Here is a 114,023-nt window from a genome sequence, read left to right on the forward strand (position 1 = left end):
CCGACCTGTGGGCCGCGGCCGGCGCGGCGATCGCGGTGGCGATCGCGGTCGCGGCGCTGCGCGCGAGCGCATCGCGACGGGTCGCGGTCACCGTGGGCGCGGGCCTGGCCGCTGCCGCCGTGCTGTTCGCGGCGGCTGAGCTCCTCCTGCTCGCCTCGGCGAGCGGGTTCGAGGAGCTGCGCACCGTGCTCACCATGAGCCTCTTGTCGGCGGCTGCGTACGTCGGCGCCGTCGCGCGGACGCGCCTGGGTGCGGCCCCGGCCGTCGTGGTCGCGATCGCGGCGGGGGTCTTCGGCGTGCTGGCCTTCTTCGTGATGGGCGTCACGCCGGTCGAGCTCGTGACCGTGCCGGCCGCGCTCGCGGGGCTCGCGTACGGCGCCCGGGCGCTCGCGCTCCGGCCCGAGTCCCGCACCTGGCCCGCCCTCGGTCCCTGGCTCGGCCTCCTCCTGCTGCCGTCGCTCGCCTACGACTTCTTCGGCGAGGCGGAGCTGTGGCGGATCGTCGCACTCGGCGTCGTCGCCGTCGGGCTCGTCATCGTCGGAGCGGCGCGCAAGCTGCAGGCGCCCCTCGTGCTCGGCTCGGCCGTCGTGCTCGTCCACGGCATCGCGCAGCTGTGGCCGTGGATCTCGACGTCGTACGTCGCGGTGCCGTGGTGGCTGTGGCTCGGGATCGGCGGTGCCGTGCTGATCTTCATCGCCGCGCGCTACGAGCGGCGCGTGAAGCAGCTCCGCGCCGCGATCACCGCCGTCACGTCGCTTCGCTGAGCTCGCGCGCGCCGCGCCCCCAGCGGAAGGGCGACACCGTCGGGTCGCCGGGGATCCAATATCGCCACGGGAACGCGGCGGTGCCGGCCACCCCGGCCACCCCGACGCGCGGGCCCGACGCGATCTCCGCGAGCGGGTCGATGAGCAGCTCGAGGCGCGCCTTGGCGCCGTGACGGGGGAGTCCCGCGATCGCGTCGATGCCGTCGTGGAACGGATGCCGCAGCCCCACCGCGTCGCCCAGCCGGCCGGGTCCGCGAGCGAGGTCGCGCGGCGTGCGCGCCGCCGGTCGGCGCCGGGTCGCGGCATCCGTCCCCTCGATCACCTGGCCCGCACGCAGCAGGATTCCGCCGGCGACGCCGTCGGGACCGCACACGACGTTCACGCACGAATGGATGCCGTGACTCAGGTAGACGTACAGGTGCCCGGGTTCGCCCCACATGGTGGCGTTGCGCGCCGTCGGTCCCATGCGCGCGTGGGATCCCGGATCCGGCAGCGCGCCGGTGCCGCGGCCGTGGTACGCCTCGACCTCGGTGAGCCGCACGACCACCTTCTCGCCCTCGACGACGGTGGTGAGCCTCGCGCCGAGCAGCGACGGCGCGACATCGGCGGGAAGCGCGCGCAGATCGCCGCGGGTCGCCGCCCTCCACCGGTCCCGCACCATGCGGCGAGTCTACGTCCGCGCGTCGGGCGTCACGATCGTGGTCGCCGCCCGCCCGGCCCGCTACTGTTCCCGCATGGGGAAGTGGTTCGTGCTCATCCTGCTGAGCGTGTCGCAGTTCATCATGGTGCTCGACAGCACGGTCATGAACGTCTCGATCTCGACCGTGGCGCATGACCTCGGCACCGACATCTCGGGCATGCAGGCGGCGATCACGTTCTACGCGCTCACGATGGCGGCGTTCATGCTCACCGGCGGCAAGCTCGGCGACCGGTGGGGCCGGAGCCTCGCCTTCCGCATCGGCTCGGTGGTCTACGGCATCGGGTCGCTCACGACCGCGCTGAGTCCCAATCTCACCGTCCTCATGTTCGGGTGGTCGCTCGTGGAGGGTCTCGGCGCCGTCCTGGTGATCCCCGCGATCGCTGCCCTCGCCGCCATCAACTACGAGGGGCGCGCCCGCGTGGTCGCCTTCGCCGTGCTCGGCGCCGTCACCGGCGGGGCCGCGGCGGCCGGACCCCTCATCGGCGGCCTCGTCACCACCTACTCGTCGTGGCGGTACGTCTTCGTCGCCGAGGCGGTCGTGATGACCCTCGTGCTCATCGTGTCGGGGCGCATCAAGGACGTGCCCGGCGACCGCAAGCTGCGCATCGACCTCGTGAGCGTGGTGCTCTCGGCGCTGGGCCTGGCACTCCTCGTGTACGGCATCCTGCAGTCCAAGACCTGGGGCTGGTTCGTGCCGCTGGATCCGCCCGTCATCGGCGGGCAGCCCTTCGCACCGCTCGGCGTCTCACCGGTGGCGTACCTCATCCTCCTGTCGATCGTCGTGCTGTGGCTGTTCGTGAGGCGCCAGCAGCACCTCGAGCGCACGGGCGGCGTGCCGCTGCTCAAGGTCAGCCTGCTGCGCATCCCCGCACTGCGCAGCGGCCTCACGATGTTCATGGCGCAGTACTTCGCGATCGCAGCGCTGTTCTTCGTCATCCCGGTGTACCTGCAGACGATCCTGGGCTTCGACGCGCTGCAGACCGGCCTGAAGATCCTGCCGCTGTCGATCGGCCTCATCCTCTTCTCGATGCTCGGGTCGCGCCTGTCGACGGTGCGCTCCGCCCAGAACATCGGCCGCATCGGGCAGCTGACGCTGGGCCTCGGCGTGCTCGTCGTCTTCGTGGCCGTGCAGCCGGAGCTCGCCGACTGGGCCTTCGCCGCCGGCATGTTCGTGGTGGGCGCCGGCTTCGGCCTCCTCGCCTCGCAGCTCGGGAACGTCAACATGTCGGCGGTGGACCAGTCCGACACGTCGGAGGTCGGGGGCCTTCAGGGCACCTTCCAGAACCTCGGCTCGTCGTTCGGCACGGCGATCGTGGGATCGGTGTTCATCCTGCTGCTCACCTCGAGCTTCACCGCTGCGGTGCAGCAGAGCGAGAGCCTGCCCACCGACATCCGCGACCAGGTCGTCGCCGTCGCCTCGAAGGGTGCGCCGATCATCTCGCAGGATCAGGCGGAGCAGATCCTGCAGGATGCCGGCGCCGACGACGAGTCCGCCGCCGAGATCGCCCAGCTCTACGCCGACACGCAGGTCGAGTCGCTGCGCCAGTCACTGTTCCTCGTGTTCGCCCTCACTGTGCTCGGGCTGCTGCTGTCGGCCGGCCTGCCGTCGAGGATCCCCGAGCCCGCCGAGCAGCCGCAGGCTCCGGCATCCGCCCCGCCCCCTCCTCGCGACTGACCCGGCCCGCTCGCGCGTCGCGCCGCGCCACGGCCCGCCGCTCTCGTGTCCCGTCGCGGGCCGGCGCACCCGTGCCCCGTCGCCTGCCGGCCGTCCCGTTGCCTCCCCCCTCACCGTTGCCGAGAAACCGCGACCTCGACGAGCGACCATGACGTCGACGCCGAGAACATGGTCGTTCGACGACACCGCGGTTTCTCGACGGAAAGGAGGGACGGGCGGGACGGGAGGAGGGAGGGACGGATGCCGCGAAGCGGCGCGGGCGCTAGCGCGGGGGCACCTGGCACCACGAGATCGAGGCGCCGTTGAGCGCGATCACCTGGTCGCCGCTCTCCGACTCGAGGACGCGCGTCTCAGGGCGCTCGGGAAGGGGGAGCTGGTAGGTGTCGTATGCATTGGTCACGGCATCCGGCGCCACCGTCAGCGCGACGTAGCGGGCGCTGGGTGACACGCAGACCTGGATGACGGCATCCGTGTCGGCGATCTCGGTGAGGATGGTGGTCGCCCCGTCGGCCGCGACGCGCGACACCGACGTGCGTCCGGTCGGCAGGCCGTCGCCAGCCAGCACCGCCGCGGTGCGGATCGTCGATCCGTCCGGAAGCGGGGTGACCGATGTCGTGCCGCCCAGGTCGACCTCGGGTGCCACGAGCGGGGCCTCGCTCGCGTCGGTGAGATCGATGACGGAGGCCTGCTCGAGGCGGTCGACGACGGCCTCGCTCGACCCGCGGGCGATGCCGTCGATGCCGATGGCGTCGCCCAGCGCCGTCGCGCCGGTGCCGGCATCGGGTCCGGTCAGCAGCAGCGAGCCGTCGAACGACAGCAGCAGCATGCTGTCGGTGTCGGGCACGAAGCGCCACTCGGCGACGCGCGGGTCGGCGCCCTCCACCTCGATCGCGACGGGCTCGGCGCCGGGGTCGCCGAGCGATGCCGTGTACAGGCGGCTCTCGCGGCCGGAGTCGGCGTCGAGCTCGGCGTCCGAGAACGTGTAGCCGATCCGCTCGCCGCGGTCGGCGCTCTGCAGGTTCGACACGTAGCCGTCGCCGGGGAGCGGCAGCTCGCGCGGATCCTCGCCGTCGAGGTCGGTGACGATGAGCCCCGCCTCGTCGTCGTCGGTCCGCACCGACACGACGAGGTGCCGGCCCGTCGCGCGGAAGTCCTCGATGTGCGCGTGACGGAAGACCGGCACGGCGTGCTGGCCGGTGAGGTCGCTGCGGTAGATCAGGTCGCCGTCATCGGTGTCGCGCTGGAGCAGGTACACCTCGGCCGGCGGCGTGCGGAAGGTCTCGGTGATGGTCGCCGGCGGGCCGCCGCCGAGCGACGCGACGTCGTCGATCGTCACGGTGTAGTCGGTGTCGTCCCACAGCGGCAGCGTGAACCGCACGCCGACGCTGCGGCCCGACGTGTCGACCGCGAAGGGCGTGGCGGGCGTCACGGTGACCTGGGAGGGGTCGACGTCGGCGAGCGACTGGGTGGTGGTCACGATGAGACGGGAGCCGGATGCCGCGGCCGCCGCCTGCGGATCCACGTACACCTGCGTTACCCGTGGCCCCTGCGCCACCGTCGCGGCCGCACCCGCGAGCCCGAAGACCGCCAGCACCGCCGCCACGATCGCGAAGGTGCCGACGAAGGCGCGTCCCCGGCGTCGGCGCGCCCGCGCGCCCCGCGTGCCGGCGCCCGTCCCCGCGCCCGCGCGGTCAGTACTCATACGGATCCTCGGGCTCGGAGATCTCCGCGACCGCGGCCGCGTCCACGACGAGCCGCCCGTCCGAGGACGAGCGCACCGTGCCCGTGATCGTGACCCACTGCCCCGTGCTGGGCGCGCCGTCCGCCGCCATGACGGGCAGGCTCGCCGGCTGTGCGTCGATCACGCAGTGCGTGATCACGAGTCTCGTGAGGTCGAAGGATCCGTCCTCGCCCGGCGTGACGAAGCCGGTCAGTTCGACGGCATCGCCGTCGAACGCGTCGGGGTTGGTCGCGGTCGCGAACACGGTCGCCCACTCGCCGACTCCGAACGACGCGGTGTCGCCGGTCGAGGCGAGCTGTATGGTGTCGGCGCCCCCGAAGAGCGGCGTCGCCCCGACGTCGCGCGACATCGCCAGCTCCGCGCTGAGCGACGCGGGGGGCAGCACGAGGGTCAGCACCACGACGCCCGAAGCTGCGACCCCGCCGACCAGCGTGGCCGCGACGGCGACGGGGTGCGGGGCGTGGTGGTCGTGGTCTTGCGTTCCGTCCTGAGCATCCGGGGCGGGCCCGGAGCCGTGGTCGTGGCCGTGGTCGGCCTCGGCGCCGAGCGGCAGTGCGAAGGATGCGATCGTGCCGACGAGCACGAGCACCGCCATCGAGACGGCGAACCACGTCGAGTCCGGGTTGATGTAGAGCCCCAGCTGCCCCGTGATCGCCAGCGAGATCGTGACGACGGCCAGCACCGCGGCCAGGCCCACCCCGAGCCACCGCGTTCCGACGAATCCCGCATTACGCAAGGAGGTTCACCGCCGTCCCGATCGCGAAGGCCGACAGCACCACGACGACGACGATGCCGCCGAGCGTGCGCCACGTGAACGTGGTGCGCATGAGCGCGAGCATCTTGACGTCGACGAGAGGTCCGACGAGGAGGAACGCCACGATCGACCCGGGCGTGAAGGTCGAGGCGAACGACAGCGCGAAGAAGGCGTCGACGTTCGAGCAGATCGCCACCACCATCGCGAGCGCCATCATGGCGACGATCGACAGCGCCGGGTTCGACCCGATCGCCAGCAGCGCGTCGCGGGGGATCAGCACCTGCACCGCTCCAGCGAGGGCCGACCCGATGACGAGGGCCGGCATCACCGCGCGCAGCTCGATCACGAACTGGGCGAGCGTGCGGCGCCACTTGCCGCCCGGTTCGTGCAGCACGAGCTCGCACGTGTCGCGGAAGCGGTCGGTCAGCAGTGCGTCGGGGGACGGATGCCGCGAATACAGCCATCCGATGAGGTTGGCGATCAGGTACCCGCCGAGGATGCGCGCGACGAGGATGCCGTCACTGAACCCGAACGCCTGGTGCGTCGTGATGATCACGATGGGGTTCACGATCGGCGCCGCGATGAGGAAGGTCAGCGTCTCGGGCACCGAGAATCCGCGCATCAGCAGTCCGCGGGCGAACGGCACATTGCCGCACTCGCACACCGGCACGAGCATCCCGAGGAGCGACAGCACCGCGCGGCGTGCCCACGCGGCGCGCGGCATCCATCGCTCGATGACGCCCGGCGGCACCCAGACCTGCACGACGATCGACAGCACCACGCCGAGCGCCACGAACGGCAGCGACTCGATGAGCACGCTGATCGCGAGGGTCAGGCCGTCCTGCGCGCGCGTGGAGAGGGGAGCGGGGAACAGTGCCGGCGCGAGCCAGTCAATGAGGAAGAGCCCGGCCACGACGATGACCCCGACGCCGATCCACAGCAGGGCTCGCGCCTGCGGCGTCGGCTCGAGCCGTGCGGTGGCCGGCTCGTAGGGCTGCCGCGACGAACCCGAGGATGTTCGCTGCGACGCGCGCGTTGCGGGATCAGTCCGCGTCACGCTCGGCGTCCCGGGCGGCGGCGCACGACCCGCAGAGCCCGAAGATGTCGACGACGTGCTCGGCGTCACGGAATCCGTGGCGCTCGGCGGTGCGCTTCGCCCACTGCTCGACGTCCGTCGCCTCGATCTCGACGGTCAGTCCGCAGGAGCGGCAGATCAGGTGGTGATGATGGCCGGTGCTGGCGCAGGCGCGGTAGAGCGCCTCGCCCTCGGGACTCTGCAGCGAATCGGCCTCGCCCTGCGCGGCGAGCCCCGCCAGCGCGCGGTACACCGTCGCAAGCCCGATGCCGGTGTTCTCGTCGCGCAGGGTGGCGTGCAGCGACTGCGCGCTGACGAATCCGCGGGCGTCCGACAGCGCTTCGCGCACGCGTTCGCGCTGCCACGTATTGCGCTGGGCCATGGTGGCGAGTCTACCGACGGGTCCTGAGCGTCGGCCGGGCGCCGGTCACGCCGCGACCCTCGTCACGCGGTCGCGACGGGCGCCGACGACGCGGCACACGAGGTAGATGACGAACGAGATCGTGGTGATGTACGGGCTCACCGGCAGTGTGCCCATGATCGCGAGCAGGATGCCGCCCACCGCCGAGACGAACCCGAACAGGGCCGACAGCAGCGGCACCGACAGGGGACCCGACGCGATGCGCACCGCGGCCGCGGCCGGCGTGACCAGCAGCGCCATGACCAGCAGCGCCCCGATGATGTGCACGGCGACGGCGACGATGAGCCCCAGCAGCAGCATGAACCCGAGCGACACCGCGGTCGTCGGAACGCCGCGCGCCGCGGCGGACTGCGGGTCGAGCGAGTCGAACCGCAGCGGACGCCAGATGAGCAGCAGGCCGACGAGCACGACGGCGCCGATGGCGATGAGCCAGCCGAGCTGGCCGGTCTGCACCGACACGATCTGCCCGGTGAGCAGGCTGAACCGGTTGGCGCTGCGGCCGTCGTAGAGCGAGAGGAACAGGATGCCGAGGCCGAGCCCGAAGGGCATCAGCACCCCGATGATGGAGTTGCGGTCGCGCGCCTTGGCGCCCAGCACGCCGATGAGCGCGGCCGCGATGAGCGATCCCACGATGGAGCCCGTGACGACGTCCCACCCGATGAGGAGCGCTGCCGCCGCGCCGGCGAACGACAGCTCGCTGATGCCGTGCACCGCGAAGGCCATGTCGCGCTGCATGACGAACACCCCGACCAGGCCGCCGACCAGCCCGAGCACGGCGCCCGCCCACACCGAGTTCGACACGAGTGCGAGGATCTCGCCGTAGAACGGCAGGCCGCCGAACATCGCGTCGGCGATGTCGTTCCAGTTCATTCGTGCGCCCCGTGGTCGTGATGGTGGTGGGATGCCTCGGCATCCGGCGCGCCGACGACCACGAGGCGGTCGCCGGCCCTCAGCACGAAGACGTGCGCGCCGTAGAGCGCCGTCAGCACGTCGGAGCGCAGCACCTCCTGCGGCGTTCCGAGCGTGAAGCGGCCGTTCGCGATGTAGAGGATCCGGTCGACCTTGCCCAGCAGCGGGTTGATGTCGTGGGTGACGAGGAGGACCGCGGCATCCTTCTCCCGGCGATGCCGGTCGATGAGCCCGATGACGGCCTGCTGGTTCGCGAGGTCGAGGCTCGTGAGCGGCTCGTCGCACAGCAGCAGCCGCGGATCGTCGGCCAGCGCCTGGCCGGCGCGCAGTCGCTGCTGCTCGCCCCCCGAGAGCATGCCCACGGGGCGGTCGGCGAAGTCGGCCGCGCCGACCGCGTCGATCAGCGCGTCCACGCGCGCACGGTCGCCGCGCCGCGGGATCGGGAGGCCGAAGCGGTGGCCGTCCACGCCGAGCGTGACGAGATCGCGTCCGCGCAGCGACGTGTCGCGCGGCAGCGGGCGTGCCTGCGGGATGTAGCCGATGCTCCGGCTCCCCCGGCGCTCCACCGCGGTCCCCTCGACGGTGATCCGGCCCCGCGAGAGCGGTTCGAGCCCCAGGATCGCGCGCAACAGGGTCGTCTTGCCCGAGCCGCTGGGGCCGAGCACCGCGACCAGCTCGCCGGCGTGCACGTCCAGGTCGAGGCCCGCCCACAGCTCGCGGTCGCCGCGCAGCAGGGCGGCGTCGCGGATGCTGAGGATGACGGGGCGAGAGCCCGGGGCGCCTGGCGTCACGCCTGCAGCGCCGTGCTGAGCGCCTCGATGTTCGCCTGCATCCACGAGATGTAAGTCTCCCCCTCCGGGAGCGTTTCCGAAAACGCGATCACCGGGATGCCGAGACCCTCCGCCTCGCCGACGATCTCCTGCGTCTCGGCGCCGCCGGTCTGAGTGTTCGTGATCACGACGCTCACGCCGCCGTCGCGGACGAGGCCCAGCGACTCCAGCAGCGTCGCGGGAGCGACATCCTGTCCCTCCTCGACGGCCTCGCTGAACGCCTCCGGCGTCGCGTTCTCGAGGCCGGCCGCCGTCACGAGGTACACCGGCACGGGCTCGGTGACGAACACCTGCTCGCCGGCGTGCTCGGCCTCGATGTCGGCCAGCGACGCCTCGAGGCCCTCGACCTCGGCGGCGAACGCCGCGGCGTTGGCGGCGAAGGTCTCGGCGTCGTCGGGGCTCAGCCCGCCGAGCTCCTCCGCGATGGCCTCGGCCACGTGCGCGACCGTGTGCGGGTCGTACCAGACGTGCTCGTTGAAGCCGTCGACGTGCTCGTGGTCGCCATGGTCGTGGTCGTCCTCGGCGCGCTCGTCCGCCGAATCGGTCGCGGCGGCCTCGTCGTCGGCGTGCGCGTCGTCGGCGTGCGCGTCGTCGGCGTGCGCGTCGTCGGCGTGCGCGTCGTCGGCGTGCCCCTCGTTCTCGGGCCAGTCGTGGGAGTACTCGACGGCCGTGACCACGGCGGCATCGGTGCCGCTGGATTCGATGAGGCCGTCGATGAAGGCGTCGTAGCCGCCGCCGTTCTCGATGATGAGGTCGGCCTTCGACACCGACAGCTGATCGCGCGCGCTCGGCTCGAACGAGTGCGGGTCCTGAGACTCGTTCGCGACGATCGACGTCACCTCGACGAGGTCGCCGCCGACCTCCGAGGCGATCTGGCCGTACACGTTGGTCGAGGCGACGACCGAGATCCGTCCGTCACCCGCGTCGCCGCCGGCGGCCGGCGTGGCGGCACAACCGGCGAGGACGACGACGGATGCCGCCGCCAGGCCGAGCAGGGTCACGGAACGTCGCGGGGAGGTCATGCCTCGACTCTAACGCTATTGATAATCGTTCTCAAACTGAGCGTCAATCGCGTCCGGACCACCCGCTACCCGCCGGCCTCCACCGCGTCAACCCCGAAGGTGCGGAGCGGGTCGCGCGCCTACGGTGGCCGGCATGACCGACCCGGTGTCCTCGGCGAACGCGCTGCCGTCGCGGCAGCTCGCCGTGACCTGGGGGATCCCCGACCGCTACGGCGGTATGACGTCGGCCCTGCTGCACCGGTCGCGGCTGTTCGCCGCCGCCGGCGCCCGCGCCGACGTCGTCACGTTCGAGCCACGGCCCGACTACGCCGCGGTCCGCGCTCGGCTCGAGGAGCGCGGAGAGCTCGCGGGCGGGGTCGGACTCCGCAACATCTATGAGGACTTCCGGCACCGCGCCCACGAACCGCGGCCGGTCGACGTACTCCCGCAGCAGGCGGAGCGCCCGCCCGACGAGGTCGACGACACCGGCGCCGGTTCGGTCCACCGCTGGCTCGACGGCGCCGCGGTCGCGCGGGTCGAGCACCGCCGCGCCGACGGCAGCCTCGCCGTGCTGGAGCAGCGCCCGCACCCCGAGGCGCCCCATCGCGTCGTGACCTCGTTCGACGCCACGGGGCGTACGACGGGCCAGTGGAGCAGTGTGCGGCACTTCCGGTTCGCGTGGCTCGACGAGCTCGTCGACGGGCATGAGGCGGTCGCGATCGTCGACAGCAAGACCGCCGCGGGCTGGATGCAGCACTACCGGCGGGCGCAGGTCACCCGGATCCACATGGTGCACGGCGCGCACCACGACTCCCAGGGCCGTCTCACCGCGTCGCGGCGCGACCTCTTCGAACATCTGGACCGGTGGGACGCCGTGGTCTTCCTCACCGAGCGGCAGCGGGCGGCGGCGGTCGCCGCCGTCGGCGACAGCGGCAATCTCGAGGTCGTTCCCAATGCGGTGAACACGCCGGAGTGGATGCCGCGCCTCCCGCCCGACCGCCTCCACGGCGTCATCGCGAGCCGGCTCAGCACCCTCAAGCGCATCGACCACTCTCTCCAGGTGATCGCGCGCGTGCGCGACCTGGGCGTGCCGGTCACCGCGGAGATCGTCGGCGACGGGTCGCAGCGCAGCCGCCTCGAGGCCGAGGCGGCGCGGCTCGGCCTATCGGACGCCGTGACGTTCGCCGGCTACGTCCCGGACTGCGCTGAGCGCTTCACGCGCGGGTCATGGACCCTGCTCACCAGTCGCTCGGAGGGCACGTCGCTGGCGCTCCTGGAGGCGATGGGCACCGGCTGCGTGCCCGTCGCCTACGACATCGCGTACGGACCCGCCGAGGTGATCCGTGACGCGCGCTCGGGCTACCTCGTGGCCGACGGCGACATCGCGGCCGCCGCGGCGGCGCTCACCTCGCTGTGCGTGCTCCCCGACGACCGTCTCGCCGCGATGCGGCGCAGCGCCCGCCACACCGCGCAGGCCTACAGCGAGGAGGCGGTGCGGGACCGCTGGAGCGAGGTGCAGGAGGCCGCCGTGCGGCGGCACGCCGAGCGGCGCCGGCGCGAAGCCGGATCGCTGCTGCGCCGGGCGGTCGGACGCGCGCTGCGGGTCAGTCGAGCAGCAGCGCAGGCTCTTCGAGGATCGACGCCACATCCGCGATGAACCGCGACATGCCGTCGCCGTCGACGACCCGGTGGTCGAAGGACCCCGCGACGGTCGTCACCCAGCGGGGGCGCACCTCGCCGTCGACGACCCAGGGCTTCTGACGGATCGTGCCGAGCGCGACGATGCCCGCCTCGCCCGGGTTGATGATGGGCGTGCCCGCGTCCATCCCGAACACCCCGATGTTGGTGATGGTGATCGTGCCGCCGTGCTGGTCGGCCGGGGTCGTCTTGCCCTCGCGGGCCGTGAGCGTCAGCTTCTCCAGCGCACGCGCGAGGTCGCGCATCGAGAGGTCCTGCGCGTCCTTGATGTTGGGCACCAGCAGTCCGCGCGGGGTCGCCGCGGCGATGCCCAGGTTGACGTAGCGCCGCACGCGGATCTGTGCGCCGCCCTCGGCATCCACCCACGCGGCGTTCACCATGGGCGTGCGCCGGGCGGCCCAGATGACGGCGCGGGCCATGATCAAAAGCGGCGAGACCTTGATGTCGGCGAAGTCGGGCGATGCCTTGAGCCGCTTGACGAGCTCCATCGTGCGGCTCGCGTCCACGTCGGTCCAGACCGAGACGTGGGGCGCCGAGTACGCGGACTGCACCATCGCGGACGAGGTCGCCTTGCGCACGCCCTTGACCGCGATCGTCTCCTCGCGGCCGGCCGCGTCGGGAGCCGGGGTGGAGGGTGCGACGGTCACCCGCCCCGGCGCGGGCGCGGGTGCGGAGACCGGGATGGTCTCCTCGCGCACATCGCCCCACTCGGGCGTCTCGATGTTGCGGAACACGCTCGCCTGCGACGCGTGACGCACCACGTCGTCGCGGGTCACCTCGCCGGCCGGCCCGCTGGGGGTGACGGCGGCGAGCTCGACCCCGAGGTCGCGCGCGAGCTTGCGGATCGGGGGCTTCGCGATCACGCCGACGGATGCCGCGACCCGCTCCTCGGCCGGCACCGCGGGCTTGCGGCGCCGCGACTGGACGTGGCCGCCCGTGCCGTAGCCCACGAGCACCGCGCCCTCTCCCGCGGCTTCGGCGGGTTCGCCGTGCTCGGACTGTCCGACGGTCGCCGGGGATGCGGCATCCGTCTCCGACGCGATCGTGATGATCGCCGCACCGACGTCCACCGTGTCGCCCTCGGCGGCCAGCAGTTCGCCGACGGTGCCCGCGAAGGGCGAAGGCAGCTCGACGAGCGACTTGGCGGTCTCGATCTCTACGAGCACGTCGTTCACGGCGACGGGGTCGCCAGGGCCGACCCGCCACTGGACGATCTCGGCCTCGGTGAGTCCTTCTCCGACATCGGGGAGGACGAAGGTCTGCGTGCTCATGGGTGTCCTAACGGATAGCGCCCTTTTCGCGAGAGTACAGCTGGTCGCCGAGAGGGAGGGAAGCAACCCGCATCTCGTCCACCAGGTGTTCTCTCGCGGGTGAAGGGAGGGGGTCAGTAGGCCAGGGAACGGTCGACGGCCTCGAGGATGCGGTCGGCATCCGGGAGGTACGCGCCCTCGAGCTTGGCGGCGGGGAACGGGGTGTCGAAGCCCGACACGCGCAGCACGGGCGCCTCGAGCGCGTAGAAGGCGCGCTCCATGACGGTCGCGGCGACCTCGGAGCCGAGCGACGTGAAGCCCGGCGCCTCCTGCGCGTAGACCATGCGGCCGGTACGGCGCACCGAGTCGAGGATCGGGCCGTAGTCCACGGGCGAGAGCGAGCGCAGGTCGATGACCTCGATGCTCGTGCCCTCGGACTCGGCGAGCGCCGCGGCCTGCAGCATCGTCGTCACCATCGCGCCGTGACCGACGAGGGTGACGTCGGTGCCCCGGCGCACGACGCGCGACGCGTGCAGCGGCAGGGCTCGCGCCGACGTGTCGACCTCGCCCTTCTGCCAGTACTTGCTCTTGGGCTCCAGGAAGACGACGGGGTCGGCCGAGGCGATCGCGTCCTGGATCATCCAGTAGCCGTCGTTCGGCGTCGACGGGCTCACGACCCGCAGGCCCGCCGTGTGCGTGAAGTACGCCTCGGGGCTCTCCTGGTGGTGCTCGACCGCCCCGATGTGCCCGCCATAGGGGATGCGGATGACGACGGGCATCGAGAGCGCACCCTCGTGGCGGTTGGTGAGCTTCGCGAGCTGCGTCGTGATCTGGTCGAAGGCGGGGAAGACGAACCCGTCGAACTGGATCTCGACGACGGGCCGGAAGCCGGCCATCGCCAGGCCGATCGCGGTGCCGACGAGCCCGGACTCCGCGAGCGGGGTGTCGAGCACGCGCTGCTCGCCGAACTCGGCCTGCAGCCCCTCGGTCACGCGGAAGACGCCGCCGAGCTTGCCGATGTCCTCTCCCATCAGCAGCACGCGGTCGCTGCCGGCGAGCGCGGCGCGCAGTCCCGCGTTGATGGCGCGGCTGAACGGCATGGTGCGGACGGCGGATGCCTCGGCCGCCGCCGCCGACTCCACCACGGTCTCCTGAGCCTGACGAAGGGTCACGACGCGCCTCCTTCGAAGGATGCCTCGTAGTCGGCGAGCCAGCGCCGCTGCTCCTCGATCAGCGGGTGCGGCTCGGAGTAGACGTGCGCGAACATCGAGTCCGCCTCGAGCCCGCCCAGGGCGTTGGTGCGCGTGCGCACATCGTCGGCGAGCGACTGAGCCTCGGCGTCGACATCCGCGAAGAACGCCTCGCTCGCGCCCTTGGCCTCAAGGAACGCCCGCATCCGGGCGATCGGGTCGCGACGCCGCCACGACTCCTCCTCGTCCTGCGTGCGGTACTTCGTGGGGTCGTCGCTCGTGGTGTGCGCGCCGAGGCGGTAGGTCATCGCCTCGATCGCCTGCGGTCCTCCGCCGGCACGCGCCTCGTCGAGTGCGGTGCGCGTCACGGCCCAGCTCGCGAGCACGTCGTTGCCGTCGATCAGCGTGCTCGGCATCCCGTAACCGGCGCCGCGCTTGTGCAGCGGCGAGCGCGACTGCGTCGCGACGGGGACCGAGATCGCCCACTGGTTGTTCTGGAGGAAGAACACCTCGGGCGTGCGGTAGCTGCCCGCGAAGACCATCGCCTCGTGCACGTCGCCCTGACTCGACGCGCCGTCGCCGTAGTAGACCACCACCGCCTCGTCGCGCTCGAGGTCGCCGGTGCCGCAGCGGCCGTCGAAGACGAGGCCCATCCCGAACCCGGTCGCGTGCAGGGTCTGCGACCCGAGCACGAGCGTGTAGATGTGCGTGTTGCCGTTCTTGGGATCGGTCGGGTCCCACCCGCCGTGGGTGAGGCCGCGCATCACGCGGATGATGTCGATCGGGTCGACGCCGCGGATCTTGGTCACCACGTGCTCGCGGTAGGACGGGAAGAGGTGGTCCTGCGGGCGCGCTGCGCGGGCCGAGCCCACCTGGGCCGCCTCCTGTCCGTAGCTCGGCGGCCACAGGGCGAGCTGCCCCTGCCGCTGCAGGTTGGTCGCCTGCACGTCGAACGCCCGGATGACCGCCATGTCGCGGTAGAAGGTCTCCAGCTCGGCGTCACCGAGCGCGTCGACGGCGGCGCGATAGCGCTCGGCGGCCGGCGTCGGCGAGAACGAGCCGTCCGCCTCCAGGAAGCGGACGAGCGCGGGGTCTTCGGGGGACAAAGGCTGCGAGGGTGCCGTGGCGCCGGTCGTCACCGAGTCTTCAGGCGGGGTCACCGTTCTACGCTAGCCCGCGCCCCCGCGTGGCCTTCCGGGAGGTTCTTCACAACGGATGCCGCGATCCCTAGGACCTTGTCCACAGATTCCTCCTCGCCGACCGAGATCCGGATGCCGTCGCCCGCGAACGGACGGACGATGAGCCCCGCCTCTTCGAACGCCGTGGCGAAGGCGGCGGTCTCTTCTCCCGCCGGGAGCCACACGAAGTTGCCCTGTGCGGCGGGGACGTTCCATCCGGCCTCACGGAGCCCGTCGGCGAGGCGGTCGCGCCGGTCCGCGATGACCCGCACCCGCTCGAGCAGCTCCTCCTCGGCGTCCAGGCTCGCCAGCGCGGCCTCCTCGCCGTGCGCCGTGACCGACAGCGGGATCGCGGTGCTGCGGGCCGCGTCGAGGACGCGCGGGTGACCGACGGCGTAGCCCACGCGCAGCGCCGCGAGACCGTACGCCTTCGAGAAGGTGCGGAGGACGACGACATTGGGGTGGCCCTGGCCGCCGAGGACGCGCATGCCGTCGACGGAGTCGGGGTCGGTGACGAACTCGGCATAGGCCTCATCGAGGATGACGAGCACGTCGGCCGGCACCTTCTCGACGAACGCATCGAACTCGGCCTGCGTGACGATCGGACCGGTCGGGTTGTTGGGGCTGCACACGATGATCGCTCGCGTGCGGTCGGTGATGGCGGCGGCCATGGCGTCGAGATCGTGACGGGCGCCCTCGGCGAGCGGCACCTGCACCGCGGTCGCGCCGGCGACGACGGCCAGCCACGGGTAGGCCTCGAACGAGCGCCACGCGTAGATCACCTCGTCGCCCGGGCCGGAGGTCGCGAGCACGAGCTGGGCGAGGATCGAGACGCTGCCGGCACCGATGTGGATCGAGTCGGCGCCGACGCCGAACCGCTCGGCCAGGCGCTTGCGCAGGCGGGCGGCCGTGGCGTCCGGATAACGGTTGAGTGCCGTCGAGTGCTGCACGCGCTCCAGCACGCCCGGCAGCGGGTCGAACGGGTTCTCGTTGCTCGACAGCTTGAACGCCTCGGCGCCGGCCTGCCGCCCCTGCTTGTACGGCGGCAGCGCGGCGACCTCGGGGCGCACGCGGACGGGGATCTCGGGAGCGTCGGTCACGCCCCGAGTCTACGAGCGGGGGCTCCGGTGCGCCTCCCACGTCGGGGCCGCGGTCTCGAGATCCGCGAGCCCCTTCCACGCCGGCGACGAGGGCGAAACCTTCATCCGTGGTCATCTCGTGGCGGAAGCCGTCGATCCAGGAGAACGCGACGGTGAGCTTCCTACCGTTCGTGAGCGGGGCCGTGGAAGACTGAGCCCACTATGGGCTTCCTCATCCGTGTGGTCATCAACGCGTTCGCGATCTGGGTCGTCACCCTGATCCCCGCGCTCCAGGTCTCCGTGATCCCCTTCCCGCCCGGCGACACGCTCCAGCTCCTGCTCACGCTGCTGATCGTCGCGGCGATCTTCGCAATCGTGAACACGGTGATCGGCACCGTCATCAAGGTGCTCGCCTTCCCGCTCTACATCCTCACGCTCGGCCTCATCGGCCTCCTCATCAATGCCTTCCTGCTCTGGCTCACCGCATGGTTCACGAGCTTCTGGAACTGGGGCCTGCGCGTCGAGGACTTCTGGTGGGGCGTGGTCGCGGCCGTCATCATCACGCTGATCAACTGGATCTTCGGCATCATCCTGCGCCCCCGCAAGGACTGATTCAGCCGCGGGCGGCGGCATACTCCGACACGTCGACGGTCTCAGCCTGCGCCAGCTCGGCGAAGACCTCACGAAGACCGTCGACGCGAGGGTCGCGAGAGGCGTCGACCAGCGCGGCCGTCTCGGTGTACGCCGTGAGGCGATGCGCCGGCAGCTCCACGTCGTCGAGGTCGGCATCGGGATCCGACGCGTACTCCGCGATGAAGCTCCCGGGTGCGCCCACGGCCTGGGCGTGACCTCCGCCGGCGAGAGCGGCGACAGGATCGTCGGTGTGCCGCACCGAGACACTGAGCGTGCCGGGGCCGACATCGGCTTCGACGGGCGAGCCGAGCGACACGAGCGTGCGGGTGTCGTAGGTGCCCTCGAGGGCCAGGTGCGAGCCGATCATCGCGCCCTGCGAGAACCCGAACACGTGCAGGGCGTCGCCGGGCCTCACGCCCGCGTCGGCCAGCGCCGCCTGCGTCGCGGCATACGAGTCCGATCTCCTGCCCGCGTAAAGCTCCACGTTCGACGCGTTGTCCCACGGCTCGTCTCCGCCCATGCCGTGCGACTGCATGCCCGCGAGATATACCGCGTACTGCCGCGACCCGTCCGGCATCGTGTACCGCTCGATCCGCACCCGCGACTCACCGGGTCCTGGGATCCGCTCGGCCGCTGCGGCCAGCGTCGACGGCGCGACCGCGGCCGGCGTCCTCGGCGCCGGAGCGCCGGCAGCCGGCACCCCGCCTGAGGCTGCGGCCGCGCCGGGAGCGACGGCCGCGGTCACGCTGCCCGGCCCGGCCGGGGCCACCCGGGTCACGGTGACAGGACCCGCCTCGCCCGTCAGCCGCGCGTCGCGCGAGATGCGGCCGGTGCCGGCGACTCCGGCGGCCACCGCTGCGCCGAGCGTGACGAGCCCGGCACCGGCTCCCGTGATGACGGCGCCGGAGTCGCCCACCGCGCCGCCCGCACCCACGCCCCACTGCGTCGCCTGCCGCACGAGCTCCGACGGCCACATCACGCCCCGCTCGAACTGCGCACCGAGCGCCATCCGCCAGGCGTCGGGGTGCGCGGACACCAGCGCGCTCATGCGTGCGTCCAGCCGCCCGGCCGCGGCCCCGTCGCCTGCCAGCACCGCCGCCCGGTGCGCCGCCTCGAGCTCGACCATCTCGTACGCGCACGCCGCCTCGCGCAGCGCCCTCGCGATCGCGTCGGCCCGGGCGCGGGCCGCCTCGAGCTTTCCCGCGAGGACGGATGCCGCCGCCCGGGCGTCGGCGGTGTGCTCGGGCGCGGCGCGCAGCGCGCTGCGCAGCGTGCTCAGGCGCGCGTCGATCTCAGCGAGCTCGTCGCACGCGGCGTCGAAGCGCATTGCGGCCGCCGAGAGCGTCGCGGTGTCGACCGCCACCGCGCCCCCACCGCGGATCTGCAGGCCGTCGTCGGCCCGCGGCCAGTTGTCGGCGATCAGTTCGATGAGCCCCTCGTTCGGTCCGAGACGCCCGGGCTTCGTGACGTCGGGGTCCAGCAGGCCCGGTTCGAGCGGCCCAGGGGAGCCCGGATCGATGGGGCTCATCGGCCCGATCCCGCCGTGATCCCCGACAGCGACTCGGCGAACGCTGCACGCTCGCGGGCGCGAATGACGTCGTACCTCACCGTCTCGGCGAGGGAGGCGAGCCCCGATACGTCGCCCGCCCACCCGGTCGCTCTCTCGTGGAAAGCCGTCGCGGCCTTCGCCTGCCAGTCGACGACATCTGCGAGGCCCCGGGCGACGAGCGCGGCATCCGTCATCCGCTCGATCAGGCGACCGATCTCGCGGGCGACGGCATCGAGGCGATCCGCGGCGGAGGCGGTGAGCGGGGAGAGCAGGGTCACACGTCGATGGTCGCGGGGCGGCCTCGCCGAGAGGCCGTGCGCGCGGTGATCTGTTGACGGCGCGCGCTCCACCCCGGGATGTGGAGGAGGGGCGCCGTTCCGGTCGGAACGGCGCCCCTCGCAGTGCGTGCCGGCTACCTGCGCACGGCCACCTCGACCGTGTCGGTCGCGGTGTTGCCCGCGGCATCCGTCGCCGTCCAGGTGAAGCGGTAGACGGCGCCGATCACGGCCTTCACCTGTGCGGTGTCGTCGTCGACCTCGGCCCACGAGGCCCGGTCGCCGGTGACGCTCACGTCGGTGAGCTCGACGGTGACGTCGCCGCGGTCGTCGGCGGCCTCGATCGCGAACTCGACCGTGCGCATCTTGTTGTTCGGCGGCCACACGAGGGCCGGGTCGGCCGTCACCTCGATGGTCGGGGCGGTCGTGTCCGGCGTCAGGTCGAGTCCGACGATCACGGGGTCGTGGTCGCTGGACCGGTACGGGTCGGGCGCGTACAGCGCGTCCTGTGCCGGCTGCTTGAACGACATGTCGTAGTCGATCAGGCTCGGCTCGTCGGCGTTGATGTGCCACGACGACACCCCCGACACGTCTGCGGCGAGCGCGGGCTGCGCGAGCGCGTAGTCGAGGTAGCCCAGCTGCCCGTCGAACACGTAGGAGTACGCGTGCTCGCCGTTGAACTGCTTCTCCAGGTCGGTGAAGCCGCCCGCGATGAACTGGTCGATCGAGTCCTCGTGGTCGTACGAGTTCAGGTCGCCGATCACGATCGCGCGGCCGTCGGGCGAGACGGTGGTGTTCAGCCAGGTGGTGAGCGCCTTCGCGGCGTCCTCGCGCACGTCGGCGCAGTTGCCCTGGCCGTCGTTCGCGTCCGGGTCCTCCGGGCAGGCCGAGCCTTTCGACTTCAGGTGGTTGACCGACACCACGAACTCGTCGCCGGACTCGTTCGCTGCGAATCGCTGCGTGAGCGCCGGACGGTTGCGCTCGTCCGACCACGTCGGGTCGACGGCGCTCGTCATGAGCTGGTACGCGCCCACCGGGGTGACCGTCGACGGCTTGTAGATGATCGCCGTGGCGATGGCGTCGGTGCTGATGACCCCCGTGGTGACGGGCACGTAGGTGCCGGCGCCCACCTCGGCGTTGAGCGCGTCGGCCAGTGCCTGCACCGCCGTGCCGTTGTTCTCGATCTCGAGCAGTCCGAAGACGTCGGCGTCGATCGCGGCGAGTGCCGCCACGATCTTGGCCTGCTGCCGCTGGAACTCCTCGGCGGTGTCGGCGCCGCGGGTGCGGTCGTCGTCGTTCGAGTTGTTCGGCGTCGGGTCGATCGTCGTGAAGTAGTTCAGCACGTTGAAGCTCGAGATCTTCAGGTCGCCGCCCACCTCGGGCACCGCCGGCCGCGGGTTCTCGACGGTGAAGTCCGCGCCCTCGGTCGGCTGCACGCCCCACGTGTCGAAGCGGTAGTCGAGCACGCCCGTGGCGTTCTGCACGAGGTCGCCGCTGCGGAACGAGTGGTCGAGGCTGAAGACGCCGCCGTCCGGGTGGATCGCCGGGTCGGGGTTCTGGCTGCCGCGGCCGTCATCGAGCGTGATGCTGTTGTCGAGGTTGGCTGCGGCGAGCGCGTTCGCGGCGGCCCCCGGCTCCACGACCGCGGTCGGCTGGTCGAGACGGCCGTTGGTGAGCGTGATCGTGCCGAAGCGGCCGTATTCGAACGTCTCGCCGATCGAGAGGTTCTGCGGCAGCGTCACATACATGCCCTCCAGGGCTTCGCGCTGCGCGTTCGTCGCGGGGAGGGTGAGCGGCGTCGCGGGCGGCAGTGCCTGCCCGGTCGCGCACACCTCGACGTCGGCTGCCACGATCTCGGTGAGGCCGAACTGCTCCTTCACCTCGCCGGCGACGCTGAGCACGTCGCCGACGTCGACCGCCGCGCCGCCCGGGGCGTAGACGAAGATGCCGTCGGAGGTGGCGCTGTCGCCGTCGCCGCCGTCCTGCACGTAGTACCCGTCGAAGCCGCCGGTCTGGAAGTCGCCGACGACGACACCCTCGACCAGGACGTCCTGCCCGGGGATCGGCGAGGCCGCACCGGAGCCCTGCACCGACCCGATGGTGACCGGGGTCGCCTCGCAGTCCGCGACCGGGTCGGGTTCGGGCTCCGGGTCCGAGCCGTGCGAGCCCAGGCCGTCGAACGTGTTGGAGGCGTAGCCGGTCCACTCGGCGGCGGGGTCGAACGCGTTCGAGCCGTCGGCGTCGCCGAGCACGATGCCCGCGTTGCGGCGCAGCGTGTTGTCGGCGGTCGACGTGAGGCCGGTGCCCCACTCGGTGCCGGGATCGACGCCGATCTGCCCGATGACGTCGACGACCTCGGTGCCCTTGACCAGCGCGATGGCATCGTCGCCGTTCCACAGGCTGGCGGTCGTCAGCTGATCGGCCTGCGCGGTGATCGCCGCGTCGACGGGGGTTCCGGCGGAGTTCTGCTGGGCCAGGACGAACACGTCCCCAGCGGCGACGTTGCCCTGGAGGTTGATCGTGCTCGCCGTGGTGGAACCGTTGAAGTAGATCCGCAGCGCATAGCCCGCGGCGGCGAGATCGACACCCGTGGTCGACGGGTTGTAGATCTCGATCGCCTTGTTGAACGAGGAGCCTTCGATGTACTCGCTGATGAGCAGATCGCCGGGTGCCGCGGCAGCCGGTGTGGCGAAGGCCACGACGCCGGCGGCGGCGAGGGAGAGGGCGGCTACTGCGGCCGTCACTCTCCGGGGTGAATGGGACACGAAACCTCCACGTGAGGACGGCGATCGGTGGACCGCTCATGGGGAAAGGGCAGGCCGGTTCGCCTCCCCGTTCCAGACAAGCTAGGCGAGCGGCATCCGTCACCGGAAGACCCCAGGAGGAGAGATCCTTAACGTTCGGTGTCCGCTCGGTCCAGAATGGGACGCATGACCGCGACCGACGTGGCGCCCTTCCGCGTCGTGTTCGTGTGCACCGGCAACATCTGCCGCTCGCCGATGGCGGAGGTCGTCTTCCGCGAGTTCGCGGATGCTTCGGGCCTCGGCTCGCGCGTCGCCTCCACGAGCGCGGGCACCGGCGACTGGCACGTGGGCGAGCAGGCCGATCTGCGCACGATCGAGGCGCTCGAGCGTGCGGGCTACGACGGGACCCACCACCGCGCCCGGCAGTTCACCCACGCCGACTTCGCGCGCAGCGACCTCGTGGTCGCGCTCGACCGCAGCCACGAGCGGATCCTGCGGGGCTGGGCGCGCACCGAGGGCGACGCCGACAAGATCGCGCTGCTGCTCTCGTTCGACCCGGGCGCCCACACGCTGGACGTTCCCGACCCGTACTATGCCGGCCCCGGAATGTTCGACGAGGTGCTCGGTATGATCGAGAGCGCGAGCCGGGCGCTCTTCCGGCAACTCGAACCCGCCATCCGCCCGGTGTCATGACACCGGATCGACGGTCGTCCTCGAAGATCCTCGCGCAGGATCCCCCGAGACCGACGGGAGCTCCCATGACTTCTCTGCCTCCTCAGCCGCTCAGCCCACTCGACGGGCGCTACCGTCCCGCCGTCGGCGAGCTCGGCGAGTACCTCTCCGAGGCCGGGCTCAACCGCGCCCGCGTCGAGGTCGAGGTCGAGTGGCTCATCGCCCTCACCGACCGCTCGCTGTTCGGCACCTCCCCGCTGCAGGACGACGACAAGGCGCGCCTGCGCGCGCTGTACCTCGAGTTCGGCCAGGCGGAGATCGACTGGCTCGCCGAGAAGGAGGCGGTGACCCGCCACGATGTGAAGGCCGTCGAGTACCTGGTGCGCGACCGTCTGTCGACCCTGGGGCTCGACGCGATCGCCGAGCTCACGCACTTCGCGTGCACGAGCGAGGACATCAACTCCACCTCGTACGCCCTCACGGTGCGGCGCGCGGTCGAGCGTGTGTGGCTGCCGAAGCTGCGGGCCGTCGTCGCCGCGCTCACCGAGCTCGCCGTCGACCACCGCGACGCCGCCATGCTCTCGCGTACGCACGGCCAGCCCGCGACGCCCTCGACGATGGGCAAGGAGCTCGGCGTGTTCGCGTGGCGCCTCGCCCGCGTCGCCGACCAGATCGAGGGCGGCGAGTACCTCGCGAAGTTCTCGGGCGCGACCGGCACGTGGTCGGCGCACCTGTCGGCGGCTCCCGACGTCGGCTGGCCCGAGGTGTCGCGCTCGTTCATCGAGGGCCTGGGCCTGGACTTCAACATCCTCACGACGCAGATCGAGTCGCACGACTGGCAGGTCGAGCTCTACGACCGCGTACGTCACGCGGGCGGCATCCTGCACAACCTCGCCACCGACATCTGGACGTACATCTCGATCGGCTACTTCACGCAGATCCCGGTGGCCGGTGCCACCGGCTCGTCGACGATGCCGCACAAGATCAACCCGATCCGCTTCGAGAACGCCGAGGCCAACCTCGAGATCGCCGGGGGCCTGCTCGCGACCCTCTCGCAGACGCTGGTCACCAGCCGCCTGCAGCGCGACCTCACCGACTCGACGACGCAGCGCAACATCGGGGTCGCGTTCGGCCACTCGCTGCTGGCGCTGGACAACCTGCAGCGCGGGCTCAAGGAGATCTCGCTCGCCGAAGACGTGCTCCTGGCCGACCTCGACGCCAACTGGGAGGTGCTCGCCGAGGCGATCCAGACCGTCGTGCGCGCCGAGATCGCCGCGGGCCGCTCGCAGATCAGCGACCCCTACGCGCTCCTCAAGGACCTCACGCGCGGCCGCCGCGTCGGCGCCCCCGAGCTCGCCGAGTTCGTGCGCGGGCTCGACATCGGCGACGAGGCCAAGGAGCGCCTGCTCGCGCTCACTCCCGCGACCTACGACGGCCTCGCCTCGAAGCTGGTCGACGAGCTCGGCTGATCCCACCGGTCGCTGAGCCCGGGCTCTCCCGGTCGTCGAGCGAGCGAGGAACGAGCGAGACGAAACGCCCCGAACGCAGTCGCGACGCCGGTCGACGCCGGTCGACGCTGATCGCGGCGGGGTCAGGCCTTGCGGTCACCGGATGCCGCGGCATCCGGATTCTCGCCCCGCTCTGCTGCGCCGGCCTCGTCGTCGAACAGCACCGGCTTGTCGATCTGCTTCGCGACCTGGGCGGGGTCGACGGCGAGGAGCAGCAGCGACACGATGAGCAGCACCGCGATGAAGCTGATGCCGGCGATGACGAGCGCGGTGACGACGGCCCGCTGAGCCTCCTCGGCGGTGCGCTGCTGGAAGAAGCCCATCGACACGAGCGTCACGATCCCCGCGAACAGGGCGGCGCCGAAGGCGAGGCCCAGCAGCTGCAGGGGCTTCATCAGGTCGCGGCGGGTGGGGCTTTCGTGGCTCACGCGGAGTCCTTCTGCGGTGTGGGGTCGGCGGTCGCGGGCGCGTCCGCATCGGCGAGCGCGGGTGCGTCCGCGTCGGCGGTCGCGGCGCGCGGCGAGAAGCCGGCGATGCCGAGGTAGACCGCGATGATCGCGGCGTAGCCGCCGAACAGTCCGACGCCGATCGTGACGCCGGTGAGGGTGAACGTCTGGTGCGCCTCTTCGATCGTGTAGTCGAGGGCGTACGCGGGCTGGACGAACAGCAGCGCGATGCCCAGCAGCAGCGTGATGACGCCGACGACGACGGCGTCGCGGCTCTCCGACCGGGGACCCACCGGCACCGGCGGTCGCGCGTCGGCGACGCCGGGTGCGATCTCGCGGCGCCCGCGGCCGGCCGTCAGACCGCGCCAGCCGCCGATGAGCTCGAGCAGCCCGCTCACGAGCGCCCAGGCGGTCACGATGATGAAGAACCCCGCGACGGTGCGCAGCGGGTACAGGCCGCCCGCCATGCCCGCGACGACCGTGACGCCGCCGAGGGCGGCGGCGGGCCAGCGCCTGCCGGCCGGGTAGACGAGCCACACCGACAGCAGCAGGACCAGCCCGGTGGCGATCGCGAAGCCGCTGAAGACCGCGCCGCCCACGGCCGCGGAGTGGTCGGGCGAGAACGTGATCATGAGTGCCGCGAGCGCCGCGAAGGCAGCACGTGCGAGCTGCACGTGGCGCACGGCGAACGTGCGGGATTCGGCTGTGGTCACGGTGATCCTGCGGGGCGGCTGGTTCTCAGGACTGAGAACGGATGCCTCCAGTCTACGTGCGTCCCGGCTGAGAGCTTCCGGCGGCCGTGGTCGCGGCATCCGCCGTCGTCCCGGCGTGCGTCGTGGTCGTGGCATCCGTCCTCCGCGCCCGCGCCCTCTCCGGCGAGCGCCGGCGGAGGATGCGCGGACAGCGGATGCCTCAGACCAGGGTGTCGAGGATCGCGGTGAGGAGCTCGAAGGTCGTCAGCGGCGAGATGATCGCGAAGCGCAGCACGGGCTCATCGGCGTGAGAGCTCGGCACGACGAAGGCGTGCTGCTCCTCGAGGAGGCGGTCCGACCACGCCTCGTAGTCCGCGAGCGTCCAGCCCTCGCGGCGGAACACCACCACCGACAGCTGCGGGTCGCGCACGAGCGACAGCCCGTCGCGCTGCTCGATCTCGTCGGCGATGCGCCGCGCGAGGTCGATGCCGTACTCGATCGTGGCGCGGTACTGCGCGGTGCCGTGGGTCGCCAGCGAGAACCACAGCGGCAGGCCGCGCGCCCGGCGGGTGAGCTGGATCGCGAGGTCGGACGGGTTCCAGTCCGGCTTGCCGGTGATGGTGTCGAGGTACTCGGCCTTCTGCGTGTGCGCCGACAGCGCCAGCGCGGGCTCGCGGTAGATGAGCGCGCACGCGTCGAAGGGCGCGAACAGCCACTTGTGCGGGTCGACGATGAGCGAGTCGGCGAGCTCGACGCCGGCGAACGCCGGTCGCATGCGCTCCACGAGCATCGCGGCCAGTCCGTAGGCGCCGTCGACGTGGAACCACACGCCGCGCTCCCGCGCGACCGCGCCGACCCCCGCGATGTCGTCCACGATGCCGAAGTTCGTCGTGCCGCCCGTCGCCACGACCGCGAACACCGCGTCGCCGTGCTCGTCGAGCACCCGCGCGACGGCCTCGCCGTGGAGGCGCCCGTTCTCGTCGACGTCGGCCGTCGCGACGTCCACGTCCATCACCGCGGCCGCCGACGCGATCGACGAGTGCGCCTCGGCGCTGCAGACCACCACCCACCGCGACGGCGGGGTGCGCCCCTCTTCGGCGGCGCGGCGGCGCGCGGCATCCCGAGCCGTCACCAGGGCCGAGAGGTTGCCGATGGTGCCGCCCTGCACGAAGACCCCGCCGGAGCCCGCGGGCATGCCGAACTCGCGCGCGAGCCAGTGCAGCACCTCGTTCTCGGCGTAGACCGCCCCCGCGCCCTCCATCCACGAGCCGCCGTAGATGGCGGATGCCGAGACCACCACGTCGAAGGCGAGCGAGGCCTTGCTCGGGGCGGAGGGGATGAACGACAGGTAGCCGGGGTGGTCCGTCGACACGCAGGCCGGGGCGAGGACGTTCTCGAAGAGGGCGATCGCGCGGCGCGAGCCGATGCCCTCCGGCGTGATCGAGCCGGACGCGAGTCGCTCGAGGTCGCGCGGCGTCAGCGGCTTGTCGAGGGGCACGTCCTCGTACAGCGCGCGCCGGCGCGCGTACTCGAGCACGTCTTCGACGGTGTGGCGCGTATCGGCCGAGATCGCGTGCATCCGGTCGGCGGCGGACGAGGTCATGGACGCTCCTGTGGGTCGGGTGACACCTCACGCTAGATGCGCGCGCGGCGGCGTTCAAGACGGCGGATGCCGCGGCCCGGCCGCGCAACGTGGTGCAACGTGCCGCGGCGTAGCGTCGAAGACAGAGGCGGCGAACGCCCGCCCCAGGGAAGTGATATCGATGACGATCCTGACCGACTCGCACGCAGCACACGGCGGCGCCGCCCCCACGGGGACGATGCGCGCCGCGGTGGTCACCGCGCCCGACCGGCCTCTCGAAGTACGCGACGTGCCCATCCCGTCGCCCGGCCCCGGCCAGGCCCTGGTCAAGGTCCTCACCTCGGGCGTCTGCCACACCGACCTCCACGCCGCACGGGGCGACTGGCCGGTGGCGCCCAAGCAGGACCTCATCCCGGGACACGAGGGCTACGGCCGCGTCGTGGCGCTCGGCGAGGGGGTCACGACGCTCGCGGTCGGCGACCTCGTCGGCAACGCGTGGCTGTGGAGTGCGTGCGGCCTCTGCGAGTTCTGCCGCACCGGCTGGGAGACGCTGTGTCCCGACCAGCAGAACGGCGGCTACTCGGTGGATGGCAGCTTCGGCGAGTACATGCTCGTCGACGAGCGCTTCGCCGCCCGCATCCCGGAGGGAGCCGACCCGATCGAGGTCGCCCCCATCCTCTGCGCGGGGGTCACGGTCTACAAGGGCCTCAAGATGACCGAAGCCCGCCCGGGAGAGTGGGTCGTCATCTCGGGAATCGGCGGCCTCGGCCACATCGCGGTGCAGTACGCCCGGGCGATGGGCCTGCGGGTGGCGGCAGTCGACATCGACGACGCGAAGCTCGAGCTCGCCCGCACGCACGGCGCAGAGGTCACCGTCAACGCCCGCACCCAGGATCCGGCCTCGGTGGTCCAGGAGCGGACCGGCGGGGCGCACGGCGTTCTCGTCACGGCGGTGCATCCGCAGGCGTTCGGCCAGGCGCTGGGCGTCGCGCGCCGGGGTGCGACGATCGTGTTCAACGGCCTGCCCCCGGGCGACTTCCCCGCCGACATCTTCGACATCGTCCTGCGCGCGATCACGATCCGCGGCTCGATCGTCGGCACCCGCCAGGACATGATCGAGGCCCTCGACTTCTACGCGCGCGGCCTCATCCACCCGACCGTCGCGGTCGAGTCGATCGACGACATCAACGACATCTTCGAGCGGATGGAGCAGGGCCGGATCGACGGTCGCATCGTGATGCAGTTCGACTGACGCGAGCGGCCGACCAGGGGCGGGGCGGATGCCTCGCCCTGCGTCGTCCCCGGCGCCGGGCGCACCTCGGCCGCGCGCGATTGCAGCAGGAATGGAGAAGCGCCCGCGCGGCGACGGTCCTAGCGTGGGGACCAGGAGGGCGCAGAGCCCCGGATCGTGAAGGAGGCCATCATGGCGGGCAGGACCACATCGGACGGACTCACCGAGGAGGAGCGGGAGGCGGTCAAGGCGAGGGCGAAGGAACTGCGCGCCCAGGCGAAGGCGGGAAAGAGCCGCGAGGCGGGCACCAAGCAGGTGCTCGAGGCGATCGCCAAGCTCGACGGCACCGACAAGGAGATCGCGGAGGGTCTGCACAAGGTCGTGTCGGCGACGGCACCGGACCTCGTGCCGAAGACCTTCTACGGCTTCCCCGCCTACGCGAACGCGGACGGCAAGGTCGTCGTGTTCACCCAGCCGGCCTCGAAGTTCAAGACGCGCTACGCCACCGTGAATTTCGACGAGCCCGCCCACCTCGACGACGGCGACTTCTGGCCGACGGGCTTCGCCGTGCTGAAGTGGACGCCCGCCGTCGAGAAGAAGATCACCGAGCTGGTCGCGACCGCCGTCGCTTGATCGCCCGGTGCAGCCGACGCACCACGGGGCGCGGCATCCGTTCGTGATGACGGATGCCGCGCCCCGCTGTCGTGCGGGCGATCAGGGCTGTGCGGGCGGAGCGGCGGCGCGGTCGGCGTGACCGAGCACGCGGCCGGGGGCGATGCGGTCGCGCACCCGACGCTTCAGCGCCACGATGTCGGGGAAGCCGCCGTCGGCCTTGCGCGACCAGACGAGCTCGTCGTCGGCGTACACCTCGAAGATGCCGCCGGTGCCGGGCTCGAGGGTGGCACCTCCGCCCATGAGCTCGTCCTGGAACGTCGTCAGCAGCTCCTGCGCGACCCATGCCGCACGGAGCATCCACGCGCATTGCGTGCAGTAGACGACGCGGATCCGGTGGGTCACGGCTCGACCCCGTTCGCGCCGAGGAACTCCGCGGCAGCCTCGCGGAACGCCCGCGAGCCCGGGGTGTTGAAGTGGTGGCGGCCCGGTATCTCGACGAACGTGCCGTTGGGGGCACTGCCTGCGAGCACGCGGGAACGCTCGAGGATCGCGTCCTCGGAACCGGTGGCGAACAGCACCGGCTGTACCGGCGGTCGCTCCGGATCGGGGTCGGCGTCGCCGAACCGCATGCCCTCGGCCAGCGCGATGAGTGCGCGCAGGTCGTTCGTCGCCACGCGTTCGGCGAGGGTCACGTAGTTGTGGGTGACCTTGTCCTCCACCGGTATACCTTGCTCGGCATACGCCCGGGCCTGCTCGATGCGCAGACGGCCGAGCGGGCGACCGTCGGGGATGCCGCCGAGCACCGCCCGGCTCACGTGCTCCGGGGCGTCCACCGCGAGCTGCCAGCCGACGCGGGCGCCGAGCGAGTAGCCGACGTAGCGGACGGCGTCGACGAGGTAGGTGTCGAGGACCGCGATGAGGTCGCCCACGAAGGCGCCCATCGAGTACGCGTGGGGGTCGTACGGCTTGTCGCTCGCGCCGTGCCCGCGCTGATCGACGCCGATCACGCGGTAGCCCGCGCCGGTCAGCGCGCGCACCCAGCCGGTCTCGACCCAGTTGTCGCGACAGCTCGACGCGAACCCGTGCACGCACAGCACCGGGTCGGCATCGGGCTCGCCCCAGGAGTATGTCGCGATCTGGTAGCCCTCCGCCGACATGATGTAGCTCGGCGGTGGCATCTCGGTGCGCAGGGTCGGGGCGAGAGCGTCCATAGGGCCATTCTGCTCCCGCGCGGCGCCGACGTGACGCCGACGCGGACGCTCGCCACGACCCTGTCGGCGGACGTCGGGAGACGCCTGCGGGGCGGCGGAGATTACGCCTGTGACCGTCGATCCGCAACCCTGCTGGCTGGGCGGCAGGTTGCGAATAGCGTCTCGGCATGAGCACGGATGACACCCGCGGCACCGAGCCGACCCGACCGGTGACCGCTCCTCGACCGGCGACGGTGACCACGCCCCGGGCTGCGGCCGACGTCGACCGCGACGGCGTGGCGGACCGCTACGACGCGTCGCTTCGCCAGGACGTCCTCAGTCGCGAACGCGAGCGCTTCGGAGGCTTCAAGTTCGGGGCCGCCTTCTTCGGCTGGCTCACCGCCCTCGGCGCGCTCGTCGCGCTGACCGCGGTCGTGGCCGCCATCGGCGCCGCGACCGGACTCACGTCGCCCGAGACCGTCGAAGACGCCGTCGACGCCGCCAACCAGAACATGGGCGCGGCCACGGTCATCGGGGCGATCGCCATCGGCCTGGTCCTGTTCGTCGCGTACTTCGCCGGCGGATATGTCGCCGGACGCATGGCCCGGCTGAGCGGATGGAAGCAGGGTCTCGCCGTCTGGCTGTGGGCGATCGTGATCGCCATCATCGTGGCCGCCATCACGGCCATCGCCGGCAGCCAGTGGGACATCCTCGCCAACGTCGACATCTTCCCCCGCATCCCGGTGACGCCCGAGACGGTCACCGTCACGAGCATCCTCACGGCGATCGGCGCGGCGGTCATCACGCTCGTCGCGGCGATCCTCGGCGGCATGGCGGGCATGCGCTACCACCGCCGCGTCGACCGCGCGGGCTTCGGCGACGAGCGGGTCTGACGACTGACCCGAAACCTATCCACCACGAGAGAGGAGACCCCCATGGGTCTGGACGATGACATCAAGCACAACCTCGAGGACGCGAAGGGCAAGGCGAAGGAGGCGGTCGGTGACGCGACCGACAACGAGCGCCTGCAGGCCGAAGGTCAAGGCGAGCAGTTCGGCGCCAAGATGAAGAAGGCCGGCGATGACGTGAAGGACGCGTTCACCGGCGACCGGTGATCTACCGCGACGATGCCCCGGGATATGGTGCCCGGGGCATCGTCGTGTTCAGGCGCAGGCACGGAAGCCGCGGTGTGCGGTCTGCGGCCTCATGCGCCGGGCTCGGGTGCCACAAGGCCCTTCCGGAGCAGAGCGTTGCCGTACTGCCGGGTCTCTCCGGTGCGGACGACCACGAACGCTTCTCGCGCGAGGTCGTAGTACTCGAAGCGATCGACGAAGCGTGTGGCATCGGCATCCGTCCCCGCAGCCTCCATCAGCTGTCGCTGCACCTCCAGCGTGCGGCCGTCGGCAGACCTCATCAGGTCGAGAGCGGGGGTGTCGTCGAGCGGGACCACCGTACGGATGGCCGCGACGACCTCCACGCAGGTGGTTCCGGGAAGGACGACGGTCCTGCGACCGAGGGCGGCGGCGGGGAAGTGGGCGTCCGCCACGACGACCGCATCGGAATGTCCCATGGCATCGAGATGCCAGAGCAGCTCACCGGTGAGCAGCGGGTGGATGCCTTCGAGCATGATTCCTCTTCCGCGCGGCGACCCTCGCGCTCGCGAAGTCCCACCTAAACATCGGATGTCTATGGTGTCAATCGTCCGGGGGCTAGCGCCTGGCCTCGCGCAAGACGAGGAGACACCCGATGTCAGCCCGGGCCCGATTCCATGAGATCGTCCTTGCCCGTGTCAGTGTCCTCAGGCGACCGGCTGCTGCAGCTCCGTCAGCCACTCGGACTGGGGAAGCGGCTCGACCTCGAGATACACCTCGCGGCACGGACCCGAGAAGGTGGCCCCGTCGGCGACCACCGCCTGCATGAACTGGTTCCAGGCCGCGCCGATGCCGGCCATGTCGCCGCGGTACTGCGTCACCGCCGCACGCTCGGCACCGGGCAGTTCGACGATCTGCCAGCTGTCGCCGGGCACGGGGTCGCCGCCGGCGATCCACGAGACCCAGACGCGCATGTCCTCGGTGTCGGGGATCGACTCGTACCAGAACGTCCCCGGTTCCCGGTAGTCGACGCCCGACGACTCGAGCGCGTCGTGCAGCGGGGGGAGGATCCGGTCGATGGTCGCCGGGACGTCTTCTCCGCCGGCCACGATTCCGGATGCCGCATACACGGTGACCGGCTCCAGTCGGCGGTACTCGATGGTGGTCATGCTGGGTTCTCCTTCGATGTGGCGGAGCTCTTCGTCGAGCCGGGCGAGGCGCGCGCGATCCGCGGTGAGGGATGCGACGAGGTCGAGCCGTCGCCGTTCCAGCACCCGCTTCAGCACCGCCCTCTCGTCGTCGGACCGCAGCACCTCCGCGGCGTCGTCGAGGCCGCAGCCGAGGTCGCGCAGCTGCGCGATCCGCAGCAGCGGTGACAGCTGTGCGGGTGCGTAGCGGCGATAACCGGTGCGATCGTCGACATCGGCCGGGACGAGCAGGCCGATCGCGTCGTAATGCCGGAGCATCCTGACGCTCACGCGCCCCAGCGCGGCGAACTCTCCGATGGTGTACATGGTGGAGACCACGCTCGACGATGACACAGTGTGAGGGTCAAGGGAATGGAAGTGCGCATGACCGTCGTGCTGGTCGAGGGCGAGAGCGATCGCATCGCGCTGGTCACGCTGGCGGAGCGGATGGGGATACGGATGCCGGAGGTGCGGGTCGTCGGAGGCTCCAAGGGCGCCCGCCGCGCGGCGGCCGAGCTGTCTGGCGCACGACTGCTCGGACTCGTCGACCGCGGCGAGCGCGCCGACTTCGAACGGGTGCTCGACACCGTGTTCGTGTGCGACCCCGACCTCGAGGCCGAGTTCGTCCGGGCGCTGGGCATCTCCGGCGTCGAGACGGTCATCGCGGAGCAGGGCGAGCTGAGCTCGTTCCGGAGCCTTCAGCGACAGCCCTTCCAGCGCGACCGGCCTCCCGAAGCCCAGCTGGCGCGGTTCTTCGGTGGGCGTAGCGGCAACAAGGCCCGCTACGCGCGGCTGCTCGCCGAGGCCGTTCCTCTCGACCGCGTGCCGCCGCCGCTGGCCGCGCTGCTCGCGGCGATCTGAGCGCCGTTGTACCGGGCGACGGCACGTTAACGCGTTCTCACGCTCCGCTCGCCGCCCGTTCACCGACTGGTCTCACGGCGGTCGACGGCCGGTCAGCGCGCGGCTGGTCGCTCCCGATTGCGTCGGTGCCATGAGTCGAATCCCCACACGACGCGTCCTGCCGCGCCTCGTCGCCGCAGCAGCCGCGACGGTCACCGCCGTCGCGCTCCTCCCCACCGCCGCCGCCTCGGCGCAGCCGCTCGCCGCCGCGCCCAGCGCGTCGAACTCGCCCTACGTGCAGACCCACGTGCCGACGCTCGTCGCGCGGGCGACGCTGTCGGCCGATCACCTCGAGCCGGGTCCGGCGTCCGGCGCACTCGCGAGCTCGGCCAACGGCCGCACCGGCCCCTGGGACGGCCAGGTCATCCCCGGATTCTCGGCCGCCATCGACAACGGTGACGGCACGTTCTGGGCGCAGCCCGACAACGGCTTCGGCAGCAAGGGCAACTCGGCCGACTTCCTCCTGCGCAACTACCTCGTGCGCCCCGCCTGGCAGACCGCCGACGGCGGCGCCGGCGAGATCGCGATCGAGCGTTTCATCTCCTACAACGACCGCAACAACGTGCTGGACTTCCCCATCGTGAACGAGGGCACCGCCGAGCGGCTCCTCACGGGTGGGGACTTCGACATCGAGTCGGTCGTCAAGGCGAAGGACGGCACGTTCTGGGTCGGTGAGGAGTTCGGTCCGTTCCTGCTCCACTTCGACGCCGAGGGCACGCTCCTGGAGAAGCCGTACGCGCTCGACGGCGCCAAGTCGCCGCAGAACCCCTACCTGCAGCCGGGCGAGACGCCGCGCGTGCGCGCCAGCCGCGGGTTCGAGGCGATGGCCGCGTCGGTCAACGGCCGCTACCTCTATCCGATCGTCGAGGGCTCGTACGCCGACGACTCCGACCTCCGCCGCCGCGAGATCCTCGAGTTCGACACGCGCTCGGGCCAGTACACCGGCCGCACCTGGAGCTATCAGACCGATCAGGAGCCGAACGTCATCGGCGACGCGTTCACCGTACGCAACAACGTGCTGATCCTCATCGAGCGCGACGACTTCGAGGGCGAGCAGTCCGTCGCCAAGCGCGTGTACCAGGTCGACCTCCGCCGCGCCGAGGCCGAGGGCTACCTCGAGAAGACTCTCGTGCTCGACGCGCTGCGCATCGCCAATCCGCACGGCATCGGGGCGGGCGACGGCTACGGCACCGGCGAGATCTACTCGCTGCCCGTGCAGTCGTTCGAGACCGTCGTGCAGCTGAAGGACGGCAGCCTGCTGATCGGCAACGACAACAACTACCCCGGCAACGATGCCCGCATCCCGGGCACGCCCGACGACACGGAATTCGCGATCATCGACCTCGACAAGACGAAGATCGAGCCGTCGACGGTGAGCCTGATCGGCCACCGCGGCGCCAGCGGATCGCGCCCCGAGCACACGCTCGCGGCGTACGAGGCGGCGATCGTGCAGTGCGCCGACTACATCGAGCCCGACGTCGTGTCGACCAAGGACGGCGTGCTCGTCGCCCGCCACGAGAACGAGATCAGCGGCACGACGGATGTCGCGACCCGCCCCGAGTTCGCCGCGCGCAAGGCCACGAAGGTCATCGACGGCGTCTCGATCACGGGCTGGTTCACGGAGGACTTCACGTTCGCCGAGCTGCGGACGCTGCGCGCCAAGGAGCGACTGCCGCAGACGCGTCCTGCCAACACGGCGTTCGACGGCCTGTACGTCATCCCGACGCTCGACGAGGTCATGGATCTCGCGCGCCACTCGATCAGTTGCGACGGCCGCGCCGTCGGCGTGTACCCCGAGACGAAGCATCCGTCGTACTTCGATTCGATCGGGCTGTCGATGGAGGAGCCGCTCGTCCAGGCCCTGCAGGTCAACGGCCTCGACCGCGCCGACGCGCCGGTGATCGTGCAGAGCTTCGAGACCGCGAACCTCCGCGACCTCGACCAGCTGACCGACGTCACCCTCGCGCAGCTCATCAGCAACTCGGGGCGCCCGTACGACTTCACCCTCGCGGGCGACACGCGCACCTACAAGGATCTGGTGACCCCCGCCGGCCTCGCCGAGATCGCGAGCTACGCCGACGGCGTGGGCCTGGAGAAGTCCGTGATGATCCCGCGCACCGCCGACGGCCGCCTCGGCACGCCCACGCCGGTCATCGCCGACGCGCACGCGGCGGGGCTGTCGGTGCACGGCTGGACGTTCCGCGCCGAGAACCAGTTCCTCCCGGTGGACTTCCGCTCCAGCGCCGACCCGAACGCCTACGGCGACCTCGACGGCGAGCTGAAGGCGTACATCGCCGCCGGCATGGACGGCGTCTTCAGCGACCACCCGGGGATCGCGGCGGTGACGATCGACACGGTGACGCTCGAGGGCTGAGCGCACCGCACGACAGAAGAGGACGGATGCCGCGGGCCGCGGCATCCGTCCTCTTCTGCGTCAGCGCACGCGGCGGCCGTGAGCGATGTCGATCAGGCGCTCGAGCACGTCGCCGGCGGAGCGCAGGCCGTTGTGCTCGTGCTCGCTGGTGATCCACGGCGTGACGCCGGGGATCAGCCGCGCGGTCTCCATGGCGAACTCGAACGGCACGTACACATCGTTGACGTACACCGACATCGCCCCGCGGGCATCGGAGGCCGCGATCGCATCGGCGTCGTACAGGCGGGGCCACTCGAAGCCGGCGAGCGCCAGCGTCACGTCGCGCCACGGCTGCAGCGTCGGCACGGTGTCGAGCCACTCGCGCCGCACGTGTTCGCCGGTGAAGAGCGTCGGGTCGGCGCGGAAGTCGTCGGGCTCGGTGCGCTCGGCCGACCACAGCGTCGCGTGCCCGTCGGCATAGCTGGACTCGTGGAAGGCGAGGTACAGCGGGTTGCGCGCGTCGAACGGCATCGCAGCGGCGAGGTCGTGCCGGAACGCGTTGGAGTGCGGGTCGAGTTCGAGCAGGCGCCACAGGGTCTGCCAGCCGTCGTTGCTGCCGAGCGCCGACCCCGCGGAGCGGACGCGCGACACCGACGCCACCTCGCCGCCCGGCAGCACGATCTCGCCGGCATCGGCCAGGTCGACGATGCGGCGCATCGCGTCCCGGTGGGCGGGAAAGCGCCGGTAGTACCGCTCGGAGGCGTCGCGCATCTTGTCGTACGTGAGCGCGTAGACATCGTCGGGATGCCGCCCCACCGCGCTGAGACCGCCTGTGATGTAGACGTGCTCGAGGGATGCGGCATCCGTCGACAGATAGGACAGGGTCGTGAACCCGCCGAAGGACTGCCCCAGCACGCTCCATCTGTCGGCCCCGAGCTCGGCGCGCAGGGCCTCGCCGTCGCGCACGATCGAGTCGGCGCGCAGGTGCGTGATGTACTCGGCCAGCTCGGCGGTGCCGCGCTCGAGATCGCGGTCGGACACCGGTGTCGATCGACCGGTGCCGCGCTGGTCGAGGAGGACGACCCGGTAGTGCTCGAGCGCGGCGTCGAGCCACGGCGGCCCGGACGGCGAGTGGAAGGCCCGGGGCGCCTCGTGGCCGGGGCCACCCTGGAGGAACACGAGGTACGGCAGGCTCTCGCCGCCCTCGCGGGTGACCACGGCGGCGTGGACGTCGATCGTGCGGGCGTCGGCCGGATCTCTCCACACCAGCGGCACGGTGAGGGTGTGGTCGTCGATGGTCATGTCCTGCATGCGGCGCGTCGTCACGGGCATGCGTCCGAGCCTAGGGTCAGTCGCCGACGTCGGACCCGCATCGGGGGTGTCGGGTGTGCCAGGGTGGCGTCATGCCGATCCTCCCCGCCCAGCGCGATCCCCGCTTCATCACGATCCGGCGCGGGGGCACGCTCACCGACGAGCACCATCACCTGCTGGCGGAATGGGCGGCGATCTGCGCCGATCGCGTCATGCCGCTGTTCGAGGCCGAGCGTCCCGGCGACACGAGCGTCCGCGACACGATCGAGCTCGGGCGCGCGTGGATCCGCGGCGAGGTGCCGATGAAGCAGGCGCACCAGCGCGCGTTCGTCGCGAACGCCGCGGGCAAGGGACTGCCCGATCCGGCTCGGTTCGCCGCCCTGGCCGCCGGCCAGTCCGTGGCCGTGGCCCACGTCGCCGCCCATGAGCTCGGGGCTGCGGCCTATGCGATCAGGGCGGCGGCGGCATCCGTCCCTCCGGACGAAGCGGATGCCGCGCGCCTGCGCGAGCGCGACTGGCAGCGCGCGCAGCTGCCCGGTGAGATCCGGGACCTCGTGCTCGACGACCAGCGGCTGCGCAGCGCCATCTGCTGGAACGTCTTCGACGACTGACCCCGCCCCCGGTCTCGGTGAGCAGCGAGCGCGCCAGATTCCTGCGACCGCCGCACAGATCTGGCGCGCGGTCGCGAGAAACTGCAGCGATCGGGCAGAGGCTGCCGTCTCCGGCACCACCCGCCGCGGGCCGAGCCCGGTCGGGGCCGGATCAGCCCCGGGTGCGCCGCCGGTCGCGCACCGAGGGGCGGGCGAACCTCCGCAGGCGTCGCAGCGGCGTCGGCGTTGCCGTCTGCGCGGCGGTCGGCAGCACGATCGGCTGCGTGACGATCGCGTCGACGACCATCGAGCCGTCGGTCGGGCCGATGACCGGGATCGGGGTGGTCGGCGTCGGGACGAGCGGGCTGACGGGCGTCTTGGCCAGCTGCCGGTGCGCGTGCAGGTACGCCGGCACCAGAACCACGACCGCCCCGAGCCAGGCGAGCGGGTTGCTCGCCGCGACGCCGATGAAGCCGAAGATGCCCCCGAGCACAACGGCCGCGCCGACGCGCATGACCAGCTCGATCACACCGGTGACCGTGGGGATCAGCGTGTGGCCGAGGCCCTGCAGCGCTCCGCGCAGCACGAACAGGATGCCGAGGATCCAGTAGGTCGCACCGTTGATGGCGAGCATCTGCGCCGCCAGGCCGACCACCTCAGCCGAGCCCTCGCCCACGAACAGCTGCACGAGCGCCGCCCCGAAGGCGATGAGCAGCGCGCCGAGCACGATCGCCGCGGCGACCGACATCCACGTCGCCTGCGTCACGCCGCGGCGGATGCGGTCGGGCCGGCCGCCGCCGTGGTTCTGCGCGACGAACATCGAGACCGCGAGGCCGAGCGACTGCAGGAGCGCCACGGCGAGGCCGTCCACGCGGGATGCCGCCGTGTACGCCGCGACCGCGTCGGCGCCGAGCTCATTGAGCGCCACCTGCACCGACAGCGTCCCGATCGCGATGATCGACGCCTGGAAGCCCATGGGCAGCCCGAGGCGCAGGTGCTCGGCGAGCTCGGCGCGCGTCACACGCCAGTCGCTGCGGCGGACATGGAGCACCGGCATCCGTCGACGCACGAACTCGAGGCAGAGCAGCACCGAGATGGCCTGCGAGACGACGGTCGCGAGCGCCGCGCCGCCGACGCCCCAGCCGAGCGGGCCGACCATGAGGATCACCAGCGCGACGTTGAGGATGCACGCGAGGGTGAGGAACACCAGGGGCGTCCGCGAGTCGCCGATCGCACGGATGATGGCCGACAGGTAGTTGAAGAACATCATCGCGCCGGCGCCGAGGAAGCTGATCTGCGCGAAGACGACGGCGTCGTCCATGAGTTCAGCAGGGGTCTGCAGCAGCACGAGCAGCGGGCCGGCGAGCAGGGGTGCGCCGACCGTGAGGAGCACCGTGCACAGTCCGGTGAGGATCGTCCCGGCGGCGACCGAGCGCCGCACGGCGGCGAAGTCGCGTGCGCCGAAGGCCTGTGCGGTCGGGATCGCGAAGCCCGACGTCAGCCCCCACGCGAACCCGAGCAGCAGGAAGAGCATGCTCCCGGTCGCGCCGACCGCCGCCAGCGCGTTGACCCCGAGGTGGCGGCCGACGACGATCGCATCGATCACGTGGTACAGCTGCTGCACCACGTTGCCGATGAGCAGCGGGACGGAGAACAGGAGGATGACGCGCCAGGGGCGGCCCGTCGTCAGGGCGGTGGGCATGAGGGCGACTCTCGAATGAGAAGGCGAGGAAAGCGGACGGATGCCCCGGCACGCCGTGGAGTGCTTGCATCCGGATGCCGCAGCGGAAGGCGGTGGATGCCGAAAGGCAGACGACCAGTGTATCGAATCGATTCGGCACCGATAGTCCTCTGGCCGGGATGTTGCGCAGGCTCTCCGTGCCTTGCGGCGCCCATCGCGTTGCGAAAGGAATTCTCAACGCGGCATGAATCGTATCTTTATACGAGTTTGGTATTGCTGCATGCGCTCTAGAGGCCTAGAATATAGATCAGAGATTCGATGACTGGGCGAGCCTTCATCGGGAGGCGTTGGTAGGTGCGGTTTCGGCCGTGGGCGGATGCTGAAGCAGATCGCGCGTGATGCGCGGAATCTCGTTCCGCCGCTTCCTGACTGCGAGCCCTCGATGTCTGCAACACCCGATCCCGATCGCGATCCCGATCCTGGAGCCCACGACGGCGCGCCGGAATTCGCCCAGGTCATGCGGCTGGTCGACGCCTTCGAAGCGGGCCGCCGGTCGCGGGCGGTCGCCGAGGGCGCGGAGATACGGGTGCTGGCGGCTGCTGCCGCCATCGTGGCGCGGCCCGCGCACGCGTCTGCGGAGCGGGCTCGGCGCGCGGAGCTCGACCGTCGGGCGCTGGTCGCCGACCTGGCGACCTCGAGCCGGGTGTCGGAGTGGACCGTGAGCCGGCTGCTTAGCGAAGCATCCGACCTGTGTGCCCGATTCGAGGCTGGTGTCGGGTCGCTCGAGCGTGGCGAGATCACCCGGCAGCACCTCGCAGTGATCCACGATGCCGGCCACGCGATCACCGACGACGCGGCCCGGGCCGAGTTCCTCCAGGTCGCACTGGACCGCGCGGCGACCCTCGCACCGGGTCGCCTCGCACCTGTGGTCAAGGTGATCGCCGAGCGCTTCCTCGACCGCACGATCGAGGAGCGCCACCGCGACGCCGCCGCCGAGCGTCGCATCGAGGTGGTCGATCTGCCCGACGACATGGCCGCACTGACCGCGATCATGCCGGCGACGCTCGCGCACGGCATCGAAGACCGCCTCACACAGCAAGCTCGCTCGGTCATCGCCGCACGTGGCGCCGACGCCGACTGCACCGACGGCGGCGGCGACGACCGCGACGTCGAAGGCGACGGCGATGACCAAGTCGACGAGCGCACGATAGATCAGCTCCGCGTCGACATCTTCACCGACACCCTGCTCACCGCCGGCCCCACCGAGTGCGTCGCCGGCACCGGGCTCGAAGCGATCCGCGCCACCGTGCAGGTCACACTGCCCGTGCTCACCATGACCGGCGCGACCAACGAACCCGCACTTCTCGCGGGTTATGGTCCGATCGACCCCGACACGGCCCGCCTCCTCGCTGCGGGCGCCACCGGCTGGGAACGCGTGATGACCTCACCGGTCACCGGAAGCGTCCTCGCAGTCGACCGCTACCGTCCTGGACCGGCGCTCAGCCGCTTTCTCGCCGCCCGTGACGAGCGCTGCCGATTCCCCGGCTGCCGCCGTCCGGTATGGCGGTGCGACATCGACCACACCATCCCCGCTTCCGAGGGCGGACCCACCCATCATGCGAACCTTGCGCACCTCTGCCGAGGCCATCACACCGTCAAGGGCGTCACAGCCTGGTCGGTCGAGCAGGTCTCGCCCGGCGTACTGGTGTGGACCAGCCCGAGCGGGCGGAAGCACACCGACCGACCCGAGACCACCGTGAGATTCGTCCCCGACGACACCGCCGAGCGCCTGCGCAGAACGATGCGCGAACCCTGGCTCTTCTCCGCTGACGACCCACCGGGGTCGCCCGGCGCCCCGCCGTTCTAGCGGAATCGCGATGTTGCGGCATCCGCTCTCGCCCGCCCTGGGACGGTCACTCCACGCAGCCCTGTGACGAGCACCCCCGCGACCAGCAGAATGCCGCCGACGACCTCGCCCGTCGTGGGGATCTGACCGAGCAGCAGCGCGGCCGACGCCATCGCCACCACCGGCGCGAGCAGCACCCACGGCACCACCGCCGCGGACGGATTGCGCGCGAGGAGGCCGTTCCAGATCGAGTAGCCGACGATCGTGCACAGCACCGCCGTATAGAGCGTCGACACCGCGGACTGCCACCCGAATGCGGCGACGCCGGACGCGATAGCCTCCGGACCATCGATCGCGAGCGACAGCATCAGGGCGGGAACGGGCACGACGAGCGCCGACCACACCGTGAGCGACAGCGATCCGAGACGACCCGCTCCGGTGACGGAGCCGGCTCGACGCGAGATGACGTTGCCGATTCCCCACGAGACCGCGGCGGCGAGCGCCAGCGCCACCGCGAGAGCGGGGGCGTCGCCTCCCCGGCCGGCGGCCACGATGGCGAGGCCGACCACACCCAGCGCGACACCAGCGATCTGGGGCGCCGTCGGACGCTCGCGCAGCACCGCCGCCGCGATGAGGATCGTGAACACCGCCTGCGCCTGCAGCACGAGCGCGGCGAGCCCCGGCTGCAGCCCGAGCGCCATCGACGTGTACAGCAGCCCGAACTGCCCGAAGCTCATGAAGAGGCCTACGCCGATCACCGTGCGCCAGGAGGTCTGCGGGCGCGGGACGACGAAGACCGCGAGCGCTACCACCAGGAAGCGGATGGCGACGAACAGCAGGGGTGGAACACCCGTCATCCCCCAGTCGATCACGACGAAGTTGAAGCCCCAGAACGATGCGACAACCGCCGCCAGCACCATGTCGCGTCTGTTCACGGTCCCACTTCACCCGATCAGTCGATGAAGCACCAGCGATGCTTTCTCCACAAAACGATGTAGCGTTGCTTCATGATCGACCTCGAGGCAGTGCTGTCGCTCCGCGCCGTCGCGACGCAGGGAAGCGTGGTCGCCGCCGCGACGAGTCTGGGCTACACGCCGTCGGCCGTGTCTCAGCAGGTCAAGCGTCTCGAGCGCGAGACCGGCATCGCCCTCCTCGAGCGCGCCGGGCGGGGGGTGATCCTCACGGAGGCGGGCTCGCGCCTCGTCGTAGCATCGACCCCGATCCTCGCCGATCTCGAGCGGCTGCGTGCCGATCTCCAGCTCGCCGCCGGGATCGACGACCGCGTGGTGGGCGAGATCAGGCTGGCCGCGTTCTCGACCGTCGTGCGGGGATTGGTCATCCCCGTCCTGAGCGACCTGGCGGCGCAGCACCCCGACCTCTCGGTGCCGTTGCGCGAGAGCGAGCCGTGGGAGACGATCGCGCTCGTCGCCTCGGGCCAGCGCGACCTCGGCATCGTGCACCGCTGGGGCGGCGTGGCCCTCGCGATGCCCGACCACCTCGTCTCGACGCCGTTGTTCACCGACGTCGCCGACGTCGTCCTGCACCGCGATCACCCCCTTGCCGATCGCAGCGAGCTGCACCCCGAGGAGCTCGCAGGGGAGAACTGGGTCGCGACGTTCGAGGCGACCATCTGCCGGCAGTGGCTGCGGCGGCTCTTCGACGGCGTCCCCAACGCGCCGCGCATCGTGCACGAGTCGATGGAGTTCCAGAACCACCTCGAACTCGCGCGCGCGCGTCGCGCGGTCGCGCTGGTGCCGCGGCTGGGCCGAGGCGATCTCGGACCCGACCTGGTCGCCATCCCGACGGTCGAACCGGCGTCGACGCGCGACGTCCTGGCCGTGCATCGCCGGACGCAGGAGGATTCACCGGCGCTGCGCGCCACGCTCGACGCGTTCGTGGAGCACGCGCGGAGGTGACGGATGCCGCGAGCCGCGGCATCCGTCTCGCAGCGGCGGGTGGGGTGTGAACCCGGGATCCTCCTCAGTGGCTCAGCATGCCCACTCCGCGCAGCGGAGACCACAGCGCGATGACCGCCGCGACGGCGAAGACGACGGTGACGGCGAGGATCGTCCACTCCTCGCCGAGCGCGCCTACCGCGATTCCCCCGAGCAGCGCGCCGAGCGCGGCGGCCGTGCGATTGGCGGAGCGGAGGTTGGCGTTCACGCGCCCCAGCATGCCGTCGGGCGTCGCGGTCTGCCGCAGCGCCATCTCGTGCGCGTTCTCCACGCCCGCCGCGAGGCCGTGGAGCGCCAGCGCGATGAAGAGCAGCGAGGGACCCGTCGGGAACCAGGCGGCCACCGCCACGAGGAGCCAGGCGACGGGGTACATGGCTCGCGCCGCGAGGATCGTCGGGCCGCTGCCGAGCACGGCTCCGATGCGGTTCGCGAAGGTGGCTCCGATGAGCGTCGTCGTGCCGGCGACGGCGAGGAGCAGCCCGAACGTGAAGGCCGAGAACCCGAGCGACCGCAGCGCGAGCAGCGACAGGACCGTGAACGCGATGCCGTTCGCCAGGAACCAGACGTGCGTCGACACAGCGAGCGGACCCAGAGTGCGGTGCGCGTACGCCCACGCGAGGCCATCCCGGATCTCGCGTCGCAGGTTCCGTTCACGGCCGGCGGCGCGAGGCTCGTCCACGCGGATGCCGGCGTTCAGCACCGCGTCGACCATGTAGCTGACCGCGTCGACGAGCAGGGCGAGCGGAGCGCCGAGCAGCCCCACGAGCCCGCCACCCAGGGTGGGGCCGAGGGTCTGGGCCGCGGCATCCGTCTGATCCAGACGCGCGTTCGCGACGACCAGCTGCGAGCGCGGCACCAGACGGGGGAGGAAGGACTGCGTCGCGGCGAACCCGAACACCGAGAACGAGCCGAAGAGCAGGAGGAGCACGACCACCATCCACACCTCCAGTGCACCGGCGAACCACAGCGCGGGGATGGCGGCGAGCGACACCGCCCGGCCGATGCTCGCCCAGACGAGGATGGGCTTGCGCCGCCACCTGTCGGTGTACGCACCCGCGAACATTCCGAGCACGGCATACGGCAGGAACTGGGCCGCGCCCACGATGCCGACCTCGAGGGGCGTCGCACCGAGGATCTGGACAACCAGCACCGGCATCGCGACCGCGGTCAGCGCGGTGCCGAAGGAGCTGATCGCGGCCGCGGTCCAGTAGCGCGCGAACGCCGTACGGGGCACCGGCGGTTCCGCGGGCGTCGCGTCGGCCGTCACGCGCCGGGCGGGCCGTCGAGGACGGTCGGGATGTACTCCAGCAGCTGGCTGCGCCCGTCGAAGGTGCGGGCCTCGACAAGCTCGAGGCGCACATCCGGGTAGCCCTCGAAGATGCGGTCCTGGCCGGTCGCGCCGGTGATCACGGGGAACACCACGACGCGGTAGCGGTCGACGAGGCCCGCGACAAGCAGCGAGCGGCAGAGCGCGATGCTGCCGAGCGTGCGCAGCGGCCGGTCGGACTCCTCTTTCAGCCGACCGACGAACTCCACCGCATCGGTGCGAACGAGCGTGGAGTTCTCCCACGCGAGCGGCTCGTCGAGATGGGCGGAGAAGACGTACTTCTGCACCCGGTCGAGCACGTCGGTGCCCTCCTCGCCACCCGCGGTCAGCTCGGACATGAGGCGGTAGGTCGTGGCACCCATCAGGATCGGATCGTCCTTCTCGGGCGAGTCCTCCAGCCACCCGAGGTACTCCGGGCCTTCGAGCCCCCACCACCCGGGCCATCCTTCTGCGGCGCCGTAGCCGTCGAGCGAGCAGATGAAGTCCACCGTGAGCGTCTGCATCGTCGCCTCCTTCTCGTGCGGTGCCAGTTCTTCTGTGCGGTGTCAGGGCGCGTCTCCGGACGTCGGACCGCGGACGGATGCCTCGCGCCCGAGCCTATGCGCGAGGCATAGGGCGCGGAACCCCGCGTCAGCCTCAGGCGCCCGCCGCTCGGTGGGACCCTGCACCGAGCAGTTCCAACATGTCGGCGGACCAGCCCTCGGCCCGCGACAGCCCCTCGGCGAATGAGGGATTCGTCTGCGCCATGCCGGTGTACCAGAGCTGGAAGGCGACCTGGCGGAGCGCGATGTACTCGTCGAGAAGGGTGGTGTCGATGGCGCGCTCGGAGCGATACCCCTCGAGCAGGGCGTCGTGGAAGAGGGGATAGTCGTCGAGGTCGCGGAGCTCCCACAGCGCGACCGCCACGTCGTACAGGCGCGGGCCATATCCGCTGTCGTCGAAGTCGATGAGCTTCACGCATCCGCCTTGGAACACCGCGTTGCCCAGATGCAGGTCGGCGTGGATGAGCCCCGAGTCCGGGTCCGCGGCGAGGATCGGCCCCATCCGCTCGCGCACCCTCCCGAAACTCTGCCGCAACCCGATCGGGAGCAGCTCCCAGCACCGGGAGGCCGGCGCGTCTCCGTAGACCATGACATCGCCGAAGAAGGTCTCGGCGTCCCAATGGATGCGGGTGAACCACGGCGGCGGCGTCCAGGCATCGGCCTGCGCGTGAAGTCTCGCCATCGCGGCCCCGAGCAGGCGCAGCTGCCCCGGACGGGCGCTGTTCTCGTGGATGCGGCCGTCGAGCCATCGCAGCACCGAGCAGTGCCAGGCATCACCGTCGACCTCGACTTCGACGACCAGGTGGCCATCGCTCGCGGCGACAGCCTCCGGCACCGCGAGATCGGTGCCCGAGCGGATGGCCTGCAGCCAGCAGAGCTCCGAGGAGATGGCGATCGACGGATCGACATCGCGCCCGTGGCGCTGCGGCCGGTGCACCCGGACGAGGAACCGGCCGGCCCCGCCGTCGAGGCGGAAGGTGGTGTTCTCGCCGTGCGTCACGAACCGCAGCGGTCCTCGGGGGAGCGCGTACCGGCTCAGCGCCGTGAGCGCGACCTTGCGTCTGCGCAGCACCTGGCTCCGATACGTCACCATGCCGTCCACTGTGGCGGCGCACGGGCTGACCGACAAGAGTGGAACGGATGCCGCCGCTCCGCCGCGCGACGGACGTGCGGGCCGGCTACCCGAAGTCGCCGGGCGCCATGTCGGTGAAGCGCGAGAAGTGGCCCTGGAACGCCACCGTGATCGTGTCGGTGGGGCCGTTGCGGTGCTTGGCGACGATGAGGTCGGCCTCGCCGGCGCGGGGCGAGTCCTTCTCATAGGCGGCTTCGCGGTGCAGAAGCACCACCATGTCGGCGTCCTGCTCGATCGAGCCCGACTCACGCAGGTCGGAGAGAGCCGGCTTCTTGTCGGCGCGCTGCTCGGCACCACGGTTCAGCTGCGACAGCGCGATGACCGGCACGCCGAGCTCCTTCGCGAGGAGCTTGAGCGCGCGGGAGAACTCCGAGACTTCCTGCTGACGCGACTCGACACGCTTGCCCGAGGTCATGAGCTGCAGGTAGTCGATGACCACGAGCTTGAGGCCTGCCCGCTGCTTGAGCCGGCGGCACTTCGCACGGATCTCGACCAGCGTCATGTTCGGGCTGTCGTCGATGTACAGGGGCGCGTCGTTGATGCGGCCGCGGGTCGCGGCCACGGTGGTCCAGTCGCGCGAGTCGAGCGTGCCCTTGCGCATCGACTGCAGCGGGATCGCCCCCTCGGCGCTCAGCAGGCGCATCGCGATCTCACTGCGCCCCATCTCGAGCGAGAAGAAGATCGTCGGCATGTTCGCCTTGATCGCCGCCGAGCGGGCGAAGTCGAGCGCGAGTGTCGACTTACCCATCGCGGGTCGCGCCGCGATGATGATCATCTGGCCGGGGTGCAGACCGTTGGTCAGCGAGTCGAGACCGGAGAAGCCTGTCGGGATGCCGGTCATCTGGCCGTCGCGACCTCGCGCGGCCTCGATCTCTTCCACCGCGGCATCCACCGCGATCGTGAGCGGCACGTAGTCCTCGGCCTGCTCGGCGCCGGTCACCGAGTAGATCTCGGCCTGCGCGTTGTTCACGAGGTCGAGCGCCTCACCCTGGCCCGAGTAGCCCATCTGCACGATGCGGGTGCCGGCGTCGACGAGGCGGCGCAGCAACGCACGCTCGGAGACGATCGAGGCGTAGTAGCCGGCGTTCGCGGCGGTCGGCACGATCGAGGTGAGCGTGTGCAGGTAGTCGGCACCACCGGCTCGCTGCAGCTCACCCGTCTTGATGAGCTCGTCGGTCACCGCGACGACGTCCGTGGGCTCGCCGTGCGAGTAGAGGGTGAGGATCGCCTCGAAGATCAGCTCGTGCTTCGGCACGTAGAAGTCGGTCCCGCGGAGCATCTCGATGACGTCGGCGACCGCATCCTTCGACAGCAGCATTCCGCCGAGAGCGCTCTGCTCGGCGAGGAGATCGTGCGGGGGAGTGCGCTCGAAGTCGCGGGGACCCCCCATGCGCTCTTCGGAGATGTCGGCTATCGACATAGGTTGAGCGTCCTCCTTACCGTTCGTTCACATCGTCCGAGTTCGCAGGGCGGGAACAGCGGCGGCTCGCCGTGCACGCTGAGTGCACGGCTGATATCGGGATGCCTCGGCACCCCGTCCCCCCGGCAACCGTTGCGTTCTGCGAGCCCGATCGCAGCCACACCGTTGTGCTCAGCACCCAGGCGCGCGCCCCCGAGTGGGCCGCACCCCACGCTATGGACGGCCTCCGACACTCGCAACACGCCCTGTGGATAACTGTGTGGAAAGGTTGCGAGAAACGCCGTCGCAGCTGTGAACAACCTCTGTGGAGAACTGGAGGGTTTTCTGGGGGATATATCGCGGAAAGTGCCTCTGACCGGGGCCTGCTGTTTTCACAGCCTGTGGAGGGATAAGTGGTTGAAGTCGAGGTTGAAGGTTTCCTCGCGCGCCGCGCCCTGTGCACAATTCCGCGCCCCGTCGATCACCCGCGACTCGCCGGCAGCCGCTATCCGCAGCGGTGACGATGAGGTCTGGACATCGCGCGCGCCCACGCTGTAGCCTCTCAAGTCCAGGCACCCTCACGCACGATCCGTCCGGAACGTGCGGCTCTTTCGTCGTGGGAGGTGAACGTGGAGATCGCAACCTCGCAGCTGCCGAGGATCGTGCGGCTGGCCCTCATCGGGGTCGGGACCGCGTTCGCCTGGATCGTCGTCTCGCTGCTCCTGGGCCTCGGGCTCGGACACGCGCACGCCGACGAGACCGATGACGCAGGAGTGCTCGGCGGTGCTCTCGGCGCGGTGGCCTCGCTCGTCGACACGACCGCGACCACCGTCACCGGCACCGTCTCGTCGGTCACGACCGGTGTCACCGGCGCCGTCAACACGGTCGTCGCGGCGGCGCCCGCTCCCGTGCAGCAGCCGGTCAGCCAGGTCGTCCAGACCGTCGGCACCGTCGTCACGACCGTGACCGAGCCGGTGTCGAACGTCGTGTCGGGCGGTGTCGTGAGCGGCATCACCCAGCCGGTCGTCGACCTCGTCACCCAGGTTCCGGTCGTCGGCGACGTCGCCACGGGCATCGGGCTCGACGACGCGGTGACCGACCTCGGCGGCACGGTCGACGACACGCTCGGAGCGGTCGTCGGCGCCGTCGACGAGACCGGCGCCACGGTCGGCCAGCCGCCCGTGGACGGCTCGACCGGCACCCCGCTGCTCCCGCCGCTCCCCGGCCTTCCCGCCCTTCCCGGCCTGTCGACCGACTCCGACTCGGCCGGCTCCGGCTCGGCCGACGGCGCGCCTTCGTCCCCCACTGCGGTGACCGTGACGGATGCCGCCACCGCCGTCTTCTCGTCGGCCCTGGTGCACCGCAGCGCCTGGGGCGCGGCATCCGCTTCCGACGTCGCCGTGAGTGCCACGGCCGTCAGTTCCACCGCCGCGCCTGCCGCAGGCGGAACCTCCGGCTCTGCGGGAGGGCTCTGCCTTCCCGCCGCTGCTTCCTCGGGACCCGGCGGTGCGGGTCCCGGCGCCTGGGCGCTCGCCGCCCTCCTTCCGCTCGCCGCACACCGTGCCTGGGTGCGCCGAGCAGGACCGGAGGACGAGCACGCGCCGCCGGCGCCCGCCGGCTCCACCGACGTCTCCCCCGACTGATCGGCTCGCCGCCGCCGCGCCCACCCGGGCTCCGGCGGCAGAGCATCAGCGCGCCCTCACGCGCTGAGCAGCGCCTCTTCGCGCGCTGCAATCCGATCAATCCACAAAGGGGAACATCATGCGTACTTTCTGCAAGCGCGCCCTGTGGGGCACGCTTCTGGCCGGCGGCATCACGCTGCTCGGCGCGACGGTCGCCAGCGCGGCCGAGACCACCGGTGAGGACGGGCTGCTCTCGGGCAGCCAGGCCGTCATCGATGTCAGCCTTCCGATCACGGTCAGCGGCACCTCGCTGTCGGTCCTGGGCGACTCGTCCAGCAGCGGCGCGACCACGGCGGCACCCGCACCCGCACCGGCGCCCGCACCCGCCGAGGTCTCGACGAGCGGCGCCGAGGGCGTCGGCTCGGGCACGCAGGCGCTCGTATCGGTGAACGTGCCGATCACGGTCGCCGGCAACGCCGTCTCCGTCGTCGGCGACAGCCAGTCGACGGATGCCGCCACCACCGCTCCCGCACCCGCCGCCGCGCCCGCGCCCGCGTCTGCGGAGACGTCGGGCGAGGACGGCCTCGCATCGGGCACCCAGGGAATCGTGTCGATCTCGGCTCCGGTGACGGTGTCGGGCAACGCGATCTCCGTGGTGGGCGACAGCAGCACCGACGGAGCCACCACCGCCCCCGGAGGCGGCACGACCGGCACCGGCACCGACGGCGGGACGAGCGGCGAGGACTCGATTCTCGGCGGCACCCAGGTGCTCGCACCCATCGCCGCTCCGATCGCGGTCTCGGGCAATGCCATCTCCGTGATCGGCGACAGCTCGAGCACCGGTGCCACCGCGGCGGGCACGGGTTCGTCCTCGACCGGCGCCGGCGCCACCACTGACGGCACCGACGCCCTCCTCGGCGGCACCCAGGTGCTCGCACCCGTCACCGCCCCGATCACCGCCGTCGGCAACGCCGTCTCCGTCATCGGGGACAGCGAGACCACGGACGCCGCCACCACGGCGCCCGCGACCGGCACCACCGGCGACGGCACCGGCGGCACCACCAGCGGTGCCGACTCGATCCTCGGCGGCACCCAGGTGCTCGCACCGGTCACCGCCCCGATCACCGCCGTCGGCAACGCTGTCTCCGTCATCGGGGACAGCGAGACCACGGATGCCGCCACCACGGCACCCGCAACCGGGACCACCGCGAACGGCACCGGCGGCACCACCAGCGGTGCCGACTCGATCCTCGGCGGCACCCAGGTGCTCGCACCCGTCACCGCCCCGATCACGGTCGTGGGCAACGCGATCTCCGGCGTCGGCGACAGCGAGTCGGCGGGCGCGGTCGCCGCACCGGGTTCCGGCACGGGCAGCGGCTCGACGGGCACCACGGACGGCACCGACTCGATCCTCGGCGGCACGCAGATCCTCGCGCCGATCTCGCTGCCCGTCACGATCGGCGGAAACGCGATCTCGGTGATCGGCGACAGCACGGTCGACACCGCGGTCCCGACGGTCCCGACCGATCCGACGGACCCGACCGACCCGACCGACCCGACCGACCCGACCGACCCGACCGACCCGACGACCCCGGGCACTCCGGGTGACGACGGCACCGACGGCTCGGCGACCGGCACCGGCTCGGCCGCGATCACCGCCTCCGTCACGGGCTCGGCGGCCACGGCCGGCTCGGCCACCCAACTCGCCACGACGGGAGGGTCGGGCGCGATGCCCATCCTGCTGCTCGGGTTCTCGCTGCTTGCAGCGGGTGCCATCGCGCGCGCGTCGCGGCGACGCTCCGCGTGAGTCGAGGGGGCGAGTCGATGTTCCCCAGACGCCCCTCGCCCCGACCCGCGTGAGCAGGCGGGAGGGCCGTCCCCAGCGGCCCTCCCGCCCCTGATACCCACCCCCGATCGCGTTCGCGGGCCGTGCCTGGACCGCACGTCGCGATCGGGGGTGTCCGACCCATCTCCGACCCCGGTCGCCCGGCATGCCTGGACCGGGTGTCGTGGCCGGAGATGACAGCCAGGCGGATGCCGCGACCCGGGGGGCTCGCGGCATCCGTCTCGGCATGCCCGGCCGGCGCCCGGGCCCACCGGTCGAACCGCCGCATCCCGCGTCGGCCCGCTCGCCGGCCATATCCACATGACGGATGTCACAGGCAAGTCGTGACGCCCGTGTGAGGGATCGCGACGCACCCGGCGCGACGCTGGTGCCATGGAATCGACACAGATCCTCGACCGGGCGGCGGTCCCGGCATCCGTCTCTCCCCTCGCCGTCGACGCGACCGCCTTGCGCAAGTCGTTCGGCGCAGTCCGAGCGGTCGACCACGTGACGCTGAAGGTGCGGCCCGGTGAGGTCGTCGCCTTCCTCGGCCCGAACGGCGCCGGCAAGACCACGACGATCGACATGCTGCTCGGCCTGTCGCAGCCCGACTCCGGCAGCGTGCGCGTCTACGGCGAGTCGCCCCGCGCGGCCATCGCGCACGGCCTCGTGTCAGCGGTGCTGCAGACCGGGGGGCTCCTGCCCGACATCTCGGTTCGCGAGACGCTCGACCTCACGGCGAGCCTGTTCGCCGACACGCGCCCCGTCGCAGAGGTGCTGCAGCGCGCGGGCATCTCCGACCTCGCCGACCGGCGCGTCGGGCTGTGCTCGGGCGGGCAGCAGCAGCGCCTGCGCTTCGCGATGGCGCTGCTCTCCGACCCGGGACTGCTGATCCTCGACGAGCCGACCACGGGCATGGACGTCGAGGGCCGGCGCTCGTTCTGGCGTGCCATCCGGGCTGATGCCGCGCGCGGGCGAACCGTGCTGTTCGCGACGCACCACCTCGATGAGGCGGACGAGTACGCGGACCGCATCGTCCTGATGAATCGCGGTCGCATCGTCGCCGACGGCGCGACGGCCGAGATCAAGAGCCTCGCGTCGGAGCGTGCGGTGAGCGCGACTCTTCCCGGAGCCGACCCCGTCGCGCTCGCCGCTCTGCCCGAGGTCGACAGCGTCGAAGCACTGGGCGACCGGTACACCATCCACACCCGGGACTCGGACGCCGTGGCCCGGCATCTGCTGACCCGCACCGACGCGCGCGACATCGAGATCGCCGCGCAGACCCTCGAGAGCGTCTTCCTCTCCCTCACCTCCCAAGGAACGGCATCATGACCACCACCACGATCAGCGACCGCGTCTCTCTCCAGCGTCGAGTGCCGCCGGCGGGCGGCTTCACGCTCACCTATCTGTGGATCGAGCTGAAGCGAAAGCTCCGCAGCAAGCGGATCCTGCTGTTCACCGTCGCCTTCCCCGTCGCGATGTTCGTCATCATCGGGCTCCCCCTGCGCGCAGAGCAGCTCACGGCGACGCCGCTGTCGCAGGGCGGGCCTTCCGTCGCCGCCTACATCATGGTGTCGATGGCGATGTACGGCGCCATGATGTCGTCTACGCAGACCGGAACAGCGATCGGCAGCGAGCGCGTACACGGGTGGAGCCGTCAGCTGCGGCTGACCCCCCTGAACCCGCTCGTCAACGTCGTCGTCAAGACGATCGCGGGCATGATGCTGGGCCTGCTCGCCGTCGCCGGCACGTACCTGGCGGGCGCCGTCAGCGGCATCCAGCTGACGGGGGCTCAGTGGATCGCCACCGGTGCGGCGAGCTGGCTGCTGGCCAGCGCCGTGTTCACGACGCTAGGTCTCGCCGTCGGGTATCTCGTGCCGGGCGATGGAGCGGCCCAGATCACGGGTCTGGGGATCGCCCTGCTGTCGTTCCTCGGCGGGCTCTTCACCCCGCTCAGCGCCATGCCCGACTTCGTCCAGGTGATCGCGCGGTTCACCCCGGTGTACGGCATCAGCCAGATCGCCCGTGCGCCCCTCACCGGCGCGGGCGTCGACATGCTGTGGTTCGTCAACGCCGTGGCCTGGCTCGCGGTCTTCGCCGCCGCCGCCGCGTGGGCCTTCCGCCGCGACACGAAGCGGGTCTGAGCCCTAGGGTGATGACCATGCACGAGGCGCCTCGCGGCGGCCGGCTGCGTGCCGACGACCCTGGTCCGGACGTGTCCCGACCGGGGTCGCGGGCAGCGACCCCCACCCTCCGCCGCGTTCGGCGGGTGCTGCGGTCGCGCGCGGCGGCGAGCTGGTACCTCGGCGGCGGGGTCGCCCTGCTGTGGCTGATCGGCCCCGCGCAGGACGTCATCGCTCAGTCGGGGTCCGCCGCGTCGGCGGCGATCGGGGTGACCTTCGTGATCGTGTTCGCGCTGGCGTTCCTGCTGTCGACACCCATCGGCTGGGTTCTGCGCGACCGCGGGCGGATCGCGGTGTGCGTGGTCCTGTTCGCCCTCTCCTTCGACCTCTACCCGTGGCTCGGATGGGGCATCGCCGCATTCTGGACGTACGTCGGCGTCACCTTCGGAATGTGCGTGTTCCCCTGGCGGTGGACCTGGCCGCCGATCCTCGGCCTCGGCCTGCTGGCACTCGTGACCAACGGCATGAGCGAGGGCTGGGACGAGAACGTGCTCTGGGTGCCGGCGATCATCGTCTCGATCTCGCTCATGATGGCCTCCTTCGCCCGCACGACTGCGGCCATGAACGAGCTGCGGCAGACGCAGAAGCAGCTGGAGGCGCTGGCGGTGGAGCGCGAGCGCGGGCGCGTGGCCCGCGACATCCACGACATCCTCGGCCATTCGCTGACGGTGGTGACCGTGAAGGCGGAGCTCGCGGGCCGGCTCGTCGACGTGGACCCCGAGCGCGCCAAGGCCGAGATCGCCGAGGTGGAGTCCCTCGCCCGCGGCGCCCTCGCCGATGTGCGCGCGACGGTTGCCGGCGTGCGCACCGTCAACGTGAGCGGCGAGCTCGCGGCGGCACGTGCGGCTCTGGCCGCCGCCGGGATCGACGCCGAACTGCCTTCGTCGACGGATGCCGTGCCGCCGGCTCGCCGCGAGCTCGCGGGCTGGGTCGTGCGCGAGGGCGTCACCAACGTCGTCCGGCACTCCGGCGCGGCCCGGTGCCGCATCACGCTCGGCCGCCACGAGGTGGAGGTCGCCGACGACGGAGTCGGCCCGACCGCGGCGTCGGAGGGTGCCTCGGGACTGGCGGGACTTCGGGAGCGCGTCGAGGCGGCGGGCGGCCGGCTGAGCGTGGGGCGGAGCGATCTCGGCGGATTCAGTCTGCGGGTGACGCTGTGATCCGGCTGCTCATCGCAGACGACCAGGCGCTCGTGCGAGGTGCCCTGTCGGCGCTGCTCGGGCTGGAGTCCGACATCGAGGTGGTCGCCGAGGTGGGGCGGGGCGACGAGGTCGTCGACGCGGCGCTCGCCGCGCGCCCCGACGTCGCGATGCTCGACATCGAGATGCCCGGGATGGACGGGATGACCGCGGCGAGCGCCCTGCGTGCGGCGCTTCCGGACTGCCGGGTGCTCATCGTCACCACCTTCGGACGACCCGGCTACCTCAAGCGCGCGATGCAGGCGGGCGCGTCGGGATTCGTGGTGAAGGACACCCCGGCCACGCAGCTGGCCGACGCCGTCCGCCGAGTCGCGCAGGGGCTGCGCGTCGTCGATCCCGCCCTCGCCGCGGACTCGCTCGCCCAGGGCGATTCGCCGCTCACCGAACGCGAGACCGATGTGCTCTCGGCGGCGCAGACCGGCGGCTCGATCGCCGACATCGCCCGGATCCTCCACCTGTCCGAGGGGACCGTGCGCAACCACCTCTCCAGCGCCATCGGCAAGACCGGCGGTCGCAATCGCGCCGACGCCGCGCGCCTCGCCGAGGAGAACGGCTGGCTCTGAGTCCCGACGCCGCGTCCAGAGCGCGCCAACTGTCGCACGTGGCCCGGATACGGCGCAGTACGTGCGCTTTCGGCAGGTAGACGACGGATGCCGCAGACCCGAAGGTCTGCGGCATCCGTATCGATCCCTTCGACAGGCTCGGGGACCGAAGATCTCGCCTTACTTGGCGGCGACCACCTGCAGGGTGATCACGGCGGTCAGGTCGTCGCGGAGACGGACCGTGGCCTCGTGCTCGCCCGTCGACTTGATCGGCGAGGTGATGTGGATCTTGCGCTTGTCGAGGTCACCGAGACCCGCGGCCTTGACCGCGTCGGCGACGTCGGCGGTCTTGACCGCACCGAACAGGCGACCCTCGGCGCCGGCCTTGACGGCCAGGCGGACCTTGTTAGTCTCGAGGTTGTTCTTCAGCGCCACAGCCTCTTCGTGGTCGTGGATCGCGCGCGCCTCGCGGGCGGCGCGGATCGACGCCACCTGCTTCTCGCCACCGCGGGTCCACGCGACCGCGAAGCCCTGGGGGATGAGGTAGTTGCGGGCGTACCCGTTCTTGACCTCGACCACGTCACCGGCGCTACCGAGCCCGGCGACCTCGTTCGTGAGAATGAGCTTTGCCATGTGGGTACTCCTTAGCGGCCAGCGCCGGCGTAAGGCAGGAGCGCCATTTCGCGCGCGTTCTTGATCGCCTTGGCGATCAGACGCTGCTCCTGCACCGAGACACCGGTGATACGACGGGCACGGATCTTGCCGCGCTCCGAGATGAACTTGCGGAGGGTGGCGACGTCCTTGTAGTCGATGACGCCGACACGGATCGCCTTCGCGGGAGCGGCGTTCTTCGCGCCCTTCCGCGGCTTCCGGCGGTCGCCGGTTGCCTTTCCAGCCATGGTGTTTCCTTTACGTTTTCGTGATCGGATGCCTCGTCACCGCGGCATCCGGAATCTGTCTGAGATCGAGATCGACCCTTAGAAGGGGGTGTCGTCGCCGTAGGCGCCCGGGGCAGCCCACGCGTCGCCGCCACCGGCGCCCGTCGAACCGGGCGTCGACCACGGCTCGTCGGCGACCTGGGCCGGACGAGACTGGCCGCCGCCACCGCCGAAGCTGCCGCCGCCACCGCCGGAGCCGCCCGCAGCGCGCGTGACCTGAGCGGTCGCGTAGCGCAGCGACGGACCGATCTCATCGACCTCGAGCTCGATCGCGGTGCGGTTGTTGCCCTCGCGGTCCTGGTAGCTGCGCTGCTTGAGGCGGCCGGTCGCGATGACCCGCATGCCCTTGGTCAGCGAGCCGGCCACGTGCTCGGCGAACTCGCGCCACACGCTCGCGCGGAGGAACAGCGCTTCGCCGTCCTTCCACTCGTTGGCCTGACGGTCGAAGTTGCGCGGCGTCGACGCGATCGTGAAGTTCGCGACGGGGAGGCCGTTCTGCGTGTAGCGCAGTTCGGGATCAGCCGTGAGGTTTCCCACGACGGTGATGATCGTCTCGCCGGCCATGACCCTTAGGCCTTCGCAGCCTTGGCGGTCTTGCGGGCGGCGCGCTCGTCGGCACGGGCCTTCTCCGAAGCGACCATCGCGATGGCCTCCTCAGCGCGAAGGACCTTCGTGCGCATGATCTGCTCGCTGAGGTTCAGCTGGCGGTCGAGCTCCTGGGTGGTCTCGGCCGTCGCGGTGAAGTTGACGACGGCGTAGATGCCCTCGGTCTTCTTCTGGATCTCGTAGGCGAGACGGCGCTTGCCCCAGATGTCGATGTTCTCGATGGTGCCGCCGTCGGTCGTGATGACCTTCAGGAACTTGTCGAGGTTGGCGCCGACCTGGCGCTCGTCGATCTCAGGGTTCAGGATGACCATGAGTTCGTACTGGTGCGTCACTAACCCACCTCCTTCGGACTAGAACGGCTGTCGGGCATTTCCCGGCAGCAGGAGGGTGTGTTGCACGTCATCCGACTGACCGCGCGTTAGTGCGCGTGCGGACAACCTGGACAGTTTACCTGATCGTCCGGTCCGCCGCCGAATCGGTCGCGGCGGCCTTGTCGGGGCCCTCGCCGGCGGCCTCACGGGGAATGACGGCGGCGAGCACCGCGTCGAGGGTCGCGAGGGCGTCCGTCGCGCGGATGTCGTCTCCGATGCGCCGGGCCGCGGTGCGGTAGGACTCTTCGCCGAGCACCCGGTCGACGGCGCGCGCGAGTTTGGCGGGCTCGGCCCTGTTCGTCCGGAGGTTGATGCCCGCGCCCGACCAGCCCACGCGCGCCGTCACCTCGATCTTGTCTTCGGTCTGCCCGGCGACGACGAGCGGGATGCCGTGGGACAGAGCCTGCTGAACCCCGCCGTAGCCGCCGTTGGATACGAGCGCGTCGACCTTCGGCAGCAGCAGGTCGTAGGGCAGGTAGCGCTCGACGCGCACGTTGCGGGGCACCGGTCCGACGGCCGATGGCGGCCTGCCTCCCGTCGACACCACCACGAGCACATCGCGATCGGCGAGGCCGTCGATCGCGGGCCGCACCAGCAGCGAGAAGTCCCGGTTGGCGACCGTTCCCTGCGTGACATGCACGACCGGCCGAGGATCATCGAGTTCGGCCCACCACTCCGGCAGTTCGGCGGCGCGCGACGGTGCCGACGGCAAGGGACCGGCGAAGCGAACCGTCGACGGCAGGTCTGCGCGCGGATACTCGAACGACGGCACGGTGAACTGCACGTACGCGTCGCAGTAGGGGGCGCGGTCGAACAGCGAGCCGTCGAGGGGCCGGCCGGTCAGCTCCTCGCATGCCGCGTCGAGCTCGCCCAGGACCGGCCCGAAGACGGCTTTGTCTGTGACCAGGCGCAGCGCCCGATTGCGGAGGCGCCCGATCGGGCCCGCCATCGGCGGCAGACCGGTGCCGAAGGGCGCGAGGTCGGCACCGGTGCCGCCGAGCGGGAAGATGCCCAGCGGAATGATCGCGGGGCGCTGGGCGCGGGGGCGCTGATTCAGGAACGCTGCACCGACGAACAGCCCCTCGGTGAGGATCGCGTCCGCCGGCTCGGCGGCCAGCGCGTCCTCGAGGGCCCTCAGCTGGTCGCGCGCGGGGGCGATGAAGAGGTTGCGCAGATCGAACCGGATGCCGGCGGCGCCGGTGAGTGCAGCCCGCTCGGGGAACAGCTCGTTCGCGCGGTCGAGATCGATGTCGGCGTCCACCGGCAGTGGGATGAACCGCGCACCGGAGGCGGTCACCGCCTCGCCGTACTTTCTGCCGGTGAGGAAGCGCACTCGGTCACCGCGACCGACCAGGTGGCGGGCGATCGTGAGCAACGGCATGACATGACCGTGCGCCGGCGTGCAGCAGATCAGATAGGAGCGCATCAACGACCTCCGGATAGAATTGGCTTGCTCGTCAGATGATTCACTACCCCTGAGGGAAAGTCAATATGCCGTCAGTGCAGCCTGCTCCCGATGGTGCCGCGCCCACGCGGGCGTACCGGTCGGAGCTCCGCGAAGCCCAGGCGCGGCGCACGCGTGAGCGCATCCTCGAGAGTGCCGCGATCGCCTTCTCCGCCACCGGGTATCAGGCCACCACGCTCGCGGCGATCGCGCGCGAGGCGGGCGTGTCCACCGAGACCGTCAAGTCCGCCGGCTCGAAGTCGGATCTGCTCATCCGCTCCTTCGAAGTGCAGTTCGCGGGCGTCGAGGGTGCGGAGAGCCTCACCGAGACGGATGCTGGGCGGGGAGTGCTCGATCTGCCCACCGAGCTGCTGATCGACGCGGTGGTCGCTGCGGTGGCCGACGCCAACGCCCGCGGCAGCCGGCTGTGGACGGTTCTGCTCGGCGCCGCCCTGTCGGACCCGCTCGTGGACGAGGCGCTGCGTCGGATGCTCGCCAGCCGACGGGCCGATTTCATCGGGCTGGCAGGCCTTCTCGTGGAGCGCGGAGTGGCCGACCCCGGGCTCGACGTCGAGCGCGCCGCAGCCGAGCTGTCCTTCCTGATGTCGCCCGAGAGCTACGAGCAGCTCGTCCGGCAGTCCGGGTGGAGCGATGACGACTATCGCCGGTGGATGGCCGGCGCGATCGCGCGCGCGATCGGCACTTCACCGTCGTAGCGCCCGCGGTGTCTCCCCGTCCCGTGGCCGCGACGGGGTCGCTCAGCGGAACGCGGAGATGCCGGTCAGGTGCTGACCCAGCACCAGAGTGTGCACCTCGTCGGTGCCCTCGTACGTGCGCACCGACTCGAGGTTGGCGGCGTGCCGGATCGGGGAGTGGTCGAGCAGCACGCCGTCGCCACCCAGGATCGTCCGCGCTTCGCGGGCGATCTCGATCGCCTCCCGCACGTTGTTGAGCTTGCCGAGCGAGATCTGCGTCGGCGTCAGGGTGCCGGCATCCTTCGCGCGCCCGATCTGCAGCGCGAGCAGCGCGCCCTTCTGCAGCTCCACCACCATGTCGACGAGCTTGCGCTGCGTCAGCTGGAACCCGGCGATCGGCCGCCCGAACTGCTCCCGGCGCAGGGCGTGCCGCAGCGCGGCCTCATAGCTGTCGCGCGCCGCGCCGAGCGACCCCCAGACGATCCCGTACCGTGCGTCGTTCAGGGCTGAGAAGGGTCCGCGGAGCCCGCGTGCCTCCGGCAGGAGAGCGGATGCCGGAACCCGCACCTCATCGAAGCGCAAGCCGGTCTGGACCGACGCCCGCATCGACCCCTTCGGCTCGAGCACCGTCACCTCGTACCCTCGGGTTCCGGCCGGCACGAGGAATCCGCGGACGCCGTCGTCGGTCTGCGCCCACACGACCGTCACATCGGCGATCGACGCCAGGCCGATCCAGCGCTTCGCGCCGGAGAGGATCCAGTCGCCGCCGTCGCGCCGCGCGAAGGTCGTCATGCCTGACGGGTCGGAGCCCGCGGTCGGCTCGGTGAGGGCGAAGCCGCCGATCGCCGCGCCGGCGGCCATCCTCGGGAGCCACTCCTGCTTCTGCTCCTCGCTGCCGAACCGGTGGATCGACCCCATCACGAGGGAGCCCTGTACCGAGACGAACGTGCGGATACCCGAGTCGCCCGCCTCGAGTTCGAGCGCGGCCAGGCCGTACTCGACGGCGCTGCGGCCGGGGCATCCGTATCCGTCCAGCTCCATGCCGAGCACGCCCAGGCGGCCGAGCTCGGGGGCGAGCTCGGCGGGGAAGTGCGCGCGATCGAACCAGTCGGCGATGTGCGGCCGGATCTCCGCGTCGACGAACCGACCCACGCGTTCGCGGACCGCCCGCTCGTCGGCGCTCAGGAGCGCATCGATGCCGAGGACGTCGGAGGCCTCGCGGAGCGCCGCCAGGTCGTCGGGGTCTCTCGGGGCATCGGTCATGGCGCCTCCTCGCGCAGAACTCGTCGTGCGCGCGCTTGCGCACCCCTCGATCATGCCCTGGCCCGTGTGACGGGGTGCAGAACTCCTCCAAGAGCGGGGCCGAGCCGCCGACGGGACGCCGGCGGCGCACCCGAGCACGCGGATCGAAGGAGTTCTGCCGCGGGAAGCACTCGAGAGCAGCGCTAGCGTGGTCGGCGTGAGTGCTCCGTCCGCCGCGTCGTATCCGTTCGACGCGCGCCCGCTGCTCGAGCCGGTGCCGCCGGGCGCGGCGCGGGCGTTCGACCAGGAGCTGCGCCGCACCGGGCGCGTCGCGAGCTCGTCGTTCGGCGCAGTGTTCGGCGTCGTCATCGCGCTCGTCGTGCTCGTGGTCTTCGGCTCCGTAGCGATCACGATGATCTCCGCGGTGCTGGCTGCCGTGACCTCCGGTGCGGGCGGCTCAGGCGGGCTCGGGGTCCTCTTCGCCGTGCTGCCGGTCGTGGTGCTCGGGATCATCGCCGTTGTCGCAGTCACGCTCTTCGTCAACGGCTTCCGCACCGCCCGCGAGCGCCGGTACCGCCTCGACCGCTTCGCACGCGCCAACGCGATGCGGTACGAACCGCGACTGGACGACCCCGGCCTGCCGGGCATGATCTTCTCGATCGGCAGCAGTCGCCACTCGAGCGACCTGGTGCGCGGTGAGCGTCCGCGCTTCGTCGAGTTCGCGAACTACCGGTACACCACGGGTTCGGGCAAGAACCGGCAGACCCATCAATGGGGCTACGTCGCGGTGAAGCTCGACACCCCGCTCCCGCACATCGTGCTGGACGCGACGAGCAACAACGGCCTGTTCGGCTCGAACCTGCCGCTCACCTTCGACCGAGATCAGAGGCTCAGCCTCGAGGGCGACTTCGACCGCTATTTCTCGCTCTACTGCCCCGCGGACTACGAGCGCGACGCCCTCTACCTGTTCACGCCCGACATCATGGCCCGCTTCATCGACAACGCTGCCGCGCTGGACGTCGAGATCGTCGACGACTGGCTCTTGCTCTACGCCAAGCGCGACTTCTCCACGCTGGACCCGCAGACCTGGGCGTGGCTCTTCTCCGTCGTCGGGGCCCTTCTCGACAAGTTCGCGCAGTGGGCGCGGTGGCGCGACGAGCGGCTGGCCGCCGCCGCGGCGGATGCGATGACGGATGCCTCGCCCTTCGGCTCCGCGACGCCCGCGGTCGCGGTGCAGGGTGGCGCGGCATCCGTCCCCTTCGCGCCGCCGCTCGACGCGCTGCGACCGCCACCCGGCGTCGCACCGGGCGGACGGCGCCTGCAACGGGGCGTTCCCTGGGTGACCATCGTCGCGGGCGGGATCGTGGTGCTGTTCTGGATCCTCACCCAGGTCGGTCCGGCGTTCCTCCGCTGATCCCCTTTCCGGCCGATCCCCATCCCTGCCGACGTGAAGGCGGGCGAGCGTATGCTGTCGGGCGTGCATTCGACGTTCACGACGCCCGGCGGGCGTGAGGGGGTACTCGGCGCTCCACGCGCCGAGCGGAGGTAGCCGCGCGCGTCGCATGGTCTGACTCTGACATCACGCGCGACGCCACCCGACTCTCCGCGGACCGCCCGGTCTGCGGCATCCCTCCCTCTTCGTCGTCCCACGGGCGACCCTTCGTGAATCAAGGAATCATGCACGCATTCACCGAGAAGGACATCCGCGCGTCCTTCGTCAACGCCTCCCTGCGCGAACGCAACGCCCTGGTCGTGCCCGACCTCGCCCACGTGGCCTGGGAAGACCTCGACTACTTCGGCTGGCGCGACCCGAAGCAGCCCCTCGCCGGGTTCATCGTGGTGCCGGTCGACGACGCTCCGGTCGGCATCCTGCTGCGGCGGACGGAGCAGCGCACGCGCGCCCGCGCCCAGTGCTCGTGGTGCGAGGACGTCACCCTGCCCAACGACGTCGTGCTCTTCGGGGCCAAGCGCGCCGGCAAGGCCGGCCGCAACGGCGACACCATCGGCACGCTCCTCTGCGAGAACTTCGAGTGCTCCGCGAACGCCCGCCGGCCTATGCCGCCCGCGTACCTCGGGTTCGACGTCCAGGCGGCGCGCCAGCGTCGCATCGAGGCGCTGCGCGCCCACGCCGACGGGTTCGCGCGCGAGATCCGCGACAGCGCCTGACTTCCGCGAGAGCGCCCGCTGGGCGGCGGGTGTTCAGCAGGATGAGGCGCCGTCCACGAGCCCGAAGTGAGCCAGCTCGGCGTCGTCGAGCATGCGCGAGCGGATGATGAAGCGATGGCCGGTCGGGCCCTCCACGCTGAAGCCCGCACCGCGTCCGGGAACGACGTCGATGGTGAGGTGCGTGTACTTCCAGTATTCGAACTGCGCCGCCGAGATGAAGACCTCGATCGCGCCGGCCTCTGACCCCGCCGAAGGGCCGAGGCCCACGTCGAGCTCGCCGAGCCGCACGTCCGACGGACCCGTGAGGAACATCCCCACCGGGAAGCACATCGGCGAGCTCCCGTCGCAGCAGCCGCCGGACTGATGGAACATCAGCGGGCCGTGCTGCGCGGTGAGCTGCCGCAGGAGGGATGCCGCGGCATCCGTCACCGCCACGCGCGAGTGGGTGCCGGTGGTGACCATCGCGTCCTCCTCGGACTGGCAGGAAAGGGGGCGACCCGGGCGGCGCGTGTGGGGCGCGCCGCCCGGGCCATGGGTGCCGGTCCCGCGACCCCCCGGAGAGGACCGGCTGGCCGATCAGAAGAAGCCCATCGCTCCGTCGGCGTACGACACGAGGAGGTTCTTCGTCTGCTGGTAGTGGTCGAGCATCTTGAGGTGGTTCTCGCGGCCGATGCCGGACTGCTTGTAGCCGCCGAAGGCCGCGTGCGCGGGGTACTGGTGGTACGTGTTCGTCCAGACGCGGCCGGCCTCGATCGCGCGTCCGGCTCGATAGGCGGTGTCACCCGAGCGGCTCCAGACGCCCGCGCCGAGGCCGTAGAGCGTGTCGTTGGCGATCGACACGGCGTCGTCGAAGTCGTCGAACGACGTGACCGAGACGACCGGCCCGAAGATCTCCTCCTGGAAGATCCGCATGTCGTTCGTGCCCTCGAAGACGGTCGGCGCCACGTAGTAGCCACCCGACAGGTCGCCGCCGAGGTCGACGCGCTCGCCGCCCGCGAGCAGCTTCGCGCCGCCGGCCCTGCCGATCTCGATGTACGACAGGATCTTCTCGAGCTGGTCGTTGGAGGCCTGCGCGCCGATCATCGTCGCCGGGTCGAGCGGGTTGCCCTGCACGATCTTCGAGACGCGGTCGAGGCCGTCGCCGAGGAACCGGTCGTAGATCGAGCGCTGGATGAGCGCGCGCGACGGGCACGTGCACACCTCGCCCTGGTTGAGGGCGAAGAACGTGAAGCCCTCGAGCGCCTTGTCGTAGTACGCGTCGCCGGTGTCGCGCGCGACGTCTTCGAAGAAGACGTTCGCGCTCTTGCCGCCGAGCTCGAGCGTCACCGGGATGAGGTTCTGCGAGGCGTACTGCATGATGAGGCGGCCCGTCGTCGTCTCGCCCGTGAACGCGACCTTGCGGATGCGCTTGTGCTGCGCGAGCGGCGCTCCGGCCTCGATCCCGAACCCGTTCACGATGTTGACGACACCGGCCGGGAGGAGGTCGCCGATGATGTCGAACAGGAACAGGATCGAGGCGGGCGTCTGCTCGGCCGGCTTCAGCACGACGCAGTTGCCGGCCGCGAGGGCGGGGGCGAGCTTCCACGTGGCCATCAGGATCGGGAAGTTCCACGGGATGATCTGGCCGACCACTCCCAGCGGCTCGTGGAAGTGGTAGGCGACGGTGTCTTCGTCGAGCTGGCTGAGCGAGCCCTCCTGCGCGCGCAGCACGCCCGCGAAGTAGCGGAAGTGGTCGACGGCGAGCGGGATGTCGGCGGCCAGCGTCTCGCGCACCGGCTTGCCGTTCTCCCACGTCTCGGCGACGGCGATCTTCTCGAGGTTCTGCTCGATGCGGTCGGCGATCTTGTTGAGGATATTGGCGCGCTCTGCGGGAGTCGTTCGCTTCCAGCTCTCGAACGCGCGCCAGGCGACGTCGACGGCGCGGTCGACGTCTTCGACCGTGCCGCGGCCGACCTCGGTGAAGGGCTTGCCGGTGACGGGCGAGATGTTCTCGAAGTACTGGCCCTTGACGGGCTCGACCCACTCACCGCCGATGTAGTGGCCGTAGCGGGGACGGTAGTCGGCGATCGAGCCGCGCTGCCCGGGGGCGGCGTAGACGCTCGAGACGCCCTCTTCGACGATGGTCATGCTGGTCTCCTTCGACGCTTCCGCGACGGTCCTCGTCGCGATGCGTCGAAGATAGGCCGCGCCACGTTGCATCACGTTGCATACCCGGTCGTCGACCCCCTCGCCGAGGGCGCACGAACTGCACGATCAAGCGCCGATCCGCGACACTGTCTGCGCTCTCGGCGTCGTCAGCTCTCCAGGCGCTCGATGCGCGCCACCAGCCCCGCGCGGCGCGGCGAGCGGGCGGGAAGCATGGTGAGGCACAGGCGGAGCAGCTCGATGTCATCGACGGCGGCATCCGTCTCGGCGAACGCGAGGAGCACGTCGACGGATGCCTCGGCCATGAGCGCTTCGCGCAGCGCCGTGCGGACGGTGTCGCGGAACTCCTCGACCCCCGGCGCGACCGAGTCGGGCAGCACATCGCCGCGGTAGGCGGCGAGCGCGACCCGGTGCGCCCCGCGGTCCAGAAGCGACAGCACCCGGTGCGCATCGGTCTCGACCTCGACCGCGATCCGGTACGGCCGCGACTCCGGCACGAGGGCGGGCGCCGCCGTCGTGAGGGTCTTGCGCAGGCGCACCATCTCGGCGCGGAGGGTGACGGATGCCGCATCCCCGCCGCTCTCGCCGTACACCAGCTCGCCGAGCCGCTCCGCCGACAGACCCTGGCGGTGGATGGCGAGCATGAGCAGCAGCTCGGCGTGACGCGGGCCCAGTTCGGAGACGGTCTCGGTGCCCTCGCCGACGACCTCCAGCAGCGCGCGGTCGCGGCCGAGTACATGGAGCGTCGCGCGCGTGGGCTCGGCGCGCCGCCTCGTCCTGCGGGCGGGTCGCTGCGGGGCGGCTCGAGCGCGAAGCCGGGAGACCAGCAGCTCGCTCTCGATCGCCCGGGCGGTGGCATCCACCAGCAGCTGAGCCTGCGGGGTGACGGCCTCGAGCCCGCCGGTGACGTCGATCACCCCGAGGATGCGCCGCGTCTCGGGGTCGTGCAGCGGCGCCGCGGTGCACGACCAGGGCTGCACCAGGCGGTTGAAGTGCTCGGCGCCGTGGATCTGCACCGACCGGTCCAGCGCGATCGCGGTACCCGGGGCGGCGGTCCCCACGGCATGCTCCGACCAGTTCGCACCCTCGACGAACCCCATGTCGCCCGTGAGCCGGCGCACATCGCGGTCGCCCTCGACCCACAGCAGCCGTCCCGCGGCGTCGCCGACCGCCACCACGACGCCCGACTCCGACGGCTCGCCGGGCAGCAGCAGTCCGCGCACCATGTCGATCACCCCGGCGAGCGGATGCGCGCGCCGGTAGGCCTCGAGCTCCTCGGCCGTGAGGTCGAGCGGCGGCAGTGCCTCGGCCCCGACGAGGCTGTCGAGGGAGCGCCGCCAGGACTCGCGCACCAGCATCCGCACGTCGCGCAGTCGTTCGTCGCCCGCGTTGCCGGCGACGAGCTCCTCGTGGGCGCGCTCGATCAGCAGACGGGAGTTCTCGGGCGAGACCTCGCGCCGCTGCGACCAGGGTGACGACACGGCGGCTCCGATCGGCGTCGGTGGAGCGTGCGTCCAGTGTAGGGGCCGCGCCCCGGCGCGGTCAGGCCGGTCCGCCCGGTCTGACCGCAGCGGCGCGGTCAGGTCGGGGCGCTCGGTTGGACCGTGGCGCTGCGGTCGGACCGTGGCGGTGCGGTCGGATCGCAGCGGCGCGCCGTCCGCACCGAGGGTCAGGCCGCGGCGGAGGTGACCTTCTCGCGCAGCGGCATGAGGGCGCCCGCGACCTGCGCGATCGCGTCGGGGTCCACGCCGGCCTCCTCGAGCGCCGCGGCAGCGTGCCCGATGACGCGGTCGAAGTCGGCGTCGGTGATGCCACGGCCCGCGTGGGCCACGGTCAGGTCCTTGCCGCGGTATCCGTCGGGGCCCCCGGCGGCCGCCGCGAGGAACAGCGCCATGTGGCGCTTCTGCTCCACCATGCGCGTCTCGGAGAAGAACGGTGCCAGGGTCTCATCGCCGAGGATCCGGCGGTACAGGCTGTCGACGACGGCGGCGATGCCGTCGCCCTCGCCGAGGCGCTGGTAGAGCGTCGCTTCGGTGGTGTCGGTCATGTGGTGTGCTCCGATCGTGAGGGGGATGGATGCTGTCCGCAGGGGTGGTCAGTACTCGCTCGAGCTTCGCCGGCGCCAGGGGCTGTCGCCCGCGGGCTGCTCGAAAGCCGGGGCGGGCTGCTCGAAAGCCGGGGCGGGCTGCTCGAAGGCCGGGGCGGGCTGCTCGAAGGCCGGGGCGGGCCGCTCGTCGGCGGGCTCGGGCGCGGGCCGCGCGGCGGCGTCCGGCGAGAGCCGCGGGGCGGCTTCGGGCGCGAGCCTCGGGGCGGGGCCGGGGTGGGGCGGAAGAGTCCGGGCCGGCGTGGCGCCGAGGCGGCCCAGCTCGCGCTCGATGGACTCGAGCAGCGAGTGCACCTGGGCGGTCGCCATGCGCGCGAACTGGCGGGCGCGGACCACCTCGTCGGGCGACGCCGGGCCCGCAGCCGCGAGATCGTCGGTGGCGAAGGCGAGGGCGGGCGAACGGTCGGCCGCCCACGGGTCGGAGGCCGCAGCACCGACCACCGGGATGGCGCCGGTGTCGGTCGGCGTCGTGGCCCCCGTCGGTGTCGTGGCCGCCGCCGCGGCGGCGGCGATCTGGCCGGGGTGCGCGGCGGCCTGCTTCTCGATGGAGTGGGCGACGTGCTGGGCGCGTTCGATGATCTCGCGGTACTGCTTGCGCGCGGTCTCGATGAGGTCCTTCGCGTACGACTCCGCCTCGGCGACGGCGTCGTCGGCGATGCGCTGCGCACTGCTGAGCAGCAGGACGGCGCGGCTGGAGATCTCGCCTTCCTCGGTGTTGACGCCGTTCGCGGTGAGCGCGTCGTTGTTGCGCCACGCGAGCTCGAGCGCGTCGGCCGCGGCCGTCAGGACCGCCTGCACCTCGGAGCGGGAGTATCCGCTGCGTTCGTCCGAGAAGGACGCCTGTCGAAGGGATTCCGGCGTGATGGATACGGATTGGGTCGCGGTCATGGTCGTCTCTGCCCTCTACTGGGTTCCCCTCGCGGTGCCCGACCGGACCAGTTCCGGGGAGTGAGCCTGATCGCCGGTGACGCGGGGTTGCTGGGTGAACGGGTCTTCGTACTTCTCGCTGCGGATGCTGTGCTCGTCGAGTCCTGCACGACGCAGGACGTCGGTCGTGTGGTCGACCATGCGCGGCGAGCCGCAGATCATCGCGAGGCGGTCGTCCCAGGGCCCGTCGGCGGCCGCGATGTCGCCGATGAGTCCGCGGGGTCCGGGGAACGAGGGGTCGTCCGACACCGCGTAGGTGACGGTGAACCACGGCGCGTCCGCGTAACGCTCGAGTTCGGGCTTCGCGTAGAAGCCCCACGGATGCCGCGCTCCGTGGTACAGCGCCACGCGCGGGCCGTCGCCGCGCGACGCGTGACGGCCGGCGACCTGGTCGAGCACTGCGAGCAGCGGCGCAAGGCCCGTGCCACCCGCGACGAGGAGGAGGTCGGGCCACTCGCTGCCGAACGGCAGGGTCAGCAGCTCGCCGATGGGCGGGCCGAGCCGCACGCGGTCGCCCGCCGCGACGTCGCGCAGGAGCGCACCGCTGACCTGGCCTCCCGCGACGAGCTGAACGTGGAAGGTGATGGTGCCGTCGGCGCGCGGCGCGTGGGTCGGGGAGAGGTAGCGCCACTGGCGCGGCCGCTGGGGGATCTCGATCGCCAGCGACTGGCCGGCCTGATAGCGGTACCGATCGTCCGGGCGGATCGTCACAGTGCCGACATCCATGCCCCGCCGCTCGGTCGACACCACCTCCGCCGCCCAGGTCGCGGGCTCGGACTCCACCGCCTCGGCGGCCGTCACCATCGTCGTCGCGATGAGTCCGTAGGCCTCAGCCCAGTCCGCCGCGAGCTCGGCGGTCCACGCGTCGCCCAGGAAGTGCTTCAGCGTCGCCAGCAGCGACGCGCCGACCGCGGGGTAGTGGTCGGCCACCGTCCCGAACTTCCGATGGTCGCGGCCCAGGTCCTCGATGTAGGGCACGACGTCGCCGACGCGGTCGACGTTGCTGACCATGTGGCCCAGCGCCTTGACCAGACGGTCGCGCTGCGCGGCCATCGCGACCGGGAAGAGGTCGCGCGTCTCGGGGTGTGCCAGGAAGAGATGCGCGTAGAAGTACCCGGGTACCGCGTCCCCGTGGGCAGCGACCTGTGCCCAGGTCCGCTTGAGCGCGTCTGCATCCACCAGTTTCGTATCCCATCCATCGGCCGGTTGATACCGGCCGACGCTAGTACGTTGCACCTGTAACTGCAAAGCGTCCACGTGCATCTGCAACCGGATATCCTGCCTGTGCGCCGTGCTTCCGTCTGCGGCGCGTCACGGGTCGGGGGGCCTTATGACCGTGTTGTTGACGAACGGGACAGTTCTCGTCGAAGAAGGCCTGCGCGCGCAGGCCGCCGATCTCCTGGAGGGCGCGCCGGATCCCGCCCGGCTCGAGTTCGCGCTCACCGCCGGCGGCGGGTCCGCGACCGCCGTGACGCCGGAGCTGAACTCGTTGCTGTTGCAGGTGCTGCGCGGGCTCGCGCGCGGGCGCGTGTCGGTCACCACGCTTCCGGAAGAGGTGACCACCACCGTGGCGGCGGAGCTCGTCGGCGTCTCGCGTCCGACCCTGATGAAGCTGGTGCGCAGCGGTGAGCTGCCCTCCCGGCAGGTGGGCAGTCACACCCGGCTGGCCACCGGCGACGTGCTGGCGCTCCGCCGGAGGCGGGCCCAGGCGCGCCGCGAGGCCCTCGAAGCCCTGCGCGACCTCGACGACGAACTCTGAGCGGATCGACAACCTTCGCTGGGTAGTCTGACCAGGTGCTCCAACGGGTATTCGTCGACGCCGACGTCCTCGCCGCACGCACACCGTTCGAATGGCTGGCGCTCCTGTGCGATGAGACCGAGGACTGGTTCCAGCTGCATTCCACGTCCGGCGCGGTGGCAGAGGCCGTCCTGCTGTGGACCGCAGAGGATCCGGCGCGGCGCGAAGGCTGGTCGGGTCGTCGCCACGACCTGCTCGTCGCGAGCCTCGACGAGGTGCTCGCCACCCCTGCCGGCCGGTCCGAGGCGGATCCAGCCGACGCCGCCGCGGCCGGCGGCGCGCACGTGCTCCTTTCGTCGCGTGCCGGCGAGGTCGCGGGTGGGGATGAGCTGCCGTTCGAGGTCTACACCGTCGACGAGTTCCTCTGCCTTCTGGACGACACCGCCGCGGCGCACGTCCGCCGTGTCACCGAACGGCAGCAGGACCGGCACCACGCCGGCGCGGCGAGCAGGGGCCTCGTCGAGTCGCTCACGGGCGCCGGGTGCCCCGCGTTCGCGGAGCGCGTGTCGCGTCACCTGCGCTGACGCGGGAACGGATGCCGCGCCTCAGGCGCGGGAGGGGACGACGAGGTTGTCGCGTGCCCAGGCTCCGAGCTGCTCCAGGACCGGGATCAGCTTCTCGCCCTGCAGGGTCAGCGCGTAGCTGACGGCGACCGGGGGTCCGGGGTCGACGTCCCGGGTGACGAGACGGGTCTCCGCGAGTTCGGTCAGGCGGTCGGAGAGCACGGCGTCGCTGATGCCGGTGACCGTGCGCTTCAACGCCACGAACGAGAGCGGTCCACTGCTGAGGGCGTCCAGGATCATGCCGTTCCAGCGTTTGCCGAGCACCGAGAAGGCGAGCGAGATCGCCGCGTCGCACGCGGGTCCTCCGTGCTCGTCCTCGGCCATCCCCTCATCGTACCGTGCTACTGTCTGCATAGTCACTCTACTTTTCATAGTGACTATGAGAATGCGATCAGGAGCTTCGATGACCCTCTTCCGCCTGGATGCCAGCATCCTTCCCGCCACTTCCGCCAGCCGTGAGCTCGGCGACCTCGTGGAGGCCGAGTGGACCGCCGCCCACCCGACCTCGTCGGTCGTGCGTCGCGACCTGTCGGCCGACCCGACGCCCGCGACGGCATGGCGCGACGCGGTGCAGGGCGGGTTCACGCCCGAGGCCGACCGCACCGACGCGCAGCAGAGCGCGATCGCGCTCGCCCGCACGTACGCCGACGAGCTGCGCGGCGCCGAGGCGCTGCTGTTCACCGTCCCGCTCTACAACTACGGCGTCTCGCAGCACTTCAAGACCTGGTTCGACCTCGCCTACACCGTGCCCGGGATCGACCCGCAGGGAACCGACCTCCGCGGCAAGCCCGCGACGCTCGTGACGGTGCTGGGCGGCAACTACGCCGAAGGCACACCCAAGGCCGGCTGGGACCACTCCACCGACTGGCTGCGGCGCGTGCTCGTCGACGTCTGGGGCCTCGACCTGCGCCTCGTGCAGCGCCCCTTCACCCTCGTAGGCGTGAACCCCGCCCTCGACGCCTTCGCGGAGCCGGCCGCCGAGCTCAAGCGCACGGCCGAGTCGGCCGCGGTGCGCTCCGGCCGCGAGCTCGCCGACCTGCGAGGGTCGCGAGTCGCCTGACCCCGTCAAGGATCCGGGAGGAACGTCGGCTGACGGTGGCCAGGCTGCCCGCGGCGGCGTTTCTCCCGAATCCTTCGCGCTCAGCCGGAAGAGCGCGCCGCCCACCACTCTCGCAGGCGCCGCTCGGCCTCCTCCTCGCCCACGACGCCCTCATCCAGTCGCAGGTCCAGCAGGAAGCGATAGGCCTCGCCGACCTCGCGTCCCGGGCTGATGCCGAGCACCTCCTGGATGCGGTTGCCGTCGAGCTCGGGGCGCATCGCGTCGAGCTGCTCCTGCGCGGCGAGCTCGGCGATGCGGCGCTCGATGTCGTCGTAGGCGCGGGCCAGGCGCCCGGCCTTCTTGACGTTGCGGGTGGTGACGTCTGCCCGCGTGAGGATGTGCAGGCGCTCGAGCTCGGCGTCGGCATCCCTCACATACCGGCGCACCGCGGAATCGGTCCACGCGCCCTCGGAGTAGCCGAAGAACCGCAGGTGCAGCTCGATCAGCCGAGTGACGCTCGCGATCGTCGCCGAGTCGAAGCGCAGCGCCTGCAGGCGCTTGCGCGCCAACCGCGCGCCCTTGAGGTCGTGGTGATAGAACGTCACACCGCCGCCCGGCTCCAGGCGCCGCGTCGCCGGCTTGCCGATGTCGTGCAGCAGGGCAGCGATCCGCAGCGGCACGTCGGGGGCGGCATCCGGGTGCCGCGACTTCTCGAGCTCGATCGCCTGGCGGAGCACCGTCAGCGAGTGCTCGTACACGTCTTTGTGGTGGTGGTGCTCGTCGACCTCGAGCTGCAGCGCAGGGATCTCGGGCAGGAACTCGCCGATCAGCCCGGTCTCGACGAGGAGACGGATGCCGCGCACCGGGTCGTCCGTCGCGAGCAGTTTCACCAGCTCGGCCTGGATGCGCTCCGGGCTCACGATCTCGAGCGTGTGGCGCAGGTCGGCGATGGCGGCCTCCGTGGCCGGGTCCACGCCGAACCCGAGCTGCGAGGCGAACCGGGCCGCCCGCAGCATGCGCAGCGGGTCGTCGCCGAAGCTCACCGCGGGATCCGTGGGGGTGCGCAGCACGCCGCGCACGAGGTCCTCGACGCCGCCCGTGGGGTCGACGAGGGTCTGGCTCGGCACCCGCAGCGCCATCGCGTTGACCGTGAAGTCGCGGCGGACGAGGTCTCCCCCGATCGTGTCGCCGAACTCGACAGTCGGCTTGCGGGTGACGCCGTCGTAGCTGTCGGCGCGGTAGGTGGTGATCTCGACCTGCTCGCGGTGGACGCGGGCGCCGATCGTGCCGAATGCGCGGCCGATGTCCCACTGCGCGGTCGAGATGGGCGTCACGATCCGCAGGATCTCGTCGGGCCGCGCGTCGGTCGTGAAGTCGAGGTCGTTCGTGCGACGGCCGAGCAGCGCGTCGCGCACGGGGCCACCGACGATCGCCAGATCGTGGCCGGCGTCGGCGAACGCGCGGGCGAGCGTGGCGACGACGGGAGACTCGGCGAGCACGCCGAGGCGCGCGATGCCCTCGGCCATGTTGAGCATGGCCTCCAGCCTACCGAGCCGCTTCTCACCGGTTTCGAATCGCGCACTTTGCGGGTTCGGGCGCCTCGAAGCTGCAAAGTGCGCGATTCGAACTCTCAGGCGAAACGGAGGAATCCGGTGAACGTCAGTTCGCGCACCCGAGGCAGGAGATCGCCCCGGAGGGCCCCGGCGTCGACCTCGAGCAGCTCGGCGATCGCGTCGATCAGCACTCCGACGGGCAGGTCGCCGTCGCACGCCCCGACGAGGGCAGCGAGCCCGGGATCGACGCCCAGCGCGCGCCCGAACCCGCCACCCTGGCGCAGCTCGATCACGGTCGGATCCTCGGCGCCGGGCAGGTGATGACGCGCTTCGGTCACGTCCGGTGCGACCGTGAGGACGGATGCCGCGAGCCCGGCGTCGTCGAGCGCGGCCAGGCGATCGTGAGCCGCGAGTGCCGCGGCGAGGTGATCGCCCAGTCCGTCGCCGGCGAGCGCCGTGTGCAGCGTCTCGTAGCGGGCCAGCGTGGGCTCACCGGCAGGACGTCGCAGCAGCAGGTACCCGAACCCGACCTCGGCGACGCGGCGCTCAGAGAAGTCGTCGAGCCACGCGTCGACCAGCCGCGCGAAGCCCGGGGTTCCGGGCAGCGTGCCGCCGTCGCGCACCCACAGCTCGGCGTACGACAGCGGGTCGAGGCTCTCGCGCTCGACCACCCAGGCGTCGAGCGCCACCCGTGAGGACTTGACCCATTCCCGCACCCGCTCGAGCCCGGGCACGCCGTCACGCGTCTCCCAGTTGCCCAGCAGCTGCGCGACGCCGCCCGCGGTCAGGTGGGCGCCGACACCCCGCACGAAGGCGGCCACGAGGTCGTCGCCGACCATGCCGCCGTCGCGGTACTCGTACGCCGGCACGTCGGCGACACGCGGCGTGATGACGAAGGGCGGGTTCGACACGATGCGGTCGAACCGCTCGCCGGCGACGGGCTCGAACAGGCTTCCGAGCCGCGTCTGGACGCCGTCCACGCCGTTGAGCAGCGCGTTGAGCCGAGTGAAGGCGAGCGCACGCGGCGAGATGTCGGTGGCGACGACCTCGTCGACCTGCGCGCGGGCGCGGAGCGCCTGGATGCCGCATCCGGCGCCGATGTCGAGCCCCCGCGCCGCGGGGGTCGTGAGCTGCAGACCGGCGAGCGTCAGCGACGCCCCGCCGACTCCGAGCACGTGGTCTTCGGGGAGGGGTCCGCTCAAAGCGGCCTCGTCGAGGTCGCTCGCGATCCACCACTGTCCGGTTCCCGCCGCGTCGGCGTACGACTGCGGCCGCACCACCGCGAGGGGCTGGACGATCTCCTCGGCGATGCTCGCGAGACCGAGTCGCACGAGTCCACCGGCGCGGGTGCGGGGAAGGGAGCTGTCGACGGATGCCTCGTCCTGCGGCATCCCGAGCACCAGTAGTCTGCCCAGCACGGCGAGGGCGTCGCGGCGGTCGCCGAGGACGCGCGAGGCCGGCGAACGGAGCCCGCGCGCGATGGCGTCGTCGGCGGCCGCGCCCCACGCATCGCGCACGGCCTCGGCGGTGAAGCCGGCATCGCGCAGGTCGGCGGCGAGGTCGCGGCAGAGGGTCGGGTCCGGTTCGGGGAGCACGCGTCCATCCAACCCTGTGGCGCGGTGAGGCGCTCCGGCGGCCCGGCGTCCGGCGGGCTCGGAGGCGCTGACCGTAGAATCGGGGTCGATCGTGCGGTCAGGACATCGCACAGGAGCGAACCCCCGACAGGATGATCGTGACCCCACCGCGAGCTCTGCGGCGCCCCCCTCGCCGCGCACCGCGTCTCGTCACCGCCGCACTCGCGGCGGTGGTCGTGGTCTGCGGCATGCTGCTCCCGGTGCCGGCGACGGCCGCCGCGCCCGAGCCCGCCCCGACGCCCAGCGAGATCTCGGACGTGCCTGCCGGCACCTCGGTGTTCACGCTCTCTCCGTCGTCGAACGGCATCGTGCGCCCCGGCGACGCGCTCAGCGTGTCGATCTCGCTCCAGAACGCCACCGACGCCGAGATCGCGCCGACCACCGTGACGCTCGCGCTCGGGCGGACCCCGATCGCGAACCGTGAGGCGCTCGGGGAGTGGCTCTCGGGCTCGGTATCGGCGGCCGGGCTCGAGCCGATCGCCGAAGGCGGGTTCGACGCCGTCCAGGCCGGCGCGTTCCAGGTGCGGGGCATCACGGTCGACGCCGACAACCCGGCGCTCGCCGGCCTCGCCGCGGGCGTCTACCCGATCGCCGCGTCGTACGACGGCTCGTCGGGCACGGTGACGTCCACCAGCGCCATGATCGTGCCGCCCGCCGACGCCGTCGATGTCGGCCTCGGTGTGATCGTCCCGATCACGGCCGGCGCGCTGGAAGAAGGCCTCCTCACCGCCGACGAGCTCGCCGAGCTCACGGCGTCGGACGGCGCGCTCACCAACCAGCTCGACGGGGTCACCGGAACCGCGGCGATCCTCGCGGTCGACCCGGCCGTGCCGGCCTCGATCCGCGTGCTGGGGACGTCGGCGCCCGAGTCCGCCCTCGAGTGGCTCGAGCGACTCGAGAACATCCAGAACTCGCGCTTCGCCCTCCAGTTCGGTGACGCCGACGTCACGGCGCAGCTCCAGGCGGGCCTGCCGCGCCCGCTCGAGCCCACCTCGTTCACGGCCTACATGGACCCGGCCGACTTCGTCGCTCCCAGCCCAACCCCGACCGCGACGCCGACCGAGTCGCCGTCCACGTCGCCCACCCCCACCCCGACGCCCACTGCCGGCAGTTCCCTGCCCGGCACCGAGGAGCTGCTGGCCGTCGGCCCCGCCACCCGCCCGGGCGTCTACTGGCCTGCCGACGGCACCGCCGACACCGAGATCGCCGAACGGCTCGCCGAGATCGACGCGGGCGGCATGACGCCGGTGACGCTCGTGCCCTCGTCGACGACGGATGCCGGAGCCGCCGGCCGCACCGTCTCGGCCCACGGCCGCATCGGGTCGGCCGAGGTGCTGGTCTACGACAGCGACATCTCATCGACGCTCGACGAAGCGTCGCAGCGTGAGGAGTCGTGGCTGCGCGGCGCGTCGCTCACCTCCGCCACCGCCTACCTCGCCTTCGCCACGGCGGAGGCTGACGGACCGATCCTCACCACCGTGGGGCGCGGAGAAGGCCGCGATCGCGTCGAGCTCGGTGCCGCCATCTCCGCCGCCTTCGGCGCACCGGACGTCACCCCGCGCACGATCGCCACGGTGGCGGCGAGCGAGGCACGCGACGTCGAGCTCGAAGAGATCGAGCCCTCGCAGGAGCGTGCGGCCGCGGCATCCGCCCTCGTCGCCGATGAATCCGAACTCGCGCGGTTCGCGACCATTCTCGACACCCCGTCGCTGCTGACCGGCCCCGAGCGTGCCGAGATCCTGCAGCTTCTGGGCGTCGCCTGGATCGGTGACGCGGCGTGGCCTGCCGCCCTCGCCGACCATCGTCAGGCGAGCGTCGACACCCTCGACTCGGTCGCGCTGCTGCCGACGAGCCCGAGTGACCTGTACGGCTCGTCCGCGGCCCTGCGGTTCTGGGTGCGCAACGACCTGCCCTACCCCGTGAACCTCGTGCTCTACACGACGCGCGACAACCCCCGGCTCGACGTGCAGCCGCAGACGCCGCTGGTCGCGACGCCCGAGAGCAACACGCGCGTCGAGGTGCCGGTGCAGGCCCGGGTGGGGCGCGGCGACGTCACGCTCACCCTGCAGCTGCGCAGCCCCGCGTTCGTCGCGATCGGCGAGGCCGAGTCGGTCGAGGTCAGCGTCTACGCCGACTGGGAGGCCGTGGGCATCGCCGCCCTCGCTGTGCTCGTCGGCCTGCTGCTGGCCTTCGGCATCATCCGCACGGTGCTGCGGATGCGCCGGAGACGCCGGAAGACGGATGCCGCAGCCGACGCTCCGGCGGAGGGTGCGGGTGCGCCGACCGACGTCGACGAGGCGCCGGGCGAAGAGGCCGAGGCGCTGGGTGACCAGGCCGAAGTGCCGCGCGAACGGGCGGAAGTGCCGGGTGAGCGGGCCGAGTCTTCAGGCGACGCGGTTGAGGCGTCGGACGACGCGGGGTCGGCTTCCCGCGAGACGGCGCCGGACGAGGAGCGCGGGCGATGAGCGGGATCGGGCGGGCGAGTGTCCTCATCGGCGCCGGCACGGTCGTCTCGCGGCTGACGGGGTTCCTGCGCTCGGTCGTGCTGGTCGCGGCGGTCGGCTCGGTCAGCAGCCGGGCGGGCGACGCCTTCGGCACCGCCAACCAGCTGCCCAACAACATCTACGCGATCATCTCGACGGGTCTGCTGACCGCCGTCGTCGTGCCGCAGATCGTGAAGGCGAGCGCTCACCCCGACGGCGGGCGCGCGTTCATCTCGAAGCTCTTCACGCTCGGCACCGTCGTGCTGGTCGTCACGACGGTGCTGGCCACCCTGGCGGCTCCCTGGCTGGTCCAGCTCTACGCCCCCGACTACACCGCCGATCAGCTCGCGCTCACGACGGCGTTCGCCTACTGGTGCCTGCCGCAGATCCTGTTCTACGGCCTCTACGCACTCGTCGGCGAGGCGCTCAACGCACGGCGGGTGTACGGCCCGTTCACGTGGGCGCCGATCGTCAACAACATCGTCTCGATCGCCGGCTTCCTGGTGTTCATCGCGCTCTTCGGTGGACCGATCACCGATACCGAGGACTGGACGCCCGAGATGATCGCGCTGATCGCCGGCACGGCGACGTTCGCGATCGTGGTGCAGGCGGTCATCCTGCTCTTCTTCTGGCGGCGCACGGGACTGCACGTCCGTCCCGACTTCCGCTGGCGCGGGGTCGGCCTCAACCACATCGGCCGGCTCGCGGGGTGGACGTTCCTCATGGTGCTCGCCGGGCAGCTGGCCGGGCTCGTCCAGTCACGCGTGCTCTCGGGCGCGTCCGGCGACGGCCCGGCGGCTCTGGCATCCCAGAACGCGTGGCTGCTGTTCATGCTCCCGTACTCGATCATCGTGCTGTCGATCGGGACCCCCTACTTCACGCAGCTGAGCGAGCACGCCTCAGCGGGTCGCGAGTCCGACGTGCGCGCCGACGTCGGACGCAGCATCCGCACGCTCGGCGTTTTCATCGTGATCGCGACGTTCGCCCTCGCCGCCGCCGCCGTGCCCGCGTCGCGCATCTTCACGAACTCCGCCGACCAGGCGGTCGAGGCCGCGTGGGTGCTCCTGGCCTTCCTCGTCGGACTGATCCCGCTCGCGGTGCTCTTCGTCATCCAACGCACGTTCTACGCCTACGACGACACGCGGACGCCGTTCTTCTTCACCCTGCTGCAGTGCGGCATCGTCGTCGCCACCGCCCTCATCGCCCAGGCGGTGCTCTCGCAGGCGTACCTTGCGGCGGGCGTCGCGCTCGGCCAGTCACTGGCCAGCCTCATCCAGGTGATCATCGCGACGTGGCTGCTCGAACGCCGGCTCGGAGGGCTGGCGATCGGATCATGGATGCTGTCACTCGGGCGGTTCGTCATCGCCGCCCTGCCGGCGGCTGGGGCCGGGTGGCTGGTGTTCCTCTGGTTCGGCGGTGCCGACGGCTGGACCACCGCGAGTGCCCTGCTGGGCGCGGCGGGCGCCGCGATCATCGGAGTCGTCTCGATCGCGGTCTACGTCGGCTTCCTCGCGCTGCTGCGCGCGCCGGAGCTGTCCGTTGCGACAGGGCTCGTCCGCCGGTTCCTTCCCGGCCGTCGCTGACCGGTCTCCGCATGCGCTCCGCAGCCGCGTGCGGAACGTGCCGTGGAATGCCACGTGGTTACCATGTGTTGAGGCATCCGGAGCCGTTGCGTCCGTCATGAGACGCTCTGCGGCTTCACGAGGAAAGGTGTGCACGTGCGTCAGGTCATCATCATCGGCTCGGGGCCTGCGGGCTACACGGCGGCCATCTACGCCGCCCGCGCGAACCTGAACCCGCTCGTCGTGGCGAGTTCGGTCGAGGCCGGCGGCGAGCTGATGAACACCACCGAGGTCGAGAACTTCCCCGGCTTCCCCGAGGGCATCATGGGTCCCGACCTGATGGCGAAGATGCAGGAGCAGGCCGAGAAATTCGGCGCCGAGGTGCTCTATGACGACGTCGTCGGGCTGGAGATCGACGGCTCGGTGAAGAAGGTCACGCTCGGCAGCGGCGCCTCGCACGAGGCTGACGCCGTCATCTTCGCCACCGGCTCCGCGCCCCGCAAGATCGGCATCGAGGGCGAGTCCCGGCTGTCGGGTCGCGGGGTGTCGTACTGCGCGACCTGCGACGGGTTCTTCTTCCGCGAGCGCGTGATCGCGGTCGTCGGCGGCGGCGACTCGGCGATGGAGGAGGCGACCTTCCTCACGAAGTTCGCGTCGAAGGTCTACGTGATCCACCGCCGCGACGAGCTGCGCGCCTCGAAGATCATGCAGGACCGGGCGTTCAAGAACGACAAGATCGAGTTCATCTGGAACGCCGAGGTCGCCGACATCCTGGGCGACGACGCCGTCACGGGCGTCGTGCTGAAGGACACGGTCGACGGCTCGACCCGTGAGCTCGCCCTGGACGGCGTCTTCGTCGCGATCGGCTACGACCCTCGCACGCACCTCGTGCACCAGAAGCTCGAGCTGACGTCCGATGGCACGGTGTGGGTCGACGGTCGTTCGTCGCGCACCTCGGTGCCCGGCGTCTTCGCCGCCGGTGACGTCATCGACCCGACGTACCGGCAGGCGGTCACCGCAGCCGGCAGCGGAACCGTCGCGGCCCTCGACCTCGAGCACTACCTCGCCGCGCTCGGCGAGGCCGGTGCCCCCGCGCCGGACGTCGCTGAGATCGACGGCCTGCCGGGCGCCGAGGCCGACGCCGCCGCCGTCGCGTAGCGCGGTCGAGGGGCTCGCACAAGCCGGGAACACTTCACGGCGATCTCGCGTTAGATGACCGTGGACAGACTTTCCACAGAAGGAGAAAGACAGATGACCGCCAAGGCGACGACCTCCGCCACGTTCGAGCAGGACGTGCTCCAGGCCGAGGGTCCGGTGCTCGTGGACTTCTGGGCGGAATGGTGCGGCCCGTGTCGCATGGTCTCGCCCGTCCTCGACCAGATCCAGTCGGAGCACCCCGACAAGATCACGATCCTGAAGCTCAACGTCGACGAGAACCCCGACCTCGCGATGAAGTACCAGATCACGTCGATCCCCGCGATGAAGGTGTTCAACAAGGGCCAGGTCGAGACCACGATCATCGGCGCCAAGCCGAAGTTCGCTCTCGAGCAGGACCTCGCCGCCTACATCGCCTGATCACCCAGATCTTGCGAAACCCCGCCGGCTCGCCCCGGCGGGGTTTCGTCGTTTCATCGGCGTTCTGGTCATATGCCCGTGGGGGAATCCGACTCGCTTGTGGGGATTCGGCTCGGTTCCGCAGAAATTCTGCGGCACGTTGTCGATCTGCGGCAGTCTTGTTCGACGCACAGGGTGAGGGCCCGGACGGGTCCGCACCCGGGCCTTCCGGCCCCCGACGAAAGGGATCCCCATGCGTTACATGTTCATCATGCAGGTCGACGCCGAGGCGGCAGCCGCGTTCGACCCCACCGCCGCTGATGTGCCGGCGATGTACGCCGCGATGGGCGCGTACAACGAGGAGCTCCAGAAGGCCGGCGTCTTCCTGAGCGCCGAGGGACTCTCGGACGCGTCAGAAGGCTTCCGGCTCGACTTCGACACCGTCCCGCCGGCCCAGACCGACGGCCCCTTCGCCGAGGCCCGCGAGGTCTTCACCGGGTTCTGGATCCTGGAGGTCGCCTCGCGCGAAGAGGCGGAGCACTGGGCCCGCAAGTGTCCACTCGGCCCCGGCACCGTGCTGGAGGTGCGCCGCGTGAACGACTTCGCCGACCTCGATCAGAACGACGAGTGGGTGCAGAAGGCGCAGGAGTGGCGCGCCGCGCACACCTGAGCCGTGTCGGGCTCGGGGTCGGGGTCGGGGTCGGCTTCCGGCATGAGCGCGGGTTACGGAGCCGACGCGGCGCACGGGCACGAGCTCGTGCGTTCCGCCGAGTCAGCTCGCCTCTGCACGCACCGTCGGGTCCCACCGGCGGTGCGTGTTCGCGTCGCCGAGCAGACCCCACACCGCGCGGGTGAGCGGGGGATAGTCCAGGGCGATCTGCCGCAGCACGCGGTAGTGCCGGGTGGCGTTCGGGCGCGACCCGCCGTTGGCGGCGATGTTCTCGGCACGGAGCATGAACACGACGAGTTCGTCGACACTGGGCAGGTCGTCCATGAAGTCCCACGGATCTTCCCCTGCACGCAGCCGCTCGGTGATCAGGACCGAGAGCTCGTCGGCGGCCTCCGCCCGCAGCAGCTCCAGACTCGCGCGCCGGCGCGGGGTCTGCTCGTCGTTCGCCACCAATCAAGGGTACGACGCCCGTCCGACCTCGCGGGCCGCCCGCGCCTACGCTGACAGTATGACCACCGACGACGCACACACGCGCCGCGCGGTCGAAGCCGTCTGGCGCGAGGAGTCCGCCCGCATCGTCGCCGCACTCACCAGACACACCGGGGACTTCGCGTGGGCTGAGGATCTCGCCCAGGAGGCGCTCGTCGAGGCGCTCGCGTCATGGCCGGCCTCCGGCATCCCTCACAATCCTGGAGCGTGGCTCATGTCGGTCGCCAAGCGGCGCGCGATCGACGGGTGGCGGCGACGCGAGCGACTCGCGGCCCGCGAGCCGATGTTCGTGACCGAGGCGCTGGCTGTGGAGTCGGTCGACTCGGTGCCCGACGACGCCGATCCCGATCGCATCGACGACGACGTCCTGCGCCTCGTCTTCGTCGCCTGCCATCCCATCCTTCCGCCGCAGGCCCGCCTCGCGCTGACTCTCCGCACCGTGGCCGGACTCACGACGGACCAGATCGCCCGCGCGCTGCTCATGACGGTGCCCACCGTGCAGCAGCGCATCGTCCGCGCCAAACGGCAGCTGGCAGCAGAGGGCGTGCCGTTCGAGGTGCCCGATCGCGCGGAGCGTCCGGCACGGCTTGCCAGCGTGCTGCAGGTCATCTACCTGCTCTTCACCGAGGGGTACTCCGCAGCCGAGGGGGAGGGGCTGCTCCGCCCCGACGTCGCCCGCGAGGCGGTGCGCCTCGGTCGGCAGCTCGTGGCGATGATGCCTCGCGAGCCCGAGATCTGGTCGCTCATCGCGCTCATGGAGTTCCAGTCCTCCCGGTTCGCCGCCCGCGTCGACGCCGAAGGGCTGCCCGTCACCCTCGAAGAGCAGGATCGCCGCCGGTGGGATCGTTCGGCGATCACCCGCGGTCGCGAGGCGATGCGGAGAGCGGATGCCGCGACCCGAGGCGTCGGCTACTACGGAGTGCAGGCCGCGATCGCCGAATGCCACGCGGTGGCGCCCGACTTCGCGTCGACGGACTGGGAGCGGATCCTCGAGCTCTACGACGCGCTCGAGTCACTCGCGCCGTCCGCCGTCGTGCGGCTCAACCGCGCCGTGGCCCTGTCGATGGTCGAGGGTCCCGAGTCGGCGCTGGCTGTTGTCGACGCCCTCGCACCCGAGCTCACGGGCTTCCGGCCACTTCCGGCCGTGCGCGCAGAGCTCCTGGATCGCCTCGGACGAACGGATGCCGCGGCCGCCGAGTTCCTCGCGGCGGCCGCGTTGCCGGGCAACGCGGCGGAGGCCGAAGCGCTGCGCCGGCGCGCGGAAGGTCTGCGCGGAGGCCTACGAGGCCTCTAGTGCTCCGTACTCCGTCTCGCCGAGCTCGGCGAGGATGCGGTTCAGGTCCTGAATCGTCGCGAAGTCGATGCTGATCTGGCCTTTTCGTGCCGTCAGCGCGATCTTGACCCTCGTGTTGAGCCGGTCGCCGAGTCGACCGGCGACTTCATCCAGGTGCGCACGGCGCGAACCGGCCTGTGGCTTCGCCGCACGCGTGGGGGAGGCATCCGGAAGCTTCGCGGCAGCCTCGGCGGCGCGGACCGAGAGATCTTCGTTCACGATCTTGTCGGCGAAGCGCTGCATCGCCGCGGCGTCCTCGAGCGACAGGATCGCGCGGGCGTGCCCGGCCGTGAGCACTCCCGCAGCGACCCGCTGCTGCACCGGCACGGGGAGCTTGAGCAGGCGGATCGTGTTGCTGATCTGCGGACGCGAGCGGCCGATGCGGGTCGCGAGCTCCTCCTGTGTGATCCCGAAGTCTTCGAGAAGCTGCTGGTATGCCGACGCCTCTTCGAGAGGGTTCAGCTCCGAGCGATGCAGGTTCTCGAGAAGCGCGTCGCGGAGGAGGTGCTCGTCAGCGGTGTCGCGCACGATCGCGGGGATCGAGGTGAGACCGGCCTCGCGGGCGGCGCGGGTACGACGCTCACCCATGATGAGCTCGTAGTCGCCGTTGTCGTTGCGGCGCACGACCACGGGCTGCAGCACCCCGAACTCGCGCACGCTGTGCACGAGTTCCGCGAAGTGCTCGGGGTCGAAGTTGGTGCGCGGCTGACGCGGGTTGGGGACGATGTCGTGCGGGTCGATGTGCGCCAGGTGCGCGCCCGGTACCTCGACGAGGTCCTCCTGGCCGTCGGGCTCGGGGGTCGAGTCCTTCGGCTCCGCCTCGTCGACGGCGACGGCGCGCGGGAAGAAGACGTCCGCGGGACGCTCGTCGCTCGCCTCGGTGGTCGGGATCAATGCGCCGATTCCACGACCGAGTCCTGTGCGCTTCGCTGCCATCACGCGCCCCTTTCATTCGAGGCGCTGTCGCGCCGGATCATCTCGACAGCCGCCTCGCGGTAGGCGATCGCGCCGGCCGACTGTCCATCGTAAGCGAGAACCGATTGCCCGAAACTCGGCGCCTCCGAGACGCGCACCGATCGAGGGATGATCGTGTCGAGCACTTCGGCGGGGAAGTGGGCACGCACCTCGTCGGCGACCTGCTGCGCGAGCCGCGTGCGCCCGTCGTACATCGTCAGCATGATGGTCGACAGCTGCAGGCGCGGGTTCAGGTGTTTCTGGATCATCCGCACCGTGCCGAGCAGCTGGCTCAGACCTTCGAGTGCGTAGTACTCGCACTGGATCGGGATCAGGAGCTCGCCCGCCGCGGTGAACGCGTTGATGGTGAGAAGCCCCAGTGACGGCGGGCAGTCGATCAGGATGAAGTCGAGCTCGCCGGGATTCTTCTCCAGGTAGTCGTCGACGGCCACGCGGAGGCGATGCTCGCGGGCGACCTGTGACACGAGCTCGATCTCGGCTCCGGCCAGGTGGATCGTGCTCGGCGCACACAGCAGGTTGGGAGACTCAGGGCTCACCTGGATGATGTCCGCCAGCGGGAACTCGTCGATGAGCACGTCGTACACGCTCGGCGTGTCAGCGGTGTGCGGCACGCCCAGTGCAGTCGAGGCGTTGCCCTGCGGATCGAGGTCGATCACCAGCACCTTGGCGCCCCGCTCAGCCAACGCAGCTGCCAGGTTGACGGTCGTCGTCGTCTTTCCGACGCCGCCCTTCTGGTTCGAGACGGTCAGCACGCGAGTGCGTCCCGTGAGCTGAACGTCGGCTTCTTCGAGTGCCTTGCGGCGGGCGGAGAGGTCGGCGATCTCCCGCGCGATAGGGGAGTCGTCGTCGTCCTGCGCGAGTGCCGCACCGTCTTGCTGCACGATGGGGGATTCCTCTTCCTGCGTGGCAGTGGTGCCGTCGGGTGGTGGAATGACGTCGGATGCGGAGTCGGAGGACTCGACGGATGCCACGTCACTGTCGGAGTCGGCCTGCGCAGCGTCTTCGCTGGGCCCGGCTTCCTCGGTGGGCGCGGCTGGCGCGGCTTCTTCGCTGGGCGCGGCTCCCTCGCTGATGCCGGCGGTCTCGGCGGGCCCGGCTTCTTCCTCGGAAGGCTCGACCGCGTCGTTCGTCTCGGTGTAGACGATGGGGCGGTCGTCGACGGCATCCTCTGTCTGTGGAGCCTCCGTCGGCGGAGCCGCCGGAGTCGAGACCGTCGGGGACTCATCGGACGAGAAGGATGCCGGAGCTTCGCTCTCGTCGGGCTGTTTCACGTGAAACTCTCCCCCGTGCCCGAGCCGCTCAACATCGTCTTCCACCCTATCCCGCCTCGCCCCCATCCCCAGCCGCCGGAGCCACTTATTCATGCGTTCCTTACCGTTCCGGGTGGATGATCCACTCTCGTTGCTGCTGGCGCCGACCGACGATCGGGTGCTCACGGGCGGCGCGGAGTTCTCCTCCTAGTCAACCTTGAGCGGCCGGTTCGGCCGCGCCAACCCGCCGCTCAGAGCCGACTGGGCACGGCGCTTGCAGTGCGCCGCCGGTATCGGAGTCGCCGGCCGGCTCGGCCACGCTGACAAGCTCCCGACGGCAGCTACGCGCGGCCATTCGCGGTCGTCCCACGGGAGACTGGTCGCCGCCGGCCACGCTCCCGACTCACTCGCGTACCGGGAGGGAGCGATCCTCCTGCCGGTCATAAGACCGTCCGACTGGGGAGAGAGCGACCCAGTGGCCCTCCGCCGTACACGGGCGTTTCACGTGAAACGTGCCCGAGAGACGGAGTGGGGTGTCCACGTTCAAGCGCAGGCGGATCACGGGTGCCCTGGGCAGAAACGCAATTTGTGCCAGCGGGTTCGCCGCGAAACTGCGATTGCGCAACGCGCGTCGAGAGGGGCACCGCCGGGCACCGGCGCCGGGTTGCGCATCCGCTAGGGTGCTGAGGTGCTTCCCAGAGAGACAGACAGACTTCGCTTCCGACAGATGACGGCGTCGGACCTCGAGGCGATGGCCGAGCTGCTGGGGAATCCCGACGTCATGCGGTTCTACCCCGCACCCAAGACCCGCGAGCAGTCCGCAGCCTGGATCGCGTGGAACCAACGGAACTATGCGGAACACGGCTACGGGCTCTGGATCATCGAGACGCACGCGGGCGAGTTCGTGGGCGACTGCGGCTTGACCTGGCAAGAAGTCGGCGGGCTCAGCCGACTCGAGGTGGGGTATCACGTCACACCGGCTTGGCAGGGCAGGGGCATCGCGACCGAGGCTGCCGCGGCATGCCGCGACTACGTCATCGAACATGTGGATGCGCGAGAACTGATCGCCATCGTCCACCCGGACAACCGCGCATCCCAACGGGTCGCGGAGAAGATCGGGATGCATCGCGTGGACGATGATCACTCCGGAAGCGGTGCCGGCCGCGTCATCCTGAGTATGGCGGTCTAGAGCGCGGCCTGAGTGCGGACTCGGTCCGCGTGGTCTTCTGCGCGGGCAGGCTAGGCTCCAACAGCCAGCATTCCGCCGCTGTGATTTGCTCCTCGATGACGTCGCAACGACCAACTGACTCGCGCCAGGGCACCCGGTGTAGGGGGCACGCCCTGTGTTGTCAGCTTGTCGTGTGCTTCAACGACGGGGGCTCACCTTCCGCTGGATGACTTGGATGCTCTTCCCGGGACTCCCGCGCGGCCGACCATGAGGTCGACGTCTTCACGACGGCGCGTCGCCGAACGATCCAATAGCTGAGGTGTTGCGTGCAACCTCGCCCGAGGTTGCTAGCCGCCTAGCTCGAACGGTTGGCCGGAATTCCGCCTGCCGGATGTGGAGAGCCTCACGTGAAGCACGCCCTTGATCTTGTTAACATCCGACCAGAGTCCCAGCGCCGAACCATTCGCAGGATGCACTGTTCCACGTGAAACGCGGCACCCCTAGCGGCGCCGACCCTGGTCGGGCAGCACATCCGGTGTGCGTGGCACCTGAGAGGCTCGTGCCTGTTGGGATCATCCGCTGCAGGCGTGCGATCCGCGGCATACCGGCATGGAAGTGAGCAGTGCACTCCGCCGTTGGCGACACTCACCACACACACGGCGTGCCGGGGCGGGTGCTCGGAGCCTACGCATCACGGGACACGGTCGACCAACATGTCTGCGTCATCAGATTCCCGGACTCACGCAGCGATATACAGCGTGGAGGGCTCGTCGCTCGGCCCGTCTTCACAGTGCGCAGAGATGAGCGCGTTGCGGGCACCGAACTCGGCAGTTCTCCGTTCAGGATCGACAAGGGGACGGCCATCGTTGATCGGGCAAATCCGTCGTTTCACGTGAGACATGACCGCCTTACCGCCGCACGTGCGGATCGCTCCACCATTCATAGCGACACCTGCTCGCGTCTCAGCGCTGGGACACCCGCCTGGGAGAGTTGATGAGCCCACGATCCACATCGAGCGGGAGGGATAGGGGTGCCAGCGACACACAATCGGGCGGAGGTGCCCGTCTCGCGCTCCCGAGACACTGGTGGTCGAACACGAGCGGACGGGTGCCGCGGCGCCTGCCAGACGGGGCTAGGTCCTTTCGCCCAGCTGACTGCTAGTAGATGCGCCTCCCGACGTCTGAGCAGTCCTGCTCCGACTCGATGATTCGCTCACACCACTCCCCGAACCCATCCTCCGTCTCACTAGGTATGTTTCACGTGAAACGCGCACGTCTGTCGTGCTGGTCTGCGCCTACCGCTCGTCCGCGCGTCGACCGCTACGACGCCTGCAAACGTCGCGCCTTCGTCCGACTAGCGGCGATCGTGCTTCCGCACGTGCGGGGATCGGCGTGGGGCCTCGGGCATTGAGCTGCGCGGCCGGGGTGAACCAGCCCGACTCGTTCAGCCCACCGTGTGCGCACACTCACTGCACCGGCTCGTCGGCCCTCGCAACCGCGCTCCACCGCGTCACGGCGGGTGACGCGGTGAGCCGCGGGGTCGACCACGGAGAAGCTGGGGGTGGAGGGACATGTCGCGGACATCCGCTCCTTCCGTCCATGACGCCAGAGCGGGAGCGTAGCGCGCAGGGTTCAGCCGCGACTGCGGCGAAGCGGATCACACATACGGCGCCGGCTGCTCTTCGCCCGAACACGCGCACTCCGCCAGACACACCGGGCCGGGAACGAGGGCCTGCGCGGCTACTGGCCGGGCCGCCGGCACAGCGCGGGGGTGAGGACTCGCAGGGCTCGGGAGCGGACGCCCCGTCGATGCGCGTTGGGCACAGCGCGGTGCGGAACAGCGGCGAGCTATCCGCCCCGGACCATCGCCCGGATCATCGAACCCTTGGGGAGCTGATTGACGACAGACCCGGTCCAACGTCGTCGCGGTGGAGGAGCCGACGGTCCGTAGCGGGAGGGCATCGCCCGACCGGAACGCGTCCGAGCGGCCCCACAGGCGCGCGGCATCGATTGCCGCGGGCACGAAGACGTGTCGCTCGCTCGCCCCCTCTTACCGCAGTGACACGCATTCAAGTGTGTTGTCGCGAACGCCCGCCGGTCGGCTCGTGGTCACGCGGATAGCGGTCGGAACAGCGGTGACGTTTCACGTGAAACACTGGGATGTACGACGAACGGCCCACGTCCTTTCAGCTGCGCCTTCCGACGCAGGCGGACGAGCGACTGAGGACTGCCGAAGCGAGCCGCGCCCGTACGCGGTGCGGATGCGCTGAAGTCGGGTCAGGGAGGACGCGACTCGCAGATGAAGTGACGGTGCTGGCGGAATCTCTTCGGCGCAAAGGGGCCAATTGCGGAGGACGGTGCTGGCGGAACCCGTTCAGCTCAGAGGGTCGAACAGGCGGGAGGGTTGCACCACCGTTCTGGCTCAGCCGAGTACACAGCTCCCCGCATCGACCGCCGCAGAGCCCAAGCTTCCGCTCGACGGCTGGAGCGTCCCGGCGAGGCACTGGCGTTGCCGGCGAGGCGACGTCACCGTGGCATTCCGCACCTGCTGCGCGGACGCCCGCAGGGGGAGAACGGATCGCCGTTTCACGTGAAACACTCCGGAGAGCCGTGCAGGCACACCTACGGTGGCGCAACTGGTGTCGAGAAGTGACTCATCGAAGGATCCGACTCGTGCAACTCCGCGGACGTGAGGCACCTGAGGCGACGGCGATTCTGGCCCAGTCGCCGGCGTCGTGGGCGGCTAGGACGCGCTACACCACCAGTCACGCACGGACATGACGGTGGCAAGAGGAGCCGACGGGCGTGGCGCGAACGCGCCTATCGGTCGCACCGCCTGACCGAAAGCCGGCCCGCTGGGGTGGGCCACGCAAACGATGCCCCGACGACCCAGGCGACCCGACGAACCGGGACCTGGGGTCCCCGAAGCTCGGCACACCGTCGTGCAGGTCGCCGATCGGGGAGCGGCATTCTCCGGTTGCCCCACCACCCTCACGGCCGTGCGTACGGCCTACGACCACTCTGAGCACGAGTAGACGTGAGCAACCGCCTCGACGCGCTGCGAGCGAACAATTGATCGTCATCGTGCACGCACCACGAACTGGAGTCCGCTCTCGCCGGAGATCCCAGCGTTCGAGCGCGCATCACAACCGGAAGGCCACGTATGCGTCTGCCATTCCGCCGCCAGCTCTTCTCCGCACAGAGCGGGCAGCCACGCGAAGCGCAGCACCGCGGACGGCGTGCCGAGGACACGAGTGCCGCCACCATCTGCGCGCAGCAAACGCGCCATCCGCGTATCCCCTCCCAGCCCATCATGCAAGTCCCGCGCATCTGAGGGGACTCCGCGTGGCCGATACGCCCGGCTTGGTACAAGAAGCGCCCTTGGCCCATCATGTGCCACCTCCTTCTCGAGACCTGTACGTTCCACCAAATCGATCGAGAGGTGCAGGGGAGTGTTGAACGAGGCTGAGACGATCGCGGGCGGGAGCCATGGCGTCGCCCCCGCTCCGACCGACGGCTGGGCGCCGGATTTCGGACGCTGGCCGACCTCTTGCCGACCCCCGGTCATCCACGTAGCGCTCGGCGATGACGGCGGGCTAGGAGAGCCGCTTGTTTCACGTGAAACACCCGCCGTTACTGCTCCTTCCGCCGCCGCCCCGGCCGACCAGGTGTTTGACTCGCCGGCAAGGCGGCGTGCCGGGATGCCCTCGAGCTGCGATCTCGCCATCCCACGCCGAGTTGCCCTCCTGTCACCCTCGCGTTTGTACGCGTGCGCTCGCTCCGGATCCCGCTCTCAGCGGCGGCGCCACAAGAAGCTCAAGCAATGCGGTTGTTTCACGTGAAACACCGAGTTGCACCACCCACATCGGCACTGCGCGTTCCGAGGGCTGCGGGACGGCGGACCATCAAAGCAAATACTCGGCGGCGGACGCGTCGGCGCGCTGGACTCTCTGCGTCGGAGGTGGAGTCATCTACGCGCCCGGCGCATGGCTGACAAGGACGCGCTCGGTCCCGGCGTCTGCTCTCACGCGCACTCATCGCTGGGCGTGCGGCAGGCAAATCGAGCAGAGGAAGCAGCGTGTCCCACCCAAACCAGCGCTCGCGGCTCGCTCACATGACGACAAGGCGGACACATCGACTGGCAAGACCGGGGCGTTTCACGTGAAACCTGCGCCTTAGACCGCTCATCACTCGCCACGGCCCCGGGTCGAAGCCGACGGGACCGAGCAGTGCGATCTCTTCCTGCCGGAGCGTCGTGGGCGAGGATCATGTCACCACGGCGCACCGCGTTGACATCTCAGTGTGCGTATGCGCTGCACGCGGCATCCGTCGAGTTCTCCACGTCCGCAACCACCCGAGACACGGCGAATACATGGAGCATGAGACACCGCCGTTTCACGTGAAACACGCGACTGCGGCGGCCTCACCGCTCCAACGGATCAGGGGAGCGACCGAACACCGTGAACGGTCAGCCGACTGGTCGTTTACGGGGGCGGTGCGCCAGTGAAGCTCGGTCGACACCTGGGTTCGGACGGTCTTCACGCGTCAGCCGCCCATTCGCCGCGTTCCGACCATTCGCGACGCGCAGCACAGGCACCGGCAGGGCACAGGCACCGGCCTGGACGGCGGCCCGTTCCAGATGGAAACAAGGTCAGCGTGCTCTCCGTACGCCACCGACCGGGTTGACGTAGGGGAAGGGGACCGACGTTAGCAACCTGATCGGTCAGTCAGGATGTTGGCCGCGGGCTGGTGCCACCAACGAGATTCAAGCGACACCCCGGGGTTCGGACGCGCACCACGCGTCGACGGGCCACTCCTCGCTTCCTTCCGTTTGCGGGGCGGCGCAGACAGCGGCTAGGACAGCGACCCACTCCAGGTGCGCCGAGGCCAGGGCTCGATCACCTCTCCTCACCGATCAGATCGACCGGGCCGGCAAGCACCTGATCGGCGAACTCGGTTGTCGCGCCGGGGGTGGCACGACAGAGTGGCACTCAATCGACACGTGAGTGCGGACGCGCTTCGCGCCAGCGGTCCCGCTCGCCAGATGCCCCCCCCCCCCGCGGCGCCCTCGGCGAAAAGTCGGCCAGAGAGGACGTGTTTCACGTGAAACACGTCGGCCGCGCCGGCTCGCTACTCGCCGCCCGGGCCGCCGTCACGCAACACGCACCCGACGAAGCGCGAATCCGCGCACAGCAGCAGACGAGACCGGGTCAGCGGACGGTGGCGCGAATCACGCGAGACGGCTCGGGGAGCAGCCCTTCGCCGACGATCTCGACGCGAGCGTTCGTCACCTTGAACTTGCGGAGCTGCTTCTCGGCGGCTTCAATCTCGTTGTCGGCGCTCGTTCCCTTGAGCAGGATGAGCTCGCCGCCGTCGCGAACCAGGGGAGCGGTGATCGGCACCAGGGTGCGGAGGGCGCTGACCGCCCGTGCGGTGACCGCGTCCAACGACGGGCCGCGCTTCCAGTCCTCGGCACGAGCGCGCACGACCTCGACGTTGTCGAGACCCAGCGACGCGACCTGCTCCGACAGCCAGGCGACGCGACGCTCCATGGGCTCGATCAGGACCCACTCGACGTCCGGACGAGCGATCGCGAGCACCAGGCCCGGGAGGCCGGCACCGGACCCGACGTCACCGACACGCCCTGAGAACAGGGGAGCGATGACGGCGCTGTTCAGGATGTGGCGCGACCACAGCCGCGGCGGCTCGAGCGGGCCGATCAGTCCGCGCTCTTCACCGTGCTGCCCGAGGGCCTCGGTGAACCGACGCGCGACGTCGATCCGGTCGCCGAAGATCTCGGCCGCGGCCGCGGGTTCCTGCTCGATTTCGATCATCGTGTGTCCGGACGAGTCGACTGCTGTTCCACGTGAAACGTGCGGCCTCAGCCGCGACGGATCACCGTGTGGCGGTCGGCGCCCTCGCCGTAGGACTCAGACACGAAGCCGCGGTCAGCGACGATGTCGTGCACGACCTTGCGCTCGTAGCTGGACATCGCGGGCAGCGATGCCTGCGAGGCGCCGTCGTCGAGGCGCGCGATGGCGCGATCGACCAGCGCCGCGAGCTCGTGCTGGCGCGCGTCACGCGAACCGCCGATGTCGAGGATGAGGCGCGAGAAGCGGCCGGTGCGGTTCTGCACTGCGATCCGCGTCAGCTCCTGCAGCGCCTGCACGGTGTCGGGTGCGGCGATGAGCGCAACGGATCCGCCGGACGGCGCCTCGACCGAGACGTAGGCGCGACCGGCGCGCACGTCGAGGTCGAGGTCGCCGTCGATGTCGGCGATGTCGAGCAGCCCCTCGATAAAGTCGGCCGCGACGTCGCCCTCCTCCTCGAGTTGGGCGACGGTGGCGGGCACCCGGTCATCGCGGGTGTCGACGGGGGCGTGCTCGGAAGACGTGGTCATGTCGTGATCCTCGTGGGGACGTCGGGTCGGGGAGTCGTCAGGAAGCGGAGGCCGAGCCGCCGGAGCCGGATTCGCCGGCTGAGCCGCCCGATCCGCCCTGCTTCTGACCCGGCTGCTTCTGCGCCTGCTTCTTGGCGCGCTGCTTGCTCACGGGCTGCTGACGCTTCGGTGCGGCGGCTCGAGCACGCTCTGCCTCTTCGTACAGGCGCTGCTGCTCGGCCTGGTACTTCTCCATCGGCACCACCTTGCCGGAGGCGTCGATCGCCTTGCCCTTGCGCGCCAGTCGCTCCTCGCGCGCCTTGGCGGCATCGGAACCCGGGGTGGGCATCTCGCGAATGACCAGGAACTGCTGGCCCATGGTCCACAGGTTCGACACGAACCAGTAGATGACGACACCGAGCGGGAAGAAGACACCCGAGAAGATGAAGCCCAGCGGAAGGATGTAGAGCATGATCTTCTGCATCTGGTACGCCTGGCCGGTCTTGGCCTCGGGCGACAGGTTCTTCGAGATGATCTGCAGCTGGGTGAAGAACTGCGACGCGATCATGAGCACGACCAGCACGACCAGGATGATGATCGCCGGGGTGTTGCCGCTGTTCACGGCGTCGATGAGCGTCTCGTGCAGCGACGCGACGCCGAACAGCTTCGCGTTGTAGAACTCCTGCGTGAGCTCCGCATTGAGCAGGCCCACACCGCCGATGCCCGCCGTCGCGTGCTTGGTCACATCGTTGAGCACGCTGAACAGTGCGAAGAAGACCGGCATCTGCACGAGCAGCGGCAGACAGCTCGAGACCGGGGTGGTGCCGTGCTTCTTGTACAGCGCCATGGTCTCGCGGCTCATCGCCTCGCGAGAGAGCTGATCACGCTTGCCCTTGTACTTCTCCTGAACTTTCCGCAGTTCAGGAGCGATTTCCATCATCTTGCGCTGGCTCTTGATCTGCCGCACGAACAGCGGGATCATCGCCGAGCGCACCACGATCACCAGACCGACGATGGCCAGCACCCAGGTGATGCCGTCAGCCGGCGGGAGGCCGATCGCGGTGAACAGCCAGTGCCAGAAGACGAGCACCGCCTCGACGACCCACTTCAGCGGCCACAGGATGATGCCGAAGAGGTCGAATCCTCCGTTGGTCGCCGGCGCGGAGGGCGACGGCGTCGAGGCGAGGGCTGACAAGAGATCCATGCGGAGGATCAGTCCTTTCCGGTGGGGGCGGGCACGACGAACCCGTGGCGGGTCAGCGCGTGCCGGAAGTTCTTGCGGGGCGGCACGTCGTCGACGCCGCCGACCGCCCAGGGGTGGCAGCGCGCGATGCGCGCGGCGGTCATCGCGGAGCCGACGACGGCCCCGTGCTGCTGGACCGCGCCGACGGCGTACGCCGAGCACGACGGGTAGTACTTGCAGACGTCGCCGTAGGCATGCGAGATCGTGGCGCGGTAGCCATGCAGCAGAGCGAGCACCGCGTTGCGGGGGAGCAGCGGAACGCTGCGAAGAGCATCGGATGCCGAGAACTCGGCTTCTCCGAGCGCGTAGGCGGGAAGGACGCTCATGCGGCTGCCCTTCGTGCGAGGCACTTCTCGACGTCGAGGCGCAGATCGGCGAACGACGCGGATGCCGCGCTCGGCAGCGCCCGGATCACGATGTCACTGCCCGGCGCCACAGCCTCGATCGACTCGAAGCACAGCGCCTTCAGCCGGCGACGGACGGTGTTGCGCACGACCGCGCCACCGACCTGCTTGCTCACGATGAAGCCGAACCGCGCCGGACCATCGGTCACGACGCGGTTGACATAGGTCACAGTGTGCGCTCCGGCACACCGACGACCCCGACGGACGACGGCCTTGTACTCCGATCCGCGGGTGAGTCGGTTCGGCCTCGCGAGCACCGCTCGGCTCAGGCCGAGAGCTCGGTGCGCCCCTTGGCGCGGCGAGCCGAGAGGATCGCGCGGCCGGCGCGCGTGCGCATGCGGGCGCGGAAGCCGTGCTTCTTGGCGCGGCGGCGGTTGTTGGGCTGGAAGGTGCGCTTGCTCATGGGGACTACTTCCGATCAGGTGTCACCGGGACGCTCGACCGGGGACGTGTGTACAGGGGCGACTGCCACGAGGGCATAAGTCAACCGATTAAGGCTACGTCGAGACGCCCGAGAACTCAAACCGGGGGAGAACGTGTAATTATGCACCGCCCCGGCATTCCACCCTGGCACCGACACGCAGGGCGGTTCTACAGTGGAGTTTGCTCACGCGATGCCTCCTGACTTAGCGTGGCTCCGGCAGTTATCCACAGGCCTGGACCGTTGTTTCCGCGGCCTCCGGTGGAATCATTCGACAACCCGGGGGGGCCATGACACCGCACGATGTTCCAGATGTACCGGTCTGGACGGCCGTCCTGGACGAACTCGTGCGAGACGATCGCATCACCCCGCAGCTGCATGGCTTCATCAACCTGGCGGTGCCGCAGGGCGTGATGGGCGGGACGCTGTATCTCGACGTCCCGAACGACCTCACCGCCGCGCAGTTCACCAAGCGCATGCGGGCTCCGATCCTCGAAGCGCTCACCCGCGTCGCCGAGGACGTCCAGGATCCCGCGTCGAACTTCCGCGTCGTCGTGAACCCCGAGCTCGCGGACGCGCACCTGACCGCACCCATCCCGATCGCGTCGACGGCGACCGCTGCACCCGTCATGCAGAGCCCGGCCCCCGTCGGGCGCGCGCCGCTGGAAGAACCGGTGGACACGGCATCCGTCTCGCGCAGCGACACCCGGCTCAACCCGAAGTACACGTTCGACAACTTCGTCATCGGTCAGTCCAACCGCTTCGCCCATGCCGCCGCGGTCGCCGTCGCCGAGGCGCCGGCCAAGGCGTACAACCCGCTGTTCATCTACGGCGACTCGGGCCTGGGCAAGACCCACCTCCTCCACGCGATCGGCGACTACGCGCTGAGCCTCTACGCCGGCATCCGCGTCAGGTACGTCTCGAGCGAGGAGTTCACGAACGACTTCATCAACTCGATCGCCAACAACCGCGGCTCGGCATTCCAGGCACGGTATCGGGATGTCGACATCCTCCTCATCGACGACATCCAGTTCCTGCAGGGGCGCGCCGAGACGCAGGAGGCGTTCTTCCACACCTTCAACCAGCTGCACGACCACGACAAGCAGGTCGTGATCACCAGCGACGTGCCGCCGAAGCACCTCACCGGCTTCGAGGACCGCATGCGCAGCCGCTTCGAGTGGGGCCTCATCACCGACGTGCAGGCGCCCGACCTCGAGACGCGCATCGCGATCCTCCGCAAGAAGGCGCAGTCCGAGAGGCTGCACATCCCCGACGAGGTGCTCGAGTACATCGCCACCGTCGTCTCCAGCAACATCCGCGAGCTCGAGGGCGCCCTCATCCGCGTCTCGGCGTTCGCGAGCCTCAATCGCTCGACGCTCGACATGTCGCTCGCGCAGACGGTGCTGCGCGACATCGTCGATCAGGACGACGCCAACGTCATCTCGCCGACCGACATCATCACGGCCACGGCGGCCTACTTCAAGCTCACCGTCGACGATCTGTACGGCTCGAGCCGGTCCCAGCAGGTCGCGCAGGCCCGCCAGATCGCCATGTATCTGTGCCGTGAGCGCACGAGCCTCTCGCTGCCCAAGATCGGGCAGCTCTTCGGCAACCGCGACCACACCACGGTCATGTACGCGTACAAGAAGATCAGCGAGCTCATGAAGGAGCGCCGCTCGATCTACAACCAGGTCACGGAGATCACCGCGCAGCTCGGCCGCAACGGTCGCTGACGTTCCCCTACCGCACCAGATGGGTCCTCGCGTTACGACGCGCGGACCCATCGGCGCATATGCCCGAAGAAGTTCTTGACACCCGCCGCAGGCAGGGCCATCATTTCGGTTCTTCACAGTGTGGAAAACCTGTGGATAACTCTCACAAGCTGCGGAAACGGCTGTGAACGGCGGTCGAACGCCTGTGGATGAATGACGGATGCCGGAGGCACCGGCATCCGTCTCTCCGGAGTCCATCCGCAGCCGGTCCACAACTCACACTCTTGTGGTTTCCATGTGCCGACTGGCAACGCGACGGTTGTCCACAGTTTCCACAGCCGTTAACACCATGACAAGAAATCTCTTTGATGAAACCCGTCCGATCACCTTTGCGGTGGACAGCGGATCGGGCTCATCTCGGACTGGCAATCTTCGGGGCTGGCACTAGCATGAGAACCCCGAGCCCGCAGACTGCGGGACTGCTGCAGAGGGAGCGTTCGTGAAGTTCCACGTCAACCGCGATGTGTTCAGCGAAGCCGTGTCGTTCGTCGTCAAGCTCCTCCCGCAGCGCAACCCCCAGCCGATCCTCGCCGGCGTGCTGATCGAGGCCACCGAAGAAGGCCTGTCGCTCGCCGCCTTCGACTACGAGGCGTCGGCGCGTACGACGATCGAGGCCACGGTCGATGAGCCGGGCACGATCCTGGTCCACGGCCGCCTGCTCTCCGACATCGCCAGCCGCCTGCCGAACGCCCCGATCCAGATCGAAGTCGATGAGGACGGCGGCATCCTGCTGACCTGCGGCTCCGCCCGGTTCACGCTCGCCTCGATGCCGGTGCAGGAGTACCCGGCGATCCCCGAGGTCACGGGTGACTCCGGCCTCGTGCCGGCCGAAGACTTCGCGACCGCCATCGCGCAGGTAGCCTTCGCCGCCTCGCGCGACGACGTCACCCCCGTGCTCACCGGCGTGCAGCTCGAGGTGTCGGGCACGACCCTCAGCCTCGTCGCCACCGACCGCTACCGCGTCGCACTCCGCGACATCCCGTGGGACGGCGGCGGTGCCGCGTCCGACGAGTCGACGACCGCGCTCGTCCCCGCCCGCACCCTCACCGAGGTCGGCAAGACCTTTGCACACGGCGGCGACATCTCGATCGCCTTCTCGGGATCTGGCGACCGCGAGATCATCGCCTTCACCGCCGGCAACAAGACCGTGACGTCGCTGCTCATCAAGGGCAACTTCCCGCCGGTGCGTCGCCTGTTCCCCGAGCAGACCGAGCACCACGCGGTCGTCAACACCGCCGAGCTCGCCGAGGCCGTGCGCCGGGTGTCCCTCGTGCTCGACCGTTCGGCGCCGCTGCGGTTCACCTTCACGACCGACAGCGTGTCGATGGATGCCTCGGGCACCGAGCAGGCGCGCGCCACCGAGTCCGTCGACGCGACGCTGCTCGGCGGCGACGAAGTGACGCTCGGCCTGAACCCGCAGTACCTGCTGGAGTCGCTCGGCGCGGTGAAGAGCGAGTTCGTGCGGATCACGTTCACCTCGAGCGAGAACGCGAACAAGCTGAGCCCCGTGCTCATCACGCCGCAGACCTCGGTCGACCGCGCCGGTTCGGACTCCTTCCGCTACCTGCTGCAGCCGAACCTCCTCCTGCGCTGACCGTTCTCTTCACCCCGCCTCTCGACCGACTCAGCCTCGCGGTGGTCGAACCCGAGGTCGGGCAGATGCCGGCGAGCGGATCATCCGGAGAGCGCGCGGGCTCGGGACTGGCGGGCGCCACCGGCGACGCCGATGCCGCGGGTACGCGCGCCGGAGGATGATCCGCGCAGCGGGGTCGTAGCGTCGGCCCCGATCATTAGGCTTGTCCGGTGATCGTGGAGCATCTGAGTCTGGTCGACTTCCGCAACTATGCGGCCGCCGACGTCGACCTCCGCCCCGGTCCGAACGTGTTCGTCGGCCGCAACGGTCAGGGAAAGACGAACCTGGCCGAGGCCATCGGCTTCTTCGCGACCCTCGGCTCTCATCGGGTGTCGAACGATGCGCCGATGGTGCGCGATGGCGCGGATGCCGCGATCATCCGGGCTCGCCTCGCCCACGGCGAGCGTCGTGTGCAGCTCGAAGCCCAGGTCAACCGCCAGGGTTCGAACAAGGCGCGCGTCAACGGCTCCCCTGTGAAGACGGCCGAACTCCCGCGCTACGCCCAGGTCGTGCTGTTCGCCCCCGAGGATCTGCAGATCGTGCGCGGCGACCCGTCTGCGCGCCGGCGGTTCGCCGATCAGCTGCTGGTGCAGCGCGCACCGCGCATGGCCGGCGTCATCGCCGACTACGACCGTGTGCTCAAGCAGCGCACGGCCCTGCTGAAGTCTGCGAAGGCCCGCGGGGTCCGCGGCGACGCCCTCTCGACCCTCGACGTGTGGGACGACAAGCTCGTCACGCTCGGCACGCAGCTCATCGCGGCGCGGCTCGCCCTCGCCGCGGACCTCGCGACGCCGCTCGCCGCCGCGTACACCGCGATCGCGGGGGCCGATCACCGTCCCGAGATCGAGTGGGCGCTGTCGGTGGCGGGCGCCGACACCGGCGAGGACGGCGATCCGGCGTCGGCTGCGGCACCTCCCGCCGCGGGGGCCGACACCGCCCCGCACCAGACGTCGACCGAACGGATCGCCGACCTCTTCCGTCAGGCCCTCGCCGCCAAGCGGACTTCCGAACTCGAGCGCGGGCTGACGCTCGTCGGTCCGCATCGCGACGACCTGCTGCTGCGGATCCGCGGTCTTCCGGTCAAGGGCTATGCGTCGCACGGCGAGTCCTGGTCGGTCGCGCTGTCGCTGCGGCTCGCCTCGGCCGAGCTGCTCCGCGCCGATTCGCGCCTGGGCGACCCGGTGCTGATCCTCGACGACGTGTTCGCCGAGCTCGACGCCGACCGCCGCGCGCGCCTGGCCGGTCTCGCCGGCGGGTACGAGCAGGTGGTGGTGACGGCCGCGGTCGAGGGTGACGTGCCCGAGGCGCTGCGCGCCCGCATGGTGCGCGTCGAGGCCGGCACCATCGTCGAGCCGGCCGACCCTGCGACAGGCTCAGGGACCGCAGAGCCGGCCGACCCTTCGACCAGCTCGGGGACCGGGGCGAACGATGCCTGAGTCGTCCGATCAGCAACAGGATGCGGCATCCGTCTCCCGCGCCGAGCCGCCCGCCGACCGCACGGCGGTGCCGGAGACCATCGCGACCTACCTGCGCCTGCGCGGGCTCGAGCCCTCGGCGCGGTCGTATCGCAAGCGCCGCCGGCGCACCGAGGACGACGAGAACATCCCGTTCGCCCCCGGACGCGACCCGCGAGGCGTCGGGGATGTGCTGGCCGACCTGACCCGGGAATCGGGCTGGGACGCGCAGCTGGCCCGTGAGGACGTGGTGCGTGCGTGGGCCGAGGTCGCCGGAGAAGACACCGCGCGCCACACCCGCCCGGTCGCCTTCTCGGAAGGCACGCTGACCGTTCAGGCCGACTCCACCGCGTGGGCGAAGCAGCTTCAGCTCATGCGTGCTCAGATCCTCTCGGAGATCGTCCGGCGCTTCCCCGAGGCGGGGGTCGACGCGGTCCGCTTCATCGGGCCTGACGTCCCCTCCTGGAAATGGGGTCCCAGAACGATTCCAGGGCGGGGCCCGCGCGATACCTACGGATAAGTCACGTCAGGAGCCGTCCGGATCGATTTCCGGGCCGCACAGGGCCGTAGAAGCCGCGTGATCGGGCCGTTACCCGATAGACTGTCGGGGTCCCGCCGAAGGATTTGGAGCCATCGCGAAGATGACGTCTGACAACCCCGAGAACGTTTCCGAGGAACCCGAAACGCCCGATCGGGCTCCCAGCGACTACGGGGCAGACGCCATCCAGGTGCTGGAGGGGCTCGAAGCCGTCCGCAAGCGCCCCGGCATGTACATCGGCTCGACCGGTGAGCGCGGTCTCCACCACCTCGTGTACGAGATCGTCGACAACTCCGTCGACGAGGCCCTCGCCGGCTTCTGCGACACCATCAACGTCACGATCCTGCCCGACGGCGGCATCCGCTGCGTCGACAACGGTCGCGGCATCCCCGTCGACATCCATCGCACCGAGGGTCGGTCGACCGTCGAGGTCGTGCTGACCGTTCTGCACGCCGGCGGCAAGTTCGGCGGCGGCGGGTACGCCGTCTCGGGTGGTCTGCACGGCGTCGGCTCGTCGGTCGTGAACGCACTGTCGACCCGCCTCGATGTCGAGGTGAAGCGCCAGGGCAACGTGTGGCGCCAGTCGTATCGCGACGGCGGCCAGCCGCAGGCGCCCCTTGCCAAGGGCGAGCCGACCGAAGAGACCGGCACCACGATCGAGTTCTGGCCCGACGACACGATCTTCGAGTCGGTGAACTTCGACTACGACACGCTGCGGACACGCTTCCAGCAGACCGCGTTCCTCAACAAGGGCCTGCGCATCACGCTGGCCGACGAGCGGCCCGAGTCGACGTACGTCACGGATGCCGAGGGCGGCGGCTCCGAGGAGCGCCAGCCGTTCGACGACTTCTACTACGAGCGCGGTCTCGTCGACTACGTCGAGTACCTCAACAAGGTGCGTCACGCCGATGTCGTCAACGACGAGATCATCGAGATCGAGTCGGAGGACACCGTCCGCCACATCTCGCTCGAGCTCGCGATGCAGTGGACCACGAGCTACACCGAGAACGTGTTCACCTTCGCCAACACGATCAACACCCACGAGGGCGGCACGCACGAGGAGGGGTTCCGGGCGGCGCTCACCACCCGCATCAACGCCTACGCGCGCGACAAGAACCTCCTCAAGGAGAAGGACGACAACCTCACCGGCGACGACATCCGCGAGGGCCTGACCGCCGTCATCTCGGTGAAGCTGTCCGAGCCGCAGTTCGAGGGCCAGACGAAGACGAAGCTCGGCAACACCGAGGCGAAGGCGTTCGTGCAGAAGGTGGTGGGCGACCAGTTGGCCGACTGGCTCGACCGCAACCCGGTGCAGGCCAAGCGCGTCATCACGAAGGCGATCGACGCGGCGACGGCGCGCATGGCCGCCCGCAAGGCGCGTGAGACCGCGCGCCGGAAGAGCGTCTTCGAGTCGGCCGCGATGCCCGACAAGCTCAAGGACTGCACCAGCAAGGACCCGTCGATCAGCGAGATCTTCCTCGTCGAGGGCGACTCGGCCGGCGGTTCGGCGGTGCAGGGCCGCGACCCGCACACCCAGGCGATCCTGGCGCTGCGCGGCAAGATCCTCAACGTCGAACGCGCCCGGCTCGACAAGGCGCTGGGCAACCGCGAGGTGCAGGCGATGATCCAGGCCTTCGGCACGGGCATCGGCGAGGACTTCGACATCGACAAGGCGCGCTATCACAAGATCGTGCTGATGGCGGATGCCGACGTCGACGGCCAGCACATCACCACGCTGCTGCTCACCATGCTGTTCCGCTACATGCGCGGGCTCATCGAGGCCGGGTTCGTCTACCTCGCGATGCCGCCGCTGTATCGCCTCAAGTGGACGAATGCGGCGCACGAGTACGTGTACTCCGACAAGGAGCGCGATGCGCTGCTGGCGGACGGCCTCGCGAACGGCAAGCGGATCCCCAAGGAGGGCATCCAGCGCTACAAGGGTCTCGGTGAGATGAACGCCAAGGAGCTGTGGGAGACCACGATGGACCACACCACGCGCACGCTCCGCCAGGTCACCATCGACGACGCGGCCGCCGCCGACGAGATCTTCTCGGTTCTCATGGGCGAGGACGTCGAGTCCCGCCGCACGTTCATCCAGCGCAACGCCAAGGACGTCCGCTTCCTCGACATCTGACCGGGATGCCTCTCCCCGGTCGTTGAGCGAGCGCCAGCGAGACGAAACGAAACGAAGAAAGAGCCACGATGGCAGACGACGAGCGTCCCGACCCCAACGCCGACCACGATCACGGCCGCATCGACCAGGTCGACCTGCAGCTGGAGATGCAGCGCAGCTACCTGGACTACGCGATGGCCGTCATCATCGGCCGCGCGCTGCCCGATGTGCGCGACGGACTGAAGCCCGTCCACCGCCGTGTGATCTACGGCATGTACGACGGCGGCTTCCGCCCCGACAAGTCGTTCTCCAAGTGCGCGCGCGTGGTCGGCGAGGTCATGGGCCAGTACCACCCGCACGGCGACTCGGCGATCTACGACGCCCTCGTCCGCCTCGTGCAGCCGTGGTCGCTGCGATACCCGCTCGCCCAGGGCCAGGGCAACTTCGGCTCGCCCGGCAACATGGGCGCCGCCGCGCCGCGGTACACCGAGACCAAGATGGCTCAGCTCGCGCTCGAGATGGTGCGCGACATCGAAGAGGAGACCGTCGACTTCCAGCCGAACTACGACGGCCAGACCCAGGAGCCGTCGGTGCTGCCGTCGCGGTTCCCGAACCTGCTGGTCAACGGTTCGGTCGGCATCGCGGTCGGCATGGCCACGAACATCCCGCCGCACAACCTCCGCGAGGTGGCCGACGGCGCGCTGTGGGCGCTCGAGCACCCCGAGGCCTCGCGCGAGGAGCTGCTCGAGGCGCTCATGGAGCGCATCCCGGGCCCCGACTTCCCGACCGGCGCGCAGATCCTCGGCACCAAGGGCATCCGCGAGGCGTACCGCACCGGGCGCGGCTCCATCACGATGCGCGCGGTCGTCTCGATCGAAGAGATCCAGGGCCGCACGTGCCTGGTGATCACCGAGCTGCCGTACCAGGTCAACCCCGACAACCTCGCCGTCAAGATCGGCGACCTCGCCCGCGACGGCAAGATCACCGGCATCGCCGACATCCGCGACGAGACGTCCGACCGCACCGGCCAGCGCCTCGTCGTGGTGCTGAAGCGGGATGCCGTCGCCAAGGTCGTCCTGAACAACCTGTACAAGCACACCCAGCTGCAGGAGAACTTCGGCGCGAACATGCTCGCGATCGTCGACAGCGTGCCGCGCACGCTGTCGCTCGACGGCTTCATCTCGCTGTGGCTCGACCACCAGATCGACGTCATCGTGCGCCGCACCGCCTACCGCCTGCGCAAGGCCGAGGAGCGGATGCACATCCTGCGCGGCTACCTCAAGGCGCTCGATGCGCTCGACGAGGTCATCGCGCTCATCCGCCGATCGCCCTCCGCGCAGGAGGCCAACGAGGGTCTGCAGCAGCTCCTCGACGTCGACGAGGTTCAGGCCGACGCGATCCTGCAGCTGCAGCTGCGTCGCCTGGCCGCCCTCGAGCGCCAGAAGATCATCGACGAGGCCGCCGAGCTGGAGCTCCAGATCGCCGACTTCCAGGAGATCCTCGCCACGCCGCAGCGTCAGCGCGACATCGTGCGCGACGAGCTGACGGCCATCGTCGAGAAGTTCGGCGACGAGCGCCGCACGCACATCCTGCACGGCTTCGACGGCGACATGTCGATGGAAGACCTGATCCCCGAAGAGGAGATGGTCATCTCCGTCACCCGCGACGGGTACATCAAGCGCACCCGCAGCGACAACTACCGCCAGCAGCACCGCGGCGGCAAGGGCGTCAAGGGCGCGCAGCTGCGCGCCGACGACGTCGTCGAGCACTTCTTCGTCACGACGACGCACCACTGGCTGCTGTTCTTCACCAACAAGGGCCGTGTGTACCGCGCCAAGGCGTACGAGGTGCCCGAGGCCGGTCGCGACGCGAAGGGCCAGCACGTCGCGAACCTGCTCGCCCTCCAGCCCGACGAGGAGATCGCGCAGATCCTCGACATCCGCGACTACTCGGTCGCGACGTACCTGGTGCTCGCCACGCGCAGCGGCCTGGTGAAGAAGACGCGCCTCACCGAGTACGACACCAACCGCCAGGGCGGCATCATCGCCATCAAGATCCGCGGCCAGGTGCCAGACGAGGGCGACGAGGTCGAGGCCGGCCCCGAGGACGAGGTCGTCAGCGCGCTGCTGGTCGACGAGGGCGACGACATCCTCCTCATCAGCCGCCACGGCATGTCACTGCGCTTCTCGGCGACCGATTCCGCGCTTCGCCCGATGGGCCGCTCGACCTCGGGCGTGAAGGGTATGGACTTCCGCGCCGGCGACAGCCTGCTGTCGGCGTCGGTCGCCACCGACTCCGGCTACGTGTTCGTCGTCACCGAGGGCGGCTACGCGAAGCGCACCGCGGTGGACCAGTACCGCGTGCAGAACCGTGGCGGACTGGGCATCAAGGTGGCCAAGCTGAGCGAGGATCGGGGCGATCTCGCGGGCGGTCTGATCGTCTCGGAGGACGACGAGGTCTTGGTGGTTCTTGCCAGCGGCAAGGTGGTACGCTCTGCCGTGGCCGAGGTCCCCGCCAAGGGTCGAGACACGATGGGTGTCGTGTTCGCCCGCTCCGGCGACGACGATCGCATCCTCGCTATCGCTCGCAACGGCGAACGCGGCCTGGCTGAAGAAACCGAGGACGCATCCCCCGACGGCGCCGCAGAAGCTCCATCCCCCGAGACCGCTGCAGAGAACGACGCTGCCGGGCCGGACGCCTCGCCCGATACCCCCGAAGAGAGCACTGACGCATGAGCACAGTAGCCGACAAGCTCGCCAAGAAGTCCAGTCACAAGACCAGCGCCAAGCAGGTGCGCCTGCGTCTGGTGTACATCGACTTCTGGTCCGCCGTGAAGCTGTCGTTCCTCGCCGCGATCGCCATCGCGGTGGTGACCGTCGTCGCGTTCGTGATGGTCTACCTGGTCGTCTCGACCACCGGCCTCATCGCGAAGGCGGACGAGTTCTTCGCCAGCTTCTCGGACGGCAGCATCCTGCTGTCGGACTTCGTGAGCTTCCCGCAGGTGCTGGCGTTCTCCGCCGTCGTCGCGATCCTGAACCTCGTCGTCGTGACGGTGCTCGGCGCCGTCGTCGCGGGCATCTACAACCTCGCCGTCAAGGTGACCGGCGGCCTCCTGGTCGGCTTCACCTCGAACTGACGGTTCGACGCTTCGTGCATTCCGCAACGCCACGAGATCACACCACGGTGGTGCCGAGCAGGGTGCCGATGAGCCAGGTCGCCGCGAGTGCGAGCGCGCCGCCCAGCACGAGACGAGTCGCCGCCCGCAGGCGCGGAGCGCCGCCGAGGGTGGCGGAGACGGTGCCGGTCGCTGCGAGGGCGATGAGCACCGCGACGAAAGTGACGGGCACGCGCCACTCGGGCGGCGGCAGCAGGATCGCCAGGAACGGCAGCAGCGCGCCCAGGGTGAACGCCACCGCCGACGAGATCGCAGCGTGCCACGGATTGACCAGGTCGTCCTGATCGATGTGGAGCTCGACCTCGAGGTGGGCGGACAGCGCGTCGTGCGCGGTGAGCTCGGCCGCGACCTGGCGAGCGGTGGCCTCGGTGAGCCCTCGTTCGCGGTAGAGCTGGGTCAGCTCCTCGAACTCCTCCTCCGGCATGTCCCGCAGCTCACGGCGCTCCTTGGCGATGAGCGCGCGCTCGCTGTCGCGCTGACTGCTCACCGACACGTACTCGCCGAGCGCCATCGAGATGGCGCCGCCGACGAGACCGGCGATGCCGGCGGTGAAGAGCGCGGCGGTGTCGGTCGTCGCGCCGGCGACGCCCACGACCAGGGCCGCCACCGAGACGATGCCGTCGTTCGCGCCGAGCACGCCGGCGCGCAGCCAGTTCAATCGCTGCCCGAGGCCGATGGCGTGCGGCTCGTTCGCATGAGGGTCAGCGGTCACCTGCCCAGTCAACCAGCCGATTCGTGAAATCGGGATTCCTCAGGTAAAGTCTTGGAGGTTGCGGAGCGCAAGCGAAGCAGCAGACGGGGCTATAGCTCAGGCGGTTAGAGCGCTTCACTGATAATGAAGAGGTCCCAGGTTCAAGTCCTGGTAGCCCCACCGTAAGCCCCGGGGCCTTAGCTCAGTTGGTAGAGCGCCTGCTTTGCAAGCAGGATGTCAGGAGTTCGAATCTCCTAGGCTCCACACTCCGAAGCCGGTTCCCAAGAGGGACCGGCTTCTTCGTTCTCCGGCGCGGCCCGCGCGGATAGGGTGAAGCATGGACCTGCGCGTCGCGGCCTACGCGGTGATCGTCGACGAGAACGACCGCATTCTCCGGCGCGGCCCGCGCGGATAGGGTGAAGCATGGACCTGCGCGTCGCGGCCTACGCGGTGATCGTCGACGAGAACGACCGCATTCTGCTCGCGCACTGGAACGAAGGCCGTCGCGCCGCATGGACGATGCCCGGCGGAGGCCTCGAGCCCGGTGAGGACCCGGAGCGCGCCGCCCGCCGCGAGGTGCGGGAGGAGACGGGCTACCGTGTCGCGATCGACGGGCTGCTCGGCATCCATTCGCGTGTCATCCCGCCGGGGCGGCGCCTGAAGGAAGGGGCGGCGGTGCCGCTGCACACGCTGCGCATCGTCTACCGGGCACGCGTCACCGGCGGCCGCCTGCGCAATGAGAAGAACGGCTCGACCGACCGCGCCGAGTGGTTCGCGCTCTCTGAGGTGCGCGGACTGCAGCGCGTGAAGCTCGTCGACATCGCCCTCGAGATGGCGGGCGTGGTGCTGCCGGCGAAGCGCTGAGACCTGGCGCAGGTCTCGCGGGTCACTCGACGGGCTGCGAGATGTCGGCGACCGTCGCGCCGTAGGCGGCGATGAGGTCGTCGGCCTCCACGAACATGCTGTAACCGTGGGCACCGGCGCCCATCGCGATGCGCCGACCCACGATCGCACCGTCGGCGTAGATCGGCCAGTCGTGGGTGCTCCCCAGCGGCACGATCGTGCCGCGCTCGTACCCGGTGGCGGCGAGGGCGCGCGCAGGGTCGGGCAGCTGAAGCTTGTTGACGCCGACGACGGCGCGCAGCTTCGGCCACGAGATCGCGCGGTCGCCGGGGATCAGCGCGAACAGGTAGGTGTCGTCGCTGCGCTTGACCACGAGGGTCTTCACGATGCCCGACGGCGGGATGCCGAGGATCGCCGCGGCCTCCGGGAGGCTGTTCGCTGCCGGGCGTTCCCGGATCTCGACAGCGAGACCGCGCTCGGCCGCAGCGGCACGAACGCGGTCTACGCCTTGCGGAGCCTCGCCGACGGCGGGCTCAGGCATCCGGGGCGCGCAGCGGGTCGTCCGCGACCCAGAGCTCGTCGTCGGCGCGCAGCGTCTGCCACGCGGCGTACAGCACGCCCACCGCCGCGGCGACGCCGAGGATGATCGCGATCCAGCCGCCGGCGCCGATGCCCTTCTTGACAGGCACGGGTGCCGCCTTTTTGAACGATGCCTTGAGGTCGATGCCACGGCCGTCGGCCAGGCGCGAGCGCGTGTCGTTGGCGGCGTCCCACACGGAGAGCGCGGAGCCGACGACGGCGCCGGCAGCGGGGATGACCGTCCCGTTGACGACCTTCCTGCCCCTGTCGACATACGGTGCGGCGTACCGCTCGTATCCGGCCTGCACCTGCGGCTTGACCTGCTCGCGGCCGTAGTTGCCGAGCTGGCGGCTGGCCTCGCGCGCGACCGAAGCGGCCTCGCCGACCAGTACCTGCTGGGCCTCCCACAGGTTTCCGGCCTGCTTCTGCAGCTTGTGGAGTTCCTTCTTGCGCTTGCGGCTGAGGCTCACGGTTGCCCTCCCTGTCGTGGGGATGTCGGTCTCCCCATCTTGCCAGACCACTGCTGAGACGGGAGGGGTTGCAGGGAACTCTGAGACAATGTAGGAATGCCGCTTCACACCGCAGTCGCAACGATTCACACCAACTACGGCGACATCGTCGTCAACCTGTTCGGCGACCACGCACCCCGCACCGTGCAGAACTTCATCGGCCTCTCCGACGGCTCGCAGGCGTGGACTCACCCCGCCACCGGCAAGCCGGGCGACGGTCCCCTCTATAAGGACGTCATCTTCCACCGCATCATCTCGGGCTTCATGATCCAGGGCGGCGACCCGCTCGGTCAGGGTATCGGCGGCCCGGGCTACAACTTCAACGACGAGATCAACGGCGAGCTCACCTTCACCGCGCCGTACAAGCTCGCGATGGCCAACGCGGGTCTGCGCCGCAACGCGATCACCGGCCAGCCCGAGGGCACGAACGGCTCGCAGTTCTTCATCACCGTTCCCGGTCAGGGCGGCCGCGGTCCGGAGTGGCTGCAGGGCAAGCACACGATCTTCGGCGAGGTCGCCGACGACGCCTCGAAGGCCGTCGTCGACACCATCAGCGAGGTGCCGACTGCCGCCGGCGACCGCCCGGTCGAGCCCGTCGTCATCGAGTCCATCGACATCGCCACGGTCTGACCGCCGCGCGTGACCACCGACGACTTCCAGCGCAACCGCGAGAACTTCTGCTACCGGCATCCTGACCGGCAGAGCTTCGTGCTTTGCCAGCGATGCCTGCGCACGATCTGCCCGGAGTGCCAGACGCCCGCCGCGGTGGGCGTCGTCTGCCCCGAGTGCCTGCGCGACCAGCAGAAGGCCCAGTCGCCGGCGCAGCGGAAGGCCGAGCGTCGGTGGTCACGCCCGCGAGCGGTGTCGGCGTCCTCCGGGCGGCCCATCGTCACGTATACGATCATCGGCATCACCGCGTTCGTGTACCTCCTCACCCTCATCCCGGGGATCGGCGAGTCCATTCAGCAGGCACTCCTCTATTGGGCGCCCTGGATGTACCCGCAGCTGAGCGGCCAGTTCCAGCCGTGGCGCCTGCTGACCGTGTCGCTCGTCCATTCGGGCATCTGGCACGTCGGCCTCAACATGCTCGCGCTGTGGATGATCGGCCGCAGCCTCGAGCCCCTGCTCGGGCGCTGGCGCTTCCTCACCCTCTACCTGCTGAGCGCGCTCGGCGGCTCAGTGGCGGTGACACTGCTGTCGTTCACGACTCCCGTGGTCGGGGCATCCGGCGCCATCTTCGGCCTCTTCGGCGCGCTGCTCGTCATCGGCCGGCACATCGGGGCGAACATCGCCGGCATCGCGATCGTGCTGGGAATCAACCTCGTGATCGGGTTCATTCCCGGATTCAACGTCTCGTGGCAGGCGCACGTCGGCGGCCTGCTCGCCGGTCTGCTGGTCGCATTCATCTTCACGCGCACGCGAGCGGTGCGCCAGCGCGGCCTGCAGATCGGGCTGCTGGTCGCCGTCGGCGCCGGGCTCATCGCGCTGCTGTTCGTGCCGGTGCTCGTGCCCGCCGTGGTCGTCGGCTGATCCCCGTCGCGTCGAAGTTATCCACAGGTTCTTCCACAGGTGGGGAGAATGACATGTGTGTAATTCACACCTGTTAACAGACTTGTTAACAACTGACGGATGCCGCGACCGCCGCGTCAGCGCACGGAAAAGCCCCGGTCGTCACGGACCGGGGCTTTCGCATTCGTGCGAGTCGCTACCGCCAGCGCGTCGTCATCAGGAAGCCGATGAAGGCGATCCCGAATCCGATGACGAGGTTCCACGCACCGATGTCAGGGATCGGGAACGCCATGCCGCTCAGATAGAAGACGAGGATCCAGACCAGCCCGAGGAGCATCAGTCCGATCATGATCGGCTTGAACCACACCGGGTTGGGTGCGGCTTCGCCTTCTGCGCGCTCGACGAGCGAGTCGTCGTCTTTGCCGGGTCGTGCCATGCAGAAGAGTCTAACTGTCAGCGGACCCTTACCCACGCTGTGCGAGAATCCCCCTGTGGATGAAGCGGTGTCCGGTCTGGGGCGCGCCGCGCGCGGGGGACGTTCCCCGCGTCGGCGAACGTCGGTCGTCGGCGTCATCGGCGAGCTGCTCATCACCGCCGGCGTCATCGTGCTGCTCTACGTCGTGTGGCAGCTGTGGGTCGGCGACCTCATCTACGGCGCCGAGCGAAACGCGGAAGGCACCGAGCTCTCGCAGGAGTGGCAGGACCAGTGGGCCGAGGAGAATCCGGTCGCCGCTCCCGAGCCCGGTCCGACCGAAGCCGCCGCGCCGGCCGAGCCCGTCACCGCCCCGCCGCCGGTGCTCGCCGAGCCCGCGGACGGCGAGAAGTTCGGCGTCATGCACATCCCGCGCTTCGGCTCGGACTACGCGATGCCGATGGCCGGCGGGGTGAGCCGCCCCCGCACGCTCGACCCGATCGGCATCGGCCACTACCCCGGCACGCGGATGCCGGGCGAGCCGGGAAACTTCGCCCTCGCGGCGCATCGCACCACGTGGGGAAAGCCCTTCAACCGCATCGCCGACCTGCGCATCGGCGACGCGATCGTCGTCGAGACCGAGGCCGGCTGGTACACCTACCGGTTCCGCACGCTCGAGTACGTGCGCCCGGACGAGGTCGAGGTGCTGCTGCCGGTGCCGCAGGCCATGGACGTGCCCGCGGGCACGGCCTACATCACCCTTACGAGCTGCAGCCCGATGTACGCGATGACCGAGCGCATCGTCGCCTACGGCGTGTTCGAGTCGTTCACCCCCCGATCGGCCGGGCAGCCGGCATCCCTCCAGGCGGTGGCTTGATGTACGCGGCACTGTGGCGAGTCCTCCCCGGCCCGTGGTGGGTGCGCGTGCTGATCCTGCTCGTGCTCGTGGCGGCGGTGCTCTACGGCCTCGTCTTCTACGCGTTCCCGTGGGTGAGCCAGTTCGTCAATCCGCAGGAGGTCACAGTGACCCTCCCCCTCCAACCGACCGGACCAGCGCCGTCGTGACCCCCGTCGATCCGTCGGCGCCGATCCTCGTCGTCGACAACCACGACAGCTTCGTCCACACGCTGATCGGCTATCTGCACGAGCTCGGAGCGCGGACCGACCTCGTCGAGGCCGACGCGATCAGCGATCCCGCGCGCGACATCGCCGGCCGGCCGGGCGTGCTCGTCTCCCCCGGACCCGGCACCCCTGCCGATGCCGGCGCGTCGATCGAGGTGGTGCGCGCCGCCGCTGCCACCGGCATCCCGCTCCTCGGAGTGTGCCTCGGCCATCAGGCGATCGGCGAGGCGTTCGGCGGTCGGGTCGATCACGCCCCCGAGCTCATGCACGGCATGACCTCGCTCGTGCACCACGACGGATCACCGCTCTACGAGGGGCTGCCCGATCCGTTCACCGCGACGCGCTACCACTCGCTCGCGATCGTCCCCGAGACGCTGCCCGACGATCTCGTCGTCACCAGTCGCACCGCCACCGGGGTGATCATGGGCGTGGCGCATCGCACCGCGCCGCTCGTCGGCGTGCAGTTCCATCCCGAGAGCGTCCTCACCCAGGGCGGCTATCGCCTGCTCGGCAACTGGCTCACGTCGATCGGATACACGGATGCCGCGGCCCGAGGCGCGACCATGAGCCCGCGGCGCGACGGCGACTAGCTGCCCGAGCAGTACGTCAGCGTGATCTCGGAGTGGACGGCGACATCCCCCGGGGCCAGCGACTGCGACTGCACGGTGGGCGGATTCGCGCCCGCGCAGTTCGGATCCTCCTGCGGGATGACGGTGAGCCCCAGCTCCTCGAGCTCGCGCGTGGCGGCGTCGACGGTGTAGCCGCGCACGTCGTCGATGGCCACGCGCCCCGAGGCGACCACGAGGTTGATCATCGTGCCGGTGGCGACGCTGGATCCCTCCACCGGATCGCTCGAGATCACCGTGCCGGCGGCGAGGTCCTTGTCGTTCTGCGGCGTGATGGTGCCCAGCTGCAGGCCCGCGCCGGTGATGGCGGCGGTCGCGGCATCCTGCCCCAGTCCGGTGAGCGTCGGAACCGTCGACATCTGCTGTCCTGTCGACACGTAGACGCGCACCTGCTCGTCGGGGGCGACCGACGTGCCCGCGGCCGGATCGGTGCGGATGACGTTCCCGGCGGCGACCTCGGTGTTCTCCTCGTCGATGCGGATCGCCCGCAGGTCGGCGTCGGCCAAGGCCTCGTTCGCGCGCTCGTAGGTCATGCCGCTCACCTCCGGCACCTCGCGCACGCTCGACGGGATGGCGTCGCGCGGCTGGATCGACAGCACCCAGAACAGCAGCGAGATGAGCAGGACGGCCAGCAGCGCGACACCTGCCCAGATCCACGCGACCGGCGGACCGGCCTGCGTGCGCTTCATGGTGGTGTCGGTGCTCAGCTGCCGGAGCGATCGTGCGGTCTCGGCTGCCTGGCGCGGGTTCGGGCCGTAGAGCTCGCTGGTGAGCGCACCCACCTGCCGCTTGGACGGCTGCCGGCCGTCGACCGTCGCATCGAGCGCCTCGCGGAAGCCGGCCGCGTCCTGATAGCGCTGGAAAGGATCCTTCGCGAGGGCGCGCAGGGCGACGGTGTCGAGCGCGCGCGGAACGGTGTCGTTCACCTCCGACGGCGGGATCGGGGCCTCGCTGACGTGCTGGTACGCGACGGCCACCGGCGACTCGCCGCGGAAGGGCTGGCGTCCGGTGAGCAGCTCGTACAGCACCACTCCCGTGGAGTACACGTCGGCGCGTGCGTCGACGGGCTCGCCCTTGGCCTGCTCGGGTGAGAAATAGGCCGCAGTGCCGAGGATCTGCGTCGTCTCGGCGACCGTCGACGAGCTGTCGGACACCGCCCGGGCGATGCCGAAGTCCATCACCTTCACCTGGCCGGCGTCGGTCACCATGACGTTGCCCGGCTTGATGTCGCGGTGCACCACTCCGGCACGGTGCGAGTACTCGAGCGCCTCGAGGATGCCGTCGACATACCGGACGGCGTCGTTCACCGGAACCGGCCCGGCCGAGATGATCTCTTTGAGGAGCCTCCCCTTGACCAGTTCCATGACGATGAACGGCACCGGGCGGGTCGTGCCGTCGGGGGCGGTCAGCGAGTCCTCGCCGGCGTCGTATACGCGCACGATCGTGGGGTGCGCCATGCGCGACGCGGCCTGGGCCTCGAGGCGGAAGCGGGTGCGGAACGCGTTGTCGTCGGCCAGCTCGCGATCGAGGATCTTGATGGCGACCTCGCGGCCGAGCGTGAGGTCGTACCCGCGATAGACGCTGGCCATGCCGCCCCGGCCGATCGGCTCGTCGATGCGATAGCGGCCCGAAAGCACGCGCGGCTCAGCTGTCACGGTCTCTCCCTGCCTGCTACATCAGCCAGACTATCCGAGCCGGAGCGGGTCCCGCGTTCCGCGGAACCCGCTCTGCGGACTCACTCAGGCAGGCTCACTCGCCGTCGTCGTCCGCCGGGGCGGTGGGGGTCGGGGCCGGCTGAATGGCGGCGTTCGCCTCGGGCGACGTGCCGGAGACGCGCTCACCCGCGGTGCCGCCCGAGCACGCGACGGTGTACGTGACGAGCAGGGACTGGCCGGCTGCGCCGGTCACCTGGACGTTCCCCTGCCGGTCGTTCGGCCCGAACGATGCGGTGGACTGGCCGGTGCTCTGGAACACGCCGTTGACCGCGGTGAGCGTGTAGGCGCTCACGCTTCCCGTCCCGGACGGGCAGCTGTAGCCCGGCCAGCTCACCGTCGCGGCCTGACCGGTCTGAATCGTCCCTCCGATCGTAGGCGCCCCCGGCTGCGGCATCGGGGTCTGACCGGCGTAGATCGTCAGATCGACGATGGTGCTCAGGGGCACGTTGCCGGTCGGGCTGACCGCGTAGACCAGCCCGACGCTGCCCTCGTCGGGCGCGGCGTTTCCTTCTACGCAGCGTGCGCCGAGCCCCAGCTCGTCCAGTGCGGCGGACGCGGTGTTGCAGTCCTGTCCGACGAAGTCGCCCTCGACGACGTTGGCGGTCGTCGGGGTGGTGGGAGTCGGCGTGTTCGTCGGGGTGTCGTCCGGCGTCGAGGTGGCCGTCGTGCGGGTGGGGTCGGTGTCATCGCCGCCCTGGTTCGCGACGACGGCCCAGATGGTTCCGATCAGCACGAGCAGCAGCAGTGCGATGAGCGCGATCAGCGGCCAGGTCCACGGGCTGCGCTTCTTCTTCTCGGGCGCCTCCTCGACGTCCTCCTCGCCGGGCGCCGGCATGATGCGCGTCGCGGCCGACGTGTCGGAGCCGGGAGTGAGGAGCTGCGTGGCCGCATCGGCGCCCACGACGCCGGCGATCGCCGGCACCGCCGCGGCGGCGGCCGCGACGTCTCCGCGGCGCAGCGCCGAGGCCGCGCGGGCGACGGCTGCGGCCGACGCGGGCCGCTCCTCGGGCTTCTTGGCGATCATCGCCATCACGAGGTTCTGCACCGGCTCGGCGACGGTGGCCGGCAGCGGCGGAGGCTGCTCGTTGATCTGCGCCATCGCGATGGCGACCTGCGACTCGCCGGTGAAGGGCCGCTTGCCCGCGAGGCACTCGTACGCGACGATGCCGAGCGAGTAGATGTCGGTCGCCGGCGACGCGGGGTGACCCGACGCCTGCTCGGGAGACAGGTACTGCACGGTGCCCATCACCTGGCCCGTGGCGGTGAGCGGCACCTGGTCGGCGATGCGCGCGATGCCGAAGTCGGTGATCTTCACGCGGCCGTCGGGAGTGATCAGCAGGTTGCCGGGCTTGATGTCGCGGTGCACCAGGCCGGCGGCGTGCGCGGCCTGCAGTGCGGCGGACGTCTGGGCGACCACGTCGAGCGTCTTGTCGGTCGACAGCGAGCCGTCGCGCTCGAGGATCGTCGACAAGGCCTCGCCGGGGACGAGCTCCATCACGAGGAACGCGCTGCCGTTCTCCTCGCCGTAGTCGAACACGCTCGCGATGCCCTCGTGGTTCACGAGAGCCGCGTGGCGCGCCTCGGCTCGGAAGCGTTCCAGGAAGCCCGGATCGCCCATGTACTCGTCTTTGAGGATCTTGATGGCGACGGTACGTCCGATGACGTGATCGGTCGCCTCCCAGACCTCTCCCATGCCGCCGATCGCTATGCGCGAATCGAGTTCGTATCGGCCGCCGAAGGTCACGCCCTGCGTCGGTCTCATCGTCCCAGCACCGCCTCCATGACCTTCTTCGCGATAGGAGCGGCGATGGTGTTGCCGCTGCCCGATTGTCCTTGCCTTCCGCCGTCCTCGACGACGACGGCGACGGCGACCTCGGGGTTCTCGGCGGGCGCGAACCCGGTGAACCAGAGTGTGTACGGCTCGTCGCCCGTGTTCTCCGCGGTGCCCGTCTTACCGGCCACGTCGACCCCGTCTATTCTTGCACCCGACGCAGCACCGTCACTGACATTGGCCACCATCATGGCGACCAGCTCGTCGGCCAGGTTCGCATCGAGCGCGCGCCCGAACTCGCTGTCCTCGAAAGTCTGCT

General features: G+C 70.5%; 107 protein-coding genes and 2 tRNA genes (1 of these 109 running past the window's edge). 49 read left to right on the plus strand and 60 right to left on the minus strand.

From position 1 onward, the window contains the following. Nucleotides 1-764: SCO7613 C-terminal domain-containing membrane protein (locus IM767_RS17625; RefSeq protein WP_422613784.1), on the plus strand; the 764-nt coding region annotated here is incomplete at its 5' end. Here the strand turns inward: IM767_RS17625 and IM767_RS17630 are convergent. Beyond that, entirely contained in the window at nt 748-1,425 is a 678-nt protein-coding gene (locus tag IM767_RS17630) for a DNA-3-methyladenine glycosylase (RefSeq protein WP_109208657.1), read from the minus strand. The genes IM767_RS17625 and IM767_RS17630 overlap by 17 nt on opposite strands. A gap of 73 nt (nt 1,426-1,498) precedes the next feature. Here IM767_RS17630 and IM767_RS17635 point away from each other — a divergent pair, with 73 nt between their 5' ends. Further along, complete coding sequence (locus IM767_RS17635) at nt 1,499-3,139, plus strand: MFS transporter (protein WP_109208841.1); 1,641 nt, start codon at nt 1,499-1,501, stop codon at nt 3,137-3,139. A gap of 262 nt (nt 3,140-3,401) precedes the next feature. Here IM767_RS17635 and IM767_RS17640 read toward each other — a convergent pair whose 3' ends face one another. The 7 genes from IM767_RS17640 to IM767_RS17670 all read right to left on the minus strand — a co-directional run bounded on the left by IM767_RS17640 (nt 3,402) and on the right by IM767_RS17670 (nt 9,891). Next, on the minus strand, nt 3,402-4,841 hold the full coding sequence (locus IM767_RS17640; protein WP_109208658.1) for a hypothetical protein: 1,440 nt from the start codon (nt 4,839-4,841) through the stop codon (nt 3,402-3,404). Continuing rightward, a complete protein-coding gene (locus IM767_RS17645; protein ID WP_109208659.1) occupies nt 4,831-5,616 on the minus strand; it encodes a TIGR03943 family putative permease subunit in 786 nt (261 codons plus the stop codon). The genes IM767_RS17640 and IM767_RS17645 overlap by 11 nt, the downstream gene beginning before the upstream one ends. Beyond that, nucleotides 5,609-6,553, minus strand: a complete 945-nt coding sequence (locus IM767_RS17650; RefSeq protein ID WP_378764582.1) for a permease — start codon at nt 6,551-6,553, stop codon at nt 5,609-5,611. Before IM767_RS17650 ends, IM767_RS17645 begins: the two co-directional genes overlap by 8 nt. Before the next feature lie 124 nt (nt 6,554-6,677). Next, nucleotides 6,678-7,091, minus strand: a complete 414-nt coding sequence (locus IM767_RS17655) for a Fur family transcriptional regulator (RefSeq protein WP_109208660.1) — start codon at nt 7,089-7,091, stop codon at nt 6,678-6,680. A 45-nt stretch (nt 7,092-7,136) separates the two neighbouring features. Then, complete coding sequence (locus tag IM767_RS17660) at nt 7,137-8,000, minus strand: metal ABC transporter permease (protein WP_109208661.1); 864 nt, start codon at nt 7,998-8,000, stop codon at nt 7,137-7,139. Then, nucleotides 7,997-8,830 carry a metal ABC transporter ATP-binding protein gene (locus tag IM767_RS17665; protein ID WP_109208662.1) on the minus strand — a complete coding sequence of 278 codons (834 nt, stop codon included), beginning with the start codon at nt 8,828-8,830 and terminating at the stop codon, nt 7,997-7,999. Before IM767_RS17665 ends, IM767_RS17660 begins: the two co-directional genes overlap by 4 nt. Next, entirely contained in the window at nt 8,827-9,891 is a 1,065-nt protein-coding gene (locus IM767_RS17670; RefSeq protein WP_109208663.1) for a metal ABC transporter solute-binding protein, Zn/Mn family, read from the minus strand. Before IM767_RS17670 ends, IM767_RS17665 begins: the two co-directional genes overlap by 4 nt. 133 nt (nt 9,892-10,024) lie before the next feature. Between IM767_RS17670 and IM767_RS17675 the strand changes: the two genes are divergently transcribed. Continuing rightward, on the plus strand, nt 10,025-11,527 hold the full coding sequence (locus tag IM767_RS17675) for a glycosyltransferase (RefSeq protein WP_109208664.1): 1,503 nt from the start codon (nt 10,025-10,027) through the stop codon (nt 11,525-11,527). On the opposite strand, the gene IM767_RS17680 is transcribed toward IM767_RS17675, so the two are convergent. The 4 genes from IM767_RS17680 to IM767_RS17695 all read right to left on the minus strand — a co-directional run bounded on the left by IM767_RS17680 (nt 11,475) and on the right by IM767_RS17695 (nt 16,286). Beyond that, the gene (locus tag IM767_RS17680; protein WP_109208665.1) at nt 11,475-12,839 is read right to left on the minus strand and encodes a dihydrolipoamide acetyltransferase family protein; all 1,365 of its coding nucleotides are present in this window, start codon (nt 12,837-12,839) and stop codon (nt 11,475-11,477) included. The genes IM767_RS17675 and IM767_RS17680 overlap by 53 nt on opposite strands. A gap of 113 nt (nt 12,840-12,952) precedes the next feature. Then, complete coding sequence (locus tag IM767_RS17685) at nt 12,953-13,918, minus strand: alpha-ketoacid dehydrogenase subunit beta (RefSeq protein ID WP_109208843.1); 966 nt, start codon at nt 13,916-13,918, stop codon at nt 12,953-12,955. A 68-nt stretch (nt 13,919-13,986) separates the two neighbouring features. Beyond that, nucleotides 13,987-15,114, minus strand: coding sequence for a thiamine pyrophosphate-dependent dehydrogenase E1 component subunit alpha (locus tag IM767_RS17690; protein WP_109208844.1), 1,128 nt, complete (start codon nt 15,112-15,114; stop codon nt 13,987-13,989). A 50-nt stretch (nt 15,115-15,164) separates the two neighbouring features. After that, nucleotides 15,165-16,286 (minus strand): histidinol-phosphate transaminase, encoded by a 1,122-nt coding sequence (locus tag IM767_RS17695; protein WP_109208666.1) that lies wholly within the window; start codon nt 16,284-16,286, stop codon nt 15,165-15,167. Between the two features lie 201 nt (nt 16,287-16,487). On the opposite strand from IM767_RS17695, the gene IM767_RS17700 reads away from it, so the two are divergent. Further along, nucleotides 16,488-16,877 carry a phage holin family protein gene (locus IM767_RS17700; protein WP_109208667.1) on the plus strand — a complete coding sequence of 130 codons (390 nt, stop codon included), beginning with the start codon at nt 16,488-16,490 and terminating at the stop codon, nt 16,875-16,877. A 1-nt stretch (nt 16,878) separates the two neighbouring features. On the opposite strand, the gene IM767_RS17705 is transcribed toward IM767_RS17700, so the two are convergent. The 3 genes from IM767_RS17705 to IM767_RS17715 all read right to left on the minus strand — a co-directional run bounded on the left by IM767_RS17705 (nt 16,879) and on the right by IM767_RS17715 (nt 21,466). Next, nucleotides 16,879-18,426 carry a hypothetical protein gene (locus IM767_RS17705; RefSeq protein WP_109208668.1) on the minus strand — a complete coding sequence of 516 codons (1,548 nt, stop codon included), beginning with the start codon at nt 18,424-18,426 and terminating at the stop codon, nt 16,879-16,881. After that, nucleotides 18,423-18,725: a hypothetical protein gene (locus IM767_RS17710; protein WP_239453086.1), complete on the minus strand. Its 303-nt coding sequence runs from the start codon at nt 18,723-18,725 to the stop codon at nt 18,423-18,425. The genes IM767_RS17705 and IM767_RS17710 overlap by 4 nt, the downstream gene beginning before the upstream one ends. A gap of 134 nt (nt 18,726-18,859) precedes the next feature. Further along, nucleotides 18,860-21,466, minus strand: a complete 2,607-nt coding sequence (locus IM767_RS17715) for an ExeM/NucH family extracellular endonuclease (protein WP_239453088.1) — start codon at nt 21,464-21,466, stop codon at nt 18,860-18,862. 186 nt (nt 21,467-21,652) lie between these two features. Between IM767_RS17715 and IM767_RS17720 the strand changes: the two genes are divergently transcribed. After that, nucleotides 21,653-22,159 carry a low molecular weight protein-tyrosine-phosphatase gene (locus IM767_RS17720; protein ID WP_109208670.1) on the plus strand — a complete coding sequence of 169 codons (507 nt, stop codon included), beginning with the start codon at nt 21,653-21,655 and terminating at the stop codon, nt 22,157-22,159. 65 nt (nt 22,160-22,224) lie between these two features. Further along, nucleotides 22,225-23,607: an adenylosuccinate lyase gene (purB, locus tag IM767_RS17725; protein WP_109208671.1), complete on the plus strand. Its 1,383-nt coding sequence runs from the start codon at nt 22,225-22,227 to the stop codon at nt 23,605-23,607. Nucleotides 23,608-23,729: 122 nt separating this feature from the next. On the opposite strand, the gene IM767_RS17730 is transcribed toward purB, so the two are convergent. From IM767_RS17730 to IM767_RS17740, 3 genes are all read right to left on the minus strand, one after another. Beyond that, on the minus strand, nt 23,730-24,074 hold the full coding sequence (locus IM767_RS17730; protein WP_109208672.1) for an amino acid transporter: 345 nt from the start codon (nt 24,072-24,074) through the stop codon (nt 23,730-23,732). Next, nucleotides 24,071-24,805 carry an acyl-CoA synthetase gene (locus tag IM767_RS17735; protein WP_109208673.1) on the minus strand — a complete coding sequence of 245 codons (735 nt, stop codon included), beginning with the start codon at nt 24,803-24,805 and terminating at the stop codon, nt 24,071-24,073. Before IM767_RS17735 ends, IM767_RS17730 begins: the two co-directional genes overlap by 4 nt. 199 nt (nt 24,806-25,004) lie before the next feature. Next, a complete protein-coding gene (locus tag IM767_RS17740) occupies nt 25,005-26,387 on the minus strand; it encodes a pyridoxal phosphate-dependent decarboxylase family protein (RefSeq protein WP_109208674.1) in 1,383 nt (460 codons plus the stop codon). Between the two features lie 160 nt (nt 26,388-26,547). On the opposite strand from IM767_RS17740, the gene adhP reads away from it, so the two are divergent. Further along, entirely contained in the window at nt 26,548-27,618 is a 1,071-nt protein-coding gene (gene adhP, locus IM767_RS17745) for an alcohol dehydrogenase AdhP (RefSeq protein WP_239453089.1), read from the plus strand. A 171-nt stretch (nt 27,619-27,789) separates the two neighbouring features. After that, on the plus strand, nt 27,790-28,230 hold the full coding sequence (locus tag IM767_RS17750; protein ID WP_109208675.1) for a hypothetical protein: 441 nt from the start codon (nt 27,790-27,792) through the stop codon (nt 28,228-28,230). An 81-nt stretch (nt 28,231-28,311) separates the two neighbouring features. Here the strand turns inward: IM767_RS17750 and IM767_RS17755 are convergent, their stop codons facing one another. Further along, complete coding sequence (locus IM767_RS17755) at nt 28,312-28,614, minus strand: Rdx family protein (protein WP_109208676.1); 303 nt, start codon at nt 28,612-28,614, stop codon at nt 28,312-28,314. Then, nucleotides 28,611-29,423 (minus strand): alpha/beta fold hydrolase, encoded by an 813-nt coding sequence (locus tag IM767_RS17760; protein WP_109208677.1) that lies wholly within the window; start codon nt 29,421-29,423, stop codon nt 28,611-28,613. The genes IM767_RS17755 and IM767_RS17760 overlap by 4 nt, the downstream gene beginning before the upstream one ends. 167 nt (nt 29,424-29,590) lie before the next feature. On the opposite strand from IM767_RS17760, the gene IM767_RS17765 reads away from it, so the two are divergent. Further along, on the plus strand, nt 29,591-30,295 hold the full coding sequence (locus tag IM767_RS17765) for a hypothetical protein (RefSeq protein ID WP_194398925.1): 705 nt from the start codon (nt 29,591-29,593) through the stop codon (nt 30,293-30,295). A 42-nt stretch (nt 30,296-30,337) separates the two neighbouring features. Further along, the gene (locus IM767_RS17770) at nt 30,338-30,517 is read left to right on the plus strand and encodes a CsbD family protein (protein ID WP_109208678.1); all 180 of its coding nucleotides are present in this window, start codon (nt 30,338-30,340) and stop codon (nt 30,515-30,517) included. An 89-nt stretch (nt 30,518-30,606) separates the two neighbouring features. On the opposite strand, the gene IM767_RS17775 is transcribed toward IM767_RS17770, so the two are convergent. Beyond that, nucleotides 30,607-31,029 (minus strand): RbsD/FucU family protein, encoded by a 423-nt coding sequence (locus IM767_RS17775; protein ID WP_109208679.1) that lies wholly within the window; start codon nt 31,027-31,029, stop codon nt 30,607-30,609. A gap of 171 nt (nt 31,030-31,200) precedes the next feature. Beyond that, nucleotides 31,201-32,034: a MerR family transcriptional regulator gene (locus IM767_RS17780; RefSeq protein ID WP_239453091.1), complete on the minus strand. Its 834-nt coding sequence runs from the start codon at nt 32,032-32,034 to the stop codon at nt 31,201-31,203. 30 nt (nt 32,035-32,064) lie between these two features. On the opposite strand from IM767_RS17780, the gene IM767_RS17785 reads away from it, so the two are divergent. Together IM767_RS17785 and IM767_RS17790 are read left to right on the plus strand one after the other, a co-directional pair. Then, complete coding sequence (locus tag IM767_RS17785; RefSeq protein WP_239453093.1) at nt 32,065-32,541, plus strand: ATP-dependent endonuclease; 477 nt, start codon at nt 32,065-32,067, stop codon at nt 32,539-32,541. Nucleotides 32,542-32,671: 130 nt separating this feature from the next. Then, entirely contained in the window at nt 32,672-34,954 is a 2,283-nt protein-coding gene (locus tag IM767_RS17790; RefSeq protein WP_109208681.1) for an esterase-like activity of phytase family protein, read from the plus strand. 60 nt (nt 34,955-35,014) lie between these two features. On the opposite strand, the gene IM767_RS17795 is transcribed toward IM767_RS17790, so the two are convergent. Beyond that, nucleotides 35,015-36,265 (minus strand): alpha/beta fold hydrolase, encoded by a 1,251-nt coding sequence (locus IM767_RS17795; protein WP_109208682.1) that lies wholly within the window; start codon nt 36,263-36,265, stop codon nt 35,015-35,017. Nucleotides 36,266-36,336: 71 nt separating this feature from the next. Between IM767_RS17795 and IM767_RS17800 the strand changes: the two genes are divergently transcribed. Further along, entirely contained in the window at nt 36,337-36,855 is a 519-nt protein-coding gene (locus IM767_RS17800) for a putative immunity protein (RefSeq protein ID WP_109208683.1), read from the plus strand. A 151-nt stretch (nt 36,856-37,006) separates the two neighbouring features. Here IM767_RS17800 and IM767_RS17805 read toward each other — a convergent pair whose 3' ends face one another. Then, a complete protein-coding gene (locus IM767_RS17805; protein WP_109208684.1) occupies nt 37,007-38,536 on the minus strand; it encodes an MATE family efflux transporter in 1,530 nt (509 codons plus the stop codon). 421 nt (nt 38,537-38,957) lie between these two features. On the opposite strand from IM767_RS17805, the gene IM767_RS17810 reads away from it, so the two are divergent. After that, complete coding sequence (locus IM767_RS17810; RefSeq protein ID WP_162564192.1) at nt 38,958-40,382, plus strand: HNH endonuclease; 1,425 nt, start codon at nt 38,958-38,960, stop codon at nt 40,380-40,382. On the opposite strand, the gene IM767_RS17815 is transcribed toward IM767_RS17810, so the two are convergent. Next, nucleotides 40,379-41,296 carry an EamA family transporter gene (locus tag IM767_RS17815; RefSeq protein ID WP_109208686.1) on the minus strand — a complete coding sequence of 306 codons (918 nt, stop codon included), beginning with the start codon at nt 41,294-41,296 and terminating at the stop codon, nt 40,379-40,381. The two genes, IM767_RS17810 and IM767_RS17815, sit on opposite strands and share 4 nt — an antisense overlap. A 72-nt stretch (nt 41,297-41,368) precedes the next feature. Between IM767_RS17815 and IM767_RS17820 the strand changes: the two genes are divergently transcribed. Beyond that, complete coding sequence (locus tag IM767_RS17820; protein WP_109208687.1) at nt 41,369-42,277, plus strand: LysR family transcriptional regulator; 909 nt, start codon at nt 41,369-41,371, stop codon at nt 42,275-42,277. A gap of 64 nt (nt 42,278-42,341) precedes the next feature. On the opposite strand, the gene IM767_RS17825 is transcribed toward IM767_RS17820, so the two are convergent. The 4 genes from IM767_RS17825 to dnaB all read right to left on the minus strand — a co-directional run bounded on the left by IM767_RS17825 (nt 42,342) and on the right by dnaB (nt 46,737). Next, nucleotides 42,342-43,550 carry an MFS transporter gene (locus IM767_RS17825; RefSeq protein ID WP_109208848.1) on the minus strand — a complete coding sequence of 403 codons (1,209 nt, stop codon included), beginning with the start codon at nt 43,548-43,550 and terminating at the stop codon, nt 42,342-42,344. Between the two features lie 29 nt (nt 43,551-43,579). Continuing rightward, nucleotides 43,580-44,146 carry a dihydrofolate reductase family protein gene (locus IM767_RS17830; RefSeq protein ID WP_109208688.1) on the minus strand — a complete coding sequence of 189 codons (567 nt, stop codon included), beginning with the start codon at nt 44,144-44,146 and terminating at the stop codon, nt 43,580-43,582. Nucleotides 44,147-44,279: 133 nt separating this feature from the next. Further along, on the minus strand, nt 44,280-45,278 hold the full coding sequence (locus tag IM767_RS17835; protein WP_109208849.1) for a phosphotransferase enzyme family protein: 999 nt from the start codon (nt 45,276-45,278) through the stop codon (nt 44,280-44,282). Nucleotides 45,279-45,363: 85 nt separating this feature from the next. Then, nucleotides 45,364-46,737: a replicative DNA helicase gene (gene dnaB, locus IM767_RS17840; RefSeq protein ID WP_109208689.1), complete on the minus strand. Its 1,374-nt coding sequence runs from the start codon at nt 46,735-46,737 to the stop codon at nt 45,364-45,366. A gap of 608 nt (nt 46,738-47,345) precedes the next feature. Here dnaB and IM767_RS17845 point away from each other — a divergent pair. The 6 genes from IM767_RS17845 (at nt 47,346) to IM767_RS17870 (ending at nt 54,108) form a co-directional block, all read left to right on the plus strand. Then, complete coding sequence (locus IM767_RS17845; protein WP_162564193.1) at nt 47,346-48,359, plus strand: hypothetical protein; 1,014 nt, start codon at nt 47,346-47,348, stop codon at nt 48,357-48,359. Between the two features lie 118 nt (nt 48,360-48,477). Beyond that, a complete protein-coding gene (locus tag IM767_RS17850) occupies nt 48,478-50,145 on the plus strand; it encodes a chaplin family protein (RefSeq protein ID WP_109208690.1) in 1,668 nt (555 codons plus the stop codon). Between the two features lie 411 nt (nt 50,146-50,556). Then, on the plus strand, nt 50,557-51,495 hold the full coding sequence (locus IM767_RS17855; RefSeq protein ID WP_109208691.1) for an ABC transporter ATP-binding protein: 939 nt from the start codon (nt 50,557-50,559) through the stop codon (nt 51,493-51,495). Further along, complete coding sequence (locus IM767_RS17860; protein ID WP_109208692.1) at nt 51,492-52,307, plus strand: ABC transporter permease; 816 nt, start codon at nt 51,492-51,494, stop codon at nt 52,305-52,307. Before IM767_RS17855 ends, IM767_RS17860 begins: the two co-directional genes overlap by 4 nt. 17 nt (nt 52,308-52,324) lie before the next feature. After that, complete coding sequence (locus IM767_RS17865) at nt 52,325-53,506, plus strand: sensor histidine kinase (RefSeq protein ID WP_109208850.1); 1,182 nt, start codon at nt 52,325-52,327, stop codon at nt 53,504-53,506. Next, the gene (locus IM767_RS17870) at nt 53,503-54,108 is read left to right on the plus strand and encodes a response regulator transcription factor (RefSeq protein WP_109208693.1); all 606 of its coding nucleotides are present in this window, start codon (nt 53,503-53,505) and stop codon (nt 54,106-54,108) included. Before IM767_RS17865 ends, IM767_RS17870 begins: the two co-directional genes overlap by 4 nt. Before the next feature lie 159 nt (nt 54,109-54,267). Here the strand turns inward: IM767_RS17870 and rplI are convergent, their stop codons facing one another. The 5 genes from rplI to IM767_RS17895 form a co-directional block, all read right to left on the minus strand. Continuing rightward, complete coding sequence (rplI, locus tag IM767_RS17875) at nt 54,268-54,720, minus strand: 50S ribosomal protein L9 (RefSeq protein ID WP_106815587.1); 453 nt, start codon at nt 54,718-54,720, stop codon at nt 54,268-54,270. A gap of 11 nt (nt 54,721-54,731) precedes the next feature. Next, nucleotides 54,732-54,986, minus strand: coding sequence for a 30S ribosomal protein S18 (gene rpsR, locus IM767_RS17880; RefSeq protein WP_005054609.1), 255 nt, complete (start codon nt 54,984-54,986; stop codon nt 54,732-54,734). 78 nt (nt 54,987-55,064) lie between these two features. Next, nucleotides 55,065-55,589 carry a single-stranded DNA-binding protein gene (locus tag IM767_RS17885; RefSeq protein ID WP_109208694.1) on the minus strand — a complete coding sequence of 175 codons (525 nt, stop codon included), beginning with the start codon at nt 55,587-55,589 and terminating at the stop codon, nt 55,065-55,067. 5 nt (nt 55,590-55,594) lie between these two features. Further along, a complete protein-coding gene (gene rpsF / locus IM767_RS17890; protein WP_109208695.1) occupies nt 55,595-55,963 on the minus strand; it encodes a 30S ribosomal protein S6 in 369 nt (122 codons plus the stop codon). A gap of 115 nt (nt 55,964-56,078) precedes the next feature. Beyond that, on the minus strand, nt 56,079-57,383 hold the full coding sequence (locus IM767_RS17895) for a nucleotide disphospho-sugar-binding domain-containing protein (RefSeq protein ID WP_239453094.1): 1,305 nt from the start codon (nt 57,381-57,383) through the stop codon (nt 56,079-56,081). Nucleotides 57,384-57,493: 110 nt separating this feature from the next. On the opposite strand from IM767_RS17895, the gene IM767_RS17900 reads away from it, so the two are divergent. Further along, nucleotides 57,494-58,162, plus strand: a complete 669-nt coding sequence (locus tag IM767_RS17900) for a TetR/AcrR family transcriptional regulator (protein WP_109208697.1) — start codon at nt 57,494-57,496, stop codon at nt 58,160-58,162. A 42-nt stretch (nt 58,163-58,204) separates the two neighbouring features. Here IM767_RS17900 and IM767_RS17905 read toward each other — a convergent pair whose 3' ends face one another. Next, entirely contained in the window at nt 58,205-59,404 is a 1,200-nt protein-coding gene (locus tag IM767_RS17905; protein ID WP_109208698.1) for an acyl-CoA dehydrogenase family protein, read from the minus strand. A 196-nt stretch (nt 59,405-59,600) separates the two neighbouring features. Between IM767_RS17905 and IM767_RS17910 the strand changes: the two genes are divergently transcribed. Both IM767_RS17910 and IM767_RS17915 read left to right on the plus strand, forming a co-directional pair. Continuing rightward, the gene (locus tag IM767_RS17910; protein WP_109208851.1) at nt 59,601-60,797 is read left to right on the plus strand and encodes a hypothetical protein; all 1,197 of its coding nucleotides are present in this window, start codon (nt 59,601-59,603) and stop codon (nt 60,795-60,797) included. Between the two features lie 263 nt (nt 60,798-61,060). Then, complete coding sequence (locus IM767_RS17915) at nt 61,061-61,549, plus strand: FBP domain-containing protein (RefSeq protein WP_109208699.1); 489 nt, start codon at nt 61,061-61,063, stop codon at nt 61,547-61,549. A gap of 33 nt (nt 61,550-61,582) precedes the next feature. On the opposite strand, the gene IM767_RS17920 is transcribed toward IM767_RS17915, so the two are convergent. The 6 genes from IM767_RS17920 to IM767_RS17945 form a co-directional block, all read right to left on the minus strand. Beyond that, entirely contained in the window at nt 61,583-62,011 is a 429-nt protein-coding gene (locus IM767_RS17920) for a DUF779 domain-containing protein (protein WP_109208700.1), read from the minus strand. 114 nt (nt 62,012-62,125) lie between these two features. Next, complete coding sequence (gene exaC, locus IM767_RS17925) at nt 62,126-63,676, minus strand: acetaldehyde dehydrogenase ExaC (protein WP_109208701.1); 1,551 nt, start codon at nt 63,674-63,676, stop codon at nt 62,126-62,128. A gap of 167 nt (nt 63,677-63,843) precedes the next feature. Next, entirely contained in the window at nt 63,844-65,175 is a 1,332-nt protein-coding gene (locus tag IM767_RS17930) for a GAF domain-containing protein (protein ID WP_109208702.1), read from the minus strand. Nucleotides 65,176-65,363: 188 nt separating this feature from the next. Further along, nucleotides 65,364-65,741, minus strand: coding sequence for a group I truncated hemoglobin (locus tag IM767_RS17935; RefSeq protein WP_109208703.1), 378 nt, complete (start codon nt 65,739-65,741; stop codon nt 65,364-65,366). A gap of 48 nt (nt 65,742-65,789) precedes the next feature. Next, nucleotides 65,790-66,686 carry a DivIVA domain-containing protein gene (locus IM767_RS21065; protein ID WP_109208704.1) on the minus strand — a complete coding sequence of 299 codons (897 nt, stop codon included), beginning with the start codon at nt 66,684-66,686 and terminating at the stop codon, nt 65,790-65,792. Between the two features lie 15 nt (nt 66,687-66,701). Beyond that, on the minus strand, nt 66,702-67,904 hold the full coding sequence (locus IM767_RS17945) for a globin domain-containing protein (RefSeq protein WP_109208705.1): 1,203 nt from the start codon (nt 67,902-67,904) through the stop codon (nt 66,702-66,704). A 163-nt stretch (nt 67,905-68,067) separates the two neighbouring features. On the opposite strand from IM767_RS17945, the gene IM767_RS17950 reads away from it, so the two are divergent. Then, on the plus strand, nt 68,068-68,484 hold the full coding sequence (locus IM767_RS17950) for a helix-turn-helix domain-containing protein (protein ID WP_198426106.1): 417 nt from the start codon (nt 68,068-68,070) through the stop codon (nt 68,482-68,484). 35 nt (nt 68,485-68,519) lie between these two features. Then, nucleotides 68,520-69,047 (plus strand): hypothetical protein, encoded by a 528-nt coding sequence (locus tag IM767_RS17955; RefSeq protein ID WP_109208707.1) that lies wholly within the window; start codon nt 68,520-68,522, stop codon nt 69,045-69,047. A 21-nt stretch (nt 69,048-69,068) separates the two neighbouring features. Here IM767_RS17955 and IM767_RS17960 read toward each other — a convergent pair whose 3' ends face one another. After that, the gene (locus IM767_RS17960) at nt 69,069-69,410 is read right to left on the minus strand and encodes a winged helix-turn-helix transcriptional regulator (RefSeq protein WP_198426107.1); all 342 of its coding nucleotides are present in this window, start codon (nt 69,408-69,410) and stop codon (nt 69,069-69,071) included. Between the two features lie 79 nt (nt 69,411-69,489). Between IM767_RS17960 and IM767_RS17965 the strand changes: the two genes are divergently transcribed. Then, complete coding sequence (locus tag IM767_RS17965; protein ID WP_109208709.1) at nt 69,490-70,146, plus strand: FMN-dependent NADH-azoreductase; 657 nt, start codon at nt 69,490-69,492, stop codon at nt 70,144-70,146. Between the two features lie 80 nt (nt 70,147-70,226). Here IM767_RS17965 and IM767_RS17970 read toward each other — a convergent pair whose 3' ends face one another. Further along, nucleotides 70,227-71,660, minus strand: a complete 1,434-nt coding sequence (locus tag IM767_RS17970; RefSeq protein ID WP_109208710.1) for a CCA tRNA nucleotidyltransferase — start codon at nt 71,658-71,660, stop codon at nt 70,227-70,229. Nucleotides 71,661-71,755: 95 nt separating this feature from the next. After that, nucleotides 71,756-73,273, minus strand: coding sequence for a DUF7059 domain-containing protein (locus tag IM767_RS17975; protein WP_109208711.1), 1,518 nt, complete (start codon nt 73,271-73,273; stop codon nt 71,756-71,758). A gap of 137 nt (nt 73,274-73,410) precedes the next feature. On the opposite strand from IM767_RS17975, the gene IM767_RS17980 reads away from it, so the two are divergent. From IM767_RS17980 to IM767_RS18000, 5 genes are all read left to right on the plus strand, one after another. Continuing rightward, nucleotides 73,411-75,777 (plus strand): DUF6049 family protein, encoded by a 2,367-nt coding sequence (locus IM767_RS17980; protein WP_194398926.1) that lies wholly within the window; start codon nt 73,411-73,413, stop codon nt 75,775-75,777. After that, entirely contained in the window at nt 75,774-77,378 is a 1,605-nt protein-coding gene (murJ, locus tag IM767_RS17985; RefSeq protein ID WP_109208713.1) for a murein biosynthesis integral membrane protein MurJ, read from the plus strand. The genes IM767_RS17980 and murJ overlap by 4 nt, the downstream gene beginning before the upstream one ends. Before the next feature lie 135 nt (nt 77,379-77,513). Next, nucleotides 77,514-78,515, plus strand: a complete 1,002-nt coding sequence (gene trxB, locus IM767_RS17990; RefSeq protein ID WP_109208852.1) for a thioredoxin-disulfide reductase — start codon at nt 77,514-77,516, stop codon at nt 78,513-78,515. 93 nt (nt 78,516-78,608) lie between these two features. Further along, nucleotides 78,609-78,932: a thioredoxin gene (gene trxA / locus IM767_RS17995; protein ID WP_109208714.1), complete on the plus strand. Its 324-nt coding sequence runs from the start codon at nt 78,609-78,611 to the stop codon at nt 78,930-78,932. Nucleotides 78,933-79,164: 232 nt separating this feature from the next. Then, a complete protein-coding gene (locus tag IM767_RS18000) occupies nt 79,165-79,581 on the plus strand; it encodes a YciI family protein (protein WP_109208715.1) in 417 nt (138 codons plus the stop codon). Nucleotides 79,582-79,683: 102 nt separating this feature from the next. On the opposite strand, the gene IM767_RS18005 is transcribed toward IM767_RS18000, so the two are convergent. Then, the gene (locus tag IM767_RS18005; RefSeq protein ID WP_422613785.1) at nt 79,684-80,031 is read right to left on the minus strand and encodes a tryptophan synthase subunit alpha; all 348 of its coding nucleotides are present in this window, start codon (nt 80,029-80,031) and stop codon (nt 79,684-79,686) included. A 58-nt stretch (nt 80,032-80,089) separates the two neighbouring features. On the opposite strand from IM767_RS18005, the gene IM767_RS18010 reads away from it, so the two are divergent. Next, nucleotides 80,090-81,364, plus strand: a complete 1,275-nt coding sequence (locus IM767_RS18010) for an RNA polymerase sigma factor (RefSeq protein ID WP_109208717.1) — start codon at nt 80,090-80,092, stop codon at nt 81,362-81,364. Here IM767_RS18010 and IM767_RS18015 read toward each other — a convergent pair. Next, nucleotides 81,350-82,339, minus strand: a complete 990-nt coding sequence (locus tag IM767_RS18015) for a ParB/RepB/Spo0J family partition protein (RefSeq protein WP_109208718.1) — start codon at nt 82,337-82,339, stop codon at nt 81,350-81,352. The two genes, IM767_RS18010 and IM767_RS18015, sit on opposite strands and share 15 nt — an antisense overlap. Then, nucleotides 82,339-83,262, minus strand: a complete 924-nt coding sequence (locus tag IM767_RS18020) for a ParA family protein (protein ID WP_109208853.1) — start codon at nt 83,260-83,262, stop codon at nt 82,339-82,341. Before IM767_RS18020 ends, IM767_RS18015 begins: the two co-directional genes overlap by 1 nt. 1,054 nt (nt 83,263-84,316) lie before the next feature. Here IM767_RS18020 and IM767_RS18025 point away from each other — a divergent pair. After that, nucleotides 84,317-84,817: a GNAT family N-acetyltransferase gene (locus IM767_RS18025; protein WP_109208719.1), complete on the plus strand. Its 501-nt coding sequence runs from the start codon at nt 84,317-84,319 to the stop codon at nt 84,815-84,817. 5,188 nt (nt 84,818-90,005) lie between these two features. On the opposite strand, the gene rsmG is transcribed toward IM767_RS18025, so the two are convergent. From rsmG to rpmH, 6 genes are read right to left on the minus strand one after another with little or no spacing between them, the layout of a single operon-like run. Further along, nucleotides 90,006-90,629 carry a 16S rRNA (guanine(527)-N(7))-methyltransferase RsmG gene (rsmG, locus tag IM767_RS18030; RefSeq protein ID WP_109208720.1) on the minus strand — a complete coding sequence of 208 codons (624 nt, stop codon included), beginning with the start codon at nt 90,627-90,629 and terminating at the stop codon, nt 90,006-90,008. A 47-nt stretch (nt 90,630-90,676) separates the two neighbouring features. Beyond that, nucleotides 90,677-91,195 carry a Jag family protein gene (locus tag IM767_RS18035; protein ID WP_109208721.1) on the minus strand — a complete coding sequence of 173 codons (519 nt, stop codon included), beginning with the start codon at nt 91,193-91,195 and terminating at the stop codon, nt 90,677-90,679. 37 nt (nt 91,196-91,232) lie between these two features. Next, on the minus strand, nt 91,233-92,378 hold the full coding sequence (gene yidC, locus IM767_RS18040; RefSeq protein ID WP_109208722.1) for a membrane protein insertase YidC: 1,146 nt from the start codon (nt 92,376-92,378) through the stop codon (nt 91,233-91,235). An 8-nt stretch (nt 92,379-92,386) separates the two neighbouring features. Next, entirely contained in the window at nt 92,387-92,743 is a 357-nt protein-coding gene (gene yidD, locus IM767_RS18045; protein WP_109208723.1) for a membrane protein insertion efficiency factor YidD, read from the minus strand. Then, nucleotides 92,740-93,078, minus strand: a complete 339-nt coding sequence (gene rnpA, locus IM767_RS18050; protein ID WP_109208724.1) for a ribonuclease P protein component — start codon at nt 93,076-93,078, stop codon at nt 92,740-92,742. Before rnpA ends, yidD begins: the two co-directional genes overlap by 4 nt. Nucleotides 93,079-93,086: 8 nt before the next feature. Then, nucleotides 93,087-93,224, minus strand: a complete 138-nt coding sequence (rpmH, locus tag IM767_RS18055; protein WP_022879826.1) for a 50S ribosomal protein L34 — start codon at nt 93,222-93,224, stop codon at nt 93,087-93,089. Between the two features lie 308 nt (nt 93,225-93,532). Here rpmH and dnaA point away from each other — a divergent pair, with 308 nt between their 5' ends. From dnaA to IM767_RS18090, 7 genes are all read left to right on the plus strand, one after another. Beyond that, a complete protein-coding gene (gene dnaA / locus IM767_RS18060; RefSeq protein ID WP_109208725.1) occupies nt 93,533-94,975 on the plus strand; it encodes a chromosomal replication initiator protein DnaA in 1,443 nt (480 codons plus the stop codon). 478 nt (nt 94,976-95,453) lie between these two features. Further along, a complete protein-coding gene (gene dnaN, locus IM767_RS18065) occupies nt 95,454-96,608 on the plus strand; it encodes a DNA polymerase III subunit beta (protein WP_109208726.1) in 1,155 nt (384 codons plus the stop codon). Between the two features lie 209 nt (nt 96,609-96,817). After that, nucleotides 96,818-98,083: a DNA replication/repair protein RecF gene (gene recF / locus IM767_RS18070; RefSeq protein WP_109208727.1), complete on the plus strand. Its 1,266-nt coding sequence runs from the start codon at nt 96,818-96,820 to the stop codon at nt 98,081-98,083. Continuing rightward, nucleotides 98,076-98,621, plus strand: a complete 546-nt coding sequence (locus IM767_RS18075) for a DciA family protein (protein ID WP_239453096.1) — start codon at nt 98,076-98,078, stop codon at nt 98,619-98,621. The genes recF and IM767_RS18075 overlap by 8 nt, the downstream gene beginning before the upstream one ends. Nucleotides 98,622-98,742: 121 nt before the next feature. Continuing rightward, a complete protein-coding gene (gyrB, locus tag IM767_RS18080) occupies nt 98,743-100,773 on the plus strand; it encodes a DNA topoisomerase (ATP-hydrolyzing) subunit B (RefSeq protein WP_109208728.1) in 2,031 nt (676 codons plus the stop codon). Between the two features lie 68 nt (nt 100,774-100,841). Then, nucleotides 100,842-103,487 (plus strand): DNA gyrase subunit A, encoded by a 2,646-nt coding sequence (gyrA, locus tag IM767_RS18085; RefSeq protein WP_109208729.1) that lies wholly within the window; start codon nt 100,842-100,844, stop codon nt 103,485-103,487. Further along, entirely contained in the window at nt 103,484-103,888 is a 405-nt protein-coding gene (locus IM767_RS18090) for a DUF3566 domain-containing protein (protein WP_109208730.1), read from the plus strand. Before gyrA ends, IM767_RS18090 begins: the two co-directional genes overlap by 4 nt. Before the next feature lie 37 nt (nt 103,889-103,925). Here the strand turns inward: IM767_RS18090 and IM767_RS18095 are convergent, their stop codons facing one another. Beyond that, nucleotides 103,926-104,651, minus strand: coding sequence for a VIT1/CCC1 transporter family protein (locus tag IM767_RS18095; protein ID WP_198426110.1), 726 nt, complete (start codon nt 104,649-104,651; stop codon nt 103,926-103,928). A 73-nt stretch (nt 104,652-104,724) separates the two neighbouring features. Between IM767_RS18095 and IM767_RS18100 the strand changes: the two genes are divergently transcribed. The 3 genes from IM767_RS18100 to IM767_RS18110 all read left to right on the plus strand — a co-directional run bounded on the left by IM767_RS18100 (nt 104,725) and on the right by IM767_RS18110 (nt 105,482). Further along, nucleotides 104,725-104,798: transfer RNA gene (locus IM767_RS18100), tRNA-Ile, on the plus strand. Between the two features lie 11 nt (nt 104,799-104,809). After that, a tRNA-Ala gene (locus IM767_RS18105) sits at nt 104,810-104,882 on the plus strand. A gap of 159 nt (nt 104,883-105,041) precedes the next feature. Beyond that, nucleotides 105,042-105,482 (plus strand): NUDIX hydrolase, encoded by a 441-nt coding sequence (locus tag IM767_RS18110; RefSeq protein ID WP_109208732.1) that lies wholly within the window; start codon nt 105,042-105,044, stop codon nt 105,480-105,482. Between the two features lie 22 nt (nt 105,483-105,504). On the opposite strand, the gene IM767_RS18115 is transcribed toward IM767_RS18110, so the two are convergent. After that, complete coding sequence (locus tag IM767_RS18115; protein WP_109208733.1) at nt 105,505-106,002, minus strand: aminoacyl-tRNA deacylase; 498 nt, start codon at nt 106,000-106,002, stop codon at nt 105,505-105,507. Then, nucleotides 105,995-106,510 carry a DNA helicase gene (locus IM767_RS18120; protein WP_109208734.1) on the minus strand — a complete coding sequence of 172 codons (516 nt, stop codon included), beginning with the start codon at nt 106,508-106,510 and terminating at the stop codon, nt 105,995-105,997. Before IM767_RS18120 ends, IM767_RS18115 begins: the two co-directional genes overlap by 8 nt. Nucleotides 106,511-106,606: 96 nt before the next feature. On the opposite strand from IM767_RS18120, the gene IM767_RS18125 reads away from it, so the two are divergent. Continuing rightward, a complete protein-coding gene (locus IM767_RS18125) occupies nt 106,607-107,179 on the plus strand; it encodes a peptidylprolyl isomerase (protein ID WP_109208735.1) in 573 nt (190 codons plus the stop codon). 9 nt (nt 107,180-107,188) lie between these two features. Then, nucleotides 107,189-108,079: a rhomboid family intramembrane serine protease gene (locus IM767_RS18130; RefSeq protein ID WP_109208736.1), complete on the plus strand. Its 891-nt coding sequence runs from the start codon at nt 107,189-107,191 to the stop codon at nt 108,077-108,079. Nucleotides 108,080-108,254: 175 nt separating this feature from the next. Here IM767_RS18130 and IM767_RS18135 read toward each other — a convergent pair whose 3' ends face one another. Next, complete coding sequence (locus tag IM767_RS18135) at nt 108,255-108,494, minus strand: cell division protein CrgA (RefSeq protein ID WP_109208737.1); 240 nt, start codon at nt 108,492-108,494, stop codon at nt 108,255-108,257. A 55-nt stretch (nt 108,495-108,549) separates the two neighbouring features. Between IM767_RS18135 and IM767_RS18140 the strand changes: the two genes are divergently transcribed. Genes IM767_RS18140 through IM767_RS18150 form a run of 3 tightly spaced genes read left to right on the plus strand, consistent with a single transcriptional unit; the run spans nt 108,550 to nt 110,182 of the window. Next, the gene (locus IM767_RS18140; protein ID WP_239453098.1) at nt 108,550-109,347 is read left to right on the plus strand and encodes a class E sortase; all 798 of its coding nucleotides are present in this window, start codon (nt 108,550-108,552) and stop codon (nt 109,345-109,347) included. Next, nucleotides 109,347-109,535, plus strand: coding sequence for a hypothetical protein (locus IM767_RS18145; protein ID WP_109208739.1), 189 nt, complete (start codon nt 109,347-109,349; stop codon nt 109,533-109,535). The genes IM767_RS18140 and IM767_RS18145 overlap by 1 nt, the downstream gene beginning before the upstream one ends. Next, nucleotides 109,532-110,182 carry an anthranilate synthase component II gene (locus IM767_RS18150; protein WP_194398927.1) on the plus strand — a complete coding sequence of 217 codons (651 nt, stop codon included), beginning with the start codon at nt 109,532-109,534 and terminating at the stop codon, nt 110,180-110,182. Before IM767_RS18145 ends, IM767_RS18150 begins: the two co-directional genes overlap by 4 nt. Here the strand turns inward: IM767_RS18150 and pknB are convergent. The 3 genes from pknB to IM767_RS18165 form a co-directional block, all read right to left on the minus strand. Further along, nucleotides 110,179-111,873 carry a Stk1 family PASTA domain-containing Ser/Thr kinase gene (pknB, locus tag IM767_RS18155; RefSeq protein WP_109208740.1) on the minus strand — a complete coding sequence of 565 codons (1,695 nt, stop codon included), beginning with the start codon at nt 111,871-111,873 and terminating at the stop codon, nt 110,179-110,181. The genes IM767_RS18150 and pknB overlap by 4 nt on opposite strands. A gap of 94 nt (nt 111,874-111,967) precedes the next feature. Beyond that, nucleotides 111,968-113,695: a serine/threonine-protein kinase gene (locus IM767_RS18160; RefSeq protein WP_109208741.1), complete on the minus strand. Its 1,728-nt coding sequence runs from the start codon at nt 113,693-113,695 to the stop codon at nt 111,968-111,970. Then, on the minus strand, nt 113,692-114,023 hold the final stretch of the coding sequence (locus tag IM767_RS18165; protein WP_109208742.1) for a peptidoglycan D,D-transpeptidase FtsI family protein. It continues 1,129 nt past the right edge of the window; the window shows 332 of its 1,461 coding nt (coding positions 1,130-1,461); the start codon falls outside the window, past its right edge; it ends in the stop codon at nt 113,692-113,694. The genes IM767_RS18160 and IM767_RS18165 overlap by 4 nt, the downstream gene beginning before the upstream one ends.

Origin of the sequence: Microbacterium ureisolvens (genome assembly GCF_015278315.1) — a bacterium.
GTDB lineage: Bacteria > Actinomycetota > Actinomycetes > Actinomycetales > Microbacteriaceae > Microbacterium > Microbacterium ureisolvens.

Excerpts from the sequence above, each read along its gene's own strand:
- IM767_RS17630 (WP_109208657.1), bottom strand. The coding sequence starts at position 1,425 with ATGGTGCGGGACCGGTGGAGGGCGGCGACCCGCGGCGATCTGCGCGCG.
- IM767_RS17635 (WP_109208841.1), top strand. The coding sequence starts at position 1,499 with ATGGGGAAGTGGTTCGTGCTCATCCTGCTGAGCGTGTCGCAGTTCATC.
- IM767_RS17640 (WP_109208658.1), bottom strand. The coding sequence starts at position 4,841 with ATGAGTACTGACCGCGCGGGCGCGGGGACGGGCGCCGGCACGCGGGGC.
- IM767_RS17655 (WP_109208660.1), bottom strand. The coding sequence starts at position 7,091 with ATGGCCCAGCGCAATACGTGGCAGCGCGAACGCGTGCGCGAAGCGCTG.
- IM767_RS17660 (WP_109208661.1), bottom strand. The coding sequence starts at position 8,000 with ATGAACTGGAACGACATCGCCGACGCGATGTTCGGCGGCCTGCCGTTC.
- IM767_RS17670 (WP_109208663.1), bottom strand. The coding sequence starts at position 9,891 with ATGACCTCCCCGCGACGTTCCGTGACCCTGCTCGGCCTGGCGGCGGCA.
- IM767_RS17675 (WP_109208664.1), top strand. The coding sequence starts at position 10,025 with ATGACCGACCCGGTGTCCTCGGCGAACGCGCTGCCGTCGCGGCAGCTC.
- IM767_RS17680 (WP_109208665.1), bottom strand. The coding sequence starts at position 12,839 with ATGAGCACGCAGACCTTCGTCCTCCCCGATGTCGGAGAAGGACTCACC.
- IM767_RS17685 (WP_109208843.1), bottom strand. The coding sequence starts at position 13,918 with ATGCCGTTCAGCCGCGCCATCAACGCGGGACTGCGCGCCGCGCTCGCC.
- IM767_RS17700 (WP_109208667.1), top strand. The coding sequence starts at position 16,488 with ATGGGCTTCCTCATCCGTGTGGTCATCAACGCGTTCGCGATCTGGGTC.
- IM767_RS17705 (WP_109208668.1), bottom strand. The coding sequence starts at position 18,426 with ATGAGCCCCATCGATCCGGGCTCCCCTGGGCCGCTCGAACCGGGCCTG.
- IM767_RS17720 (WP_109208670.1), top strand. The coding sequence starts at position 21,653 with ATGACCGCGACCGACGTGGCGCCCTTCCGCGTCGTGTTCGTGTGCACC.
- purB (WP_109208671.1), top strand. The coding sequence starts at position 22,225 with ATGACTTCTCTGCCTCCTCAGCCGCTCAGCCCACTCGACGGGCGCTAC.
- IM767_RS17740 (WP_109208674.1), bottom strand. The coding sequence starts at position 26,387 with ATGACCTCGTCCGCCGCCGACCGGATGCACGCGATCTCGGCCGATACG.
- adhP (WP_239453089.1), top strand. The coding sequence starts at position 26,548 with ATGACGATCCTGACCGACTCGCACGCAGCACACGGCGGCGCCGCCCCC.
- IM767_RS17750 (WP_109208675.1), top strand. The coding sequence starts at position 27,790 with ATGGCGGGCAGGACCACATCGGACGGACTCACCGAGGAGGAGCGGGAG.
- IM767_RS17760 (WP_109208677.1), bottom strand. The coding sequence starts at position 29,423 with ATGGACGCTCTCGCCCCGACCCTGCGCACCGAGATGCCACCGCCGAGC.
- IM767_RS17765 (WP_194398925.1), top strand. The coding sequence starts at position 29,591 with ATGAGCACGGATGACACCCGCGGCACCGAGCCGACCCGACCGGTGACC.
- IM767_RS17770 (WP_109208678.1), top strand. The coding sequence starts at position 30,338 with ATGGGTCTGGACGATGACATCAAGCACAACCTCGAGGACGCGAAGGGC.
- IM767_RS17775 (WP_109208679.1), bottom strand. The coding sequence starts at position 31,029 with ATGCTCGAAGGCATCCACCCGCTGCTCACCGGTGAGCTGCTCTGGCAT.
- IM767_RS17785 (WP_239453093.1), top strand. The coding sequence starts at position 32,065 with ATGACCGTCGTGCTGGTCGAGGGCGAGAGCGATCGCATCGCGCTGGTC.
- IM767_RS17790 (WP_109208681.1), top strand. The coding sequence starts at position 32,672 with ATGAGTCGAATCCCCACACGACGCGTCCTGCCGCGCCTCGTCGCCGCA.
- IM767_RS17795 (WP_109208682.1), bottom strand. The coding sequence starts at position 36,265 with ATGCCCGTGACGACGCGCCGCATGCAGGACATGACCATCGACGACCAC.
- IM767_RS17800 (WP_109208683.1), top strand. The coding sequence starts at position 36,337 with ATGCCGATCCTCCCCGCCCAGCGCGATCCCCGCTTCATCACGATCCGG.
- IM767_RS17805 (WP_109208684.1), bottom strand. The coding sequence starts at position 38,536 with ATGCCCACCGCCCTGACGACGGGCCGCCCCTGGCGCGTCATCCTCCTG.
- IM767_RS17810 (WP_162564192.1), top strand. The coding sequence starts at position 38,958 with ATGTCTGCAACACCCGATCCCGATCGCGATCCCGATCCTGGAGCCCAC.
- IM767_RS17820 (WP_109208687.1), top strand. The coding sequence starts at position 41,369 with ATGATCGACCTCGAGGCAGTGCTGTCGCTCCGCGCCGTCGCGACGCAG.
- IM767_RS17830 (WP_109208688.1), bottom strand. The coding sequence starts at position 44,146 with ATGCAGACGCTCACGGTGGACTTCATCTGCTCGCTCGACGGCTACGGC.
- IM767_RS17835 (WP_109208849.1), bottom strand. The coding sequence starts at position 45,278 with ATGGTGACGTATCGGAGCCAGGTGCTGCGCAGACGCAAGGTCGCGCTC.
- dnaB (WP_109208689.1), bottom strand. The coding sequence starts at position 46,737 with ATGTCGATAGCCGACATCTCCGAAGAGCGCATGGGGGGTCCCCGCGAC.
- IM767_RS17850 (WP_109208690.1), top strand. The coding sequence starts at position 48,478 with ATGCGTACTTTCTGCAAGCGCGCCCTGTGGGGCACGCTTCTGGCCGGC.
- IM767_RS17855 (WP_109208691.1), top strand. The coding sequence starts at position 50,557 with ATGGAATCGACACAGATCCTCGACCGGGCGGCGGTCCCGGCATCCGTC.
- IM767_RS17860 (WP_109208692.1), top strand. The coding sequence starts at position 51,492 with ATGACCACCACCACGATCAGCGACCGCGTCTCTCTCCAGCGTCGAGTG.
- IM767_RS17865 (WP_109208850.1), top strand. The coding sequence starts at position 52,325 with ATGCACGAGGCGCCTCGCGGCGGCCGGCTGCGTGCCGACGACCCTGGT.
- rplI (WP_106815587.1), bottom strand. The coding sequence starts at position 54,720 with ATGGCAAAGCTCATTCTCACGAACGAGGTCGCCGGGCTCGGTAGCGCC.
- rpsR (WP_005054609.1), bottom strand. The coding sequence starts at position 54,986 with ATGGCTGGAAAGGCAACCGGCGACCGCCGGAAGCCGCGGAAGGGCGCG.
- IM767_RS17885 (WP_109208694.1), bottom strand. The coding sequence starts at position 55,589 with ATGGCCGGCGAGACGATCATCACCGTCGTGGGAAACCTCACGGCTGAT.
- IM767_RS17895 (WP_239453094.1), bottom strand. The coding sequence starts at position 57,383 with ATGCCGTTGCTCACGATCGCCCGCCACCTGGTCGGTCGCGGTGACCGA.
- IM767_RS17900 (WP_109208697.1), top strand. The coding sequence starts at position 57,494 with ATGCCGTCAGTGCAGCCTGCTCCCGATGGTGCCGCGCCCACGCGGGCG.
- IM767_RS17905 (WP_109208698.1), bottom strand. The coding sequence starts at position 59,404 with ATGACCGATGCCCCGAGAGACCCCGACGACCTGGCGGCGCTCCGCGAG.
- IM767_RS17915 (WP_109208699.1), top strand. The coding sequence starts at position 61,061 with ATGCACGCATTCACCGAGAAGGACATCCGCGCGTCCTTCGTCAACGCC.
- IM767_RS17920 (WP_109208700.1), bottom strand. The coding sequence starts at position 62,011 with ATGGTCACCACCGGCACCCACTCGCGCGTGGCGGTGACGGATGCCGCG.
- exaC (WP_109208701.1), bottom strand. The coding sequence starts at position 63,676 with ATGACCATCGTCGAAGAGGGCGTCTCGAGCGTCTACGCCGCCCCCGGG.
- IM767_RS17935 (WP_109208703.1), bottom strand. The coding sequence starts at position 65,741 with ATGACCGACACCACCGAAGCGACGCTCTACCAGCGCCTCGGCGAGGGC.
- IM767_RS21065 (WP_109208704.1), bottom strand. The coding sequence starts at position 66,686 with ATGACCGCGACCCAATCCGTATCCATCACGCCGGAATCCCTTCGACAG.
- IM767_RS17960 (WP_198426107.1), bottom strand. The coding sequence starts at position 69,410 with ATGGCCGAGGACGAGCACGGAGGACCCGCGTGCGACGCGGCGATCTCG.
- IM767_RS17965 (WP_109208709.1), top strand. The coding sequence starts at position 69,490 with ATGACCCTCTTCCGCCTGGATGCCAGCATCCTTCCCGCCACTTCCGCC.
- IM767_RS17970 (WP_109208710.1), bottom strand. The coding sequence starts at position 71,660 with ATGCTCAACATGGCCGAGGGCATCGCGCGCCTCGGCGTGCTCGCCGAG.
- murJ (WP_109208713.1), top strand. The coding sequence starts at position 75,774 with ATGAGCGGGATCGGGCGGGCGAGTGTCCTCATCGGCGCCGGCACGGTC.
- trxA (WP_109208714.1), top strand. The coding sequence starts at position 78,609 with ATGACCGCCAAGGCGACGACCTCCGCCACGTTCGAGCAGGACGTGCTC.
- IM767_RS18000 (WP_109208715.1), top strand. The coding sequence starts at position 79,165 with ATGCGTTACATGTTCATCATGCAGGTCGACGCCGAGGCGGCAGCCGCG.
- IM767_RS18010 (WP_109208717.1), top strand. The coding sequence starts at position 80,090 with ATGACCACCGACGACGCACACACGCGCCGCGCGGTCGAAGCCGTCTGG.
- IM767_RS18015 (WP_109208718.1), bottom strand. The coding sequence starts at position 82,339 with ATGGCAGCGAAGCGCACAGGACTCGGTCGTGGAATCGGCGCATTGATC.
- rsmG (WP_109208720.1), bottom strand. The coding sequence starts at position 90,629 with ATGATCGAAATCGAGCAGGAACCCGCGGCCGCGGCCGAGATCTTCGGC.
- IM767_RS18035 (WP_109208721.1), bottom strand. The coding sequence starts at position 91,195 with ATGACCACGTCTTCCGAGCACGCCCCCGTCGACACCCGCGATGACCGG.
- yidC (WP_109208722.1), bottom strand. The coding sequence starts at position 92,378 with ATGGATCTCTTGTCAGCCCTCGCCTCGACGCCGTCGCCCTCCGCGCCG.
- yidD (WP_109208723.1), bottom strand. The coding sequence starts at position 92,743 with ATGAGCGTCCTTCCCGCCTACGCGCTCGGAGAAGCCGAGTTCTCGGCA.
- rpmH (WP_022879826.1), bottom strand. The coding sequence starts at position 93,224 with ATGAGCAAGCGCACCTTCCAGCCCAACAACCGCCGCCGCGCCAAGAAG.
- dnaA (WP_109208725.1), top strand. The coding sequence starts at position 93,533 with ATGACACCGCACGATGTTCCAGATGTACCGGTCTGGACGGCCGTCCTG.
- IM767_RS18075 (WP_239453096.1), top strand. The coding sequence starts at position 98,076 with ATGCCTGAGTCGTCCGATCAGCAACAGGATGCGGCATCCGTCTCCCGC.
- gyrB (WP_109208728.1), top strand. The coding sequence starts at position 98,743 with ATGACGTCTGACAACCCCGAGAACGTTTCCGAGGAACCCGAAACGCCC.
- gyrA (WP_109208729.1), top strand. The coding sequence starts at position 100,842 with ATGGCAGACGACGAGCGTCCCGACCCCAACGCCGACCACGATCACGGC.
- IM767_RS18090 (WP_109208730.1), top strand. The coding sequence starts at position 103,484 with ATGAGCACAGTAGCCGACAAGCTCGCCAAGAAGTCCAGTCACAAGACC.
- IM767_RS18110 (WP_109208732.1), top strand. The coding sequence starts at position 105,042 with ATGGACCTGCGCGTCGCGGCCTACGCGGTGATCGTCGACGAGAACGAC.
- IM767_RS18115 (WP_109208733.1), bottom strand. The coding sequence starts at position 106,002 with ATGCCTGAGCCCGCCGTCGGCGAGGCTCCGCAAGGCGTAGACCGCGTT.
- IM767_RS18125 (WP_109208735.1), top strand. The coding sequence starts at position 106,607 with ATGCCGCTTCACACCGCAGTCGCAACGATTCACACCAACTACGGCGAC.
- IM767_RS18135 (WP_109208737.1), bottom strand. The coding sequence starts at position 108,494 with ATGGCACGACCCGGCAAAGACGACGACTCGCTCGTCGAGCGCGCAGAA.
- IM767_RS18145 (WP_109208739.1), top strand. The coding sequence starts at position 109,347 with ATGTACGCGGCACTGTGGCGAGTCCTCCCCGGCCCGTGGTGGGTGCGC.
- IM767_RS18160 (WP_109208741.1), bottom strand. The coding sequence starts at position 113,695 with ATGAGACCGACGCAGGGCGTGACCTTCGGCGGCCGATACGAACTCGAT.